109 protein-coding genes, 3 pseudogenes and 1 riboswitch (1 of these 113 only partly in view) are annotated in these 115,343 nt (G+C 62.0%); of the genes and pseudogenes, 66 read left to right on the plus strand and 46 right to left on the minus strand.

The annotated features are described in order from the left end of the window. Positions 1-294: 294 nt before the first annotated feature. From ehuB to ehuA, 4 genes are read left to right on the plus strand one after another with little or no spacing between them, the layout of a single operon-like run. Positions 295-1,185, plus strand: a complete 891-nt coding sequence (ehuB, locus tag AYK61_RS21460) for an ectoine/hydroxyectoine ABC transporter substrate-binding protein EhuB (protein WP_121873015.1) — start codon at positions 295-297, stop codon at positions 1,183-1,185. 23 nt (positions 1,186-1,208) lie between these two features. Continuing rightward, complete coding sequence (gene ehuC / locus AYK61_RS21465; protein ID WP_121873016.1) at positions 1,209-1,940, plus strand: ectoine/hydroxyectoine ABC transporter permease subunit EhuC; 732 nt, start codon at positions 1,209-1,211, stop codon at positions 1,938-1,940. Beyond that, positions 1,937-2,581 carry an ectoine/hydroxyectoine ABC transporter permease subunit EhuD gene (ehuD, locus tag AYK61_RS21470; protein ID WP_121873017.1) on the plus strand — a complete coding sequence of 215 codons (645 nt, stop codon included), beginning with the start codon at positions 1,937-1,939 and terminating at the stop codon, positions 2,579-2,581. The genes ehuC and ehuD overlap by 4 nt, the downstream gene beginning before the upstream one ends. A 19-nt stretch (positions 2,582-2,600) precedes the next feature. After that, positions 2,601-3,362, plus strand: a complete 762-nt coding sequence (ehuA, locus tag AYK61_RS21475) for an ectoine/hydroxyectoine ABC transporter ATP-binding protein EhuA (protein WP_121873018.1) — start codon at positions 2,601-2,603, stop codon at positions 3,360-3,362. Between the two features lie 14 nt (positions 3,363-3,376). Here ehuA and AYK61_RS21480 read toward each other — a convergent pair whose 3' ends face one another. Next, positions 3,377-4,078, minus strand: coding sequence for an aminoglycoside 3'-phosphotransferase (locus tag AYK61_RS21480; protein ID WP_121873019.1), 702 nt, complete (start codon positions 4,076-4,078; stop codon positions 3,377-3,379). Then, positions 4,075-4,752: a vancomycin high temperature exclusion protein gene (locus tag AYK61_RS21485; RefSeq protein WP_121873020.1), complete on the minus strand. Its 678-nt coding sequence runs from the start codon at positions 4,750-4,752 to the stop codon at positions 4,075-4,077. The genes AYK61_RS21480 and AYK61_RS21485 overlap by 4 nt, the downstream gene beginning before the upstream one ends. Before the next feature lie 318 nt (positions 4,753-5,070). Here AYK61_RS21485 and AYK61_RS21490 point away from each other — a divergent pair. After that, positions 5,071-6,444 (plus strand): annotated as a pseudogene (locus AYK61_RS21490) (dicarboxylate/amino acid:cation symporter). A gap of 167 nt (positions 6,445-6,611) precedes the next feature. On the opposite strand, the gene AYK61_RS21495 reads toward AYK61_RS21490, so the two are convergent. Together AYK61_RS21495 and AYK61_RS21500 are read right to left on the minus strand one after the other, a co-directional pair. Further along, positions 6,612-7,301, minus strand: a complete 690-nt coding sequence (locus tag AYK61_RS21495) for a DUF998 domain-containing protein (protein WP_121873021.1) — start codon at positions 7,299-7,301, stop codon at positions 6,612-6,614. Between the two features lie 111 nt (positions 7,302-7,412). Next, positions 7,413-8,705, minus strand: coding sequence for a S9 family peptidase (locus tag AYK61_RS21500; protein WP_237668956.1), 1,293 nt, complete (start codon positions 8,703-8,705; stop codon positions 7,413-7,415). A gap of 140 nt (positions 8,706-8,845) precedes the next feature. Here AYK61_RS21500 and AYK61_RS21505 point away from each other — a divergent pair, with 140 nt between their 5' ends. From AYK61_RS21505 to AYK61_RS21515, 3 genes are read left to right on the plus strand one after another with little or no spacing between them, the layout of a single operon-like run. Then, the gene (locus AYK61_RS21505; RefSeq protein ID WP_121873023.1) at positions 8,846-9,475 is read left to right on the plus strand and encodes a TetR/AcrR family transcriptional regulator; all 630 of its coding nucleotides are present in this window, start codon (positions 8,846-8,848) and stop codon (positions 9,473-9,475) included. Positions 9,476-9,523: 48 nt separating this feature from the next. Continuing rightward, the gene (locus tag AYK61_RS21510; RefSeq protein WP_237668955.1) at positions 9,524-9,856 is read left to right on the plus strand and encodes a metalloregulator ArsR/SmtB family transcription factor; all 333 of its coding nucleotides are present in this window, start codon (positions 9,524-9,526) and stop codon (positions 9,854-9,856) included. Further along, positions 9,856-10,341 (plus strand): SRPBCC domain-containing protein, encoded by a 486-nt coding sequence (locus AYK61_RS21515; protein ID WP_121873025.1) that lies wholly within the window; start codon positions 9,856-9,858, stop codon positions 10,339-10,341. The genes AYK61_RS21510 and AYK61_RS21515 overlap by 1 nt, the downstream gene beginning before the upstream one ends. Positions 10,342-10,402: 61 nt before the next feature. Here AYK61_RS21515 and AYK61_RS21520 read toward each other — a convergent pair whose 3' ends face one another. Both AYK61_RS21520 and AYK61_RS21530 read right to left on the minus strand, forming a co-directional pair. Next, a complete protein-coding gene (locus AYK61_RS21520) occupies positions 10,403-11,425 on the minus strand; it encodes an SMP-30/gluconolactonase/LRE family protein (RefSeq protein ID WP_121873026.1) in 1,023 nt (340 codons plus the stop codon). 207 nt (positions 11,426-11,632) lie between these two features. Next, positions 11,633-11,893, minus strand: a complete 261-nt coding sequence (locus AYK61_RS21530) for a LuxR C-terminal-related transcriptional regulator (RefSeq protein WP_121873027.1) — start codon at positions 11,891-11,893, stop codon at positions 11,633-11,635. Positions 11,894-12,066: 173 nt separating this feature from the next. On the opposite strand from AYK61_RS21530, the gene AYK61_RS21535 reads away from it, so the two are divergent. The 3 genes from AYK61_RS21535 (at position 12,067) to AYK61_RS21545 (ending at position 16,088) form a co-directional block, all read left to right on the plus strand. Beyond that, complete coding sequence (locus AYK61_RS21535) at positions 12,067-13,314, plus strand: TetR family transcriptional regulator C-terminal domain-containing protein (protein ID WP_121873028.1); 1,248 nt, start codon at positions 12,067-12,069, stop codon at positions 13,312-13,314. Between the two features lie 162 nt (positions 13,315-13,476). Further along, positions 13,477-14,700, plus strand: a complete 1,224-nt coding sequence (locus AYK61_RS21540) for a hypothetical protein (RefSeq protein WP_121873029.1) — start codon at positions 13,477-13,479, stop codon at positions 14,698-14,700. Beyond that, a complete protein-coding gene (locus AYK61_RS21545) occupies positions 14,697-16,088 on the plus strand; it encodes a PQQ-binding-like beta-propeller repeat protein (protein ID WP_121873030.1) in 1,392 nt (463 codons plus the stop codon). The genes AYK61_RS21540 and AYK61_RS21545 overlap by 4 nt, the downstream gene beginning before the upstream one ends. Position 16,089: 1 nt before the next feature. Here AYK61_RS21545 and AYK61_RS21550 read toward each other — a convergent pair whose 3' ends face one another. Then, entirely contained in the window at positions 16,090-16,593 is a 504-nt protein-coding gene (locus AYK61_RS21550) for a DUF1648 domain-containing protein (protein WP_121873031.1), read from the minus strand. A 29-nt stretch (positions 16,594-16,622) separates the two neighbouring features. Here AYK61_RS21550 and AYK61_RS21555 point away from each other — a divergent pair, with 29 nt between their 5' ends. Beyond that, positions 16,623-18,125 (plus strand): SAM-dependent methyltransferase, encoded by a 1,503-nt coding sequence (locus tag AYK61_RS21555; protein ID WP_121873032.1) that lies wholly within the window; start codon positions 16,623-16,625, stop codon positions 18,123-18,125. Further along, positions 18,122-18,523, plus strand: a complete 402-nt coding sequence (locus AYK61_RS21560) for a hypothetical protein (RefSeq protein ID WP_121873033.1) — start codon at positions 18,122-18,124, stop codon at positions 18,521-18,523. Before AYK61_RS21555 ends, AYK61_RS21560 begins: the two co-directional genes overlap by 4 nt. Here the strand turns inward: AYK61_RS21560 and AYK61_RS21565 are convergent. Further along, entirely contained in the window at positions 18,507-18,824 is a 318-nt protein-coding gene (locus AYK61_RS21565; RefSeq protein WP_121873034.1) for a helix-turn-helix transcriptional regulator, read from the minus strand. The genes AYK61_RS21560 and AYK61_RS21565 overlap by 17 nt on opposite strands. 88 nt (positions 18,825-18,912) lie before the next feature. Between AYK61_RS21565 and AYK61_RS21570 the strand changes: the two genes are divergently transcribed. The 4 genes from AYK61_RS21570 (at position 18,913) to AYK61_RS21585 (ending at position 23,638) form a co-directional block, all read left to right on the plus strand. Further along, entirely contained in the window at positions 18,913-19,962 is a 1,050-nt protein-coding gene (locus AYK61_RS21570; protein WP_121873035.1) for an SDR family oxidoreductase, read from the plus strand. A gap of 81 nt (positions 19,963-20,043) precedes the next feature. Then, positions 20,044-20,835 carry an acyl-CoA thioesterase II gene (locus tag AYK61_RS21575; protein ID WP_121873036.1) on the plus strand — a complete coding sequence of 264 codons (792 nt, stop codon included), beginning with the start codon at positions 20,044-20,046 and terminating at the stop codon, positions 20,833-20,835. Positions 20,836-20,864: 29 nt separating this feature from the next. Beyond that, the gene (locus AYK61_RS21580; RefSeq protein ID WP_121873037.1) at positions 20,865-21,917 is read left to right on the plus strand and encodes an alpha/beta hydrolase; all 1,053 of its coding nucleotides are present in this window, start codon (positions 20,865-20,867) and stop codon (positions 21,915-21,917) included. 95 nt (positions 21,918-22,012) lie between these two features. Next, positions 22,013-23,638 (plus strand): long-chain fatty acid--CoA ligase, encoded by a 1,626-nt coding sequence (locus tag AYK61_RS21585; RefSeq protein ID WP_121873038.1) that lies wholly within the window; start codon positions 22,013-22,015, stop codon positions 23,636-23,638. A gap of 36 nt (positions 23,639-23,674) precedes the next feature. On the opposite strand, the gene AYK61_RS27075 is transcribed toward AYK61_RS21585, so the two are convergent. Further along, the gene (locus AYK61_RS27075) at positions 23,675-24,352 is read right to left on the minus strand and encodes a hypothetical protein (protein WP_147458373.1); all 678 of its coding nucleotides are present in this window, start codon (positions 24,350-24,352) and stop codon (positions 23,675-23,677) included. An 85-nt stretch (positions 24,353-24,437) separates the two neighbouring features. On the opposite strand from AYK61_RS27075, the gene AYK61_RS21595 reads away from it, so the two are divergent. Together AYK61_RS21595 and AYK61_RS21600 are read left to right on the plus strand one after the other, a co-directional pair. After that, entirely contained in the window at positions 24,438-24,791 is a 354-nt protein-coding gene (locus AYK61_RS21595; protein ID WP_121873040.1) for a TA system antitoxin ParD family protein, read from the plus strand. Between the two features lie 24 nt (positions 24,792-24,815). Continuing rightward, positions 24,816-25,400 carry an AAA family ATPase gene (locus tag AYK61_RS21600; RefSeq protein ID WP_237669087.1) on the plus strand — a complete coding sequence of 195 codons (585 nt, stop codon included), beginning with the start codon at positions 24,816-24,818 and terminating at the stop codon, positions 25,398-25,400. Between the two features lie 70 nt (positions 25,401-25,470). Here the strand turns inward: AYK61_RS21600 and AYK61_RS21605 are convergent, their stop codons facing one another. After that, complete coding sequence (locus AYK61_RS21605) at positions 25,471-26,085, minus strand: TetR/AcrR family transcriptional regulator (RefSeq protein ID WP_121873041.1); 615 nt, start codon at positions 26,083-26,085, stop codon at positions 25,471-25,473. A 170-nt stretch (positions 26,086-26,255) separates the two neighbouring features. On the opposite strand from AYK61_RS21605, the gene AYK61_RS21610 reads away from it, so the two are divergent. The 13 genes from AYK61_RS21610 to AYK61_RS21670 all read left to right on the plus strand — a co-directional run bounded on the left by AYK61_RS21610 (position 26,256) and on the right by AYK61_RS21670 (position 38,573). Continuing rightward, positions 26,256-27,491, plus strand: a complete 1,236-nt coding sequence (locus tag AYK61_RS21610) for a sedoheptulose 7-phosphate cyclase (protein WP_121873042.1) — start codon at positions 26,256-26,258, stop codon at positions 27,489-27,491. Next, positions 27,488-28,525, plus strand: coding sequence for a 3-oxoacyl-ACP synthase III family protein (locus AYK61_RS21615; protein ID WP_121873043.1), 1,038 nt, complete (start codon positions 27,488-27,490; stop codon positions 28,523-28,525). The genes AYK61_RS21610 and AYK61_RS21615 overlap by 4 nt, the downstream gene beginning before the upstream one ends. A 4-nt stretch (positions 28,526-28,529) precedes the next feature. Continuing rightward, positions 28,530-29,720: an MFS transporter gene (locus AYK61_RS21620; protein ID WP_121873044.1), complete on the plus strand. Its 1,191-nt coding sequence runs from the start codon at positions 28,530-28,532 to the stop codon at positions 29,718-29,720. Beyond that, entirely contained in the window at positions 29,717-30,712 is a 996-nt protein-coding gene (locus tag AYK61_RS21625; RefSeq protein ID WP_121873045.1) for a zinc-binding dehydrogenase, read from the plus strand. Before AYK61_RS21620 ends, AYK61_RS21625 begins: the two co-directional genes overlap by 4 nt. Continuing rightward, positions 30,705-31,523, plus strand: a complete 819-nt coding sequence (locus tag AYK61_RS21630) for an SDR family NAD(P)-dependent oxidoreductase (RefSeq protein WP_121873046.1) — start codon at positions 30,705-30,707, stop codon at positions 31,521-31,523. The genes AYK61_RS21625 and AYK61_RS21630 overlap by 8 nt, the downstream gene beginning before the upstream one ends. Beyond that, a complete protein-coding gene (locus AYK61_RS21635; RefSeq protein ID WP_121873047.1) occupies positions 31,520-32,419 on the plus strand; it encodes an NADP-dependent oxidoreductase in 900 nt (299 codons plus the stop codon). Before AYK61_RS21630 ends, AYK61_RS21635 begins: the two co-directional genes overlap by 4 nt. Next, positions 32,416-33,213 (plus strand): VOC family protein, encoded by a 798-nt coding sequence (locus tag AYK61_RS21640; protein WP_121873048.1) that lies wholly within the window; start codon positions 32,416-32,418, stop codon positions 33,211-33,213. The genes AYK61_RS21635 and AYK61_RS21640 overlap by 4 nt, the downstream gene beginning before the upstream one ends. Then, on the plus strand, positions 33,210-34,097 hold the full coding sequence (locus AYK61_RS21645) for a TIGR03619 family F420-dependent LLM class oxidoreductase (RefSeq protein WP_121873049.1): 888 nt from the start codon (positions 33,210-33,212) through the stop codon (positions 34,095-34,097). The genes AYK61_RS21640 and AYK61_RS21645 overlap by 4 nt, the downstream gene beginning before the upstream one ends. After that, entirely contained in the window at positions 34,094-34,762 is a 669-nt protein-coding gene (locus tag AYK61_RS21650; RefSeq protein ID WP_121873050.1) for an HAD-IA family hydrolase, read from the plus strand. Before AYK61_RS21645 ends, AYK61_RS21650 begins: the two co-directional genes overlap by 4 nt. Further along, positions 34,759-35,718 (plus strand): ROK family protein, encoded by a 960-nt coding sequence (locus AYK61_RS21655; protein ID WP_121873051.1) that lies wholly within the window; start codon positions 34,759-34,761, stop codon positions 35,716-35,718. Before AYK61_RS21650 ends, AYK61_RS21655 begins: the two co-directional genes overlap by 4 nt. 10 nt (positions 35,719-35,728) lie before the next feature. After that, positions 35,729-36,832: an alcohol dehydrogenase catalytic domain-containing protein gene (locus AYK61_RS21660; RefSeq protein WP_121873052.1), complete on the plus strand. Its 1,104-nt coding sequence runs from the start codon at positions 35,729-35,731 to the stop codon at positions 36,830-36,832. Positions 36,833-37,092: 260 nt separating this feature from the next. Beyond that, positions 37,093-37,353, plus strand: coding sequence for a helix-turn-helix domain-containing protein (locus AYK61_RS21665; protein ID WP_121873053.1), 261 nt, complete (start codon positions 37,093-37,095; stop codon positions 37,351-37,353). Then, positions 37,350-38,573, plus strand: coding sequence for a type II toxin-antitoxin system HipA family toxin (locus AYK61_RS21670; protein ID WP_121873054.1), 1,224 nt, complete (start codon positions 37,350-37,352; stop codon positions 38,571-38,573). The genes AYK61_RS21665 and AYK61_RS21670 overlap by 4 nt, the downstream gene beginning before the upstream one ends. Before the next feature lie 89 nt (positions 38,574-38,662). On the opposite strand, the gene AYK61_RS27420 is transcribed toward AYK61_RS21670, so the two are convergent. Together AYK61_RS27420 and AYK61_RS27080 are read right to left on the minus strand one after the other, a co-directional pair. Continuing rightward, complete coding sequence (locus AYK61_RS27420) at positions 38,663-39,049, minus strand: hypothetical protein (RefSeq protein ID WP_183130484.1); 387 nt, start codon at positions 39,047-39,049, stop codon at positions 38,663-38,665. A 263-nt stretch (positions 39,050-39,312) separates the two neighbouring features. After that, positions 39,313-39,873 carry a hypothetical protein gene (locus AYK61_RS27080; protein ID WP_147458374.1) on the minus strand — a complete coding sequence of 187 codons (561 nt, stop codon included), beginning with the start codon at positions 39,871-39,873 and terminating at the stop codon, positions 39,313-39,315. A 530-nt stretch (positions 39,874-40,403) separates the two neighbouring features. On the opposite strand from AYK61_RS27080, the gene AYK61_RS27425 reads away from it, so the two are divergent. Then, entirely contained in the window at positions 40,404-40,565 is a 162-nt protein-coding gene (locus tag AYK61_RS27425; RefSeq protein ID WP_183130485.1) for a hypothetical protein, read from the plus strand. A 483-nt stretch (positions 40,566-41,048) separates the two neighbouring features. Here AYK61_RS27425 and AYK61_RS21685 read toward each other — a convergent pair whose 3' ends face one another. Both AYK61_RS21685 and AYK61_RS21690 read right to left on the minus strand, forming a co-directional pair. Continuing rightward, positions 41,049-41,654 (minus strand): serine/threonine protein kinase, encoded by a 606-nt coding sequence (locus tag AYK61_RS21685; protein ID WP_121873057.1) that lies wholly within the window; start codon positions 41,652-41,654, stop codon positions 41,049-41,051. Positions 41,655-41,733: 79 nt separating this feature from the next. Next, entirely contained in the window at positions 41,734-42,252 is a 519-nt protein-coding gene (locus tag AYK61_RS21690; protein WP_220709164.1) for a hypothetical protein, read from the minus strand. 213 nt (positions 42,253-42,465) lie between these two features. Between AYK61_RS21690 and AYK61_RS21695 the strand changes: the two genes are divergently transcribed. The 7 genes from AYK61_RS21695 to AYK61_RS21720 all read left to right on the plus strand — a co-directional run bounded on the left by AYK61_RS21695 (position 42,466) and on the right by AYK61_RS21720 (position 54,148). Continuing rightward, a complete protein-coding gene (locus AYK61_RS21695; RefSeq protein ID WP_183130486.1) occupies positions 42,466-43,200 on the plus strand; it encodes an RDD family protein in 735 nt (244 codons plus the stop codon). Between the two features lies 1 nt (position 43,201). Further along, a complete protein-coding gene (locus AYK61_RS21700) occupies positions 43,202-47,647 on the plus strand; it encodes an FtsK/SpoIIIE domain-containing protein (protein WP_121873060.1) in 4,446 nt (1,481 codons plus the stop codon). A 35-nt stretch (positions 47,648-47,682) separates the two neighbouring features. Next, positions 47,683-47,952 (plus strand): WXG100 family type VII secretion target, encoded by a 270-nt coding sequence (locus AYK61_RS21705; protein ID WP_121873540.1) that lies wholly within the window; start codon positions 47,683-47,685, stop codon positions 47,950-47,952. Positions 47,953-48,189: 237 nt separating this feature from the next. Beyond that, positions 48,190-48,990 (plus strand): hypothetical protein, encoded by an 801-nt coding sequence (locus tag AYK61_RS21710; protein WP_128645565.1) that lies wholly within the window; start codon positions 48,190-48,192, stop codon positions 48,988-48,990. A gap of 51 nt (positions 48,991-49,041) precedes the next feature. Beyond that, entirely contained in the window at positions 49,042-50,562 is a 1,521-nt protein-coding gene (locus AYK61_RS27430; RefSeq protein ID WP_183130487.1) for a DUF6777 domain-containing protein, read from the plus strand. Between the two features lie 218 nt (positions 50,563-50,780). Next, positions 50,781-51,584 (plus strand): PASTA domain-containing protein, encoded by an 804-nt coding sequence (locus AYK61_RS21715; RefSeq protein ID WP_183130488.1) that lies wholly within the window; start codon positions 50,781-50,783, stop codon positions 51,582-51,584. Positions 51,585-51,625: 41 nt separating this feature from the next. Then, entirely contained in the window at positions 51,626-54,148 is a 2,523-nt protein-coding gene (locus AYK61_RS21720; RefSeq protein WP_147458375.1) for a VWA domain-containing protein, read from the plus strand. Between the two features lie 79 nt (positions 54,149-54,227). On the opposite strand, the gene AYK61_RS27435 is transcribed toward AYK61_RS21720, so the two are convergent. From AYK61_RS27435 to AYK61_RS21775, 10 genes are all read right to left on the minus strand, one after another. Next, complete coding sequence (locus AYK61_RS27435; RefSeq protein ID WP_183130489.1) at positions 54,228-54,395, minus strand: hypothetical protein; 168 nt, start codon at positions 54,393-54,395, stop codon at positions 54,228-54,230. Between the two features lie 4 nt (positions 54,396-54,399). After that, positions 54,400-55,638, minus strand: coding sequence for a serine hydrolase (locus AYK61_RS21725; RefSeq protein ID WP_183130490.1), 1,239 nt, complete (start codon positions 55,636-55,638; stop codon positions 54,400-54,402). Positions 55,639-55,659: 21 nt separating this feature from the next. Next, positions 55,660-56,910 carry a beta-propeller fold lactonase family protein gene (locus tag AYK61_RS21730; RefSeq protein ID WP_121873065.1) on the minus strand — a complete coding sequence of 417 codons (1,251 nt, stop codon included), beginning with the start codon at positions 56,908-56,910 and terminating at the stop codon, positions 55,660-55,662. Next, positions 56,876-58,150, minus strand: coding sequence for an acyltransferase (locus AYK61_RS21735; RefSeq protein WP_121873066.1), 1,275 nt, complete (start codon positions 58,148-58,150; stop codon positions 56,876-56,878). Before AYK61_RS21735 ends, AYK61_RS21730 begins: the two co-directional genes overlap by 35 nt. An 8-nt stretch (positions 58,151-58,158) precedes the next feature. Further along, complete coding sequence (locus AYK61_RS21740) at positions 58,159-58,944, minus strand: SGNH/GDSL hydrolase family protein (RefSeq protein ID WP_183130491.1); 786 nt, start codon at positions 58,942-58,944, stop codon at positions 58,159-58,161. Positions 58,945-59,683: 739 nt separating this feature from the next. Next, positions 59,684-60,391 carry an RDD family protein gene (locus tag AYK61_RS21750; RefSeq protein WP_121873069.1) on the minus strand — a complete coding sequence of 236 codons (708 nt, stop codon included), beginning with the start codon at positions 60,389-60,391 and terminating at the stop codon, positions 59,684-59,686. A 110-nt stretch (positions 60,392-60,501) separates the two neighbouring features. Continuing rightward, the gene (locus tag AYK61_RS28000) at positions 60,502-61,083 is read right to left on the minus strand and encodes a DUF4190 domain-containing protein (RefSeq protein WP_259468215.1); all 582 of its coding nucleotides are present in this window, start codon (positions 61,081-61,083) and stop codon (positions 60,502-60,504) included. 383 nt (positions 61,084-61,466) lie between these two features. Next, positions 61,467-63,974, minus strand: coding sequence for a hypothetical protein (locus AYK61_RS21765; protein ID WP_121873070.1), 2,508 nt, complete (start codon positions 63,972-63,974; stop codon positions 61,467-61,469). Positions 63,975-64,233: 259 nt separating this feature from the next. After that, a complete protein-coding gene (locus tag AYK61_RS21770) occupies positions 64,234-66,447 on the minus strand; it encodes a PQQ-like beta-propeller repeat protein (protein ID WP_259468216.1) in 2,214 nt (737 codons plus the stop codon). A 118-nt stretch (positions 66,448-66,565) separates the two neighbouring features. Beyond that, a complete protein-coding gene (locus tag AYK61_RS21775; RefSeq protein WP_121873071.1) occupies positions 66,566-67,228 on the minus strand; it encodes a DUF4190 domain-containing protein in 663 nt (220 codons plus the stop codon). Between the two features lie 334 nt (positions 67,229-67,562). Here AYK61_RS21775 and AYK61_RS21780 point away from each other — a divergent pair, with 334 nt between their 5' ends. Both AYK61_RS21780 and AYK61_RS21785 read left to right on the plus strand, forming a co-directional pair. Further along, complete coding sequence (locus AYK61_RS21780) at positions 67,563-68,732, plus strand: hypothetical protein (protein ID WP_147458377.1); 1,170 nt, start codon at positions 67,563-67,565, stop codon at positions 68,730-68,732. 9 nt (positions 68,733-68,741) lie between these two features. After that, positions 68,742-69,095, plus strand: coding sequence for a hypothetical protein (locus AYK61_RS21785; RefSeq protein ID WP_121873073.1), 354 nt, complete (start codon positions 68,742-68,744; stop codon positions 69,093-69,095). 129 nt (positions 69,096-69,224) lie between these two features. Here the strand turns inward: AYK61_RS21785 and AYK61_RS28310 are convergent, their stop codons facing one another. The 8 genes from AYK61_RS28310 to AYK61_RS21825 all read right to left on the minus strand — a co-directional run bounded on the left by AYK61_RS28310 (position 69,225) and on the right by AYK61_RS21825 (position 75,644). Next, on the minus strand, positions 69,225-69,503 hold the full coding sequence (locus tag AYK61_RS28310; protein WP_121873074.1) for a DUF2510 domain-containing protein: 279 nt from the start codon (positions 69,501-69,503) through the stop codon (positions 69,225-69,227). A gap of 148 nt (positions 69,504-69,651) precedes the next feature. Next, entirely contained in the window at positions 69,652-70,029 is a 378-nt protein-coding gene (locus AYK61_RS21795) for a PH domain-containing protein (RefSeq protein ID WP_032379830.1), read from the minus strand. An 83-nt stretch (positions 70,030-70,112) separates the two neighbouring features. Then, positions 70,113-70,667: a YbaB/EbfC family nucleoid-associated protein gene (locus AYK61_RS21800; RefSeq protein WP_183130493.1), complete on the minus strand. Its 555-nt coding sequence runs from the start codon at positions 70,665-70,667 to the stop codon at positions 70,113-70,115. Continuing rightward, positions 70,664-71,335, minus strand: coding sequence for a hypothetical protein (locus AYK61_RS27085; protein WP_128646016.1), 672 nt, complete (start codon positions 71,333-71,335; stop codon positions 70,664-70,666). The genes AYK61_RS21800 and AYK61_RS27085 overlap by 4 nt, the downstream gene beginning before the upstream one ends. A gap of 140 nt (positions 71,336-71,475) precedes the next feature. Then, entirely contained in the window at positions 71,476-74,028 is a 2,553-nt protein-coding gene (locus tag AYK61_RS21810; protein WP_121873077.1) for a hypothetical protein, read from the minus strand. Beyond that, a complete protein-coding gene (locus AYK61_RS21815; protein WP_121873078.1) occupies positions 74,028-74,339 on the minus strand; it encodes a hypothetical protein in 312 nt (103 codons plus the stop codon). The genes AYK61_RS21810 and AYK61_RS21815 overlap by 1 nt, the downstream gene beginning before the upstream one ends. 94 nt (positions 74,340-74,433) lie before the next feature. Beyond that, complete coding sequence (locus AYK61_RS21820; RefSeq protein ID WP_121873079.1) at positions 74,434-74,829, minus strand: hypothetical protein; 396 nt, start codon at positions 74,827-74,829, stop codon at positions 74,434-74,436. A gap of 11 nt (positions 74,830-74,840) precedes the next feature. Beyond that, the gene (locus AYK61_RS21825) at positions 74,841-75,644 is read right to left on the minus strand and encodes a DUF3558 domain-containing protein (protein WP_259468217.1); all 804 of its coding nucleotides are present in this window, start codon (positions 75,642-75,644) and stop codon (positions 74,841-74,843) included. 75 nt (positions 75,645-75,719) lie between these two features. On the opposite strand from AYK61_RS21825, the gene AYK61_RS21830 reads away from it, so the two are divergent. Further along, a complete protein-coding gene (locus AYK61_RS21830) occupies positions 75,720-76,184 on the plus strand; it encodes a nucleoside deaminase (RefSeq protein ID WP_121873080.1) in 465 nt (154 codons plus the stop codon). A gap of 39 nt (positions 76,185-76,223) precedes the next feature. On the opposite strand, the gene AYK61_RS21835 is transcribed toward AYK61_RS21830, so the two are convergent. After that, the gene (locus tag AYK61_RS21835) at positions 76,224-76,652 is read right to left on the minus strand and encodes a mandelate racemase/muconate lactonizing protein (protein ID WP_121873081.1); all 429 of its coding nucleotides are present in this window, start codon (positions 76,650-76,652) and stop codon (positions 76,224-76,226) included. 28 nt (positions 76,653-76,680) lie between these two features. Beyond that, positions 76,681-76,799: riboswitch (SAM riboswitch) on the minus strand. Between the two features lie 66 nt (positions 76,800-76,865). Between AYK61_RS21835 and AYK61_RS21840 the strand changes: the two genes are divergently transcribed. Further along, complete coding sequence (locus AYK61_RS21840; protein ID WP_121873082.1) at positions 76,866-77,738, plus strand: carbonic anhydrase; 873 nt, start codon at positions 76,866-76,868, stop codon at positions 77,736-77,738. Positions 77,739-78,145: 407 nt separating this feature from the next. Here AYK61_RS21840 and AYK61_RS21845 read toward each other — a convergent pair whose 3' ends face one another. Continuing rightward, positions 78,146-78,547 (minus strand): hypothetical protein, encoded by a 402-nt coding sequence (locus AYK61_RS21845; protein ID WP_121873083.1) that lies wholly within the window; start codon positions 78,545-78,547, stop codon positions 78,146-78,148. 14 nt (positions 78,548-78,561) lie between these two features. Then, on the minus strand, positions 78,562-79,113 hold the full coding sequence (locus tag AYK61_RS21850) for a DUF3558 family protein (protein ID WP_147458378.1): 552 nt from the start codon (positions 79,111-79,113) through the stop codon (positions 78,562-78,564). Positions 79,114-79,337: 224 nt separating this feature from the next. Between AYK61_RS21850 and AYK61_RS21855 the strand changes: the two genes are divergently transcribed. From AYK61_RS21855 to AYK61_RS21865, 3 genes are all read left to right on the plus strand, one after another. Then, complete coding sequence (locus tag AYK61_RS21855; RefSeq protein WP_121873085.1) at positions 79,338-79,991, plus strand: hypothetical protein; 654 nt, start codon at positions 79,338-79,340, stop codon at positions 79,989-79,991. A gap of 112 nt (positions 79,992-80,103) precedes the next feature. Further along, positions 80,104-80,481: a hypothetical protein gene (locus AYK61_RS21860; RefSeq protein WP_121873086.1), complete on the plus strand. Its 378-nt coding sequence runs from the start codon at positions 80,104-80,106 to the stop codon at positions 80,479-80,481. Positions 80,482-80,829: 348 nt separating this feature from the next. Next, positions 80,830-83,442, plus strand: a complete 2,613-nt coding sequence (locus AYK61_RS21865) for a DEAD/DEAH box helicase (RefSeq protein WP_220709165.1) — start codon at positions 80,830-80,832, stop codon at positions 83,440-83,442. 339 nt (positions 83,443-83,781) lie between these two features. Here the strand turns inward: AYK61_RS21865 and AYK61_RS21870 are convergent, their stop codons facing one another. From AYK61_RS21870 to AYK61_RS21880, 3 genes are all read right to left on the minus strand, one after another. After that, the gene (locus AYK61_RS21870; protein ID WP_259468218.1) at positions 83,782-84,357 is read right to left on the minus strand and encodes a DUF4352 domain-containing protein; all 576 of its coding nucleotides are present in this window, start codon (positions 84,355-84,357) and stop codon (positions 83,782-83,784) included. Between the two features lie 553 nt (positions 84,358-84,910). After that, positions 84,911-85,333: a hypothetical protein gene (locus tag AYK61_RS28005; RefSeq protein ID WP_259468219.1), complete on the minus strand. Its 423-nt coding sequence runs from the start codon at positions 85,331-85,333 to the stop codon at positions 84,911-84,913. Positions 85,334-85,412: 79 nt separating this feature from the next. Beyond that, positions 85,413-86,036, minus strand: coding sequence for a DUF4352 domain-containing protein (locus AYK61_RS21880; protein WP_121873089.1), 624 nt, complete (start codon positions 86,034-86,036; stop codon positions 85,413-85,415). 165 nt (positions 86,037-86,201) lie between these two features. Between AYK61_RS21880 and AYK61_RS21885 the strand changes: the two genes are divergently transcribed. The 4 genes and pseudogenes from AYK61_RS21885 to AYK61_RS28325 all read left to right on the plus strand — a co-directional run bounded on the left by AYK61_RS21885 (position 86,202) and on the right by AYK61_RS28325 (position 89,445). Further along, entirely contained in the window at positions 86,202-86,918 is a 717-nt protein-coding gene (locus AYK61_RS21885) for a histidine kinase dimerization/phosphoacceptor domain-containing protein (RefSeq protein WP_259468220.1), read from the plus strand. Between the two features lie 1,094 nt (positions 86,919-88,012). Next, positions 88,013-88,255 (plus strand): annotated as a pseudogene (locus AYK61_RS28315) (AIPR family protein); the annotation flags it as partial. 80 nt (positions 88,256-88,335) lie between these two features. Beyond that, positions 88,336-88,455, plus strand: a pseudogene (locus AYK61_RS28320) (hypothetical protein); the annotation flags it as partial. Positions 88,456-88,719: 264 nt separating this feature from the next. Further along, positions 88,720-89,445 (plus strand): hypothetical protein, encoded by a 726-nt coding sequence (locus AYK61_RS28325; RefSeq protein WP_147458379.1) that lies wholly within the window; start codon positions 88,720-88,722, stop codon positions 89,443-89,445. 128 nt (positions 89,446-89,573) lie between these two features. Here AYK61_RS28325 and AYK61_RS27095 read toward each other — a convergent pair whose 3' ends face one another. The 5 genes from AYK61_RS27095 to AYK61_RS28030 all read right to left on the minus strand — a co-directional run bounded on the left by AYK61_RS27095 (position 89,574) and on the right by AYK61_RS28030 (position 95,640). Continuing rightward, on the minus strand, positions 89,574-90,542 hold the full coding sequence (locus tag AYK61_RS27095) for a hypothetical protein (RefSeq protein ID WP_147458380.1): 969 nt from the start codon (positions 90,540-90,542) through the stop codon (positions 89,574-89,576). 2 nt (positions 90,543-90,544) lie between these two features. Then, positions 90,545-92,188, minus strand: coding sequence for a class I SAM-dependent DNA methyltransferase (locus AYK61_RS21895; protein WP_121873091.1), 1,644 nt, complete (start codon positions 92,186-92,188; stop codon positions 90,545-90,547). A gap of 1,001 nt (positions 92,189-93,189) precedes the next feature. Beyond that, positions 93,190-94,347: a hypothetical protein gene (locus tag AYK61_RS28020; RefSeq protein WP_259468221.1), complete on the minus strand. Its 1,158-nt coding sequence runs from the start codon at positions 94,345-94,347 to the stop codon at positions 93,190-93,192. A gap of 159 nt (positions 94,348-94,506) precedes the next feature. Then, entirely contained in the window at positions 94,507-94,668 is a 162-nt protein-coding gene (locus tag AYK61_RS28025) for a hypothetical protein (protein ID WP_259468222.1), read from the minus strand. A 150-nt stretch (positions 94,669-94,818) separates the two neighbouring features. Continuing rightward, positions 94,819-95,640, minus strand: coding sequence for an ATP-binding protein (locus AYK61_RS28030; protein ID WP_259468223.1), 822 nt, complete (start codon positions 95,638-95,640; stop codon positions 94,819-94,821). A 621-nt stretch (positions 95,641-96,261) separates the two neighbouring features. On the opposite strand from AYK61_RS28030, the gene AYK61_RS21910 reads away from it, so the two are divergent. Further along, entirely contained in the window at positions 96,262-98,625 is a 2,364-nt protein-coding gene (locus tag AYK61_RS21910; protein ID WP_121873092.1) for a DEAD/DEAH box helicase, read from the plus strand. Between the two features lie 42 nt (positions 98,626-98,667). Beyond that, a complete protein-coding gene (locus tag AYK61_RS21915; protein WP_121873093.1) occupies positions 98,668-99,441 on the plus strand; it encodes a hypothetical protein in 774 nt (257 codons plus the stop codon). Positions 99,442-99,486: 45 nt separating this feature from the next. On the opposite strand, the gene AYK61_RS21920 is transcribed toward AYK61_RS21915, so the two are convergent. Then, the gene (locus tag AYK61_RS21920; protein WP_121873094.1) at positions 99,487-99,915 is read right to left on the minus strand and encodes a GNAT family N-acetyltransferase; all 429 of its coding nucleotides are present in this window, start codon (positions 99,913-99,915) and stop codon (positions 99,487-99,489) included. Positions 99,916-100,130: 215 nt separating this feature from the next. On the opposite strand from AYK61_RS21920, the gene AYK61_RS21925 reads away from it, so the two are divergent. From AYK61_RS21925 to AYK61_RS21965, 9 genes are all read left to right on the plus strand, one after another. Further along, on the plus strand, positions 100,131-101,018 hold the full coding sequence (locus tag AYK61_RS21925) for a MurR/RpiR family transcriptional regulator (RefSeq protein ID WP_220709166.1): 888 nt from the start codon (positions 100,131-100,133) through the stop codon (positions 101,016-101,018). Between the two features lie 41 nt (positions 101,019-101,059). Continuing rightward, positions 101,060-103,159 carry a PQQ-binding-like beta-propeller repeat protein gene (locus tag AYK61_RS21930; protein ID WP_121873095.1) on the plus strand — a complete coding sequence of 700 codons (2,100 nt, stop codon included), beginning with the start codon at positions 101,060-101,062 and terminating at the stop codon, positions 103,157-103,159. After that, entirely contained in the window at positions 103,156-104,067 is a 912-nt protein-coding gene (locus AYK61_RS21935) for a carbohydrate ABC transporter permease (RefSeq protein ID WP_121873096.1), read from the plus strand. The genes AYK61_RS21930 and AYK61_RS21935 overlap by 4 nt, the downstream gene beginning before the upstream one ends. Beyond that, positions 104,064-104,879 carry a carbohydrate ABC transporter permease gene (locus AYK61_RS21940; RefSeq protein WP_259468224.1) on the plus strand — a complete coding sequence of 272 codons (816 nt, stop codon included), beginning with the start codon at positions 104,064-104,066 and terminating at the stop codon, positions 104,877-104,879. Before AYK61_RS21935 ends, AYK61_RS21940 begins: the two co-directional genes overlap by 4 nt. Positions 104,880-104,905: 26 nt before the next feature. Then, a complete protein-coding gene (locus AYK61_RS21945) occupies positions 104,906-106,183 on the plus strand; it encodes an ABC transporter substrate-binding protein (RefSeq protein WP_121873097.1) in 1,278 nt (425 codons plus the stop codon). Between the two features lies 1 nt (position 106,184). Beyond that, entirely contained in the window at positions 106,185-107,240 is a 1,056-nt protein-coding gene (locus AYK61_RS21950; RefSeq protein ID WP_121873098.1) for an ABC transporter ATP-binding protein, read from the plus strand. After that, positions 107,237-107,860, plus strand: coding sequence for an HAD family hydrolase (locus AYK61_RS21955; RefSeq protein ID WP_121873099.1), 624 nt, complete (start codon positions 107,237-107,239; stop codon positions 107,858-107,860). The genes AYK61_RS21950 and AYK61_RS21955 overlap by 4 nt, the downstream gene beginning before the upstream one ends. Positions 107,861-107,953: 93 nt before the next feature. Continuing rightward, entirely contained in the window at positions 107,954-109,060 is a 1,107-nt protein-coding gene (locus AYK61_RS21960) for a serine hydrolase (RefSeq protein WP_121873100.1), read from the plus strand. Then, complete coding sequence (locus AYK61_RS21965) at positions 109,057-109,530, plus strand: helix-turn-helix transcriptional regulator (RefSeq protein WP_121873101.1); 474 nt, start codon at positions 109,057-109,059, stop codon at positions 109,528-109,530. Before AYK61_RS21960 ends, AYK61_RS21965 begins: the two co-directional genes overlap by 4 nt. An 11-nt stretch (positions 109,531-109,541) precedes the next feature. Here the strand turns inward: AYK61_RS21965 and AYK61_RS21970 are convergent, their stop codons facing one another. Together AYK61_RS21970 and AYK61_RS21975 are read right to left on the minus strand one after the other, a co-directional pair. Then, the gene (locus AYK61_RS21970; RefSeq protein ID WP_121873102.1) at positions 109,542-109,832 is read right to left on the minus strand and encodes a hypothetical protein; all 291 of its coding nucleotides are present in this window, start codon (positions 109,830-109,832) and stop codon (positions 109,542-109,544) included. Further along, entirely contained in the window at positions 109,819-111,744 is a 1,926-nt protein-coding gene (locus tag AYK61_RS21975; protein ID WP_183130495.1) for an NAD(P)/FAD-dependent oxidoreductase, read from the minus strand. Before AYK61_RS21975 ends, AYK61_RS21970 begins: the two co-directional genes overlap by 14 nt. Positions 111,745-111,927: 183 nt before the next feature. Between AYK61_RS21975 and AYK61_RS21980 the strand changes: the two genes are divergently transcribed. The 4 genes in view from AYK61_RS21980 to AYK61_RS21995 are tightly spaced (at most 27 nt apart) and all read left to right on the plus strand, a layout consistent with a single transcriptional unit that may run on beyond the window. Further along, positions 111,928-112,590 (plus strand): nitroreductase family protein, encoded by a 663-nt coding sequence (locus tag AYK61_RS21980; protein WP_121873103.1) that lies wholly within the window; start codon positions 111,928-111,930, stop codon positions 112,588-112,590. Positions 112,591-112,617: 27 nt separating this feature from the next. Continuing rightward, positions 112,618-114,180, plus strand: a complete 1,563-nt coding sequence (locus AYK61_RS21985) for a class I adenylate-forming enzyme family protein (protein WP_121873104.1) — start codon at positions 112,618-112,620, stop codon at positions 114,178-114,180. Next, positions 114,177-114,803 (plus strand): TetR/AcrR family transcriptional regulator, encoded by a 627-nt coding sequence (locus AYK61_RS21990; protein ID WP_121873105.1) that lies wholly within the window; start codon positions 114,177-114,179, stop codon positions 114,801-114,803. Before AYK61_RS21985 ends, AYK61_RS21990 begins: the two co-directional genes overlap by 4 nt. After that, positions 114,793-115,343 carry the 5' end (the start) of a serine hydrolase gene (locus AYK61_RS21995; RefSeq protein WP_121873106.1) on the plus strand. The gene runs 583 nt beyond the window's last position, so the window shows 551 of its 1,134 coding nt (coding positions 1-551); its start codon is at positions 114,793-114,795; its stop codon lies off the right edge, out of view. Before AYK61_RS21990 ends, AYK61_RS21995 begins: the two co-directional genes overlap by 11 nt.

Genomic DNA, 115,343 nt, shown 5'->3' on the forward strand with positions numbered 1-115,343 from the left:
GTGTTTCCAACCTGATTTCGATCGAACGACGCATCGTTACAGTTTCGTTCTCATCGCTGCGAAATCGCACTCTGTGGTGGCGATACACGTCGATCCGCCAAATCCGACAACGCTGTGTGCTGGTCATTCACACCGAATTCGGCAAATCACCGTGCTACGTTCAAGTTCGGACAAAGCAATCCCCACGCAGAACACAAGACTGCAACCGGTCCGGCCGAAGTGTTGCGCGTATCGCTCCCGGCACATCGGCGCAGGTCCGGTTTTCGAGCAGTCAAGAACCGGAAGGCCCCACGCATGGCACACACTGTGCTGAACACAGGCTCGACGAAGAAGATCATCACCACCCTCGCCGGTACCGCACTCGTTGCAGGCAGCCTCGCAGGATGTACCTCCACCAACACCGACGACGGTGCCGATCGCCTGCAGTCACTGCGCGACGCCGGCACCATCACCGTCGGAGTTGCCGGTGAAGCGCCGTACAGCTTCGAGGAGAACGGCGAATTGACCGGCGCAACAATCGCTTTGCACCGCGAGATCTTCGGCAATCTCGGCATCGACACCGTCGAGGGTGTCAATGCCGACTTCGGCGCGCTGATCCCTGGCCTGCAGGCCAATCGATTCGACGTCGTCAGCGCCGGAATGTCGATCCTTCCGCAGCGTTGCGAGCAGGCCGCCTTCGGCGACCCGGAGTTCAACTACACCACCGCACTGATGGTTCCGACAGGTAACCCGGCAGGTTTGACCGACATGCAGTCCGTGGCAGACAGTGGCCTGCAGTTGGCCACGATGACCGGCGCTATCGAGTCCGATTACGCCGAGGCACTGGGCATTTCGAGCCAGCAGGTCGCCGCACCGCAGGACGGTATGGACGCCGTCACCTCCGGCCGTGCCGACGTGTTCGCCCTGACGGCCATCTCGCTGAACTGGATGAAGACCAACAATCCCGACGCACCGGTGGACGTCACCGAGTCCTTCGTCGCCGAGATCGACGGTGAGCCGCAGGTGGGGGCCGGTGCCACCGTGTTCCGCACCGACGATCAGGAGCTGCTGGACGCGTACAACGAGGAGCTCGCGAAGATCACCTCGAACACCGACGCGTACCTCGACATCGTCGGGGACTTCGGCTTCACCGCCGAGGAGCTACCGGATCCGAGCTTGACCACCGCTATGCTCTGCGAGGGCTGATCGCTGCTGCAGGCTGATCGCCCGTGAACGAGAACATCGAGACCTTCCTGGATTCGTGGCCGCGAATCCAGGAAGGCATCCTCACGACCGTCTATCTGACCCTCGGCGGAGCCGCTCTCGCCTTCGCTCTGGCACTACTTCTGGGCCTGGCAGCGGGAAACCGGCACATGTACGTACGCGCACCCGCTCGCTTCGTCGTCGAATTCTTCCGTGGCACATCGTTGCTGGTTCAGCTGTTCTGGCTGTTCTATGTGTTGCCGCTGTTGGGTTTTCAACTCGAAGCCATGTTCTGTGGAATTCTCGCGCTCGGTCTCAACTACGGTGCCTACGGTGCCGAGGTCGTGCGCGGATCCATTGCCGCCGTCGCGAAGCCGCAGTGGGAAGCCGCGTTGGCACTGAACTTCACCCCCTGGCAACGACTGCACCGCGTCGTGTTCCCGCAGGCGTGGGTGCAGATGATTCCGCCGCTGACGAACCTGCTGATTCAGCTGCTCAAAGGCAGTGCACTCGCCAGTTTCGTTCTGCTGCAGGACCTCACGTACCAGATCACCCAGCTGCGACGCACCACCGGCGACACGCTGTTCGCCTTCGGTGTCGGACTTGTCATCTACTTCGTCATCGCGTACATCCTCACGCTGCTGATGAACCTGCTCGAAGTGCGGGCCAAGGGGCGCTTGGGATCCGGGCCGTCGATGCGTGAAGTGCTGCGTCTCGAGCCCGAACGCGTCGATCAGAACGTGGGGGTGGGTCGATGAGCGTCGACTGGAGTTGGGAACGCGCCTGGGACGCCCTGCCATTCCTGCTCGAAGGCTTCAAGATCACCCTGCTGGCCACCGTGCTCGGATTCGTCCTCGCTGCGGCCCTCGGTCTGGTGATCGCGGTAGTACGGCACTCGGGACCGAAGTTCGTCACCGTTCCACTGCGTATGGTCACCGAGTTCATCCGTCTGACACCGCTGATCGTGCAGTTGCTGTTCGCGTACTACCTACTGCCACAGTTCTCTGCGTTGCAGATCGGTATCACCGTCCTCGGCATCCACTACTCGACCTACATGGCCGAGGTGTACCGAGCCGGAATCGACGCCGTCCCACCGGGACAGTGGGAAGCAGCGCGCGCGCTGTCGCTGCCGAGTACCAGGACGTGGCGCGCGGTGGTCCTGCCACAGGCCGTGCGCAGCACGACGCCTGCGCTGGGCAACTACGCGATTTCGATGTTCAAGGACACGCCGTTCCTGTTCGCGATCACCGTCGTCGAGATGGTCACAGCGGCGCAGCAGTACGGCGCGAGCACGTTCCAATACCTCGAGCCGATCACGTTGGCCGGCGTCATCTTCCTGTTGGCGAGCTACCCGACATCGATCCTCATCAGAAGACTGGAGAAGTCCCTTGCCTACTGACGATTCGGGCACCCTGCCGATGATCAAGTTCGACAAGGTGGTCAAGCAGTTCGGCGACCACGTCGTTCTCGATCATCTCGATTTCCAGGTTCGCCGCGGCGAACGCGTCGCGTTGATCGGGCCCAGTGGCTCCGGTAAGACCACGATTCTGCGTTTGTTGATGACCATCGAGAAGGTCAACGACGGTGTCATCTGGATCGAGGACGAGCCGCTGACGCATCAGCGCAAGGGCGACAAGCTCGTCGTCGCGTCGGAGAAGCACCTTCGGAAAGTGCGTACTCGCATCGGCATGGTCTTCCAACAGTTCAACCTGTTTCCCAACATGACGGTGCTGCAGAACATCACCGAAGCTCCGATTCACGTACTCGGCAAGAGCAAGGCCGAGGCCACCGAGCGTGCGCGCGAGCTGCTGCAGACGGTGGGGTTGTCCGACAAGGAGAATGCGCATCCGACCAAGCTGTCCGGCGGACAGCAGCAGCGCGTGGCGATCGCCCGGGCGTTGGCCATGGATCCGGACATCCTGCTCCTCGACGAGGTGACATCGGCGCTCGATCCCGAGCTCGTCGCCGACGTACTGGACGTGCTGCGCACCATCGCCGAGACCACAGACATCACGATGCTCATCGTGACCCACGAAATGGGATTCGCTCGCGACGTGGCCGACCGTGTTCTCGTCTTCGACGAGGGCAAGATCCTCGAAGAGGGCCCGCCGGAGGACATCTTCAGCAACCCACAGCAGGAGCGGACGCAGCGGTTCCTGAAAGCTGTTCTTTCACAGTAGGAGTCATCGCCGAATCAGGTCGATTCCCACAACCACAGGTAGTAGTCGAGGCGCTCGCGGTCGAGTTCGACGCCGTACGCGTCCAAGAATGCCTCACGGTAGTTGCGCCCGAAGTTGTACTCGGTGCTCCAGATGGCCGGTGCCAAGTCCGCCCAGCGGTCGGCGACGCCCATCGTACCCATGTCGACGTGCGCTGCCCAGGATCCGTCGTCGGCGATCAGAGTGTTGGGCATGCAGGCGTCGCCGTGGCAGACCACGAGCCTGTCGATCGACGGAGGATCGACCGGCAGGTCGCGATCGCCGACTCGGGTACGCACCGACCAGTCGAACGGGCATTGCTCGACGGGGACTGCATCGTGAAAGGCCCGAAGACCGGTCGCCGCCGCACGGACCGCACGTGCCGGATCTGCGAACCAGCGATCTGCTACCGCGCTCTCCCACGGCAGGGCCTCGGTGATCATCCAGGAACCCGAACGGTCAGAACCGTTCTCGAGAACCTTCGGCACCGGGCTGTACCGAATCACCCACTTCAGGCGTCGTGCCTCCTCATTCAGATCTATCGAGGTTTCGGCCGGCGTCCATTTGACGTACCGCTCCCCTCCGAGACGAAACGTCAACCCGCCCAGCTCATTCGACCATACCGGCTCGATGTCTTCGGACCCCGCCAACTCCCGCACCACGGTCGGGATCCGGACGTCGCCGTCGGGCACACTCATCGGTTCGTGACATTCGCGAGAGAATCGACGGGTGGCGACACCACCACGGGATCGCGACCCGACCACAGATCCAGTACCGCCTTGGGGCGCGCCAGCAACTCTCGCGCGTAATTACGCACCACCGCAAGGGTGTTGCAGTCGATGCACTCCGCCGTGACTCCGTCGACGTCCAAATCCATGTCCTCACACAACGCCACGGCACGCGACACATGGAGGGGCTGGCTGATGATCAGTCCGCGTTCGACCCCGAAGGTCTCCTTCGCCCGTGCACAGGTGTCGTAGGTGTCGATGCCGTGATCGTCGCCGATGATCACGTTGGGGTCGATTCCATGCTCGACCAGATAGTCGGTCATCGCTTGAATTTCGTTGCCGGAGTTGCCGTCTGCGTCACCGGAGACCAGAATTGCCTTGACCTTCCCCGCCGCCATCAAGGCAATCGCAGTGTCGAGACGTCCGGAGAGAAACCGCATCGGCTTGCCGTCGCGCACCTGTGCACCGAGAACGATGGCCACCGGCGCGTCCGGCGCATCGTCGACTTCGTAGACCTTCCCCGCCGTCGCGTACGCCACCCAACCGGCCGATGCCAGAACGACGGCAACCAGGGCGGCGACCACCGCGCAGAAGGCACGAACGAGTCGTCCGGCCAGTCCTCGGGGCTTCGATTCGGTACTCATGATCTCGTTTCGTCGGCGGGAAGAAACCTCAAGCTAACTCACGAATACGGCGTCCGAGCATCGCCGAGGCGCACCCATACCGATTCCACAGTGAACCCTCAGAGCCCGCCCCTGCTTGATTGCGCAGTTCGGAGGCGGAGTACCGTTCGATCAGTGAATCCGCTGCTGACCTCTCGACGGTATGTCGACTTGCGTCTGCAAGCCAGCGCTACCTGTTGACGGTCCTTTAGACCGCGTCCCCTCCGATCGGCCCATCGGCCGACGAGCACCTCTGTCGCCCATCCCTGGCGACACCTCTCCTTTTCGAAAGGCATATCCATGTCTGCGCCCAGCGCTACCCGAACGCGCCGTGTCCCTACCTGGGCAACCGCATTCGGTCCACAAATCGTTGCCGGACTCGTCCTCGGAGTCGTCCTCGGACTCATCGCCCGCTCGATGCCCGACGCCGCCGACGGGAACGACAACTGGTTGGTCGGCACCCTGTCGACCATCGGTTCGAGCTACGTCAAACTGCTCACCGTCGCGGTGATCCCGCTGGTGTTCACGGCTATCGTCAGTTCCATCGCCAACCTGCGCGAGGTCACCAATGCTGCCCGTCTGGCGATCCAGACGCTGTGGTGGTTCGCCATCACGGCGTTCATCGCCGTCATCATCGGCATCGTGATCGGGTTGGTCGCGCAGCCCGGCTCGCGTACCAGCGCGGGAGCGGACTCGGCCGGCGATCCGTCGAATGTCGGGTCGTGGTGGTCGTTCCTCACCGGACTTGTACCGAACAACTTCCTCGCACTCGGCGCGAAAACCACGGTCGCCGAGAGCGGCACCGCAACCACATCGCTGAGCTTCAACATCTTGCAGTTGCTGGTCATTGCCGCTGCCATCGGTATCGCTGCACTCAAGGTGGGTAAGAAGGCCGAGCCGTTCCTCGCGTTCAACGCGTCGCTGTTGGCCATCGTGCAGAAGGTGCTGTGGTGGATCATTCGGCTGGCACCGATCGGCACCGCCGCACTCATCGGCAACGCGGTGGCGACCTACGGCTGGGACGCGATCGGTTCGCTCGGCGTGTTCACAGTATCGATCTACGTCGGTCTGGCCGTGGTGTTCTTCCTGGTGTACCCGGTGATCGTTCGCGCGCACGGCCTTTCGGTGCGCAACTTCTACTCGGGAGTGTGACCTGCCACCCAGCTGGGCTTCGTCTCGCGTTCGTCGATCGGAACCCTGCCACTCACCGAGCGCGTCACCGAACGAAACCTCGGAGTTCCGCGCGAGTACGGGTCGTTCGCGGTACCTCTCGGGGCGACGACCAAGATGGATGGTTGCGCGGCAATCTATCCCGCGATCGCGGCGCTCTTCGTCGCTCAGTTCTACGGCATCGATCTGACCATCACCGATTACCTGCTGATCATCGTGGTGTCCGTGATCGGTTCCGCGGCAACGGCAGGAACAACAGGTGCGACGGTGATGCTCACACTCACACTGTCGACCCTGGGGTTGCCGCTCGCCGGTGTCGGTCTGCTGCTCGCGGTGGAGCCGATCGTCGACATGGGTCGCACCGCAGTCAACGTGACCGGTCAGGCATTGGTGCCGACCATCGTCGCCAAGCGCGAAGGAATCCTCGACCTCGAGCGCTACAACGCTCCGCGAAACGGCGACCCCTTCGTCGACGAGGAAGCCGAAGTGGAACTCGCTCGCTGACAGAGCAATTCGATCTGCGATTCCCGACGACCGAGCAACTGGGTCGTCGGGATTCGTCGTCTATCGCGGTGGCAACAGCGCTGCGACAGCGGCCGCGGTGTCGGTGTCCGTCGCCTCCACACTGGCGAAATAGTACGATCGCCAATACGTGAGTTGTCGGCGGTTCCCTAGACAGGCTGTGAGGACCGGATCTCCTGTGCCGACTCCGTGGCCGCATTCCGACGTTCTGCCGCCCACACCCACAGGGCGAGCGAGATGAGCGCGATCACTTCGGCTACGACGAGCACCCGCTCCACATAGCCGAGTGTGACGACGCGATACCAAGGACGCGAGCCGGTTGCTCCCACAGCCAGCGCGTACACGATCGGCATCAACGTCACAAAGGACAGCGCGCTGAGTCCCATGGTCACGCGGGCGCGCACTGCCCACACAGCGTCACGAAGCCACGGGCGAGAGAACGCGAACACCGCAACGGGGATGCTGACGAACGCCACCGCTGCCCCCAGTCGGTGGATCGTGCCGCCGATGCTGAGCGAGGCGTCGTTCGACCAATCCTGCTTCGGCACAGCGACGACGGCGACGAGTCCCACGGTCCACAGTGTGAGGAAGATCGAAGCGGTCGCACCAGGCCGAGTGAGGCGATGTCGAATCGCGGACGCGAGGGTGAGCGCCGAACCGAGAGCGAGCAGAACGACGCCGATCGAGAACACCCACTGCTGCGCGCCGAGTCCGTACTCGCTGATCGTTCGACGCAGATGGGAGGGCGTCTGCCATGCAGTGTGGATATCGAGAACCAGCACCACGAGTGCGCCCAGCACGATCGTCAGTGCGCCCACCTTCGCTGGTCGAACAGTCACATCGCTCTCCTCTGGGACGGCACGGTCGGCTGCCCACGCTCCATGGTGCCTGAACGATCGCCTTTGCTCGGTGACGTCCCCAGGACACCGGCAGTCAGGAGTCGGCAAAGCCTATTTTCTCGACGGGTCCAGCAGATGCTCGCAGAGGAAGCGAGTCGACAGCAACGACCAGTGCTCGGCGTTGCCCATCGCACAGTGGTCGTCGTCGGCATAGAGCACCAGCTGCGCGTTGGGCGCAGCGACTGCGAGGTCGATCGAGTCGCGGGTACTGGCGAGAGTGTCCTGAGCCCCGTTGATCACCAACAGTGGGATGCCGATGTCTCGATAGAGTTGTCGCAGAGAGAGTTTCGATACCTTGTGCAACAGGCCGGCAATACTGGTGGCACCGAGCGTCCGGCTCAGCGTCGACAGCATCACCTCCGGCATGCCGATCGAATTGACCACACCGAAACTCCGGTGTGTGAGCGGCCCATTGGACACCGCCGCTTTCAAACGAGGGTCCACAGCGGCCATACGCGCGGCCCAGTAACCGCCGAAGCTGAAACCCATGATGCCCAATCGCTCGCCGTCGATGCGCTTGTCGGCAGCGAGAAAGTCGATCACCGACCTGTAGACGATCTCGGCCGCCACCGTCATGGGGTCGCTGTACGAATATGTACCGGGCATCTCCATGACGAAGGTGGCGAGACCGGCCTCGCGCCGAGCCAGGAGAGGAAAGAGAGTCTCGGCGATGGTGCCTTCCAAGCCGTTCGTGACCAGAACCGTCGGCATGTTCGTCGCACCAGTCGGCAACGCGAGAACGCCGTGCACCCGATCGGAGGTGCCGGGCAAGACGATGTCGAGCACTTCGACGTCGTACCCCATCGTCGGCGCCATGGCCTGCAACAACGTTTCCGACAAGCGCGACGAGCGGCGGTAGGCACGCTGGCGTTGAGGACTGCCGCCAGGCCACGCGGCAACGAAGTCGTACACCAGCGCTTTGATCAAACCGTCCATCGCAACAACCGCGTCGGATGCCTCGGGATGCGCTGCGACGAACCGTGCCGGTACCTCCGGATCTGCCACCGTGCCACGATCGACAAGAATTGTCGCCGCTGGCGCGAGTGCCTCACCCAGTGCCGTCAGTGCCGAGGGGTCGGGGGCGTCGAGCAACCGGGCACTCTCGGGGGCACCCAATCGGAACAACGCCTCGTCTGCGCGCGCGAGGTGTCCGTCGGCGAACGTCGACCAGTAGGGAGCCCACCGGTCATCGTCGAACGAACGGCATTCCGACAGCTGACTCCGGAATTCTGCATCCGGGATTCCGCCGAGATGCGTGAAGCGGTCGACGAACAGCCGCGGTAGAAACGGCGCGACACCTCGCCTGTGCGCGGCACGTTCGGTGCTGCGGGTCAGCGCTCTCACGCTGACCGCTATACGCCGTCCCCAATCCATCAACGATGCCACCGGCTACTCCCCCGCCCCTAAACGCAGACAGTTCTGCCTTAAGGCACGGTAGGCGGCTCGAACGCCTAACGCAAGGGACACTGCAATAGCATTCACGGATGGCTGACAACACCGATCACGTTGCACCACGCCGACGGCCAGGGGGACGGACGGCTCACGTCAGAGCTGCGGTACACCAGGCCGTACTGGACGCCGTGATCGAGGGCGGCGTCGACAAGGTCGGCATTCCGGATATCGCCCGCCGCGCCGGCGTACGTGACAGCACTGTCTACCGACGGTGGGCCACTAGAGAAAATCTTGTACTCGACGCGATGCTCGCCGCCAGCGAGCACACCCTCCCGCGGCCCGATACCGGCTCGCTGCGCGGGGATCTAACGACACTTGCCACCACTTTGAGCGCGTATCTGAACTCACCCCTGGGCCATGGCCTGGTTCGAGCGCTTGCCTTCGTCACCGACTCCCCCGACATCGAGCTGGCGCGAAACACATTCTGGCAGAAACGTTTCGAGGCAAACCAAGTGATGATCGGACATGCAATCGCACGGGGTGAGATCTCCGCCGGTGCCGACGCGCATGCCCGCACCGCGATAGAACTGCTCATTGCCCCCATCCACTTTCGCCATTTCCTCACCCGCGTTCCGTGTGACGCGGAATTCATCGACACCGTGGTCGCCGCGGCGATCGGATCACTACGCAGCACGCCGACGAGCGACGCCGAACACCCTTGACGAAGTCCGAACCTCGGCATAATCTACAACCAAATGGTTGTAGATGAGATGAGTGACGCCGAGGTCGATCGCCTGTTCCAGGCCTTCGCCGACAAGACGCGGCGCGACATCGTCGCGAAGGTCACTGTCGGCGAACAGTCGGTATCGGAGTTGGCGGCTCACTACGCCATGAGTTTTGCCGCTGTGCAGAAGCACGTCGCGGTTCTCGAACGCGCTGACGTGATCACCAAACACAAGCGTGGCAGGGAGCAGATCGTGCGAGTTCGGTTGGACACCATCGCACACGCTCGCGCCTTGCTCGATACCTACGAGGAGATCTGGCGACAACGCGTCGAACGGATCGACGATCTCTTCACCAACGACCGGAAAGGTACCACCTGATGCCATTCGTCAGCTCTCACCAGGACACCGAGCAACTCGCCCTCACCCTCGTCGCCAAATTCGCCGCGTCGGTCGAGCAGGTCTGGCAGATCTGGGAGGACCCTCGTCAGCTCGAACGCTGGTGGGGTCCTCCCACCTGGCCTGCCACGTTCGAGACGCACGACTTCGTTCCGGGAGGGCGCGCCACCTACTACATGACCGGACCTGATGGTGAGAAGATCACCTACTACTGGGTCTTCACCGACATCTCTGCGCTGTCGTCGCTGAGCTTCGACGACGGATTCACCGACGAGAGCGGCAATCCATCCTCGGAGATGCCCATCATTCACACGGCCGTGACTCTCGAACGAGCGGATGCGTTGACACGCATGACAATTCGAAGCCGGTTCGATTCGATCGAACAGCTCGAGCTGCTCGATTCAATGGGCATGGTCGAGGGCATGACGGAGGCAATCGGTCAGATCGACGCCATCCTCGCCCACTGATCGTGGTGCGCGGGAACTCGACCTCCACTACGAACTTTCGTGCACGTGCGGCGAAGCCGCTCTACTCCGGAACCGAGCTGACGGTGAACGGCTCGACAGGCTCTCCCCCACGCTTGTCGAACTGGCTGTTCACTACGAACAGCCGATCGTCCATGGCTGCAACGGTTGTCGGGTAGGCGAACGATGGGTCGGTGATCTCTCCGGTGACCGCGCCAGTTCTGCCGTCGTCGTCGAGGTCGATTGTGGCGATGAGACCGTCACGATTGCGAACGACGTACAAGGTGTCGTCGTCCATCTCGAGCCCGTCACCGTTGGTGACCGTGGCACCGCCGAGGTCGACCTGTGTGACCTCTTTCGAGCTCTTGTCGATCCGGTACAGGTTGCCGGTGCTCGATTGCACGACGATCAACGCGGATTCGTCGTCGTTCTCGACGATTCCGTTGGCGTTGAATCCCTCCCCGTAGACGAAGGGGGTGCCGTCGAAGTTCACGAACGTCTCCAGTTGTCCGTCCTGCACGCCTGCCGTCATCTGCTCGAACGGGATCCGGTACAGCGCCGGGTTCCGTGAGTCGGTGACGTAGGCATCGCCGTTGTCGGCGATGGCAACATCGTTGAGGAACGTGGCATCGGTGCCGAGGCCGTTTCCGAACGTGGCAACCAGTTCGCCGGAGTCGGCGTCGTACACCCACACCTTGCCCGCGGCTCCACCGGCGATCACCAGGTAGTCGCTGCGATCGTCCTCGTCGGTCACGTCGATTCCGGCGGCGCCGGTGCGTCCGTCCGCGCCGCCAGGGAGAAACACCGACACATCCGGGGATCCGACAGTCCCGCGGAACACTGCGCCGTCGGACGTCGAGGTCACGTAGAACGTGTCGTCGGCGGCGGTGATGCCCTCGGGGAACACGCCGCTACCCGGCAGGTTGTATACGGTCGCGGCGCTCGGGTTCGAGGCCGTGGACGACGCAGATGTGAATGCCGCAGTGGTGTCGTCCGTAGGCGTCTGTGTCGGTTCCGAGGACCCGCAGGCGCTCAGCAGGAGTGTGGTGGCGGCAACAGCGGGCACTATCCGGGAGACTCGGTTCACACGTTCGAGTGTTCCATATGTCCAATTTTCTTCCCAGCGAAATCATCCAGCCCCTCGCCGGGTTCACCTGATCTCAGGGGGCATGACGCTGCTGAGTGCGTTGTCTGGACGACAGCAGGCTCGGTGATCGGCGCACTCGTCCTGTACTGGATCGGTGTCGCTGATTCACTCACCAGGGCCGGTCGGCTTCGTCGTCGCGCTGACTGCTCACAGCTCGTCGATGTCGATGAACCCGTCCTGCAGTGCGCGCACCAGCAACGTCGCTTTGGTCGGTGCCGTTCGCCCCACTGCCGTGTATTTGGCTCTGATGCGCGTCAGATGTGTGTTGACGGTTCCCATCGAGAGATAGAGCGAGCGCGACGCCTCCGCTTTGGAATCAGAGATGAGCCAGGCGGTGAGTACTTCGATTTCACGAGCGCTGAGCCGTGGGTCGGGTGCGTCGCCGACGCGGATGTCGAGCACAGTCATGGAGATCCTCGATTTCTGGCACCACCGCTGTCCCGGTGGCGCGAACACGGCCAATGACACCGCACTCACTCCGCTGGGTCACTCCGAGGAATGACCCAGGTCGCTCTCACCTGAGAGTGAACGCTGTCACCTGCGGCGACGTGCTCGACCCCACCTCGGTAAAGTCCGCCTCTATGACCGAGCTCGACGCGACCGCCGCCCACTTCGTCGAGGCGGGTGTCACATTGTTGATCGCGCATCCGCAGAGGATTCTCGAGCGCGGACTACGTATCGAGGACGTCGTCCACGAGGCCGACTCGTCGACAGCGACGTTCTTCCGCAAGTTCAATACCAAATCCGACTTCCTCAGCACGGTCGTCGAGCATCTGTCCCGAACACCACTACCCACCGACGTTCACGACACAGTTCGCACACAGATGGCGAACAGTGGCGACTCGATTCGCGCAGGGGTGTCGACGCTCGTTGCGCGCTATTTTCCGGCAATCGTCGACCAGAAGAGCACCACCGCAACTCTTCTCGACCATGTTTTCCGCGGACCTGCTTCCGCGGCACTCGCCGGTGGCTACCGTGTTCGAGACGACGCCGTACTGGACGCATTCGAGGCATTGTTCGCTCCCGAAGGGGGAGCCTTTCGCCGTCCCTTCACGGCCCGATCGTTCGCAGTGACGGTCAATGCCGTCGTCGACGGCTTTCGCATCCGCAGTCAGGTGGACGCCGCGTCCGTTTCGGCCGATGTGATGTCCGACGCGGTGCTCGCCTTCCTCGGGGCCGTCGTCGACACGTCGGGACATCATCAGCACCTCGATGACGTCGTGGGAGATGTCGGTGTGCCGGTCGAGGAACGGCCCCTGCCCCGCGATCCGCGTGCTGCGATCGTCACCGCGGCGCGCGACGAGTTCGGAAAGCGTGGCTACTTCATGACGCGTATGGACGACGTCGCCGATATCGCAGGAGTGCCGAGGGCGGCGTGCAAGACACTGTTTCCGACCAAGCCGTCCGTCATCGTCGCAGCGCTGCAGAGCCGAGTCGATCGTCTTCGCGAGTCGGTGGCCGACGACCAGTTGCTGGGCCTCGACGATCTCACGATTCTGCAGAACCACATGCTGCGGTGCGCGCAACTCGCCGCCGACGAACTCGAATTCATGGACGCTCTCCTCGTCGCCGTCGCACACGACACCTACGGCGAGCCGGAGGGACTGATCTCGATCAAGGACAAGCTGAACCTGCCGTCGATCATCGCACCGGTCATCGCACGAGGGCAGGACACCGGTATCTTCCGAAAGGGCTCGAGCCCAGTCGATCTCGCTGCAGGCATCACCAACACTCTGCTGATGCGGTGCTTCACCCGACGACAGAACAGCCCGCAGGACAACGCGACGTTCGTCGGTGAACTTCTCCTCGACGGACTCGGTACGCACTGAGCATCGACCGGCTGCCTGTCATCGAACCCGCCGGATTCCGTCGGCGACGTAGTCGAGTGCAGCGAGGATGTCATCTGCGGCCACACCCAGCTCGCTTAGCAAAACGAATGGTATGAATAGTGCGCGACATTCGTCGCGATAGGGGCGAATGGAACGAGGGTCATGGACGAGGACACGCAGCCCACCGAACGCAATCGCTCCGCGCTGTTGAACACACTCGTCCTCGTGTCGATAGTGGCACTCGGTGTGGTCGCAGCGGGATTGACCACTCCAGCCGAGGAACCCGAATTGACCTCACTGCCAACGACATCGGCGACGCCAGTTCCGGAGCCACCGCAACGGGAGTACGTGGTGGTCACCCCGGAGGTCGACGCGTCGGCAAGCATTCCGGGGTGCGACACCGTCGAGTCTCCGAGCGAATCCTCATCCTTCGCTTTCGTTACGACGGGCGACGACTCGTACGACAATCCAGCCGCCCCCTGGTACAACGGCCCCAGAGCTCACCTCATGTCCGAGGCGTTGGTGGCAGCGCTTCCCGCCGAGATCTCGTCGACCACGTCCGTGTACTTCGGCCCGATACCCGCGTCGGGTGAATCTCAGGATTTCGTCCTCGACTCGGCGCACGCATCCGCCCCACTGGCCTCGGGTGACCAGTCGGACTATCTCAGTGTCGGTGTCGGCCCGGCAGACTCGACCGAACCACCACCTTGCGTGGCCGGCCAAGTGGATGAGCGGCGGAGTCTGCCGGACGGAACGGTGCTGGACACCGACGACACGTGGCGCGAAACCAACGGTCAGCGGACCTACTCCCGGACGGCCACCGCGTACACGTCGGACGGATCCGTCGTCTCTGCCTCGGTCTCCGGCGGGAACGATCCGGACACGTTGAAACTGACGCTCGACGACCTGGTCCGAATAGCCGCCGACCCTGCCCTCAGGATCACTGCTCCCGTCCCTGCCGTAACACCGGGCAATGCCGCCGACTGCTACGCCGGCTGGGACGACTCACCGACGGCGTCGTTCTCCCGCGACGAGATCCGAACACTCAACGACGCTCTCCGGCGGGCAGATGCGGCGGCGCTTGCTCCGACTCCACCGTTGGGTGCGTTGCACACCAGTGAATTCGGTTCGGGGCTTTGTCAGACGGTGAACAGCATTGCCGGGCAACTCACGATCAGCGTTGTCCGGGCCACGCCTGACATCGAATCCGATTCGACGACAACGGAGGAGCCCCAGCTCGTCTCACCGGACGAGTACGGGCCGGGTTCCTCGGTCTCCGTCGTCACGCCGTCGGGGTTCGAGATCACGGTGTCGACGACACAACCGGTGCAGGACCCGGCACTTCTCGAAAACCTGGCGAACACAGCAGGATTGGACCTTCGATGATGCGATGGAACCAGACCGCGAAATTGGTCGTTGCGGCGATCGTCGCGACGCTGTCGGTCGGTGCAGCGGTAGCCGTTGTGACACAGGATCGATCCACGACCATCAAGAAGATCACCGATTCTTCAGACGACGCACCGGGGTTGGCATGGTCCGTCGACGCGGCGGACATGGGGCTGGAGGGAGCCACCTTCGCCTCTCCGCGTACCGGTTCGATGTATGCGTGGGGAGCCGGCTCGACTCTGATCGGCCACACAGCTCTCACACTGGCCGTCGTGTCCTCGGAATCCGGCAACGACGAGGCACTCATGGTCGGAATCGACACCACGGACGGCACCGTTCTGTGGAAGACCCCGGCCCCGGATCTAGCGGCGTGCGCCGACGAGCCGCTGAACGGCCGACTCGTGTGCCACCAGCCCATCTGGGGCGAGACGCCCGGCTATGTCACCTTCGATCCGGAGACCGGCGAATCACGAAACTACCCCACTGATCTCGATCTTTTCGCCGTCACTGTCGCGAACGACCGCATCTACACGACGTCGGGCAACCTCGAGGACGACGACGTACTGTTGCACCGCGGAACGCTGGAGAATCCGAGCGCCGACTGGACGGTTCCGTTGCATGCGTGGGCCGGATGGGAGGACGACTACACCACCGCGCTGAAGGTGGATGACGACATCGGAACCTTCGACGTCGGGGGCGACTTCTCCACGTTCGACGCCTCGACCGGTGAACAGCTGTGGAGCACCGACATACTCGAAGATTGCATGCTTGCCGAGCAACGAACAGCGGGTGGATTGGCTATCGGATCCACCTTCGATTGCAATGGCAGCTCGTCGGATGTCACGGGCACCGTCGCGTTCCGACGCGACGGCACGGTCTTGGCGAGGTCGTCCGCACCGGCGCTACAGCGACCGTCGCCCGACGACCCCACCGATGCATCGATCCCCTTGGTTCTGGGGGACACGGCAATCGACCGAGAGTCAGGGGAAGAGAGGTGGAATGACTCGAACTTGGTCTACGACCGTCCCGGTGACGAATGGAACGAGCCTCGCACTGTCGGCACACTGCGGTCGGTCGTTGGGCATGTAGGTCTCACCAGCACCGACGCCGATACGATCGCGATCGATCTGCGATCGGGAGAGCAGCTCTGGCAGTCCGAGCTCACTGGCAGCGTCTTCGGCAACGACGGCAACCTGGCGTTGATGTCCGATGGCACCGATCTGTCCGCCGTCGACGTCACGAGCGGCGTGACTGTCTGGACGGCGAAATGGTCGATGATGTTTCCAGAGGAGGGCACCGGCAGCCTCGACATCCTGGTCGACGCCGCCGACGGCAGTTATCTGCTTCAGTCCGGCTCGAAACTGGCGATGCTGCAGCCACTCCCCTGAGTCAGTCCTTCGGCACGCGGTACCGGCCACCTTTGACCACGAACACCACGTATCCAAGAATGGCCAGCAGGTACAGCGCCGTCGGTACCGCGAGCACCCAGACGGTGACGGAGTCGCCAGTCGTCGCACCCGCAACGCCGGCGATCCAGGCGAACAGCAGTGCCGTTGCCGCGCCCATCCACTCGAGGTCCTCGGCCATCTTTCGGTTCAGCTCGGGTCGGTTCTCGGCGGCAGTCCAGTACTCGTGCATCGTCCGACTCGGCAGGTTCACCATGGACGCCGGAACCTTGGGGAACCACCAACCGATGCTCGCGAACAACGCGATCACCGCGAATCCGATGCCTCCCATCGTGAGCAGGAAGGACAGCTTCGAGTCCATGCGATCGACCTGACCGGACCCGTCGAAGTGCGCGGGCACTTGATCCCCCGCAGTGACGGCGACCCAGGTCAGAGCGCCGATGAACACCAGAGTTGACAGCAGTAGGGCCGCACGCGAAAGCTTCATCGACGTCCACTTTAGCGCCGGAGGCATCGATGCCCAACAACGAGTTCGGGGACTTCCAGACCCCGATCGAGTTGGCACGTGCGTTGGTGAACACCCTGCCACGACGACAATGGACTCGCGTTCTCGAACCCACTTGCGGCGTGGGGAACTTCCTGTCGGTTGTCGGCGAGAGCCACCCCGAGGCAGAACGCGTCGGAATCGAAGTGCAGCCCGAGTACGCCGCGGCCGCATCGGCATTCGGCAGGGTGATCACCGCCTCGATTTTCGATTTCGACTTGGCCCGCGACATCGCATGGACGTCGGATCCGGGCCCGACCCTCGTCGTCGGCAACCCACCGTGGGTGACCAACTCTCAGCTGTCGGTTCTGGGGTCCAGCAACAGACCGGCTCGTGCGAACACCGGGAACGTGCGCGGAATAGATGCGATCACCGGAAGCTCCAATTTCGATATCGCGGAGTTCATTTGGATCAAATTGCTCGCCGAGTTCGCAGATCGCCCGGCCACCGTTGCGATGATCTGCAAGACCCAGGTAGCCCGAAACGTTCTGTTGCACTGCGCTCGGCACGGCCTTCCGATCACCGGTTCGAGTCTGCGACCCATCGACGCCAAGAAGTGGTTCGACGCCGGAGTGGATGCCTGTTGGTTCGTGGTCGAACTCGGAACCGGTGCAACCGACCACACTGCACAGATGTATCCGAGCATGGATGCACCGCACCCCAGCAGCAGAATCGGAGTGGTCGACGGACAACTCGTCGCGGATGTCGACGCCTACGAGCGAAGCAAGCAGTTCGATGGCATCAGTCCACTGATGTGGCGTCAGGGCATCAAACACGACGCGTCTGCCGTCATGGAATTGGCCGAGAACGACGGCCCGCGAACCAAACTCGGAGCTTCGGTGGACGTCGAGAAGGACTTCCTGTTTCCCCTGTTCAAATGCACCGACGTCTACCGCGACAAACTCAGCGAGGTGTCGCGGTGGATGATCGTGCCGCAATCGCACACCGGTGACGACACCGCGCAGTTGGCGGACAGCGCGCCGAAGCTGTGGAAGTACCTCACCGACAACGCGACAGCTCTCGACGGCCGGAAGTCGTCGATCTACCGAAGTCGCGCCCGGTTCTGCATCTTCGGTGTCGGGCCGTACACGTTCGCTCCGTACAAGATCGCGATCTCCGGATTCCACAAGGTTCCGCAGTTCAGGATGGTCGGCCCCTACGACGGAAGACCTGCGGTGTTCGACGACGCCACCTATCTCCTGCCGTTCGAGGACCCAGCGGCATGCGCCGTCGCCCATGTGCTGTTGAGCGGCCAGGAGGCCACCGATCTCATTGCCGCGCTGGCATTCTGGGACAGCAAACGACCGGTGACCAAGAAGCTGTTGCAACGCATCGACCTGCACGCGATCGCCTGCGCGACAGACCCCCGAACTCTACGGGAGCGTGCTGCCGATGCTGCGGCCGCGCACGGTCTACCGTTCGAGACAGCATCGCTCATTCGCGCGGTGGATCTCGCGAGGGAATTACCACCATGACTGTCGACCCCTCACAGCGACAACCCGTTCCGGAGCTGGCCCTTCTCCTCATCGGCGGATCCATGTTCTTCGTGGCCACAGTCGTCAAGTGGGACGCGTTGCTCATCGCGTCGATCTTCCTCTGCGTCTTCGCAGGTTTCGCAGCCTTGATCTCGACGCGGTTGTCCCGTCAGAGCCGGCGAACCATCGCGCTTGCCACCGTTGCGGGAGTGGTTCTCACCGGCATCGGTGCCGTGTACATGGTGAAGGACGCTTCGGAACCCGTCATCTTCTCCTCCGGACTGCTGGTCTATCCCGGCGGCAGTCTCGCACTGTCCGGGGTCATCAACCTGGTGTCGAGCCGAAGACGAAAGCCCCGGTCGAACCCACCGCCTGCAGACTTCACAGATCGGACTTGATCGTCTCGGCCAGTCGATCGAGGTACTCGTCGTTGCGTTTGTAATGCACCCAGGGGCCGATCTTGGTGCTCGTCACCAGCTGCGCTCGTTGCAGCACGGCCATGTACTGCGAGGCGGTGGATTGGGAGACGCCCGCCCTCGACTGAATGTGCTTGAGGCACACTCCCACGTCCTCGGCGGGCTCGAGCTGGGGCGGAAAATCGCTGGGATCCTTGAGCCACCGCATGATCGCCAAGCGCGCGGGATTGCTCAGCGCACCGAACACCGCTGCGAGCTCTGCGGGGTCCAGTTCGTCAGCCACCCCCGAAGCCTACTCCCATATCGCAATATCCCGATATGTGGTCTACTGATGGAATCGCAATATCGCGATATCCAGATAGGAGTAGGTCATGTCACGCGTAGCAGTAGTAGTGGGAGCCAACGGAGTGATCGGCGGCAACTTGGTCGATCACCTGCAGCGAACAGGCGACTGGGACATCGTCGGGCTCTCACGCCGCGGCGGTACCGACGACGGACGCGTCCGGTACATCGCGGTGGATCTGCTCGACGCAGACGAGACTCACCGCCAACTGGCGGAGCTGACCGAAGTCACACACATCTTCTACGCCGCCTACCAGGAGAGACCGAGCTGGGCCGAACTCGTCGCCCCCAATCTCGCGATGCTCGTCAACGTGGTCACGGCCATCGAGGACAGTTCACCGGACCTCGAGCACGTGAGCCTGATGCAGGGATACAAGGTGTACGGTGCACACCTTGGACCCTTCAAAACCCCGGCGCGAGAATCCGATCCGCCCCACATGCCGCCCGAGTTCAACGTCGATCAGCAGCAGTTTCTCGAGGCGCGGCAACTCGGTAAGCGATGGACGTGGTCGGCCATCCGGCCGTCGGTGGTGTGCGGTGTCGCGCTGGGGAACCCGATGAACCTGGCCACCGTCATCGCTGTGTACGCCACGATGTGCGCAAAACTGGGCGTCCCCATGCGATTTCCGGGCAAGCCCGGTGCCTTCGGCGCGCTGCTGGAGATGACGGATGCGTCGTTGCTCGCGGAGGCGACGGTATGGGCGGCCACCACGCCGAGCTGCGCCAACCAGGCGTTCAACATCACCAACGGCGATCTGTTTCGCTGGAGCGAGATGTGGCCGCGCATTGCGGGTCTCTTCGACCTCGACACCGCAACCCCGCTACCGATGTCGCTGGCCGATGTCATGGCAGACAAGGAAACGCTGTGGGATTCGATCGTCGCCGAGAACGGGTTGCAGAAAGTTCCGTACTCCGACGTATCATCCTGGACCTTCGGAGATTTCGTCTTCTCGTGGGACTACGACGTCATAGCGGACGGTTCCAAGGCCCGTCGAATGGGATTTCAGCGATTCGTCGACACCGAGGCAATGTTCGCCGGGATCTTCGCCGAACTGCGGCACCAGCGAATCATCCCCTGAGGGGAGCCGCCCGGTGTGACGCCGGAGTTGGCCGGATAGTTTGAATCGGCACGAACGCCGATCGAGACCTACGGGAGAACAATGCATCCGTTCGACACAGCAGTTGCCCTCGAGACCGTCGGGGCCGGCACCTTCGCCGGGCACACATCCGCGCCGTACAACAACATGGTCGGCCCGTTCGGTGGCATCACTGCCGCGACGTTCATTCGAGCAATCGAGCGTCATCCGGAATGCCTCGGATCGCCGATCTCGCTGACGGTCAACTTCGCAGGTCCGGTCGCCGAGGGCGAATTCGAGATCTCGGCGCGCGCCGTACGAACCAACCGAAGCAATCAGCACTGGTACCTCGAGCTGATCCAGGGCGGTGCCGTAGCCACTACGGCCACAGCGGTGTTCGGAACGAGACGCGAGACGTGGGACAACACCGAGGCTCTGGCACCGGCCGTCCCCTCCCCCGCCGACACGCCCCGAGGCACCTTTCCCGACGCGATCGCCTGGGCGCAGAACTACGAGATGCGCTTCGTTGCAGGCGCTCTGAACGATCAGGAATCACCGGACTCGACCGAGACTCTCTGGATCCGCGACACTCCGCCTCGTCCGTTGGACTTCGCGGCGCTGACGTCGCTCAGCGATGTGTTCTACCCCAGAATCTTTCAGCGCCTCGGTCGCTACGTGCCGGCCGGCACCATCTCGCTGACGACCCACTTCTTCGCGACACCGGAGGATCTCGAGAGCCACTCCGATGGGTACGTCCTCGGCACCGCACGCGCGCGCCGGTTCCATCAGGGCTATTTCGATCAGACGGCCGAACTGTGGACCGAAGGTGGGACGTTGCTGGCCACGAGCCACCAGGTGGTCTACTACAAGGGCTGAAGCCACGCTCGTAGGACTAGCGTGAACCCATGACGCACCCCTCGACGCACCTCGACATCGTCGCCGCTCCCGGCGTGTTCGCCGATCTAGCGACGGCGCAGGAGCTGGTCGCCAGGGCGCTGTCGGCCCGAGGACTGACCGGCGGAATCGTCGACACTGCAGCCGGTTCCGACGAGGTGATCGTCGTTCCCGGGGGTGGCGTCCCCATCGACATGGCGTCGTACAGCAGTGTCGTTCGAGTCGATCTCGGGCAGTGCGAGCCAGACAGGTCCGACGGCGTTCGCACACACATCCGGGGCCGCGGAATCGACGGCCTCCGATTCGCGATCGACAGTGTGTTCTTCCACCGCTTCCACCCCGGGACGATCCTGTCGTACGGAGATCACCTCGAGCAACGCGTCGAGCAGCGGTTACCCGAGGGCGACGGCCCGTTTCCCGTTGCGGTGTTGATCCATGGTGGCTATTGGCGTTCGCGATGGGAATTCGATCTGATGGACGCGATGGCCGTCGATCTGACCGCGCGCGGCTACGCCACGTGGAACGTCGAATATCGTCGCCCCGACGAACACGGCTGGGATGCGACGACCGACGACGTCGCCGCCGCGCTGGCAGCGCTCGAGACCGCAACCGGCGATCTGGACCTGAACCGAATCGTCCTGATGGGCCACTCGGCGGGCGGTCAGCTTGCGATGCGACTGGCGGCCGACTCGGCCGGGAAGACCGTGAGTCCTGCTCTCGCAGTGAGTCTGGCCGGTGTCCTCGATCTTCGGGTCGGTGACGAGCGGTGGCTCGGTGACGGTGCAGTGTCGACTGCGCTCGGTGCGCGCTTCGCCGATGCCCAGCAGACGTACGAGGCATCGTCTCCGAACTCGAGGCTTCCGCTCGGCGTTCCGCAGTTGGTGGTGTGCGCGATGTCGGACGATCCCAACCTGCTCGAGATCAGTCGGGCGTACTACGCCGCCGCGTCGGCGGGCTCGGATTCGGTCGTCTCGGTCGAAGGACCCGGGGGCCACTTCGCGGTCATCGATCCCGCGTCGGAGATCTATCAGGACATGGTTCGCGAGGTCGACGCCCGGATGTGAGGTACCCGGGACCACCCGTCGGGGGAAGTCCGTAAGGTGCAAGGTGTGACGCGCAGCACAACGACGTGCGTGCCGAGACTTCAGGAGCGAGATCGATGAAGAGCACCATGCAGGACACCCCACTGTCCATCGGCCAGCTGGTTCGATTCGGGACGTCCATCCACTCCTCGGCCGAGATCACCACCTGGACGGACACCGGTCCGACCACCGTGACCTTCGGGGAATTGGGCAGGCGGGCAGCGCAACTGGCGCACGGTCTGCGGTCGATCGGCATCGACGACGATCAGCGCGTCGGAACGTTCATGTGGAACAACGCCCCGCACATGGAGGCCTACATGGCGATTCCTGCGATGGGCGCAGTGCTGCATACGCTGAACATTCGACTCTTCCCCGAGCAGCTCACCTACATCGTCAACCATGCCGAGGATCAGGTAATCATCGCGGACGCGAGCCTGCTGCCACTGTTGACGCCGTTGCTGCCCACGTTCGAGACCGTGCGTCACCTGATTGTCGTCGGGGTCGACCCGGCGCAGGTCAATGCCCCCGAGAGCATCGAGGTGCTGAGCTACGAGGATCTGCTCGCAGGCAAGTCCGAGGAGTTCGACTGGCCCGAGCTCGACGAACGATCAGCTGCCGCAATGTGTTACACCTCCGGTACCACAGGCGACCCCAAGGGAGTGGTGTACTCGCATCGGTCGATCTACCTGCACTCGATGCAAGCGTGCATGACCGACGCGATGGCGATTGCGCAGTCCGACAAGGTATTGGCCATCGTGCCGATGTTCCATGCGATGTCGTGGGGTCTGCCGTACGCGGCGCTGATGGTCGGTGCGTCGCTGATCATGCCCGACAGGTTCCTCCAGCCGGCTCCGTTGGCGGAGATGATGTCGACGCTGCGCCCGACGGCTGCTGCGGCGGTTCCGACGATCTGGCAGGCACTGCTGGAGCACCTGGAGGATCACCCGGCGGACCTGTCGAGTCTGCGTGACGTGGTGGTCGGCGGCAGCGCGTGCCCGCCGAGCCTGATGCGGGCGTTCCACGAGAAGTACGGGGTGCACATCTCGCAGGCGTGGGGCATGACCGAGACCTCCCCACTGGGTACCTCCGGCAAGCCCGACGCCGGGCTGTCGCCGGAGGACGAGTTCGACTTGCGTTGCACGCAGGGCAGATTCGTCGCCGGGGTGCGAGCACGACTCGTCGACGATGCAGGCACGGTGTTGCCGTGGGACGGCACGACGGTCGGCGAACTCGAGGTGCGTGGCCCGTGGATCACCGGCAGCTACTACCGCGCGGACGCAGACGACAAATTCGACGACGGCTGGCTGCGCACCGGCGATGTCGGCACTATCTCCGAGGGCGGCTACCTTCGGTTGACCGATCGCTCCAAGGACATCATCAAGTCCGGTGGCGAATGGATCTCGTCGGTGGAACTCGAGAATCAGGTGATGGGACATCCCGCCGTACGCGAGGCCGCGGTCATCGGCGTGCCCGACACCAAGTGGGACGAGCGCCCCTTGGTGGCCGTCGTCGTCCGCGAGGGCGCTTCGGTTACAGCCGAAGAGCTCAAGGAGTTCCTCGACAGCCGCGTGGCTCACTGGCAGCTGCCGGAACGCTGGACGTTCATCGACGAGGTCCCGAAGACCAGCGTCGGCAAGTACGACAAGAAGCGACTGCGGAGTTCACACGCCGACGGTGCGTTGGAGGTCATCGAGCTGGTGTAGGAGAACACTTCTCCGCGCGTCGACGTCCGCTGATTCTCAGCGCAGCACCCTCACACCGCACGCCGACGCGAAATCTGCGACCAATGCCTCGATTCGAGGCTTGGTTCGTTGAATTTCGCGAAACGCAAACCACCCCCACGCGAGGTAAGCCACCGTGGCTACGCAGACCAGGCTGGCTGAGATGATTGAGGCAAGTAACGACCGAGGAGCCAGCAGTGCCACGCCCACACCCACGAGAACGGCCAGCCCTCCGGCGAAGGCTGCGACAAACTGGGCCGGATTGGACTGCCGATAGTTCCACAGCACACGTACCCGGTAAAACGCGAACAGTCCGTCGTACCGTGACCTGGCCGCCTCGTCGGGCAAACCCATCGCCTCCAGTTTCTCTGCGAAGACGAATTGCCGTTCCTTACGCTCGTAAGCCCGAGCTAGCGTCCTCGAGCGGCCGCTGAGGTTTTCTTGCCGCATTCGCGACAGAAAATTTACGATGAGCGGCACGCACACCGCAACCACAGCTGATACTGCAGACAGAGTCACCATTTTGTCCCCCAACTCATTCGGCCGATTGATTCGAGGGTGACCGTAGACCGCACCACCGACACCACGACAGATGTCACCGGCTGCGCGGCTGTCTATAGCGTTCTTGCGACCGTCTGTTTCAAGGGCGGCTCGACCATGATCGGCCAGCCAGCGCTTGCATTCGATCGCGCTCACCGGATACCGCGTCCTGTCGAGACTCGGCACACTTCTGTGGCAGATTGCTACACTAGCGGTACTGCTGCGGCGATAGGACATCATCATGGGCACCACCTCGTCTCTACGTATCGACGACGACCTCTACGATGCTGCAAAACTGGCCGGATCTACCGCAAGCCGAAGTGCCGCGCAACAGATTGCACATTGGGCGCTGATAGGCCGAGAGATGGAGCTTTCACATCGCGTCTCGGCACGCGATATTGCCGATGTTCTTGCAGGTAAGGCGCGCTATGACGACCTGACGCCGCACAGGCAGGCCGTCGTGCGCGCGGAGTGGACCGAACAGATCGAATCGGCGACGGAATCGCTCGACTTCGAGAGTGAGTTCACTGCAGAAGGTCGCTCGTACGTCGAGTCCGACGAGCACGGCAACGTCGAGTGGACCGAACATCGATAGATCGCGCTCCCGAGACAGCCAATCGTGACAACACCGATCTCGGACCCGGTACTTCACCTGCTTGCTGGACCCAATGGTGCAGGCAAGAGCACGTTCAACGCGCGCGTACTGTCACCCGTCACGCATCTTCCATTCATCAATGCCGACGAGATCGCGCATGATCGATGGCCCGGCGACGAGTCTGCGCACGCCTACGAGGCGTCACGAGTTGCTGCCGACCTGCGCGCGGAATTCCTCTCGGCAAGATCATCATTCGTCACCGAGACCGTCTTTTCACACGAGTCCAAAGTCGAACTGGTCCAGTTTGCCGTAAGCGCAGGCTACTTGGTGACGCTGCACGTCATCGCAATTCCTGTCGAAACGGCTGTGGCCCGAGTACGAAACCGCGTCGATCAAGGCGGTCATTCGGTTCCAGAGGCGAAAATTCGCGAACGGTACGACCGGTTGTGGCCTCTCCTTCGATCCGCGATCGAGATGGTGGATCGCGCTCAGGTGTATGACAATTCATCGGCGCGGCAGCCGTTCCGCACGATTGCCCGGTTCGATCGCGGCAACCTCGTAGGGCAGGCCGAATGGCCCACTTGGATGCCGCCGGCCCTGCGTTCGTAGCCGCCCTGTCCCGTTGATCGACATGCTGTATGTCTCACCTGAATGGGATGGATCAGGAGACGCGGGTGTATCAGCCTACGATCGAGTGCACCGGCCCCAACGACGCGAGGGTCATCTCTGCCACGTGTTCGAGTTGACTCCGAGTTGCGCCGTCCCGGGCACGCTGGGACATGCCCTGAATGATCACGCCGATGAATTCCGCGACATCGACCGGGTCCCATGACGGAGGCAGGATGCCGTCGGCGACGTTCCCGGTAATGCGTTCCGCCAACAGGGACACGTTGGCATTGCGCATGTCGCGCAATCGATCTGCGATGCCTCGGTTGGCGTCGGTGACGCCGACGGCCGAGCTGATGATCAGACAGCCGCCCGGGCACGACTCGTCGGTGTAATGCGACGCCGCGTCGTACAGCAGCCTCGAGATCAGCTTGGCCGCGTCGGGCTCCTCGGCGAATGCCCGGTCCATGAAGTCGCCTCGAGTGGCGAGATATCGCTCGATCGTGGCGAAGAACAACCCTTCCTTGCCACCGAATGCGCTGTAGAGACTCGGCGGGTTGATGCCCATCGCGCTGGTGAGCATCGAGACCGAGGTGCCCTCGTATCCGTGCTCCCAGAAGGCGAACATCGCCTGATCCAGCGCTGAGTCGACATCGAACTTCCGCCCCTGTCCTCGTACGCCGGCCATAGGCCCTCCTGGTCTCGAATCTCGTCCTGCTCCGGAAACTGTGATCTAGTCTACTCCTGTAGCGATCGATAAACGAATCCCTTACGCTTCTGCAAGAACTTCGGTTCGGCACAGCACGGAAGAGAGCGAATACAGCCCGAGAGTGCATATCACCGTCCAGGGGGATCGAAATGCGTAGTGCCGCTTCATTCAAACTCGGACTCAGTCACAGTGCAGACACCGACTCGGCATGGAAGGTCGAGGCCGTCAAGCAAGTCGAGTACCACGTCATCGCAGCAAGGAACCTGTTCAGCCCGGAGAACACCCAGCTGCTGGACGGCTGCAGCGCAGCACCGTTGACCAGGGGAGACAGACGCCTCGTCGTCATCGACTCCAATGTCGACCGCATCCACGGCGATCGCATCAGGGGATACTTCGAGCACCATGGAGTGGCCGCGTCGTTCGTGTCGATGCGCGCCGACGAGACGGTGAAGGAATGGAGCTCGGTCATCCGCGTCGTCGACGCGATGAACGGGTTCGGTATCGACCGACGTCGCGAGCCGGTCATCGCCATCGGCGGCGGCGTACTGCTCGACGTCGTCGGATTCGCCGCGAGCGTCTACCGGCGCGGCACCCCGTACATCAGAATTCCCACCACCCTCATCGGACTCGTCGACGCCGGTGTGGGCGTCAAGACGGGCGTCAACTACGGCATGGGCAAGAACCGCCTGGGAACGTATGCCCCCGCCATCGCCACCTATGTGGACCGGGCATTCCTGCGCACCCTCGACGACCGGCACCTGTCCAATGGCCTCGCCGAGATTCTGAAGATGGCGCTGATCAAGTCGATCGATCTTTTCGAGCTGCTCGAAACCTACGGTCAACGCCTGATCGACGACAACTTTCAAGGCACGTCCGCCGAACTCGACACTGCTGCAACTCAAGTCATCGCCGAATCGATCCACCTCATGCTCGAGGAGCTCCAGCCCAATCTGTGGGAGTCCTGCCTGGAGCGGTGTGTGGACTACGGCCACACATTCTCGCCGACACTCGAGATGGAGGCTCTGCCCGCTCTGCTGCACGGCGAGGCCGTCAGCATCGACATGGCGCTCACCTCCGCACTCGGATTCCTGCGCGGAAGCCTCAGCAGTGATGACCTGGACCGAATTCTGACGGTGATGAAACGACTCGGCCTTCCCGTCTGGAACGACGTGTTGTCCACAGCGGGCGTGCTCGACGCCGCACTCGCAGACACCGTCCGCCATCGAGACGGACGTCAGCGGCTGCCGCTCCCCGTCGGCATCGGCGGACACCATTTCGCCAACGATGTGACCAACGAGGAGATCGCGTCTGCGCTGTCTCTACTAGCGCGCAAGAACACCGGGCTGCCCAACGGCGAAGTCTCGGTGACGAAGGTCGCGTCATGAAGTGGGACAGCCTGTACATCGAGGGCTTCGGGTCCTATCTGCCCGAGAGTCGAGTGCAAGCCGCCGACATGGTGGCGGCGGGGCGATTCGAGTCGGTCGAGCACCAGAAGACCGGGCAGACGTCGGTCGCGGTCTCCAATCCCGACCTCGGCGAAACCGCCCCGGACATGGCCGTCCTCGCGGGCCGAGCTGCGATGCAGGACAGTGGAATCAGCAGTGACGAGATCGATCTGCTCGTCCACGCCGTCGTTCTGCACAACGGTCTCGAGGCGTGGAACTGCGGTGCCTACATCCAGAACGAACTCGGCATCGACGACTGCCTGCCCATCGAGATCCGCACCGCATGCGCCGGAGCGATCGTGGGCATGGAGATGATCGGTCGCTGGTTCGACGGACGCGGCAAGGGTTTGGTGACTGCATCCGACGCCTGGCGTATGCCGCTGTTCGACCGGTGGAAGTCCGATAGCGGTCTCGTCTACGGAGACGGTGCGGCCGCCGCCGTCGTCGGCCCCGATCCCGGCCCGTTGCGCATCCTGTCGACCTCCGTGGTGAGCGATGCACACCTCGAACAGATGCACCGCGGCCACGACAGCCTGGACATGCCGGTCTACGACACCGACGGACCCATCGACCTGCGAGCACGCGTCGCCGGCTTCGCCGAAACACACACCATCGACGAGTTCTGGTCACGCAACGCGGCAGCGTTGTCCCGTTGCGCCGAAACCGCACTGGGCGACTCGGCGACCCACCACGGCGAGATCAGCAGATGGATCGTCCCGAACTTCGGCAACGTTCTACTGCGCAAGCAGTGTTTCGAGCCCCTGAAGATCAAGCCCGATCAGACGCTGGTCGAACTCGGGCGCACGATCGGCCACACCGGTGCTGCCGACCCACTGCTCGGCCTCGATCTGCTCCGACGCGCCGAAACCCTGCAGCCGGGTGACCGAATCATGCTCACCGGCATCGGCGTCGGGTTCACCTGGGGATGCGCAGTAGTCGAATACACCGGCCACGACAACACCACGAAGGGATAGACCAATGGTCACCGAGACACGCCACGAAGCGCCCGCGGTCAACGCGAACGCCGCCATCATCTGGATGCTGCTCGCAGTGTTCGGGGTGGGAACCGTCGAATATCTCGTCGCCGGAGTTCTGCAAGAGATCTCCTCCGACGTCGGCGTGGGCAATTCGACTGCAGGCCTGTTGATTACGATCTACGCCGTCACGGTCGTCATCGGCGGTCCGCTGCTCACCATCGCCACCACCCGTGTTCCTCGCACACCGCTCATCGTCGCCTTGATGGCCTTGTTCATCATCGGCAACATCGGCACCGCACTGGCCCCGAACTTCGCGACGCTGGTGATCTTTCGCGTCATCACCGCACTCCCCCACGCCACGTTCTTCGCGCTGTGCCTGGTCTTGGCAACCTCGTTGGTGGAACCGGAATTTCAAGGCCGCGTCATCGCACGCGTGACGCTCGGCCTCAACCTCGCGACCGTCCTCGGCGTTCCGCTGGGGACGCTGATCGGCTCGCAGCTCGGCTGGCGCTGGTCGTTCGCCATCGTCGCACTCTTCCAACTGTTCGTCACCGCCGCCCTGATCGCCTCGACCCGACGCGCCGCACCGTCACACCACACCGGCAGTGTCACCTCGGAACTGAGCGTGTTCACCCGAGGTCCGGTGCTGTGGGCAATCGGCCTCACCGCGCTGAGCCAGGCCGCACTGTTCGTGGTGTTCACCTACATCGCCCCGTACCTCACCGATCACGCCGGCGTCTCGGCATCCACCGTCACCATCGTGCTGTTCGTCTTCGGTGTCGGCTCCGTCGTCGGAAACCAGCTCGGCGGGTATTTCGCAGACAAGGCCCTGGACAAGACGCTGTACACAGCGTTGACTGCACTCGCAGGTGCGCTCGTCGTCCTGTTCCTCTTCGGCGGCACAGCGTGGTTCGCCTTCGCGTGGATGTTCGTTCTCGGTGCCGCGGGCTTCTCGATCATTCCGCCACTGGCCTCCAAATTGATCGGTGCGGCCAGTGAAGCACCGCACCTGGCGGCCACCGTCAACATCGCCGGGTTCCAACTCGCCAATGCCGCGGGTGCCTGGATCGGCTCCATCGCCCTGTCGGGAGGCAGCAGCGTCTCGGTATTGCCTGCCATCGGTGCAGTTCTCGCCGTCGGCGCGGTGTTGCTGCTCTTCGTCAGTCGTCGTGCGGCCAGGGTGGCCGGATGAGGGCGGCCGTGATCGACGCGCCGCATTCGGTATCGATCGTCGAGCTCGACGACCCGGTCTGTGGCCCGGACGACGTCGTGGTCGCCGTCTCGTACGTCGGGTTGTGCGGCACGGATCTGGAACTGCTGCACGGTACGTCCTCGTACCTGACCGATGGGAAGACGTCCTTTCCGCATCACTTCGGACACGAGTGGGTAGGCGTGGTCGACCGGACGGGCAGTGGCGTTCGCGACCTCGAGACAGGTGACGCAGTTACCGGCAGCACCATGCTGTTCTGCCAGTCCTGCACAGCCTGCGGATCGGGCAAGCGCAATCAATGTTCGGATCTCAAGGAAGTCGGCCTCTACGAACACGGCGGTGCTGCAGCACAATTCCTCGTCATGCCGCGGCGCGCCGTGGTCTCGCTGGGACGCGTGACAGCAGAACCCGAACATGTCCTCATCGAACCGCTGGTGACCGTACTCGAGGCTGTCGACGCGGCGTCGGTGTCCCCGGGCGATCGGGTCCTCGTAGTCGGCGCGGGAACCATCGGAAGTCTCGCGGTGGCCATGCTGTCTCGCTATCCCGTCACCGTCGACATTCTCGAAACACGATGCATCGAGCACCTCGGCGCAAGCGCAGTGGCTCACAGCTTCACCGAGGCCGACGCCCTGACCGGTCCCTACGACATCGTCGTGGAAGCTTCGGGCGGCGTCGGCGCACTGAACACGGCAATCGGGGTACTGCGTCCCGGTGGAAAGTGCATTCTGGTCGGCGTAGCCGCGCACTCGGAGGCCATCGACCCCGGAGCGGTTGCCCTGGCGGGTATTTCGATCATCGGGATTCGTCACGGTGTCGATCACTATCGCCGCGCGGCGGCGCTCTTTCCGCTGATTCGTCCCGCACTGGCCGCGCTCATCGACAGCGTGGTCCCGTTGTCCGACGCCAAAGCGGCATTCGATCGTCTCGAAAGCCACAGGACACGACCGAAAGTGGTGATCGCAGTTGAGTAGGCCTGGCTTCACCGTCGTCACCGGTGCCAGCAGCGGAATCGGACGCGCGATCGCCCTGGCACTCGCACGCGAAGGGCACAATCTGATCCTCGGGTATGGCAACGGCACCGACCGAATCCGCCTACTGGTCAAAGACATTCGAGCCTCGTATCCCGTCGTTGCGACTGGGCTCCAGCTCGATCTGCGTGACGCGCGTGCCACGGTCGCCGCGGTCGAGGGCGCGGTAAGCGAGCTCGGTGAGATCCGGTGCCTCGTCAACAACGCCGGCGTCAACGACCGATCCTCGGCCGACACGCTCGATGTCCAACGGATCGAGGATGTCCTGGCGATCAACACCGTCACTCCGCTGGCATTGGCATCGGCAGTCGGTCGCCGCATGATCACCGACGGCACCCCGGGCTCGATCGTCAACATCACCTCCGTTCACGATTCGGTGCCCATCACCGGCGGCGCGATCTACTGCGCCAGCAAGGCAGCGTTGGCGGCGTCGGGCAGAGTGCTCGCACTCGAGTTCGCGCGGCACGGTGTCCGCGTCAATTCGGTGGCTCCCGGGGAAACAGCAACCGCGATGAACGGCGTTGCCGACGAATCCTCGTTCGCGAAAATCGCACGGCCGGCCATTCCGATGGGAAGGCCCGCCGGGGTGCACGAAGTTGCCGCGGCCGCAGTCTTTCTCGCCGGGCCCGAATCGAGTTATCTCACCGGTACCACCATCACCGTCGACGGCGGCCTCGTGCTGACCGCCGCAGAAGAAAATGCACGGTACTCGGGCGAGCTGGTGCCCGCGGCCGGAAGAGAGGAGATCGCATGAGAGCCGTTGTCATCACCGCCAAGGGTGAACCCGAGGTACTGACTGTCGCCGAGGTCGACGAACGTGCTGCCGGGCCGGGCGACATCGTCGTGTCGGTTGCTGCAGCAGCCGTCAATCCGGTCGACCTCAAGACTCGTTCGGGATACCTGGACATCGAATTGACGTACCCCGCAATCCTCGGTTGGGACGTGTCGGGCACCGTCGTCGCCGTCGGAGAGTCGGTGACGCGATTTGCGCCGGGCGACAACGTGATCGGGATGGTTGCGCAGCCCGCACACCGATTCGGTACCTACGCCGAGCGCGTGGTCGCCGACGAATCCCTGTTCGCGCACGCGCCCACCGGCGTCGGCCTCGCGCACGCGGCCGCGATCCCGCTCGCATCTCTCACCGCGGTTCAACAGCTCGACAAGATCACCCTTGCAGCAGAATCGACGGTCTTGGTGACCGGAGCGGCGGGCGCAGTGGGACGCATCGCGTCGGCGATTCTGCTCAGCCGCGGACACCGAGTGGACGCCCTCGCGCGAGAGTCCGATACCAGGGATCTACTCGCGCTCGGCGCACGGCGAGTGTTCGCCAAACCTGTCGACCTGCAGGCCGGTGAGTACGACGCCGTCGTCGACACCGCAGGCGTTGTCGACACAATCGACTCGGTGCGCGACGGCGGTGCGTACGTCTCGATCGAGGACGGCGACCAGCCGCAACCGCAACGGGGCATCACACCGGGGAAGAGCTATGTGAACGAGGACGGACCGGGACTCGAAGAGATTGCCGGACTCGTCTCGGCGGGCACGCTCACCGTGCCGGTTGCCCGCGAATTCGGATTCGACGAGGCCGCGCAGGCGCATGCGCTCCTTGCCGCAGGTGGAACACGAGGAAAGGTACTGCTGATCCCATGACCACGACCGAGAAGACCGAAACATCTCTCACCACAATCGGTATCACCGTGCCCGACGCCCACCAGGCAGCTGACTTCTTTGCATCTCTCCTCGGCGTGACCGCCACCGAAGGTGCCTCGGTGCCGGTCTCGGGCAGCACAACCGTCGAGTTCACGTCCTCGGCTCTCGCGGATCAGAGCCCGCCGCGAATAGTCGATGTGGGGACCAATCACCTGTGCTTCACCGTCGGCGACATCGATGCTGCGGCGAGCTACCTCGATGAGCGGCAGGATGTGTCGTTGCTCGGCGACGTGATCACCGTCCCCGAGGGGCCGATTGCGGGCAACCGGTGGATCTACTTCCGATCGCCGTGGGGCACATTGTTCGAGCTGCAGCAGTGGCCGGAGACGCCGGGCTACTTCGGTAGCACCGACGCCCGGCTGCATCATCGACTCGAGGACATTCCGTCGGCGCTGCTCCCCACCTGCCGAGGGCTCGACCACGCCGGGTACAGCGTGGCAGATCTCGACGCCACCGTTGCCCGGCTGGTGGCATCGCACTCCGCAACCGAGGTGCTCCGTACCGAGATCGAAGCGGATCGCGGTTTCATGCGTGCGCAATTCGATCTCGATGTGGAGGGTACGTCCCGGATGGCGATGGTGTCGGTCGGCGAGCTGAACGTCGAACTGTTCGAGCACAATATCGGCCGCAAGCACGGTGCCCGGCCGCTGACGGCCAATGGTGGCAACTTCCTCACCCTGCCCACCGCCGATCGGAACACCGGTGCAGTTCGACTGTTTCCAGGTGCGCTGTGAAGTACGGAATCAATCTCCCGAACTTCGGGCCGCAGATCGATCCGGACGGGCTGCTCGGGTGGGCACGCACGGCCGAATCCGCCGGATTCGACAATATTCTGCTCTCGGATCACGTGGTGCTGACCGACGACGCGCATCGCCGCTCTCCCGCGCCGTTCTACGAATGCTTGACGACATTGTCGTGGCTCGCGGGTCAGACCGATTCGATTCGCCTCGGTAGCGGAGTTCTGATCGGAAGCCACCGCCATCCGGCGTATCTCGCGCATGCCACCGCAACGATCGACCGGCTCAGCGCCGGACGACTCATCGTCGGAGTCGGTGTGGGTTGGACTGCGCAGGCGTTCGACGTTCTGGGCGTTCCGTTCCACCGCCGGGGCAGGTTGACCGACGCCGCGCTCGACACCCTGGCCGCCGCGTGGGCGTCGGAGACCTACGAATACCCCGGTGCCAGTGGCACATCCCGCCGTATCCACGGTGGGCCGATGCCGGTGCAGTCACCACATCCGCCGCTGTGGATCGGTGGTAACGGTCCCGCTGCGATCGACCGGACCAATACCCGCGGCACCGGTTGGCATCCGCTGCACCCATCCCGACAACTGTGCATCGCAGGATCGCGCGCCCTGGACGAGGGCAAGGAGTTCGTCCCGAGAATCTACTTTCTCCCCACCGACACTCCGGTGCAGTCGCCCAATCGTCCGCTCGGCTACGGGACCGTCGAACAGATCCGCCACGACATCGAATTCCTCAGCGATTTGGGTGCCGGCACCGTGGTTCTCGATACCGATCCGGGCGACCAACGACTACGCCGATCCACCGCACACGATCTCGAACTCGTCCGCTATGCCGGTGACGCCTTGGGGATGCGAGCGGAGGCAACGGTATGAGTCTGCAGCCCGATTCGATTCGTCGGTCCATCACCGCAGCCGCATTCCTGTTCGACATGGATGGGACGCTGGTCGATTCGCACGCATCGATCGAGGCGGTGTGGTTCGAGTTCGCCGAGCGCCACGGAGTCGACAAGGCCGTAATGGCCAAGGCGCTGCCGGGCCGACTGGCCGCCGACATCATTCTGCGTGTACTCGGACCCACCGCCGACCTACGCGCCGCACTCCGATGGATTCGAGAACGCGAACACCAGAGCCTGGTACCGGTTCGGCCCATCGCCGGCGCAGAGGAGTTTCTCGCCTCGGTGCCTGCGGACCGATGGGCGGTGGTGACGTCGGCGTCGCGTTCGATGATGGTGCGACGCCTCACCGCGGCCGGGCTCCCGACGCCGCGAGTCGCCGTGTGCGCCGAGGACGTCGCCGTCGGCAAGCCCGACCCCGAGGGATTTCTTCTTGCCGCAGAGCAATTGGGGGTCTCGATCGCGTCGTGCATCGTCTTCGAGGACGCCGACGCCGGGATTGCCGCAGCTCATGCCGCCGGCGCGCGGTGCATTGCCATCGGCAACGAGTCCGGTCCGCAGGTTGCCCGTGTGAACGACTTCGAGGGGTTGCGGGTCGGGATGCGAGACCGTGTACTGACGATCGACGTGGATTCGGAGCGATGAGCACAACCGTCTCGGTCGATCTCGGCGGGACGTGGCTGCGCATTCGACGCGGTGACGGTATCGAGCGGTTGCCGTCGCCCAGTGCAATCAGACAGCCCGGCACGTCGGCCGATGACCTCCTTCGACAATTGGTGGACACGCTCGATCTTCATGTGCCACAGGGTGCTGCGGCCAACATTTCCTGTGGCGCTGCACTCGACGAGCAGAACGGTGTTGCCCTCGGTTCGGGGCCTCTGTGGGGTGGAGCGCCGACCGGCGAAATTCCACTGTTGCACATCCTGTCGTCCCGTCGCCCCGACGTGCGATGGAGGCTCGTCAACGACGTGACGGCCGGGTTGGCGTCGTTCGCGCTCGGGTTCGCTCGACCCACCGATCGTCACGTCGCCTACCTCACGATCAGCAGCGGCATCGCCTCTCGCACTGCGCTTCTCACCGAGCGAACTATTCCGGTCGACCACCGAGGCCTACAGGGTGAGGTCGGTCATCTCCGAGCATCGACTTCGGCCCCCGAGGCAGTGCGGACCTTGCCCTGCGCATGCGGAGGAATCGGGCACGTCTCGTCCATCTCGTCCGGACCCGCAGTTCAGGCAGTGGCAGATGTTCTCGATATTCGCTACGACGTCGATACCTTTGCCTCTTCGCTGGCGGCCGGAGATCGCGATTCGTCCAGGCTGCTGCGGACAGTGGTAGAACCGATCGCCGAACTGATCAGGACCATGATTACCCTCGACCCGCGCTTGGACCGCATCGGAATAGGCGGCGGTGTAGCCGAGGGACTGTGGGAATTCTACGAACGCGAGCTCACCGGGCAGCTCGCGGAGACGCGCTCGTATGCCGACTCCCTCACTCCGGAGCGCGTCGCCGACATCATCCATCTCTGCCGCCCCGGCGACATCGACACCCTGGCCGGAGCCGACGCCATCGCCGACGGCTTTCTCCGCGTCACCAAGCTGTGAAAGAGGAGCTATGACAACACACTCGACGCATCGTGCCATCGTTCGGCACGGCAGTCACTCGGCCGTCGAAGAGCGCCCGACGCCGTCACCGGGACCCGGCGAACTGCTGATTGCTCCGGAATCGGTCTCGCTGTGCGGCACGGACATTCAGATCGTGCGCGGCGATCGCGACGATCCGTCCCCGATCGTCGGTCACGAGGGAGCGGCTCGTGTCGTGGAAGTAGGTGCCGGGGTAACGGAATTCGCCGTCGGTGATCGTGTTGTCGTCAATCCGACGCACCCGCACGACTCGTCGTTCCTGCTCGGCCACAACGTGGAGGGGTTGTTCCAGCAGCGGGTCATCATCGGTGCGTCCGCCGTCAGCGGCGGATTGGTGTCGCTGCTTCCGCCCGGTTTGTCCAGTGCCCGGGCGACTCTCGTCGAACCGTACGCGGTCGTCCGCTACGCACTCTCGTGCCTTGCGAGGGAGACACCGCAGACGCTCCTGATCTTCGGTGACGGAATGATCGGTAATCTCGCCGCCACTCTCGCGCCGTCCGTCCTGTTCCCCACTGTGGACGTCGCGATGGTGCATCGCACCGAACTGGGTGCGAAGTGGACCGCGAACTATCTGCCATCGGTGAAGAACTTCTCCATCGACGACGACTGGGAGCGGGACCTGACCGGATCGGTCGCGGTTCTGGTGGCCACGCACCGCGCCGGGACGGTGGCGTCCATCGATGCGGCGCTGCGTCGGCTCGGAGATCGAGTCGTCGCGGTACATCCCATCGGCGGGGTGCCGGCAAAGGCGACCTCAGATCTGCTCCCCGGTGTGGACATCGCCGGTGTCCGACAGGCCAACACCGGCGGCCCGACGCCGCCCGCAGTCACGACATTCACCCGCGGCGCTCAGCGCGTGGCACTGACGGGCAATCGGGGCGTGACCAACAGTCAACTCACCGCAGCAGCAACGGCATTGGCCAAAGCCGAAAACTCGATCGACAGACTCCTCACACATCGACGCGGAATCGACGAGGGAACCGCGCTGATGAACACCATCTGCGAGCAACGAACGCGAGTCATCGACGGGGAACTCGTGGTCCGATTGGTCGTGGACCTCAACAGCCACGACTGACCGCTGCTCGCTCCGGACTGTTCGTCGAGCTCTACGCCGCAACGCACAGCCGGTGTGTGCTGGCCGGATGCCGTAGCGCGTCCCTCGCTCACCCGATCACCCGATGCTTACGCGTGAGAACGCATGCATAACTGCGGGAAGCGTGGCTGCATGCTCATTCGACTCTTTTATGCCTATGTTGACAGGCATAGGGGCTGTTCACCCGATAGTTCACGATGTATGCTCCGATATGCATGCCTGCGCAAGCACAAGGAGCGATCATGGCCGAACCACGACGACGAGCTCGGAAGCACTCCGGCGAACTGGCCGGAGCCTTCGTCGCGCGTCGGCATCAGTTGCGCATGACTCAAGCCGAGTTGGCGCTGCTCGCCGGCGTGGGCCGCTCGACAGTCCAGGCGCTCGAGGGCGGAAGAGACACGGTGCAGCTCGACGGCGCGGTTGCTGTCGCGGAAGCGTTGGGCTGTGAGATCACATTGCTCACGCGCGCCGGATCGCCTGTGCCGCCGCTGGATCCGACATGATCCCAGTAGCCGAGCTGCGGGATGTCGATGCAGCCGATGTCTACAAGGGCGATCTTCTCGCGGGCTCACTGACGCGTGTGGGGAACGACGTCGTGTTTCGGTACCGCAGCGATTACCTCAACAGAGCTTCTGCGCCGGATCTCGCGTGGTCGATTCCGAAGTCGTCACCCGAGACGCGGGCATCGGGCGGTAGCGTCCCTGCCTTTTTCGCGGGCCTGCTGCCGGAAGGCGTTCGTCTCACCGGAGTGGTAACAGCTACCAAGACGTCCGAGGACGATCACTTCACACTGCTACTGGCGGTCGGATCGGACACCATCGGGGACGTTCGTGTACTTCCAAGCGGTCAAGAGATGTCGTTGGTGGGCAATGTATTCGATTCGAGGCACCGTGTTCCAGATCTTCGTCGCCTCTTCGATTCCCTGTCCACGGGTGAGTCGGTGAGCCGCGATTCGTCCGCTCTGCCGGGCGTTCAGGGCAAAGTGTCCGCGCAGATGTACTCGACTCCGGTGTCGACTACGGCCGGGCCCGCCATTTTGAAACTCGCCCCGCCGGCACGACTGCCGCGATTGGTCCAGAACGAGAGCTTCTTCATGAATCTGGCACGTAGATGCGGGCTTTCGGTGCCGGAACACCGCATGATCGAAGACGACAAGGGAATCAGCGGTCTACTGGTGGCGCGATTCGACCGGATCGGTGAACAACGGCTACCGCAAGAGGATGCGTGCCAAGTATCCGGGCTATATCCCGCGTCCAAGTACCGAATGAAGACCGAAGCGGTGATCACGCTGCTCGCCGACAATGTCGAGCGCGGCGGCGGTTCCGCGCGCCAGGCCACCGCCGAACTTCTTCGCTTGACGGCCTATTCGTATGCGATCGGAAACGGCGATCTGCACGGCAAGAACTATTCGATCCACAAGAACACTCGGGAAATCTGGTCGATCACACCCGCCTACGACCTTCTGTGCACGCAGCCCTACGCGTCGTGGAGCGATCCGATGGCATTGAACTTCTACGGGCGCGCCAACCGTTGGACACGAGCGCATTTCGTCGAGTCTGCAAGTCGCCTGGGAATGCCCGAGCGAGCGACTCTGAGAATCCTTGATGACGTGTGCGCTGGCGTTCGAGACGGAATCGATGAAGTCGATGTGATCGGATTCGATGACAAGCAAACTCGTCAGTTGAAGCAGCTACTCGATCAGCGCTGCACCGAGCTGTCCTGACCTCGGCTTGTGGTTGAGATTCGGTGTAAGGCAGGATGGTGGGTAGCAAACGTCACGCCGAGAGCAACCACAGCTAGTTTCCGAAGTTTCTAATCCGATTTGGACGGGTCCGGAACCCAGGTCAGGCCGGTGAACCGGCTTTCTTTCCGCAGCTCCCGTCGCTCTGCGATCACTGATCGCGCCGCCTCGATGACCGGAGCGATTACGCCGAAACTGACACCTGCTACGACCGCCAGACTGAAGGTCGCTGCCCAGAACAGCTCCACACCATTCCTCCACCCGGTGAGCCACTCATAGAACGACATGCCGATCCAGGCCGAGAATGCACAGGTGAAGGCGAACTGAAACGCCACAGCCCCGGTCCGCAGCACAGACCGATGATTTCTCAGATCGTGAATCGCGAAGAACAAAGCCGGCCACATGAGCCATGCTGCAAAATATCCCGTGTACGGAGCCGATTCATTCCAGATGTCCATGGCAGTTATATACAACGTCAGTCCGACAAGTTCGTGTGTAAGAAGCGGCGTCCAATCACTGAGCGGCACCCGGACCCTGCACCGACACGTCCCGAAGTGGGGAATTCCGTGACGGATAACCCCTCGAGCCTGAGGAACTACGTGACCGCTGACAGCGAAGCGCAGTCGACACCCAACTTTCGTCACCGGATTTGTCCAGCGGATGCGAATTCGGCCGCGTCAGCGGCTGACCGTACTGCGGGCCAATTCTGCCGGGTCAGTAGTCACACGCACGTTCCATAAGGCAGTGACGATGTGTTGCTGCCCAACATCTCTGCAACTGCATCGAGAATGGCGGTTCCGTCGTCGAACGATCCCGAATCAGGTTCAGCAGCGATTGCCACAGCCGTAAATCCGTCGGCGACGCCGAAGATGCCCAACTGACGGACCAGATAGCTTCCATCTTCTCCGGGTCCCCATCCACCTTTGAAAGCCGCGCCGGGGATACGTCCGAGTCCCCACGACTGGTCCGAGGAAATCTGTTGCATCAAATCCACGATCGCAGCTCCGAAGTCCAGACATTGCAGCTTCGAGGTGAACTGCGCCTGGTGGGCAAGCGACCATTCTGTCTGCCCGAATGATGTGTAACCAGAACGAATTCGTTCCTCCTGCACGCCGGTGGAAGGGTCACCACCATCGAGCAGTACTTGTTCGACGGCGGCCGCCGCGGCCGGCGCGTCACCCAGGCTCGTCCAGAGATCCTCCGCTGCTGCATTGTCCGAATAGACAATCGCCGATGTTGCAGAAGACAACTCGGCCGATCCACTCGCACGCATTGCGGCCACTGCGAGGGGGACCTTGATTGTCGACCAGGCAACCCCTGACGACCAATCGCCTAGAACCTGAACCTGACCACCACCGACCGGCATGTATGCCAGCCCGAGTCGACCGGGATAAGTCGTTGCGACAGTGGCGAACTCATCACGTATTACTTGCGCTCCGCTGGCAGGTAGCGGTAGGTCGATACGCGGTTCCGCGGGAACCACGGGTGTAGTCGAATCGACAACGGCCTCGGGTGCAAGTTCCGCGACCGCATGTCCCTCTACCGTGCTCGTTGCAATCGTGCATCCGGAGAGCGAGACCACCACCACTGCGGCCATGACACCGGCCATCCTCGTCGACGACGATCGGTGTCTAGTAGACATACACGACCGCGTTGTCACCACCGGTGCACGTGATCAGACCTCCCACGGGCGAACAGTTCATCGCATACGACCGGCCGGTGACGGGACTGGTCGCGTTGACCGTTCGAGCGACCCCGGCCTGTCCACCGCCCGCATAGGCCACTCGTACTGCTTCCGCGAACGGGCATGAGGTGATCGTCGTCCCCGCTGCTGACGATACGTATTCGCCGACCGGCCCGAACGCCGCTGGGCAAATTTGCGCATTCGACGGCGGCGCAACAGAAGCAGAGGACGTGGACCGGGAGGGCATCGTCGCTCTGGGTGTCACCTCTGCCGAGGCCGAAGGTATCTGATTTGCCGTAGTCGGCGGTCGAGCAGACTCATCGGCGGAGTTGCCTTGGAGTAAGAACCAGCCGCCGACGCCGAGTGCAGCCAGAAGAAATACCACCACGGCGACAATTGCCGCGATCAATCCACCGTTTCGACCACCACCTGGAGCAGGTGGACGCGGAGTGTTCGAGGGCGGACCATACGGCGCGCGAATCGAATTCGGCGAATAGCCGCTATTCGACGGGTTTGGCGGGGGCTGCGGAATGGAGCGTCCAGGCGGAGGCGGAACGTTGGGTGCCGAGGACGGATGGTAGGGATATTGCCCTGGACCCTGGCTGTAAGGCCCGGTTGCGTTCATGAAGCCTCCACACTCTCACGAGATGCGCTTTTCGACGAGAGCACCGGCCGACTATGCCACCGTCGAGGGTGGCCGCGCTATCGATCGAACAACCGACAGTTGCGTCCCCCGAAGAGAAATTCGTGCGTGTCTGTCGTTCAACAGGAGATCAGCAGGAAATGATCGCAGTCGGGTCCGTGGTCAGGTCCAGCCACTTTCCATAGGAACCGACCGGAGCTGCGTCGACAGCCGCACAGATGGACTGCGTCGTCGATCCCGCCGGTCGATAGACCGCATAGATCGGGTTGCCCGCGTCGGACCGTTGACGTAGCGACGGACACGAACTATCGGTGCGTAGATAGGAGGCTCCGGGGTTCGCGGCCAAAGCGGCCGAGATCTCCTGTGTGTACGACGCCGGATCGACGGCCGACTGAATCACCACGATCCCGGTTCCGTCGCACGAGGGCACCGTGATGGGAATGCCGAGTCCGAGGTCACCGCGGCCCGGTAGCGCCGAAACATTCGGGACGGACGCAGATGGGGCGGTCGGCATCTGCTGCACGCTCGGTGCCACCCCCGGGGTTTTTGGCGAAGGTGCCGAGTTGACTCGCACCGTCGGTGTCGCTGTTTCGTCGGCGTCCGACGCCAGCCCATTCGTTTCGTCGCCGAGAAAGCGGAAGACCGCGAATACGAAGCCACCGACCAGGACAATTGCGGCCAAGGCCGCGACGAGAACGAGGGCAACAGTGCGTTTCCGGCTACCTTGCTGATTCACGAGACCAAGAATGCCATCGAGCCGCCCGATAAGCGGGTGAACGCCCATACGTTCACCCGCAGTGTCGGGTGAGCGCTGTCTAGCCCGCCGAACCTGTGGTCGAAGACCCGGTTGGGCCTCCGATGGCCGCGGAGCCGGTATCGACCGCTGCTGGAATGAACGAAGCAGGTCCGATCAGGACGTCCTTGGTCGCGGTGAATGAGGTTCCAGCAGTAAGGCTGACGGTCGCCGTGATCTGGTACTTGCCGTCGAAAGGCACCTCTATGGTCGTTCCCGGGTTCGACGTGTTGCATCGCCCGCTGGACTCGTTGACACCGATGATGCCGAAATACCCACGAACAGTGATCGTCGTCTTGCAGCCGATTCCTATGAGCTCCTTACCCTGTGACCACGGCTCGATGTACAGCGCGAACTGGGTTGGCTTGAAGAGATTTCCTTCGTACACGTCGGGGGCGATCTCGTCGTAGCTCCACGTGCTCAGTTCGATGTAGTCGATTGGCGTGTATTCCGCTGATGCGGGCGGCGCTGACACGATCAGCACTGCTGCACTTGCCAGTCCAGCAAACAAGGACCTACGGAACCAAGTCGGTGTCTTCACGCATTCTCCAAAGTAAAGGCCTCATGTAAGGCGCTCGCCAATTCTCGAACCAGATACTTCACTGCAGCTGTGGACTCCGCAGTACCTCAATCGGATGAACCTCGGCCCGATTTGTACTGTCGTTCGTTCGAGCGACTGTGAAAGTGCCGAAAGCTTCGTACGATACGGATTTCATGGCAGTCCGCCGTGTCTGTTCGTTCGAGAGGCCTCGTGGTGACTAGCTCCGAAGTCTGCGTGCGGTGCGGTTCTGGGTTATCCCCCGGCGCACCGTTCTGTGCGGTGTGCGGCGGGGCGGTATCCAACCGAGCGGTTGCCCCGTCAACCCTCGCCAAGGCCGCAACGTCGCCGTTGCAGGTCGCTCCGGTCAGTCCTGGGTCCCGGATACTTCCCGCATCCAGGGGCCTGCGGGTCGTCTCCACGGTGATCGATTGCGGCGCAGTCGCACTCGGACCCTTCGCGTTCACCATGCTCGGTCTCGCACTCTCCAACGGTGCCGTTGCATTGGGGGTCGGATCGATATCCGCTGTGTGCACATGGATTTGGCTCGTCGTATGGAACGGAGTTCGCGGTCTCTCTTTCGGCAAGGCCGCCCTCGGTCTGCGTCTCGCCGATTCTGCCACCACCAGACCTGCAGGTATCGCTGCCGCTGCGGCTCGAAGCCTGGTGTTCTTGGCCATTCCCTGGCTGTGCGCGCTGAGCACGGCCTTCGACTCCTCGGGGCTGCGAAGAGGTTGGCACGACCGTGTCGCACGGACGGCCGTCATCGACGTCGTCAAGGGCCTGAATCCGATGGGACCTCAGGTCGTGACGACCGCCTTCCGCAAACCCGACCGCGGAACGCTCGCCGTGGCTTCTCCGGTACCCGTCGGGCCCACGGCAACGGCCCCCACCGCACCGCCCCCTCCTCCGCCACCGCCACCGTTCGACACCGTTGCGATGAGTTCATGACATGCACCTGAAGCTGATTCTGCGACGGCCGTCAGGCCACACCGTCGACCTGTCGATGGTCGCCGACGCCACCGCGACCGTCGGGGACATGGCGCGAGCACTGGCCGACGGCGACCCGAAAAGTTCGATCCCCTCGACGCCCGACCTCACGTTGACTGTCGAGCAGTCGGCATTCGAGTCCGCGGTGGACGGTCGGCAGTTGGACCCTGGTGTCAATCTCGTCGAATCGGGGGTGCGATCCGGCTCGACGGTGACAGTGGGGACCTACAACGGCAGCAATGCCGTGAGCCGTCGCGGACGAGCCATTGCGATGCTTCGAGTGTTGTCCGGCCCGGATGCCGGACGCGAGTTCCTTCTTCCCGAGGGTGCCAGCACCGTCGGCTCGTCTTCGGAAGCCGACATCTTCCTCACCGACAGCACAGTGCTGGGTTCACATGCCCTCATCCTCGTCGGAGAGAGTATCGAGATCGTCGATCGTACCGAAACCGGTGCCGGTATTCATATGGGCGGCAACTGGATCGAGCGCACCTACGTAGCCGGGTCCGATGTCGTTGGCCTCGGCGACACGACCATCGCGGTCTTTCACACGGTGCGTGCAAGGACCGACTCCGCAGACAGCCCAGCGATGGAGTTCAATCGATCACCGAGGGTGATACGGCGTTTCGACGGCCGGACATTCGAGGCGCCGCAGCCACCGAAACGGCTCGATCCCAATCGATTTCCGATCATCTCCATGTTGGCACCGCTGATCCTCGGTATCGCACTGTTCGCCTTCACACGCAATGCCCTCACCGTCGTCTTCGTTGCTCTGAGCCCCTTGCTCATGATCGGCATGTACATCGACACCGCGCTGCAGAACAAACGCAAGCAGCGCGAGGCCATCGAACAATTCGCATCGGGACTGCGAAATACCGCGGCCGATTTGCATTCTACCCAGGCCGTGGAACGCGCAGTGCGCCTCGGCGAGACCCCATCAGTATCCGACTCCGTCGAAGCCGTGCACCTACTGGGCACTCTGCTCTGGACCCACCGACCAGAGCACTCCGGGTTTCTGACTGTCCGAATGGGATTGGGAGATGCGCCGTCTCGGAGTGCGCTCGAACTGCCCAGCCGAGGCGAATCGCTGCCGGAGTACTGGCGGCAGCTCGAAGAGATGCGTGACGAGTTCTCCACGATCACCGATGTACCGATCGTCGCCGACCTCCGTTCCAGCGGATCGTTGGGAGTGTGCGGACCGAGAGGAGTCGTGGACGGGGTTGCACGTGGACTTGTCATTCAGCTGGTGGGATTGCACTCGCCGGCCGAACTCACGATTGCCGCCGTTGCGTCGTCCGCGACGCGCGCGTCATGGAGCTGGCTCGAATGGCTCCCGCACAGCGGCCCGACCTACAGCCCCCTGGCCGGCGACCTGTTCGCCGATTCCACCGAAGGTGGTACTTCCTTGGTGGCTCGTCTGGAGGACCTCGTTCGCGAGCGACTGGACGCGTCGGAGGTTCGTACCGGCCCCAGAAAGTCATTGGACACCGAGCAAGACGGAAGACCGACCCTCGACAAGGCCGATCCGATCCTTCCCGTCGTCGTGGTGGTGGTCGAGGACGACGCTCCCGTCGATCGATCACGGCTGACCAGACTCGCCGAGCGTGGTCCCGACGTCAACGTCCACCTCGTCTGGGTAGCAACACAATTGACGAGCGTACCCGCGGCGTGCAGGTCCTTCCTGCTCGTCGAGACGAACACATCCGGTTCGACGGCGGGTGAAGTACGCGTCGGAAAGCACACCTTCCCCGTGGCAAGTGAAACCGTCGACCTGCCGGACGCCCGCCAGATCGCGCTGTTGCTCGCGCCTGTCGTCGATGTCGGAGTGTCCGTCGAAGACGAGACCGACCTGCCACGCTCGGTCTCCTTCCTCGATCTGGACGATTTCTCGATCACCTCGGATCCAACGAAGCTGGTTCGACGTTGGGAACGCAACAACTCCATCCTGAAGCGTTCCGGGCCGCCCCCTCCTCGACGGACGTCGGATAATTCGTTACGGGCTCTCGTCGGATCGCGCGGTGTCGACACATTCCATCTGGACCTGCGCGAGCACGGGCCGCATGCTCTGGTCGGTGGTACGACGGGTTCTGGCAAGAGCGAGTTCCTCCAGGCCTGGATTCTCGGCATGGCCGCAGAGCACAGTCCGGACCGCGTCTCGTTTCTGTTCGTCGATTACAAGGGTGGAACGGCGTTCGCCGACTGCGTCGACCTACCCCACTCGGTCGGACTCGTCACCGACCTTTCCCCTCACCTCGTCAGGCGAGCGCTGATCTCGCTTCGAGCCGAGATCGGTTATCGCGAAAGGCTACTCAATCGCAAACGTGAGAAGGATCTTCTTTCGCTCGAGCGTTCGCAGGACCCGGAGACTCCGCCTTCGCTGGTGATCATCGTCGACGAGTTCGCAGCGTTGGCCAAGGAGATACCCGAGTTCGTCGACGGTGTCGTCGACATCGCTCAACGAGGACGTTCGCTGGGACTGCACCTGATTCTCGCGACTCAACGCCCAGCCGGTGTCATCAAGGACAATCTTCGGGCGAACACCAATCTTCGCGTGGCACTGCGGATGGCGGACGAGGACGATTCGGTCGATGTGCTCGGGTCCAAGGATGCCGCCTACTTCTCACCCAGCTTGCCCGGCCGCGCAACAGCCAAGGTCGGGCCGGGTCGGTTGACGACTTTCCAAACCGCATACACCGGTGGTTGGACGGTCGGTTCGGATACGCAAACGCCTATCGACATCACCGAGATGAACTTCGGCGACGGGAAGCCCTGGGAAACACCCATTCCGATAGTTGCTGCGCAATCGCAGGACACCGACATGATGCGGGTTGTTCGCTCGATCGCTCGTGCGGCCGAGCTGGCGAAGGTACCGAATCCACGAGTTCCGTGGCTCCCCGAGCTCAAACGGGCATACGACATGGTGACTCGGCCGAGCGTTTCAGTGGGTGGGTACCCGCTGGGCGTCGCCGACGACCCCGCCACCCAAAGCCAGCCGGCAGTCTGCTTCGATCCGGACAGAGACGGAAACTTCGCTGTGTTCGGCACTGGCGGATCGGGCAAGTCGACGGTCCTGCGTACCGTCGCCACCGCTGCCGTCCTGGCTGCGAGCGAGCAGGGGCCGGTCGAGATATACGGGATCGACTTCGGCTCGGGCGGACTGCGGATGCTCGACTCTCTCCCCGAGGTCGGAGCGATAGTCGGCGATGACGACGAACTCCTGGGACGTCTGATGCGGCGGCTCACCGGTCTCGTCGACAGTCGCTCCGAGGACTACTCGCGAGTGAATGCCTCCAGCATCGTCGACTATCGCAGCATCGCGCGGCGGCCGGACGAGCCGCGCATCCTGTTGTTGGTGGACGGTATCGGCGCGTTTCGAGAAGCGTACGAATCATCGCCGGTGTCCCCGTGGTTCGCGATGCTCAACCAGATGGCCACTGACGGCCGAGCCGTCGGGGTACATCTGATCGTGTCGGCCGACCGTCCCAATGCTGTTCCCACATCGCTCGGTTCGACAATTCAACGTCGTCTCGTTCTACGCATGGCCGCCGAGGACGATTATCTCCTACTAGGTGCGCCGAAGGACATCCTCGACCGCCTATCGCCGCCCGGACGAGGGATTGTGGACGATCGGGAAGTGCAAATATCGGTGCTCGGCGGTGACCCCAATGTCGAGACCCAGTTCCGCGTACTGACCGAGCTCGCAGATGCGTCGCGGGCAGCAGGTGTCCACCGTGCTGCTGCTGTGGAACGCCTCTCCGATGACGTCGCCTCGAGCTCCCTGCCCAACGAGGTCGGAGGCAGACCATCGATCGGCATCGGCTACGCAGATCTTGCGCCGGTGGGATTCGACCCGCGCGGCTTGCTCATGGTCGCGGGTCCACCGTTCAGCGGGCGCTCGACGGCGCTCGTGACCTTGGCGCAGTCCGTTGTGCGTGCAGAATCCGAAGTCCGGACGTTCTATCTCTCACCACGTGCCAGTGGCACCGAATCCGAGGACGTGTGGGATTCCGTGGCCATCGGGCTGGAGGCGGTGTCGACGTTGCTGCTCGAGATCATCGAGCGAGGCGAATCCCCCGACGCGCCACGCATGGTGGTTGTCGTCGAGTCGTTGAGCGAGTTCACCGACTCGGTGGTTCAACCGGACCTCGAACGGATGATCAAGTGTGTCGACGCTGCGGATGGCCTCGTCGTGGGCGAGTCGGAGATCTCCACCTGGCAGGGTGCCTACGCGCTCGGCGGCCCCTTCCGGTCCGGCCGTCGAGGACTCCTGTTGTGTCCCAGTGACATCGACGGCGAGAGCCTTCTCAGCACGCCGCTGGGCTCGAGGCAACGTGGCGCACAACCACCTGGCCGAGGATTCCTGATTGCGCAAGGTAAGGCGGTGAAGCTACAGCTTGCGCGTCCGAACTGACTATCACGAAAAACAACGAACGAATGGAGAAGCCGATGGCATTCTGGGGACAAGACGTCGAGCAGGTTCAGCAGCTTTCGCGTGAACTGAACAACAAGGCGAACGAAATTCAGGGCGTGCTGACGCGACTGACAAGTCAGCTCAACGGCGTTCAGTGGAAGGGCCCTGACGCCGATCGATTCCGCTCCGAATGGCAGGGCACGCACACCGCGCAACTCAAGGCTGTCGTCAATGCACTGCAGCAGGCATCGCAGACAGCAAGTCGCAATGCGCAGCAGCAACAGCAGACCAGCAGCAGCTCGTAGAACCTCGACACCGACAAGGAGCAGATTGTGGCCGAACACGGGGCAGACGTCCACGAGCTTCGCACACTGGCGAAGCAGTTCACCGACATCGCCAGCACCCTGGAGGAGACCATCCGCTCCTTGTCGGTCCGAATCTCCAATTCCAATGCATGGCGCGGTCCCGACGCGGACCGCTTCAGATCGCAGTGGAACACGACAGACACCGCACGATTGAGGTCGACGAGCCAAGCCATCACTGTGGCAGCCGATACGTTGCGACGCAACGCATCCGAACAGGAGTCGACCAGTGCAGCAGCAACGGGCGTCGCAGTCGCGACGGGTTTGGCGGTCTGCTCCGAACCGAGCGTCAGTACCAAGTCGCTGTTCGAGAAGATCGACCGCGACGACCACAACCGCGATGGAGTGCACATAGAGAAGATCACCGGCTCCGACGGTGTAGACCGTTACGTCGTGTACGTCGAAGGCACCGGCGGTGCGGGGGATGGCAACGGATTCAACCCAGGCAACCGGCTCAACTGGGCTGACAACATTTACAAAGTCACCGGCCTTCCTGACCCGTATCTACTCGGCCGAATGTCACGCATTCCTCACGGGGCAGAGATAATGATGGTCGGTTACAGCCAGGGCGGTATCGACGCTCAAACCATCGCGGCCACTGGCCTGTTCAACGTCACCGATGTGGTCACTTTCGGTGCACCCCGTCTGGCAGGCGTTGCCCCGGAGACTATGGGAGCCAATCTACTTACTTTGTCAGCCGAGGGCGATCCAGTGCCCTCGACGGCAGCAGCAAGCATGATTGTTCTCAACCCGATCACCACTGCAACAAACCTCACCGCATCGGTCTTCAACAACGACCAAGGCACGGTACAAAATTTCACCGCCGATGCCGCAGGAGACCGCACAGGCATCGACCTCCATTCAAACGGAGAAACGTACAGATCGATCGGTGAACAGTTCGACCGTTCTACCGATCCGAGATTCGACACGATCAGGCAGAGCATGGCGCGGTATCAGGGAAGCTCCACGAATCATGACTGAGCCGGACAAGCTCGCAGACAGTCGATCCACCTTCAACATATGGAGCACAACGTGACCACCGGATCCGAATCGTCGACCTGGCAGGATCCCAATCCTGATGCCGGAAAACGTGACACATCACGCACCATTCTGGGCGCTACCGCTGCGGCATTGTCGATGGTGGTGGTGAGCGCCCTTGCCGTGACCCTTCTGGTCACTGGAGGATCGTCGGCATCGACCAATGACATTGCACTGCAGTCGGCCGAGTCGATCGGTCCTGGACCGTTCACTCCATCGGTCGCTCTGGCCAGCCGTCCGTTGTCCGACCTGTCGAGCGATGAGATGCTCGCGCAGCTCGCCGGATCGTTGACCACCAATTCCAACGGCGGGTCGACCGTAGTGGGAACCACGCCGGGCCTCTACGGTGGAACCAACGACGACGCTTCCTGCGACGCTGCTGCGTTGGCCAACTACCTGTCCGAAGACCGTGCAAAGTCCGAGGCGTGGGCGTCCGCGTTCGGGATCCCGACCGAGGCCATTCCGTTCTACCTCGACACTTTGACGCCGGTTTCTCTGACGACCGATCTGAGAGTCACCAACTACAGCTTCTCCGACGGTCGAGCAACCCCGTTCCAGTCGGTTCTTCAGGCGGGTACCGCCGTCATGGTCGACGCCGCTGGTGTTCCTCGTATCCGTTGCAATTGCGGAAATCCGCTCGGCCCCCCGGCAAGCGAACCGTTGTCCGGCTATCAGCCGACCGGGGACAGGTGGCCGTCTTACCGCGAACAGAACGTCGTTTCCGTCGACTACGCCACGCAACCCGCCGCAGGTGAACCAATCCCTGTGACACCGAACAACTCAACCGTCGATCAATTCACTTTGGTCGATCTGGACACGCTGAAGCCACTGCTGAGATCGGTCGGCAGAACGATCGATACCTCCACACTGCAACGTCCCGCTACTCCGCTTCCTGATCCGCGGAGTATGAATTTGCCACTCGTACCGGCTTCGAGCAGCATCAGCGTCGGGCCCACGGAGTCGACCACAGTGAGTACGAGCCCGGCCCCTGGTTTCGAGAAGCCGACGCCTTCAGCCACGATAACCAGTCGCCCTTCGGCTCCCGTTCAACCGGTGCCTACCTTGCGCGAGCCGAGCGTCACCACTCCAGCTCCGCTCGAGAACGCAGCTGCAATAGAGCCTTCGCAAGTTCCTGCAGTCGTCTCGGCACCGCCGTCCCCTTCCTCGTCCGCTGTCCCGAGCTCGACCGCTGCGCCGACAACACCACCGACAACCACTGCAGCAACGCCCGCGGCGAAGACCACGTTCACAGGCGAGGCGTCGACCACAATTTCGGAATTCGTTCTGGCCGACGCGGTTCGCTGCACAGTCGTAGGTACCGAAGGTGAAGCAGCGCTGCAAAAGTCGATCGTCGAATGTTCGGACGAAACCCAACATCTGGTTGCCACATCGGACCTGACCGCCGAGAAGGTTATCGAGGCAACCAGGGACGGTGTGTGGCTCGTTCGATTCGAGTCGTCGTCGGTTGCCGTGCCTGTCGTCAGTGCCACCTACCGGGACGGAGAAGGACGCTGAAGTTTCGTCGTAGCACTGCTGACTTGGCCGAGCGATCCAGGTCATCCCGACTACTTCGCGTCATCGTGGCGTTACGGTGGCCGGCCATCGTCATAGGACTACTGGTCGTGGGCGCTTCACTGACATACGTTTTCGCTCCGCCAACCGGATCACCGGACAGCATTGTCGAATTCGATCCATCGGATCTCGTCGCGGCCCAATCCGGTTCGACACAGCCGATGCCATCGGTCCTCGGGCTCGATCGGGACGTAGCGTTGACCGTGCTGTCCGACGCCGGCCTCGGGTCGGTAGCTACTACATTCGCCGAAAAGCCTGCCGCGGGTCCGGTCGGATTGATTCTCACCCAGAGTCCCTCGGCTGCAGCCGCTTCCGTCGACGAGATCGAACTGACGGTGTCAATTCCAGCGACTGTACCCAGTACCCTCATCGGGTCCGACGAGCGCACCGCGCGCACCGCGCTCGAGCAGTCCGGCGCAGTGGTCCAGCTGGTCCGAGCCGTCGATGCCTCGGTTCCGCGAGGGCAGGTACTCGCAGTCGATCCCCCGGCAGGCGCGGTGATGCCTACCGTCGTGACTGTGACCGTCGCCGACCCAGGCGATGCACTGTCACTCGCGTCGGTCTCCACTGTTATGAGTTCGAGCTTCTCGACGGTGTCATCGGTCAACGTCAACGGCGGTGCGCTGGGCTCCAGCGTGGAACTCTCACCCTCCGCTCGGTCATCCGCTTACGGAGAGTACTCATTGTCCAGAGGTGCGGTTGCCCTCGAAGCCATTGCTGGAACCGATGATCGCGAGGGCACTGGATCCGGCACGATCACCGTGTTCGGCGACGGTCGAGAGCTGACTTCGGTGCAGGTGGGTCTCGGGCAGTCGACCCCGATTCGAGTCGATCTCAACGGCGTCATGAGGTTACGAATCGAGGCGACAACGACCAACGCCAAGGACAACCCGACTGTGATCCTCGGGGACGCGAAACTCCTCGGATCGACAGAAGGTCTGAACCTCATTGCGGGCACACGGTGAAGCTTGCGACGCGGCTCTGTGCTCTATCGGCAGTTGTTGCAGTGTCGCTGCTGCTGCCTTCGTCGGCCGGCGCGCAGGAAAACACAGACGTCTACGTCCCAGGCGGCCAATACGTCCCGGTGGTCGTCGTCCTCGACACCTCCGATTCGATGGATGCAAACTCCCTGACCGGTGAGTCGAAAATCGATGCGGCACGTTCGTCGGTGATCGACCTGGTCAACGCGTTGGGTCCACGTACACCGTTCGGCTTGATCGCTTATCCGGGGGCCGGGTCGAGGACGGTGGACGGGTGCTCCATCGGAAACGTCGAGGTGAAAATTGCGGAACTCGATGTGGCTTCGGCCTCAGCAGCTGTACGACGACTCGATCCCAATGGTGACACGCCGACCGGGCCAGCTCTACGACATGCTGCCGAACTGATCGGCAAGGACAACAAGGGCACGATCGTGCTGGTCAGCGACGGCGAATCCAATTGCGGTGCAACCGAAGTGTGCGATGTCGCGAACGAACTGGTTGCGGACGGAGTCGAGATCCAAGTCAACACCGTCGGCCTCCAGATCAGCGAAGACGGCGCGAACGAACTGAAATGCATCGCCGATGCCACAGGCGGCCAATACGCCTCGGCCACCGATACCGCTGGCCTACAGTCGGCGCTTCAACAGTTCGGCGGCGCACAGCTGAGCCTCACTGGCTCGGTTCCGAATCAGTTGCCCGTGGTCAGCGGAACCGGAAACGCGGGATCGACAGCATCTTTCACGGTCCACAACGGCGGACGCGTCCGCGCTGACGACGTTCGACTCTCACTCACCCTGAACGACGAAACAGGCGTTCCAGGACGGGTTCTCGTTCCACGACCGGTACGGTTCCTGGGCAACATCGATCCTGGGCAAAGCCGAAGGGTCGATATCACCATCAGGCCGGACGACTCTGTTCTCGGTACATTCACCTGGCTGGCGACAGCAACCGCGAACAATTCTGCGCCATCGGTGTTGGACGGAAAAACCTCCACGATCGAGCCTTTCGGCACACTCACCGGCATTCTCGGCGACGTGAGACACGCAGTGGTGGTGGGTGATTCCTACGCCTCCGGTGAGGGCACCCGAGACTACGTCCCCGGCACCGCCGACAAGGAATCCGGCAATATATGCCATCGTTCGACCAGCGCATACGGGGCAATCCTCTTCGGTGACAAGGTGCGAAACCTCGCCTGCTCGGGTGCGGTTGTCGGGGACTTCTACTCGCAGCAGCAGTCCGAAAACTACAAGGTGACGCCACAGCTCCTGTCACTACGCGCTGAGGCCGTCGGCCCCGACTCTCCCGACGCGGTGTTGCTCAGCATCGGCGGAAACGACGTCGGCTTCGGAACCAAAGTGATCCAATGCAGCGTGTGGCCGAACTGCTACCCGACTTTGCCGGACGGGAAGCCCATGGTCTTCGAAACGTGGGCCATGGACGGGATCAGCGCAATCGGGAACGACTTGCGGAGGGTCTACCGTGACGTCGATCGCGCCGTCAACGACGATGAAGCAAAGTCGGCTCGCGGCGGTAGGACAGCCCCGATCGTCGTAGTCCCCTATCCACGCATCGTGCCGACCGAAGCGGCCGGACTCGCTGCCGGGAGCGGGTGCCAGTTCGGCATCAGCGCGAACGAACTACGCTTCTTCAACCGGTTCATCGATGCGCTCAACCTCGAAATCGCAGCGGCTGTCGGTTCGTTGGCCTCGGAGAGAATCCCGGTGTACTACGCATCCGACGTGGCACCAGCCTTTCAACCGGATCACACCATCTGCGATCTGGCCCAGAGCTATGCGGTATTCGGATCTTCGAAGGGCACCTTGGCGAACAACATCGCAGCCGTTGCGGACCGCCACGAGTTGCTCCATCCCAACAAGCTCGGTCACGCTGCGATGGCTCGTGCCCTCTCCGCGTGGTCGGCGTCGCGAGCGACGATCGATCCACGCGAAAATGCACCGAAGTGGGATCATGCTGTGGTCGACCGCTCGAACCCCGTTTTGGACTTCTTCAAGAAGCCGTGGGCATCGGCGGCAGACATCTACGAGGCAGGCGGCGAAGCGACCATCGACGCCGCCGGATTCGCCCCGTCTTCGACAGTGGTGTTCCGGATAGATTCCGTCTCGCGAACTTTGGCTTCGGCTCGAGCCGATGACAACGGGCGCGTGCACGCCACACTGACCATTCCATCGGATATGCCAATCGGAAGTCACCATATTCACGCCCTCGGTGCCGACACCGAGGGCAACGATCTCGATGTATCGACATCCGTTCGGCTACTTCCGAAATACTCGAACCTGGCACTGCTGGCGACATGTGCAGGTTTGCTCCTCGTCGCGCTCGGAGGATTCGGAAGACGCACACACAAGCGCCGCCGGACATCGGAGGTCGACGCACACGACACCGGTCTCACCGACGTGACCGTTTCGATCGGTGCCGTGCCAGCTGCCGGCGAGAATCGTCCCCAGCAGACGGGAATCTCGCGGCCACCTCCCCCACCGTCGTCACCGCCCCCGCCGCCCAACAGCCCTCCGCCTCCCCCATCGGCGTAAGGACTGTCGGCCTGCATTCACTCCACACGAACCCCCTCGTCACACGGTGACGAGGGGGTTCGTGATCGACGAGTCACCGCTATCGCGTGGTCGCCACTACAGCCTGTGCCATTCTGTCGTGGTATCCCTGCAGGTTCGGCGAGTTGCTGATCGAGACGGTCAGTGCGATCGAGATACCGACCGTCGCAACAGTTCCGGGTATTCGACGGTCCACATGGCCGAATACCGAATAGACGGGGATGCGCATGTTCTTACTTCATTCCGCTCTGCAATCGTTGCAGGACACCCATCGCGATTTCGTTGGCCGGCCGACCGCCGGCGGGGCCGTCGCGCACATTGCACAGCACCACAATCGTGGTGTCGCTCACCGGATCGTGGCCCATGAAGGATTGGAAGCCGGGAATGGCACCGTCATGTCCGATCAACGGACCGTATGCCTGCCAGGCAAGCCCGTAGTCGCCGGGACTCGGATTGTCGGGCTCTAGCGTCACACTACCGATGCGTCGAGACTGAAGATCTTTGCCCAATATTTCTTCTCCGCGGACAAGAGCGCGACCGTACGTCGCGATATCGGCGGCCGTCGAGATCGCCCCGCCTGCCGCCCAGATCCACGACGGATTGAGGTCGGTGACGTCGTTGGGAACCAGCACTCCGCTCCGAGCATTGTCGACCTGGGCCGAGGACAACTTCACCGAGATCCGGGCGGATTCGTTCGTACCGAACAGGTACCCGTGGGGGTGCGGGTCAGGCAACTCGGCGTCCTCCGAGGCGGGGAAGCTGGTGTCGTCCAGTCCTAGAGGCTCGAATATCCGGTCTGCCAGTATATTTCGAAGATCGGTCCCGAGGATCGACTCGACGATTGTGCCGAGCAGAACTGTATTGGTGTTCGTGTATCGAAACTCCTGCCGGGGCGGTGAATACGGGGCTCCACCGAAGCCGATCGCCAACAACTCTTCCGGGTCCCATACCCGGCCGGGATTTTCATCGAGGACAGTATTGAAGTAGCTGTTCTCGGTGTAGCTGTAGAGGCCGCTCTGCATCTCGAGAAGGTCGGCGATGGTGATGGAGTCACCATTGGGCACGTCGGAACGAAAACTCGACACAGGGTCGGTGAGAGCGAGAGCACCGGATTCGACCAGTTGCAAGACCACCGTGCCAACCATTGTCTTCGTGATCGAACCGATCCGGAAGTGGTCGCCGACGGTAACAGGGACGTCTTGTCCCACCGTTCGAGTTCCGTATGCGTTCTGCCACAGTACGTTCCGCTCTTGCACCAGGACGACCGCACCCGGTACGGCAAGCTGGTCCATGGTGGCATGCACGACGGGGTCGACCAACGCCGCCAAGTCCGTTTGCGGCTTTTGCGTCGACACCGAGGCCGAGGTCGCCACCTCGACTCCCCCACCGACATCGGAAGTCTCCACATCGACCGCATGTGCGCAACTCGAAAGCAGCAGCGCTGCAACGCCGACGGCGACTGCTCGTCGCACAGCGCACACCATGATCACCTGTCAGAATCCGATGGCAGACAGTGTCGCGTCCTTGAAGTTGGTCACAAACAGGATTTCGCCATCGGAATCGACAGCGATGCCATGCGGATTGGTGCCGACCACGATGCTCGACTCGATGGAATTGGAACGCCCGTTCAGAACTGTGACGGTGTTGGAACCGTGATCGGCGACGAACACCGTCGAGCTGCTGGAGTCCACCGCCACACCGACCGGTGACACACCTGCGGGAACTGTCGTCACCACCGATCTGGACACCGTATCGATCACCGAAAGGGTGTTGTCGGCATGGTTGGTGACGTATGCCCGTTCCATCGCCGGATCGATTGCCACGCCCCACGGTTCGGCACCGACCGGGATGGTGGCCACCACCGTGCGGCGTGCCGCGTCGATCACCGACACCGAACGATCCCCGGCGTTGGTGACATAGATCGACCCCGAATTCGGCTCCGAAGCAATGCCATACGGTTTGGCACCCACTCTGACGGTTGCCGTCACCGCGTTGGTTCGACCGTCGATCACCGACACCGTGCCCTCGTCGAAGTTCGAGACGAACACGGCGTTGGTGGCATCGTCCGCGGCAATGGCGTACGGGCCGTTGCCCACGGCAACCACAGCTTCGATCGCGTTGGATTGCGCATCGATCACGGTCACCGACCGACCGTTGGCGTCGCTCACGTAGACCGCATCGTTCTGCGTGCTGTATGCCACGCCTGCGGGCTTGCTACCGACAGGGACACTCGCCCGTGTCACTCCCGTTTTAGTATCGACCACCGATACGGTTCCGTTGTCCGAGTTGGTGACGTAGGCGGTAGCGGCGGAGGGATCGAGGGCGACTGCCCATGGGCTCGCCCCGACGGGCGATGTCAATGTCCGGGAAACAGATTGCGGGGCGTCCGATGCACCGGTCGGGCTCGACGAATCCGAGCTCGAATCCGACTGCTCTACACCCGCGCTCGCGGTCGTACCCGCGCCGGACTCGCGTCCGAGCAGATACCACGCTCCCGTTCCTGCAGCAACGAGCACGAGCAGAGCAGCAAAGACCACCAGCACGATCGCTACGGCTGATCGCCGCCGTGGTGGCTGATCGGCGAGACCGGACAATGGTGCTCCAGGCGGTCGACTCGGACCAGTGGGCGGGGCATCGGGGACACGGCCGGCGGTGTGTTGCGTACGCGCCGGGAAGGCGGAGGCGTCGGTATCGGTGGCCGGTTGTCGGTCATCGACGAACTCCAACCGGGCTTCCGGAGGCATCCTGAACGCTCGATTCGAGAGACTGCGATTCGGTTGTCGACGACGCACGTCGACGGGCGAACCTGCGCATCAACGCTTGATCGACGCCACTGTAGATCAGCTGCGCAGCTGCGATCGACACCACGAGGCTGACCAATGCCCAGAACAACCATCCCGCGAAGTCGAAAGCATTGCCGCCGATGAACAGTCGCGTGATGATGACCATCACCGGAAATTGAATCATGTAGAACGCATACGAGATTTGGCCCAGCCACACCATGGGCCGCGTCGAATTCAACCCACGAACACCGTCGAGATCTCTGGAGGCCAGGGTGGCGACTACTGCGGCGACAGGAACCACGAGAAGTGCAGACATCTTGAAGTTGACCGGAACGACCCACGTCGCCGAAAAAGCGAGCGCCAGAGCGAGAAGTGGTGGTGTCAGGCGGATATTGCGCCAGCGACCCTCGATGACCAGCCGGGCGGCCAGAACCCCGAGAAAGAACTCGGGAAGACGCGAGAGCGGAAAGGTGTAGCTCAGCCAGTACGAGGGAGACACAGGGATGTCGTCCTGCGCGAACCACGCCGGTGAGGCGTGTATCTCGAACATCGGCGAAACATCTCCGGGGAGAAGCCTCGGGGCAAAGATGTTCGAAATTCCGCGTGGCCCGTCGACGAAGAGAAAGTACGACACGTGAATGGCCGCGATCATCAACACGAGAGCACCGAAAGCCCAGTACAGACGGTGGGTTCCGATTCTTCTGAGTAGAGGCAACGCCAACGGGAAGCAGGCATAGAACAGAATCTCGGCACACAGGGACCACGAAGGGACGTTCAATCCCCCCACCATCGTCCACTTCGGCACCCACGTGTGGACCAACAGCAGATTCGGGACCCACACCACCGCTCTGGACAAAGGGACCGAGGCGGCGACCACGAATACGAGGGCAGCGACGATGTGCGTCGGGTAGATCTTCAGCGCCCGCCGCCAGTAGAACTGGCGTATGGACGAACCGGGTCGAAACGACCAATAGATGACGAACCCCGAGAGCACGAAGAAGAATGTCACTCCGGCAGCACCGAGCTGCATGGGTACGAAGCTGTGAATCGTCTCGAAGGTCGAAGACTTCTGAAATGGATACACCGGCAGGAACACCAGCGCGTGGAGGAGAAAGACTGCGAAAGCCGCCCACCATCGCGCACCTGTGAGCGAGGGCAGATCACGCCGCTTCACTACCTCCGAATCGAGGCCCGACACCATCTGCGCGCTCAGAACGCGAGTCGGTCGCGCAGCGCTGACGCTACGACGGAGTTGCCGAGCGGTGTCGGATGAATCGGCGCACCGACATAGAGAGAATCCACTCCAGTGATGCCACCGATCCACGGATCACCGGTGCAGCTGCCGTGTCCCTTCGTGGCGGCAAGGGCGTCGAAGTAGTCGACTCCCAGGATTCTTGCGGCATCGCGCTGAGCGGCGTCCAGCGCCGTCAGGTATGTGATGTAGCCGGCTGCGTTGGGCTGCACTGCAATTCCAGCGCCGACCTGGATGCAGGCCGTTGCTTGGTCACCGGCGAACACTTCGGGATATCCGACGAGCACGATCTCGGCGTTCGGAGCGTAGTAGCGGACGTAGTCCACGACTGTTCGAACCCGATCGGCGTACACCTCGCCGGACACCGCCCGGTAGTCGGGCAGTCTGCCCTGGTCCGCCGCATCGAGCCCGCACCCGCGGATCACGTCCAGGAGGCAGTCCACCGACGGAAAGGCGCGGCCGGGAGAGCTTCCCCAGGTGTCGTTCCAACCGGCCTGGATGGTCACCGCGCGAGTGGCGGGCCCGAACGCTCCGGCGGCGGCTGCTTTGCGCGCCTGCTGCACCAGAGTGAAGCCCTCGCCGGTGTCGATTGTGCCACCGTTGCAGGACACATCGACGAAGCGATCGGTACCGCCGAGACCGATCTGGTCGGCGAGTTGCGCCGGCCACGACGTCGGTGGCCGCACGCAACCATCACCTCGGTCTCCGAGGATGGGCGCTGTGGCGGTGAAGGAATCGCCCATCGTGACCAGTGTCGCTCCGTCCTTCGGAGCAGCTACTGCCGAAGGCGCAGTCAGGAGCATCGCAGATCCGGCAATAGAGAGAGAGCACAAAAGAACAGTCCGGATGATGGAACGTTTCATGGAGTCGTCGAATCTTTCTGCTCACCGGACTGAAGTCCAGGGTTACTTTAGACGCTGGACAAAACAATACTGGCCGGTGGCGGCCATTCCACAATCGATTCATTCGAATAGAGGACACCAGCGCCGCCACTTCGATCGGGTGTTACGTTCACACCGACTCGACGCGAACCGTTTCGATTTTCGACAGGAGCACTCATTCGAATGGCACATTCCCTGAAGGCCATCTCTGCAATAGCAGCGGTATCGTTGTCGCTGCTACTCACTGGCTGCGGAGATGACGACACAACTGCACCGGCGACGACGACCACAGCAACACCCACGACGACCGTTCCCAGCACGTCGCCGGAATTACCGACTACAGAGCCCGCACCCGCGGATGTCCTGCCTCCTGCTGCGGAATTCACCGCGCCGGAGCCTGCTCCCAACCCAGCACCAGCACCAGCAGAAGAAGCTCCGGTGGAGCAAGAACCCGAGCCGGCACAGGTCGAACAGGCTCCCCCGGTTCTCCCCGATCCCGGCTTCGAGCCTCGCCCTGGCTACTGATCCCCGCATTTTTTCGTCACCGCAACGAACCGGCCCCTCGCTTACGACTTGGCGAGGGGCCGGTTGCGTGCGCAAACTACCGGGTGGCGATCACGTCGGCGTCAGCCAATTTGTCGTGAAATCCCTGGAGGTTGGGGGAATTGCTGATCGAAACGATGAGTGCGATCGATAGTCCGACCGTCGCGATATTTCCGAGGATTCCTACTGTTCCTCCATACATCATCGATGACATCGTACCCGCGAAATCCTGATCGCTGCCGAGCATGACCAGGGACGAAACCACCGCACCCAAATACATCGGCAGCACGAACGCGTTGCGCTTGAATGCTTGACCGAGACTCAACTGGCCACCTGCTGCCGAGCGAACCTTGATTCCCAGAATCAGTTTGCCCACAGTTGTCCCCCACAAGGATTCAGCGAAGAGGAAATAGGCGATGGCACCGAGCGAGATGATGAGGCTGATCACTCCGGACGTTGTCCGGTAAGCGTCGTAGTCGAAGTTGCTCGAGAGCGCAGTCGATGAGATGAGGCCACCGATGAACGACACAATGGCGATCAGAACGAAATCGAGCAGTCGGGCTGCAACCCGCATTCCCGTGCCCGCTAGACGCGCACCGTCGTGGGTGTAACGATGCTGCCCGGGCGGCCCTGAGGCGTACTGCGGCTGCGCGGGAGGTACCGGGTTGGACGAGATGCCGTGCCCCCACTGCTGGGGCGGAGGAGGAGGGGGCGGCGGTGGCGGACCGGTGGGTACGCCTCGATTCGGGATTTGCTCGTTCGTCATGAGGTATTCCGATGCTCAGGCAATAGGTTCCCCGAAGCTTCACATGATGCTTGCTCGTTCGGTATCCACCGTTCGGATGATCACGGTTGGTGGTCGTGTCATCGACAGGTTCAGACCGCGTACAGCCTCCCGATGAACACCACGTAGGCAATGGTCAACCCAACGTAGACCACGATCGCAACGTAGCCGAGAATCAATCCGGCAGTGGCCATTCCGGATCCACGCTCACCACTTCGCCGAATCTGACCGCGCGCGACGTGTCCGAGCACCACCGCGATGATCCCGGAACCGAAGAGCCCGAATACCAGAGACAAGACGGCTGTCGTGTTGGTGCCATACGACGTCTGCACAGTCGAATATCCTGTGGCTGGCGAGTATTCACGCAGTGGACCTACTTCGTCGGTCCCGACCTGCGCCGCACGTGGCTTGACCAGTTTGTCGATACCTGCTGCCAGCCAAGCAAAAGCAGCCAAGCACAGCATCACTGGCAGGAGTGTCACGATGATCCCGGCTCCAGACCCGCGATCGATCGTGAGGAAGGTGAGCGCAACGGTGCACACTGCTGCGAACGGAGGGAAGATCAACGGAATCAGGGATCGACGTCGAACCAGAATCCAAGCAGCGAGTATGCATCCAGCGGCGAGCAGCATTGCAATGTCCGACAACGGCCATGCGATTGCAACAATCGTCAACACGGTGGCACCGCAGCGCCTCGTCACACTCACGTTTTGAAGCCATGCAAAGACGAGAAAGCCGACGGCGGCAACTGAGGACGCGATGACCCGTTGGACCCAGTTTTCGGAGAAACCCAGCATCGACAATGCCAGTCCTGCAACAATGCCGGCGACCAGAGCAGTAACGGCAAGGATTCGACGTGTAGCGGAGTTGGATGCCGGAGCTCGGTAAGAGGACTCGTAGCCGGAATACGTGTTGTAGCTCGTTGTCGGTCCACCAGAGACGTTCGATTGCGGTGGAGGAGCCAGGGGTGGAGGAGGCGGAGGCGGTGTGTGCGCCGACGAGGACCACGGCTGAGTGGGTGGAGGGGGCGGAGGCGGAGGCGGAGGCCCGATGGTCGTCATCGTCGTTGAGCCAGAGCGTCGTTCACGGCTGAATCACCGAGTCCTCCAAGCCAGGTCAACAGTCCTGGATAGGCGTTGGGGTGCCCGGCAACGATCACGCGAAGGTCGGGCCGGTGTTCAGCAACACGAAACAGCACCGCCGCGGGGCACATCGGGTCCGAGACCGCCGACTTGTCCTCGTCGGTAGCAACCTGTTCCGCAGTCTCGGCAGGCAGCGACGCCGAGAGTGTAGGAGCAGTTTCGGGATTCGCGACAACCGCGCTCGGAGCGTCGGGCTTCGATTCGGCAGCTACGCCGGATATAGCCGTTTCGTCTGCAGCGGGACGCTTTTCCGCTCGACGAGTCAGAGCGGCATCGACCTCGGGGTCTCCCAGTTTGCCGAGCCACTCGAGCAGATCGTCGTATGTCGCCGGGTTCGCGGCCACAAGTGGGCGCAATTCCGGTGAGTTGCTGGCAATGTCGAACAGCACAGCAGCCGGAGTACCAGGGTCGGTAGCGGCGTGTTCGCGAGACGACGCAGGGGGGCCGGCAACGACCACGGTGGGTGCCTCGGTCACCCGCGGAGCCGGTTGGCTGCGGTTCTGCGCAGGCCCTGATCGACCTGACTCTCGTTGCGCCAGAGCAGCATCCACCGCAGGATCCCCCAACTGCCCGAGCCAGGTCAGCAGGTCGGCGTAGGTCGACGGGTTCGCAGCTACCGCCGGTCGGAGTGACGGAGAGTTCGTGGCGATCTCGAACAAAGTCACGGCAGGTGTGTTCGGATCCGACGCTACCGAATCCCCAATTCTGGTCTCTTGTGTGGTGGCTGTCGACGGTTGCGGTGACGAGTTGTCGGATCGGTTGGCTTTCTGAAGGCTCGGCCGGGCATCCGCGGCGGAGTCGTCGGGCGACCACGTCCCATCCGGGGAGACCGTGGAATGGCCGGGCGCCCCTTCGGGCAGGCCGAACTGCCCGGCTGCGCGGCGAGACAGGGCGGCGTCGACGGCGGGGTCACCGAGCTTTCCGAGCCACACGATCAGGTCCTCGTAGGTCGACGGATTCGCAGCTACCGCTGGACGCAGTTCCGGTGATGTCGTGGCGATCTCGAACAGTGTCGCGGCGGAAGTGCGCGGGTCGGACGCGGCGTCGACAGGCCCAACGAACTGCTGGGACTGCGTGTACTGCACCTGCGAAGAATGAGACTGTCCGTAACCACCGACCGGCGAGGGGCCCGCTGTGACCGACGCGAAGAGGGACACCCCGGAGTAGAGGTCACGCACGGCGGGTGCGACGGCAACCGACAGGGCGATGATGATCGTCGAGGCGCTCATCGCCAGGTCGAAGACCCAGACGCTGGGAAAGTCGGAGTCGTACATGATCGACTGAGTAATGAGCCGACCGATCATCAGCGCCAAAAGACCCAGACAGATTCCGATGACCACCTCTCGCGAGGGTCGCGGATCCGGCGAGTTGTAACGAAATGCCAATGATTGAGCCCCGACGACCGCAAGTACACCGATCAGCAGAGCGAAGACAGCGAGAGCAATCGATTCGCCGACGTCGTTCCAGCCCGACACCGCTTGGGTGATGACGTAGGCGAGCAGCGAGAATGCGGTGCCGAAGCTCCAGAATGCTATGACTCGAAGTCCGTTCCGGGCTGCATCGAGCCATACGTATCCTGCGTGAGTGGCGTCGGTCGCCGCGGGAAGCCCGAACGGCAGGTAGGCGATCACACTGGCCGCGACGAGCAAGGTGATCGCATAATAGGGACTTCCGAATGCGTTGTGAAACAGCTCTACTCCGGTCAGATCGTCGAACGAGAGAAAGAACGCACCGACGAGCAGGGCAGGGCCGAGGCCTGCAACCGTGAGCCTCCAGGACTCGAAGCGGTTGGCCGCCCCGGCCGCTATCACACCCAGCACCACGACCGGTACTGCCGCCGAAGTCACTCCACCGACCAGACTTTGAAGAACGTAGCCACCGTCCGACGAATACCGACTCGCCGACACCAGAACGAAAATCAGAGACAGTAGGCCGGATACGACTGCCAATCCGGCTGCAACGATCAATAGCGGTTTGATCCACCCCAACCAACGGCTTCCTGCGCGTGAGTCCATTCGTAGCTCTGCTGCACGAGGTTGCGCGGCCAAGAGTGCACCCGCCACACCGAACCACGCAGCCGAACCGATCCCGTCGCCGGTGAAAATCGACGAGGTTTCGCTGAAGCGAAACATCCCTCGGATCACGTCGTACAGAAGGAATACCACCACCATCGCGATGAGCGGACCGTTCAGAGCGAGTCGCAGCACCCGCACCTGGCCGACCTGCCAGTTCTGCCCCAGCATTCCCAAGCGCGCGAAGTAGGGCAGGCCGAGCGACGCCAAGGACAGCAAGGTCAGGAGAACAACGAGCGCGATGATGCCACCCGATCCCCCGCGTGTGATGCCGAACTCGAGCGTCCACGGCAGAAAGAACGAGACGAAGAGCAGGACGCCGGCCACGCCGTCCCGAATGTAGTCTCCCACCGGTATGTCGGTGAAGGCCGACCGCGCTGGAGCACGGTTCTGCTGCGGAGGTTGTGGCGGCGGTGTCCCGGGGTGGCCGGGCGGTGGCGGGTAGAAGGTAGGGGGTTGAGGCGCACCGCTGGTAGTCGGTTGACCGTACTGATATTGGTTTTCTCCGGGCACGCGCCGAGCTCCTCGGGGGATATGGACAGTGGGCTGAATTATCCGACGGGGATGGGGAATTGAACAGTCATTTGATCGGTGGACGATGCTCCACCGATCACCGTCGGTACTTTGTGGTGCCCGAAGAATCTCGGCTGTTGCTCACGATCTTCGCGAAACACTGATCGAGGGCGATATTTTTCGAGTCGCACCATCCGTTGGCTGCGTCCGCATCGGCAAAAGTCAGGCCCGCAACGGTGATCCACCAACCGCGCAGATCGAATGTTCGCCACTCGTCACTCCACAGCAGCCGTACTTCCGGATACATCAGTCTCAACTGCAAGTGCTGACGCAAGATCTCTTCGGCCGTCCACCGGACCTGAGCGCCGTTGATGTCAGCGGCGTCGAGTCCAATTCGCTTGGAGGAGATCTGCGCCACCCATCGGTCGGCCAAATCGCCTCGGACGTAGGGCAAATCGGCGTTGGCCTGTGCCCTGAGTGCGTCGAGGCTCGTGGTCTCGACGTCGGCGGTGGTCGGCGCTGCGCTACGTACGGCCGTGATGGGGCTGTTTGTCCGAGCCTGTGACGGAGAGCCGGTCGTCAAGCTGGAGTCGCTCGTTCCTTCGTCCTCGCATTCGACGAGTTGGGAGCCCGACGCCGTTGCGTCGGTCAGGCTGGAGGACGAACCGAGGCTGTTCGGTAGTCGCCAGAAACTGTCGAGTTCGTACAGGAACTCGCGCTCGATCGAGTTCGTGGTGTTCGTTCTGTCCGTCCTCGGCAGATAGACAGGCGAATCCGAGAAGTCGAACACTGCCGATGCGACACTGGATCCGCTGTCGGTGATCGATACCCTCATCGCGTTCGTCGAGACGATGTCTCCGCCTGGACAGGACGCTTTCATCTCCATGCGCACAACGAGACCCTCGGCCTGTGTGCGATATTCGATCGGCGTGAGAACGGGAGTACTGCCGCACTTGGTAACGAACTGGTCCTCGGAATCGCCGCTGTCTCCGGCGCTCGGGAGCCTGCCGGGTACACCGGACGCTCCCCCGGTCGGCGGGTAATAGGTGAAGGCGTCGTTGGTGATGGAGGCCAGCCCGTCGTGAGCCTTACCCCACCTCGCGTAGCCGTCGTCACCGTCCAAGAACCAGCTGGTTGTGCCGTCCGTCAGGTTCACTGCTACGAGACCGTCGTCGACGCTGAGCAGGACCTGCTCACCATCCGATTCGACGAACTGGAGGTTCTCCCCCACTCGCGTCGACCAGAGCTGCTCACCGGTGTCGAGTCGGTACCCGGACAACGTCTCCGTATCCGTTCCCAACACGATGTCGCCGATAACCTTCTTGAGCGAGAAGTACTCGCCCCCTTCGACAGTCCACACAGGGGATCCGTCCTCGATGTTGTATGCACCGTCGGATCCCACGAACGGGCGACTCTCGGACTCGGCGACCAACCATGGGTCTGCCGGGTATTCACGCTCAGCTCGAAAAATCTCGGTTCCATCGCCCGACGAGACGGCTGTGGTGTATCCGTCGTCAGAAATGGGCATTTCACACAGAACCCCAGCGAAACCCTGACCGGGCAACCGGACGAAGCTTCCGAGATTCGGATCGGAAATCAGTCGCCCATCGGCCGCGTCGAGAGCGATGGTCCGGATGCTCGAAAAGTGCACAATGCCCTCGGAAACGTCGAAGTGATGAGCATCGCCCGACCCGACACATTGGGTATCCCACGTCTCGGTGGTCGACCACTGCGCATCGAGGTCGCGCTGAGTTCCGCGAGCGATCGTGTAGCCGCCTTGGAAGCTGTCGATGGTGAAAACAGAGCCGTCGGACACTTCGACCATTTCCGCCGACGGCCGATCGACCGTGGACTGGACGTCACCCGTCTCGATATCGTAGAACTGGACCTCCGCTGCCCGCTCGCCCCGCTTGCTCACGACGCACGGCAGAGTGGAGTCGATGACGTTGGTTGCACACGTGATGGTTCCGTCGGCGGGGGTGTGCCACTTGACTCGGCCTGTCGCCGCGTCCACGGCCACGACTTCGCTCTGCTGCCCCGGGCCCGTGCCCACTGTGGTCACCAAGGTCGAACCGATCTCGGTGAAGTTGGCGACGCCGTACGTAGCCGACAGAGAGTCGGGCCACAGGAACGATCCACCCGGCAGTACTTCATCTACCGACAAGGACCAACCTTCTTGGGGCTGAGTGGGATACGTGTTCGTCAGTTGGCCGGCGACTGGCCCGTCTTCGGAGTCACGCAGGAGGTTGACCGCCGTCAGGCCGCCTGCAGCAAGCGCACCGACCACCACAACGGCCACGGAAGCGATCACCCAACCCCGCCTACGCGTTGCGACTGCTGGGTGCTGAGAACCAACGGGCGGTGGCGGAGGCGGCGGCGGGGGCAGACTCACGAGCGAACTCTTCTTGTGGCGGCTCGCAGGCCCGCGGTCATTGTTCGGTGAGACACAACACGACGATCGGATTATCGGTGCTCACCCAGTCGTACGAGCAGTCCGAGGCACGCGATCCTCGGCTCGTGACGCGGTGAGTAGCACTGGCCGATCCGCACGATGCCTCGGTGACCGTGACGGAGTTGGTCCCGTCTCCGTTGGATGATCCAAGTATCCGCGAGACGCAATCACCTACGGACGCATTTTCGATTACCTCGGCCGTACTTGCCGAGTCGTACGTCGGTGCCGTGCTTGCGTACGTCGAGTAGGACTGAGAAGTCTGAGTGGCGTAGTAATCGGACGAGTAGGTATCCGAATCGAAATTGTCGAACGCACTGCTGACGGCATTGGCGATCATCATCAGCCACACGATCGACAGAACCATCAGCGTGGTGAAGATGTACCCGATGATCAGGCCCGCCAGGGCGAGGCCGCGACCCTGCTCACCCGAGCGCTTGATCTGTGACAGCGCGATGTGCCCCAGCACGATCCCCAAGGGCGCGAGAACCAGCCCACCGACCAACGCTGCAATCGCCAGACCATTGGTGCGTGGCTGTTGCTGGTATCCGTAGGGCTGCTGTCCGTTCCAGTACGGCTGCTCGTGGCCCGGGGCCGGAGGCAGAGAGGGAGGAGGGGGTGGTGGGGGCGGCGGAATACTCACCGGGAAAGCCGTCCATTGCGCATGTCGGGAATCTACTGGCACCGGGATGCGGAACGCAGTCCTCTGTTCGGATGACCTCGGTACTCCCCGGAAGCGGGTGTCATCCGATCGGTCGACATTCCAGATCGCAGATCGGTGCAACAATCGCCTTGCTTCCGCCCCTCTGATCGGTTGGACAATGTCGTCGTTTCGCTTGCTCGTGGCACCCTTGACGGTTCTGTGCCTGGTGGCGGCATCCTGTAGTTCCGAGGTCGACACTGCGGGCACTGCACAATCAGGTACACCGCAGACAGGAAATTCTGCGGTGGCCAGCATGGAGACGGACGGTGCCAGCGTGTCGCTGGACGTCGACGGTATTCGAGTCACAGCGACGGCACGCTCCGAAACTGCTCCGCCGGGGACATCTCTGACCATCGCACCCACGAGTGACCCCATCGAAGGTTCCGACATTCAAGCCATCCTGGGTGAAATGGATTCTGTAGCAATAGAACTCGAAGGCGGGGCGCAACCGTCATCCCCCATCGAATTGAAATTCGATCTGTCAGACCGACCTGAGCTTGCACATTTGATCAGCGACACCGTCCGACCGCTTGTTCGATCCAGCACCGCGGGCGAGCCAACTTCCTCAGATTACGAGACGGCTGATTGGGATCCGGTCACACGAATCGTATCCGCGAGTACGTCCCATCTGACGGACTTCCAACTGGTCATTGCCGACGCAGGTAAAGCGTTCGATCAGTTGATCGCTGATATGACGATGAGTTCCGGCCCTACCGGTAGTTCATGCAGCACCGAGCTCACCATCGATGGTGCCGACTACTCTCTTGCATCCACCGCACCGGATGCACCCGTACAGGGGTGCTTGACGGATGTGGACGGCGTTGGGATCGAGTTCGCCAACCGTTCGGATCAGTACTACGGCGTCTCCTCAGCCCCGAACGGCACGTATTCCAACACCGGCGCGGTGGGTAGCAATGAGCTTCTCGCCACGTGGCTACACAGTAGGTCCGGGGATGGCCTCCTACTACCGCAAACGGGTGGCCGAGTGGTGTTTCCGCCAGGGACCGCCGAGGCCACAGTGAATATCGACGTGGACCCTGTCGCGCTCCAACTGGGAACCATCCTCACCGGCGTCGGCATGCTCGGAGTCGACGGCGATGCCCTTCTCACTGCGTTCGAGACCGGCAGTACCGCATGGCAGTGCTTCACATCCGCAGCCGAAGTGATGCGCACTTACGACAAGATCGACGCCCGGCAGTTCCGCGACATGTTGGCGGACGTTGCACAGTGTGGATTGACGGCCGGTCAGCTGGTCAACGGTTCGGCGCGGAACCGCGCGCTTCACCGGATGAGCGTTGCTGTCTCACTTTTCACCGATCTACCGGACGCCTTGATCGCGAACGCGGCTGGAGCATGGAATGAAGTAATCGGCAACAATCATCTGAAATTTGCCCTGACGTCGACTACTTCGGATCTGAAAGCTTCGGTGCCGGTGGCACCTTAGTCGAATCTGGTGCCGCTGATCATCAAGGGTCACGGAAGCCCGGCCGACTCAGGGACTGAGATTGCGCCGAACCACTTCGCGGTTGGCTCGATATTGAAGGACATCGGAGCGCTTTATGCGAGCCTGAACCTGCACTGGGAGAACGACAACGGTCGAGGCGTTGGCCAATACTGCGTAGAAAAATCCAAGGTTCTCGACGCATCCGGATCTGTAATGCTTACTCGAGAGCAAAAACTCGGTGGTTGCGACAACGGAGGAGGATGGGGCTTCAACATCGGACCCGGTTCTTACACCTACGTCCTGGATGTCGATGTTCGTGATGGGGAATCACTTCATGCCGAGCAAAGCTTTTTGGTCGAGTGACAAGAGATGCTGAGGCAACGCCATCACCCCACCGCACACCATGCTGGCCCCGAGTCGCGACATCAAGGAAGACTCTCATGTCCAGGAGATCGACTTGGTTGATCTCACCAGTGTCTCCGCCCGGCAGGGTCAAAGCGTTGTGGGCGGAACCGGGCCGGTCGGGGCGACTGCATCGGTCCACCGCCCGCCGTCGAACCACCTGAGCTGGCATCGATTTTCGGGGTCGACATACCAACCCGGTGCGGCTGTGTGAGGAAGAGCCGCTACAGCTGAAGAACGTCGACGGTTCGAGGAGAGAACGGCATAGACGATTGCGCCGATGATCGCTATCGGAATCATCAGAAGGAACAGGAGGATCAGAATGTGCCAGGGGCTTGCCATTGGGGTCCTTCTCTCATCGGGTGTCATGGAATGTTTGCGTACCGGTGTTCATCCGCGTAGAACGTGATCAGCTTTCAGTCAGCCGTCGCAATCGTGTCGCAACCTTCGATTGTCGACGCAAGAGCCGCCCAAGGGACTTCGTTCGATTTTTACGATGCGCGATATTGCTGGAAGATCAGGACACCACGAAGTGCGAGAGAATCGCTTGGACCTCGTAGATGTCGACCTGCTTGGTGAACTGCTTTTGAATAGGTGTCGCATTGCCCGAAATCCAGATCTTCAATTCAGCGTCCAGGTCGAAAGTTCCAGCGGTTTCGACGGCGAAGTGCGTGATCGAACGGTAGAGCACGCTGTGGTACTCGACCTTCTTACCGGTAAGCCCTTGCTTGTCGATCATCAGCAACCGACGGTTCGTGAACAGGAACGCATCCCGCACCAGCTGATACGCCGCGTGAATCTGCTCGCCGCTACCCAGTAGTCGGCTGTATTCCTGATGCGCTGCAGCTGGATCGATCTTTCCTGCGTTGCCGATCAAGCCATCCATGAAACCCATGCGCTCGCACTCTCTCGTCCCAAGTCCGCTGTGCGCGGACACTCCAGAAATAGTCGCTGGCAAACGCGCGGACGTTACCGAATCTATTCCAGCCACGACTTGCGCTGGTAGTAGCGGTCAACGTCCGCTTCGGACTTGTTGGGGCCGCGGCCCACAGACCGGGTATGCGACAGCGCCGAGAAAGCCTGCTGTGCAACGGACTTGTCCCCGGGCTGAGACAACTCAACCGGCCGCATTGCCGGTTCCGACGTGTCGCATGCCCCTTCGAGCCTCACGCCATGGTTTGCTCTGCTGTCGGTCACGTCGGAGATCCGAGCCACCATCGGGTCTTCGCGCAGTTCCGCCATCACTGCTGCAGTGCGCCGCTGGACATCGTCAGCAGTCCGGTTGTACGCACGCATGATCAGGTCGGCCAACACGTCGGGTCCACGGACGTAGGCGTCGCGGCTCACCTGGAGCCCGGTGAGGCGACCGTTCGCATCCGTCCGGACAGTGACGCCATCGAGTTGTGTGATGCCATGGATGTCGGCCACGGTTTGTTGCAGTCGACGAACTTTCGCGCCGAGTTCTTCGTGGGAGCTGATCACAGTATTGGCCTCTTCGTTGAAACGATGTACCCGTCGAATACGTCCGGTCAATTCGCGGAATCTGGCCAACCAGGGTAGGCGGGCTGTACCGGTGGCGGAGTGTCCATGGCATCACGCTCGATGGTGGGAGTCGTGTCCGGATACAGCGATCGCGCCCACTGAGTGCAGCGGCCGACCCCTGCGGTGGCCGGATCGTTGTCAACGAATCCGTCGATTTCCCAACCGATGAATTGATCATCGACAGGTGCCTGCCACTGCGCCTGATCGGGCTGTGGTCCGACCGGGGGCTGGGTTGCGATGGGTGCCCCTACTGCGCCGCCGGCGCGAGTGAATCGCGTTCGCAATTCTTCGCCCTCACCGTTGGCGAAACGTGCCGGCGAGTATTTCTCGTTCTCCAGCACTCCGACTCCGACAGACAGCACACAGACCACAGCGTCGAAGCCACGTTCGTTCGGGATGATTTGTTGAATGTGACCGTAGACGGTTCCAACAAAAGGCCCTTGGCCGGTATCAGTAATGAAATCTCCCTGATATATCCCACCGCCCTTACTACGCGAACTTTCCGCGAACCCTATGTACGAATATTTGAGACCAATCATCATCGCAATGACGGCAGACTCATCGGCCGCGCGAATCACTGTTCCCTCAGCCGAGAAGAGGTCAATACCCGGTTCCGCCGACCACACCATCGTTGTATCGCGTAGTTGATCGGGAACCACATAGGCATCAGTAGCGGGCCAGCTCGGTGCCAGTGTAGTCAGCGGAGCAGCTCTGTCCTTTGTCTCCAAGCCACAGGCAGTCATCCCAGTTGCCACAATCAACAGTATCGCGCTGACATTTCGCAGACTTCTACCCATACTCATCCGTAGATCGCTGTCGGCCAGGCATTGCGTGGACTGAGCGCCGATTCCTCACTTGCCAACCACTTCAAAATCTCCTCCCTATCAGGGCTATTTCCCACCGGACGAATCGCAGTCCATAGTAAATCTTCCTGCTCATCACCCGTCGCATTCTGCGAGTATTCTTCAAGATTCGAGATACCGGCACGCTCGATCAGCTGGGCAACAATGTGCGACGCATCAGTACGCACTCGGTATGGCTCATCCAGATAGTTCCTTACGGCCTCAGAATACGGAAGCAGTGCCGTCCCATCCTCATTCCTGTACGAATCAGGAACATCCTGGATATTCACCGCACCAGCGCTGACCAGTGCGTCGAGAACGCTATGTCGCCTGAAGTCCGGGCTGCCCCACTTACTCGCCGAATACTCATCACTCCTGCGATCGAATCCGAACTGCGATGCATCGAGGGTCAGCTCGGGAGCCACCGGCGAATCGAGATCCTCGACAGACAGCACATACGGCTTCAGAAACTCGGAGCCAGCCGCGACGGCGATTCCACCAGGGCCCAATCCACCGGCAACGATTTGCCCCGCTGTCCACGCTGCAGTGAACTTCGAGTTCCGGGCATCGGCAGCTTCCTGCTTGTCGACTCCGTCCTGCACACGTTGGTCCATTTCGGTACTGAGCCCGTGATCGACAAGCCACTGCAGTCGATAAGCCTGGTCCCCCAGCGACGCATCGCCGGTTGTCGCGAACAGCCGATCCATCCGTTGACTCTCAGCGAGCGCAGTGCCGTTGATGATCTGGCTGGCCTGATCATCGGAGTCGAGAATACTGAAAACACGAAGCGGCTCAACAGGTCCGCCGATGTAGTCCTTGCTGCCGCCGAACTCGCCGAAGCCATGCGTCTGCGTGAGATCACCCGGCATACCGGTCATGTCCCCCACGAACGGGGCGAGCGCCTCGGCGACCTGAACCGCCGTACCGCCACCGATCTTCGGATCACCCGACAGCAGTGTCGTGTAATTGTTTGTGCCATACGATGATTCGGTACTGGCCATGATCTCTGCCAGACCACGTGCCGCGGCCCCTGCCCGCACCGAGTCCTCGACCTCGGCGGACCCTTCGGCCGCCGTCGAGTGCGCATCACGCGGAATCCAATCGGTGAGAGATGCCATCGCCGTACCGTCGTCGCGCTGCAGCAACGGCATCACCGCAGTATCTGCGTGGTACCCCGATCCGAGGATCTCCGGCCCACCCTCGCCGGTCAGGATGGCGTGCGCACCTTCGGCATTACGGGAACCGAGAGCAATTGCCTTCTCGAGGGCTTCCGTGTGACCGGCAGTGTCGATAGGTTCGTTGCTGAAAGGCAGGGCTCCGCCATGGGCATCGATCGCGGACAGGTGCATTCCCTGTCGAATCAGCTCGGTCGACATCTTCGTCCCGGGCTCGTTGCCCGCCTCCGCCAGCGACAGGGCGTCGAACAGCTTGCTCTGGCCCTCGTCGAAGTTCCGGTGATCATCGACGATCGGACCGTCACCGGGATACGTGAACGCATTGCTGTCCAGTCCGTCGATACCGAGACGTGGTCGAGTCGAAATGAGGTCACGCATGTCCTGAGGCAAGTTTTCGTAGGTGCCGGCTCCGGTGAGAGTCCCATCCGCGCCTCGGCCGGTGCCGACGTTCTCGTTGGACAAGACCATGACGCCGTTGGCGAGTGAGGCTGCCGCCTGCTGACCGGCCGAACCCTGCGATTGCAACTCTCGGCTGGCGGCGGTGAAGCCGTCGACACCCGCGGCGTCGTAGAACTCCTTCAGAAACTGCTGGGTGCTCGCAGGGATCGTTGCAGTGCCGCCGCCCAAGTAGTTCTCGAGCTGCGCGGGTTCGATCCCCGTGGCCCGCAGGTCCTCGGTGAGTTCGACGAGGATGTCAGCTGGGATCGATTCACCGTCACCGATGGCATCTCGCACCGCAGTACCGATCGCCCTACCGTCTTCGGCCGAGAGCACCGCTGAACCGACACTGGTACCACCGGGACCACCGTGTTGTTCGAGGTCTGCCAGACCATCGGTCAGTGCCGACCTCAGCGCCGTCAGAGCGGATCCGCAGTGAGCCAGATTCTCTTTCAAGCTGATTTGGAAATCCGCCGCTTGCCTGTCGAGTATGCCCTGCAACACCGGGCGGAGTGGGTCATCGTTGGCACCGGGAACCGTTGGGCTGGTGACAGTTCCGTCCGGTGCAACGGACATGCCGTTGAGGTCGACAGCGGTATCGCGAACGGTCAGAAGTGCTGTGCGATAGGCATCGAGCGCCTCTCCATGCGTGACCATCGCGTCACCTGCGGTGTCGGCCGCGCGTTTCGACGCCGTTGCGGTAAGCACCTCCGAGACCGCGGACATCGACGCGGCCGCGCTTGCGTCGCCTACCCACGTCTGTGCGCACCGGTCGACCGCGAGGTCCACTTCGGCCAAGCGGTCGACGAGAGCCGTCCCCGCTGTCTTCATCGCGCTGCCCGCCGCAGCCAGCGTCTGCGGGTTCCACGACTCGACCTGGGGAATCGTCGGAGTCATCACTGGCCGAACCCGTGGGTCAACGAGCCGAGCTGTCGCATGAATGCGTCCTCAACGGCTTCATAGGTGGCCGCGGACGTAGTAGCGCCTTCGGCCAAGGCGAGCGCTGCGGAACTGTGTTCCGCCACGGTGGTCTCGAAAGCCGCCGTCAGCCGACCCAGAAGATCGTCGATACCGGCGTCAGGCATCACCACTGCGTCAGTACTGCCGCTGACGGGCGCGGCAACCTGCGCGACTTCGTCCGCTGTGACCTTCAGCTGCGCCCCCAACGACCTGATCGCATCGAGATCGGCTTTCAGCATCTCCCCCACTGCACCTCCCCCAAAAAACTGGCGTCACCATGTCGCAGCCACAACGATCGGTATTCGACGAACAGAATCCGACCGGGCCCCGGACTCCGGCCAATCACATGCCCGTACCCGCGGCGACGTCGGCGATGGACTTCAACGTCCGATGATCTGCATACTCGGCCTCGTCGAAATAGCGCTTGAACACCGACCGCATCAATTCGATGACTTCGATGTGCTGCAACAGCACGACGCGCAGTGATCGATCACCACTGAAGGCAATCCTCTCGAACTTTTCGCCGAGCTGCCTAGCCGAATCCAAGGTGCCGAATGCCTCGACGTCGACGAGCGACTTGGTCTGGCCCAACATGTCTTGCAGGTGCCTGATGTATGCGGCACAGATCTCGTCGCACTGGAACGCCACGCCCTCTGGGATTTCCAGCACTCCCGCATCTGCCTGCGCAGATAGCGACTGCCACTGAATCATCGACGACGCCAGGTCATTCGGTTCCATTAACTCCCCTGTCACTTCGAGGACGGCAACGACGAACGAAGCGACCGGGCCAGGCGCTCGACCTCAGCGCACGGATCGGCGCGGGGCTCAGTCCGGGCAAGACCATCGAGCATGAAATAGACAACGCCTCCGTCGCGCCCGAAAGCGATGCCGCAACTGACTTCGTCGTACTTGATCTTGCGTTGAAACCGCAGACCGTCGAACCCGTCGACCGCGGTGAATTGCTCGAACGGTCCCTCCTCGCGCAGATAGTCCAACGAAAACACGGACGAGAAGACGCCGAGGTGGTACCACGATTCGGGGAGCGGATTCCTCCAATAGCACGTTGACCAATCCGGCGATATCGGCCGTTCACCAATTAAAGTTGACTTTTTGGTTTCTACCGCCAATCCAGCGGCTTCGATCGCCTCATCCGGAATGGTGCACGGATCCCATGTTTCAGTCGACACGGGCGCAGAGACTGCCGAGGTCGTCGACGGTGCTGCAGTCGGCGCACCGTCGGACACCCCGCCACATCCGGCTACGAGCAGCATTACGCCGACAACACCCGCTGCCCACCATCGCATCGCGCTCACACCACTCCATTTCGTCGACCCGCCCAATGCATTGGACGCAGCCCACGACGAATCGGTTCCAGCCTTGTCCGGCGACGTCAGCTTTGGATGCCGACTTGCCCGGTCTTGTCCCTTCGACAGAGATGAATTCGTCGCCGTCGTCAGCCCCAGCGGCTGCGGCACGCCGGGGCGCTGTTCGAGGTCCGCGCGGATCGGAAGGACAATGGTGAGCTGGCCGAGGCTGATCCGGACGCACCGCACCCCTTGGCAATCTGTTCGACGCCTGGTCGACTGACACGGATCACACTCATAGTTCGTACACGCCCAGGAGGAAACTTGACCGATCCTGCACGCACCGACGAGTACTTTCTCGGACTGGCAATCGAACAGGCACGAATCGGCTGGGATGAAGGCGGCGTTCCGATCGGCGCGGCACTCGTGCACGACGGCGAAGTTCTTGCTGTGGGACGGAACCGTCGTGTCCAGATGAACAGCGCAATCCGTCACGGTGAAACCGACTGCATCGAACGAGCAGGTCGTCTCCCCGCGTCGGTGTACCGAAAGTCGGTGCTCTACACAACCCTGTCTCCGTGCTTCATGTGCGCGGGAACCGCCCTGCTGTACGAGATTCCGCGAATCGTCGTCGGTGAGAACCGATCGTTCGAGAGGTCGGAGCGATTGCTACGCGAGCACGGAGTGCAGGTCGACGTCGTCGACAACGCCGAATGCGTGCAACTGATGGAACGCATGCTCGCTGAGCGCCCGAGCCTGTGGTTCGAGGACATCGGGGAGGACGCATAAGCGGCCCCGCCGAACCGGGCCTGTCTGTGCTGGGATCACTCAGCGAGCCAGCGCCTGCCAAGTCGCCTCGCCCGCGCGATATCCCGCCTCGAACAGCCACGGCCACTCGGAGAAGTCCTCGGGATCGACCACCACCGTCTCGACGCCGCCGTTCCCGCGCCGTTTGGGCATGTTCTCGGGATGGGACGCGAATCGATCCTTCAGGTAAGCGGGTTCGAGACTCTGTCGAAATATCAGCCACGTCTGAGGCGTGAAGCCCACGGCTTCAGCACGTTTCGCAAGGTCGATCCAGACTTCGGCATTGGCGTACCCGCCTTCGAGCACCAGCCTCCGAGTCTCGATCATCGGAAACACGCCGTACCAGATCGGCGGGTAACTCAATAGCGTTTGGCACCACGTACGACGCCGTTCCGGCGGAATGGGTTCCCACTTCGCCTGCGCTGCTTCGAGTTCGTCACTACCGGACATCGTTCACCTCGCCCCGGAGGTGCAACCCTCCATCGACTTGCGCGCCTGCGGTTGCGGGACGCGCCGGTTCTTCCCCTGGGGCACCCTGTCGATGGAGACGGGGTTGCCGGACAGCCGGCCAGGTACCGACAGCTGCCACTCATGAACTTCTCCCGACCATAGCCGAGAGGATCGACGCACACCACAGTCCGTGTGATAGACATATTCAGTTAGATGCACTATGCAATTAAATTGGGAGGGATCGTGCGTCACCTGCTTCGCGGTGCCATTGCCACCGCCGCTCTGCCGCTGCTTCTCGCGGGATGCGCGGGCTCGGGCAGCACCGAACCGGAAACCATGTCCGATGGCGGGACGACGACTGCAGCTTCCAGGGCTGTCTCAGCCGCCGAACAAGCAGGAGCTCAGCAGGCCACCGAGTTCCAGTACGACGGCGAGTTGGGCCCCGCCACCTGGTCGACCCTCAGCCCCGAATGGGGCGCGTGCGCCGACACGTCGGCACAATCCCCGATAGACCTCCACGATGCGACCCCTGCCGACCTACCTGCACTCGAATTCGATTATCGGCCAGGTGATGTCGCGCTGAAGAACACGACACACACGGTGCAGGCCGACGAGACACCTGGATCGGAGGTGGTCGTCGACGACAAGCACTTTCGGTTGACCCAGTTCCATCTCCACGAACCGGCCGAGCACGAACTCGACGGCGTCCGTCACGACGCCGAATTGCATCTGGTGCACACCGCCGAGGACGGAAGCATCACCGTAGTCGGGGTCCTCATCGACAAGGGCGCGCCCAACGCGGCACTGGGAAACTACTTCGACGAGTTGCCTGCCGTTGGTGACACCGCAGAACTCGACGATTTCGATCCTTCACAACTACTGCCTGCCGACCGCACGAACGTGCGCTACACCGGCTCCCTCACCACTCCCCCGTGCACCGAGGGCGTGCAGTGGATCGTCATGACAACTCCGATACAGGCCTCGGCCGAGCAGCTCGACGAATTTCGAGCGGTGATCGAACAGAACGCGCGGCCGCTACAGCAGCAAGGCGGCCGCAGCGTTCTACTCGACAGTGAAGGACGCTGACAGAGCGCTGCGCCGGGTGCTCCAAACGCCGCCGTCGTCAACTGGCGATGTCACCAACGAAATCAGGAACCAACAGAATCCGAAAAATACGACTGCGCCTTACAGAAAGAATCCAACCAAGGGCGGTGCTGACGTACTCGGATGCGGAGTGCTCGTCACCGCCCGATTGCATACGCGATCGTCAGCGTGAGTCCTGTACCTGCCACGCAGAGTACGAACGTAATCGGTACCGCCCAGAAGAGGGACGACCATCAGTAGAACCGCGCAGTACGTGCGTGGCGCTCAATTGCCCTACTGCTCAATACAATTCAATCGGTATTGAGCCTCTGCTCGAACACCGATTCGGCAGCAGGGCTGCATCTGTTCAGATTCATAGCGGCATTGAGCAAACGGACTTAGTATGAAAATCACTTGCCCAGACCCTCCGCGATCTCCCCGATGGACTTCAAGGTCCGCTGATCGGCGTACTCGGCCTCATCGAAATAGCGCTTGAACACCGACCGCATCAGCTCGATGACCTCGATGTGTTGCGTCAGCACGACGCGCAGCGATCGATCACCACTGAAGGCAATCCTCTCGAACTTTTCGCCGAGCTGCCTGGCCGAATCCAAGGTGCCGAATGCCTCGACGTCGACCAAATACTCCGTCTTACGCGCCATATTTTGCAAGTGCCGAATGTAGGCAGCGCAGACCTCGTCGCACCGGAACGCCACACCTTCGGGAATTTCGAGCTGACCGGACTCTGCCTGCATCGACAGCGACTGCCACTGCTGCATCGAAGCCGCCAGCTCGTTCGTTTCTGACCCCATTGCTTCTTCCCCAACTAGTTCGATGAAGGCATGGATGGCCGGAGCGAACGCGCCAACCGTTCGACCTCGACACACGGATCTCCAAGGGGCTCGGTCGCCAGAAAGCCGTCGAGGATGAGGTAGAACACGCCATTAGGGTGCTCGAAGGCGACGCCGCAGTTGACCTCGTCGTACTGAGCAGTCCGGCGGAACCTCAAACCGTCGAGGCCCTCAATCGGCTCGACCTGCCCGAAACGTCCACTGCCAAGTAGATAGTCCAGGCTCTCATCGGACGAGAAGATCCCGAGGTAATACCACGGCGTCGGCAAAGGGTTGGTCCAGATACACGTCATCCAGTTCTCCGAAATCGGCAGCTCCCCCACCAAGTTCGAAGACTTCGTCTCCACGGCCAACCCCGCGCCGCCGATGGCAGCGTCTGGGATGGTGCACGGATCCCACGCACCATTCGCCGGAGCGGTTGTCATCACCGATGTCGTCGACGGTGCCGCAACGGGCATGCCTTCGGTCGCGCCGCACCCGGTTGCAATCAGCATCACACCGACCACACCCGCGACCAGCAATCGCATCTTGCTCACAGCACTCCGTCCATGGAACCCATCCTTGATGTTGGACGCAGCTACCGATGCATCGGTTCCATTGCATCGGGACGCAGTTGTGCCTGGCGTTCCCGATCGGTGCGACGCTGTCCCCACTCGAGTGGACACCGTCGCACCCCGGGGTCGAAGCCGTGACCGGGCAACACTCCGGCCGAATTTCCCTACGAAGATCGGACATCCGTCATCATTGACGCGTGATCAAACAGGGAAGTGGTTTTGCTTTGCTCGGCGCGGTGATTGCGGTGCTGGGTCACTCGGCGACCGCGACTGCGGGGTACTCGGCGTACGTCTCCGGCGGGTCGTTCTATGGTCCGGACACCACGCTGGGGCCGTGGGTGCAGCCCATTGTCGCTGCTTCGACCGGCGCAGTGGTCGGCATGCTCGCAGGCCTGGTGCTGTACCTGTGCGGCTTTCGATTCGCCGTCGATCCCTCTCGGCGAGTAGGACTGGTCGCCGTTGCCGGTCTGATCGGAGTGACGCTGGGAATGACTCCCGTACTGATTCTGGTCGCAACAAGCTTTTCCGGTCTGAGTTCGAGCGTCTCGACCGACTACTTACTGCCGATATACGCAGGTACCGGAGTTTTGGCCTACATGCTCGGAATCGCCTCGGTTCGGTTGCTGCTCAGGGCAAGTCACGATCCGTTGTCGTCCCGGACGACCAAAGTCGTGGCTTCCTTTCTCCCGGTAGGAGGTGTCCTCGCCACTCTCGTCGGAACGGGGACTGCCTGGATTCGCGGATTCTCCACGACGGCATCGACCTTCGTCGCCGTGATCGTGGCGGTGCTGTGCGTACTCGTGGCAACCTTTGCACTCGCGCGGGCGTGGGCATTGCGCACGACGGCATAGGAGTTCGAGGGTCGACCGCCGCGCCGCCTAGAGTTGTGCGCGTGGCCGTGTCGGTCGACGCGGCTAGCCAAGGTCGTTTTGCCTCGGGGCAGTTGAACGAGAGAGGAAGCCGATGATCATCACCGGGTTGTTCTTCGCGGAGTACGCGCGAGCCTCCAACGACATGCTCGACATCCTCGGCGGCGTCTGGGATTCCTGCACGATTCCTCGCGACACCCGCATGCTTGAATGCCGCCTGATCGCGCTGCTGCAGACGGGCCCCGACGACATCGGCAAAGACTTCCCCGCGACTCTCGAAGTGCTCGACGCGAACGGCGAACACATCGTCAACCAACGCGGCCTCCAGATCCCCGGTGCCGGCTTCACCGGCGAGAATCGGTTCTGGTTCCTACCGATGCAGATGGTGTTCCGCGACGAAGGACGACACAACTTCATCCTCAGCGCCGGTGGGGCCACAGTGAGCGTCGGACTTCGCATCGCGTTCGCCTGACGCCATACGTGGAACAATTTGTGTGACAACGCGATTCAGCGATCCCTCAAGGCGCGCTATGCGGCCCCACGTTAGCGCCGAATCCCAACATGGTGGCGCTGATCCTCGTAATCAGCGTGCCACCAACGCCCTGCACGGGTTGAAAAATGCATCACCTCGAATGGACGTAGACGATCTTGGTTGAACACTCAATTCGCAGCGCCAGGTATTGAGGGTAGGTCGCATGCTCGGTACCTATGTCCTCCAAGTCCCATATACGGTTGTGGCATGTCGGGTCGGGGAACATCAAATGGCGCTGTCGCGCGAAGACAACAACCTTTAGACGGGTCTATTGCGACATGGCAATGGGTGCGCGAGCAAACGCTAAAGGGTCTCGACGCACTGATCGCGCGTAGAGTTCGACAAGCGAAACTCGTCAAGGTAACGAACAAGCCATTGCCGTTGCCCGAGCGAAAGCTACTGACCGTCATGACATCGGTTCCCTCACCTCGAAGTGGATGGTCGGGCCGCACCTTTGTCGTGTTGGATGCCGATACTGCGAGCGCAAGCGACCCAGTGCGAACCGAAGTCGAGTTGGCTTACGAACCGAGCGCCCGCCGGCTGGTACTGACGATCACCCCTTCCACTCGTAGGGCACTCGGCACTGCGACCCATGTACAAGTCGCGTACGTCGACGACTTCGATCTCGATCTACTTCAACAATTAAGGGTGCGACTCGAGGAGTCGACGCGCGCCCCTCTGGTCGTCGACTTGTGGTCACGTGAAGCGGTTCCTCCGATTCCCGCACGTTCCGCACTGAACCTGGAGCAACGGCAAGCCTTGACAGCGATGACAGAAGGGGGTGCGTGGCTGGTCTGGGGACCACCCGGAACTGGAAAGACGAAGGTCATCGTAGAAGCCGTGTCTCATGCGTTGAGTCGCGGCCGATCGGTTCTGATTACGTCGCACACCAACGTGGCAGTGGACAACGTGGTGAAATCCGTGGTGGAGGCGGTGACCGTACCCGGCCAGGTCGTTCGAGTCGGTGCGTCGGACAATCTCACGCCCAAGGTATCCGAACATCCCTGGCTCACAGTCGACAAGGCTGCCGCAGTAATGACCGACCGCGTCGCGCGATTACACGCGATCCAGTCGGCAGTCGCCGTTAATCGTGCCCACCCTGATCGCAATTACCTCGACGTCGTAATACAGCGACTCGAACGGGGCAACGGGGTACAGCTGGAATCCGCGCTTCGAGCGCGAGAAGCTGCAAACACCGCACAGGAGCTCGCCGAGCGCATCTCGGCGAGCACGGAAGAGTCGGCACGTCGACTCTCCGAGGTCGCGCGGGTCGAGCGGGCCGCTGAATCCAGCGCGATCGTGGCGTCGGTGTTGCCGGGGCTCAGAGAACGCGCGGCGGCGGCCGCGTCCAACGCACATAGGGTGGCTGAAGATGCCCTTTCCGGCGAGCGCAGGCTCACATCGCTGAGGGTCGCACACTCCGACTCGGTCCTGGAATGGTCGAAGGCCACGTCGGCGCGCCAATCCTGGAGTGCAGGACTGCCATGGCGGCGCCGAGAGGCGGATGCACGTGTGCTCCGCGCTCTCCAGATACGTGATGCGCTCGCGTCAGAGGTGCAGACTGCCCAGGCCGCGCTCGAAGCTTTGGCCGGCGAGGCTGCGATCATGGGTAGGGAGGCCACGACCGCCCAAGAGCAAGTCTTGGTCGGCGAATCAGCCGAGCGCCGCACCCGTGAGCTGATGAGGCAAGCGTCGGCCTTGCGAGCTGAGGAGTCTGCGGCGCAGGTGCATCGGGCGCACGTCATGGAAGAACACGACGAAGCGCGGCGCTCCGCCGACGCCGTGTCGAATCACGAGGGGATCATCGCCACGGCGCGCGAGGACGGAACTCTGGAGGCCCTCTCTGAACGCGACGAATACAACGAACGCGTGGCGACGCTCGAAGCCGCGTCGAGGGAGCTCGATCGCCAGAAGAAGCTGCTCGAAGACGAGTATGCGACGACCAAACGGGACCTGCTCGAAGGCGCACCGGTAATCGCGTGCACGCTCTCTTCGTTGACGACCAAGGCCGAGCTGTCGAACCGACGATTCGACACCGTAATTGTAGACGAGGCTGCGTCGGCTCAAATTGCGCAATTGATCTACGCTGGGTCGAAAGCTGATCGCTGCCTTGCATATGTTGGTGACTTTCTCCAGAATGCGCCGATCACCGATACTGATGACGCAATCACCGAGGACGACAAACAGGTGCTGCACTGGCAGGAAGATGACATCTTTGCATTGCTGGGTGTCACGGATCGTGCTTCTGCTGAGAATAATTCACACTGCGTGGCTCTGCTTACACAATATCGATACCCACCCATTATCGCGGGCATAGTCAACGATTTCTGCTACGATGGGCTTTTGGAGAGCTCCTGGCGAAAAAACGACGAATTGGCACCGACGCCCTACGTGATCTTCGTGGACACAGCAGCTCATCCTCGGCAGGGGTTGCGCCGGGACAACGAGTCGTGGACCCACCCCCTCGGTCTCGACTTGATCGAGACCATCCATGCTCGTCACCGGCCAGACGCGAACGCTCCATTAGGTCTTGTATCCCCGTACGCGGCGCATGCCCGGCGAGCGGAGGCACTTGCACGGAGGAACGCACTGTCCATCGAATGCGGGACCGCGCACAAATTTCAAGGACGGCAGTACAACGTCGTCATCCTCGACCTGATGCAGGACTCTGGACCCCTCCGCTGGGCCGCGCAAGCAGACTTATCCGGCAACAAGCGTGAGGTCTCCGCCGCCAAGCTGCTGAATGTTGGTATTACTCGAGCTCAACAGCGGCTCTACATCATCGGCGATTGGCGGGTAGTTCGTAGTACCCAGACTCCTGGAATGACGGCTATCGCGAGCTTGGTCGGCAGACCTGGGTTCGAACTTGTCTCAGCATTGGATATGACGGAAATGCGCTAGGGAGGCGCAGTCCACCTAATTCGAGTTCTGATCACGACTACCATGCTCTCGGGACCAAAATCATCCACATTTCGCACTACACCTTTTATCAATGAACCGACTAGGTTTAGTGCAGAAAGTTCGTGCGGCGACGGACAAGCTCGTTCCGCGGCAATCGTGTGCCTGAGAGCGAATTGCAGCTGCGCTAATACCTTCAAACATGGCCGCGACTGAACGAGCTTGCGCCAGAGCCCGATTGTCGCTGTCGAGTTAATGGCATCGACACAAGCACCCATCTCGTTAGCTGAATCGATGGCTGGCCGAGCACTGTTCGTGCTCGGCCAGCCAAGAATCGCCGATCTATCGCAGGGATATCTCAGCCCCGCCGGAGAACATCGAGTCGTGAACCTCAAGCGTCGCGGGAACCGCATCCACCGGGATGTCAAACACGATTGTGATATTCTGCGAGAGACCGGGATTGATATCGCCCCCGATCGCGGTTTCTGCCTCCAAATTGATCGCTGCCATCGCGTCGTTTTCGAATTCACGACCCTGTTCGTCGATCAATTTCTGGTTCGAGCCGAAATAGCTTTGCGCACGGTCGGACACATTGGTCACCGTGACACTGACCAGAACGAACTGCCCAAGTGCGTCTTTCTGGAGGTACGGGTTGTCGCCCAGGGTCGTGATTCCCGTCTCGACACCGGTCACGACGAAACCGAACTTGCCATCGCGCACTTCCTGGCCGATACCCGGTGCCGTCTGCTCAGGTTCTGGTGCGGGAGCAACCGATTCGACCGGAGCAACGACCGCAGCAGAAGGAGAATTTCCGGCTGCGATAGGTGCAGCCGTGGACGAGGTTGTGGATTGCGCCGTCGTACTGGATGTCTCCTCGTCACCCCCACCCACCATCCCGGCCACTATGAGCACAAGCACTACGCCACCTACCACCCACGGCCACTTCCGCTTTTTCTGCACTGGCGGTTGCGGCTCACCGTACGGCTGCTGAGGGTAGGGCTGCCCATGCGGAGGCGGGGCACCGTAAGGACCCTGGGGCTGCCCATAGGGGGACTGCCCTGAGGGCTGCGGCTGATTGGGATCGTGCGGAAATGTCATGAAGTCCTGGCCTCTGGTCGAAGTGGTGCCTAGTAGGTATACAACCGGCGAGTCGGAATGTTTCGCTCCAGCTTCGAGGTTCATCCGACCGAATGACTACGCGCCGTACAGTCTCCCCATCTCCCCTACTCCCCCGCGCTCGTCTGCGGTCCTCCGGAGTGAAAGCCGAAACCGAACACGCATCGACTCCCGCCGATCGCTTCCGGTGCTGGTAGTCCGCCACCGAGTCGAAGGCCGCCGTCACGCCGACCGAGTCGAAGGCCGCCGTCACGCCGACCGATGTCGAGACGTACGTTATCGACTTGTCCCGCTGGAAGCCCAGATCGGCACCCACCTCGACGGCATCGATGTTCGATCCCAGGAACAGGAAGTCTCAATTGTACTCAGCTTCCTGCCGCTGGATCAGCTCTCGCACAGCAGAATTCGTCCATTCCCGGCTCGCATTCTCGTGACCGTCGGTCATCACGAGCACCGTCAGCGAGCCGGGACGCTCGTCCTCCGGTATCGCGGCCAGACCGGCACCGACCTCGCTGACGAGCCGGCCGATCGCGTCGTACAACGCGGTGCTTCCCCGCGGCTCGAGCACGAGCGGCTCGACGTCCTCGATGGGCGCGTTGTCGTAGACCAGCTCGTACCGGTCGTCGAACTGCGCGAGCGTGACCACGGTCCGCCCCTCGGCCTCACGCTCCTTGGTGATGAACGAGTCGAATCCGCCGCGGGTGTCGTCGGCGATGGAATGCATCGAGCCGGACCGGTCGAGCAAAGCAGCAACGAGGGACAGCTGAAGGTTGGTCATAGTTTCCTCCTTCAGGTCGCAGCCGGAACTGCTCCGAGTGAATTGGATTGAGAGATAAAGGAAGAGCGATTGGCGCCGGCTACCGCAGCGCCACCGTCGTACCGCCCGAGAACGCCGAATCATGCAGCTCGATCTCGGCAGGCACGGTTCCTACAGGGACGTCGAACACGACGGTCGTATCCAGCGCGTTGCCTGGGTTGATCTGTTCGTAGCCGATGCCCTCGTCGAGGTAGGCAGTCGCGAGGCTGTCGACCGAGTACTGCTTGCCGTCGGCGTCGAGCAGCTTCTGCGAGGACGCGTCCAAGCTCTGCGCACGATCGCCGATGTTGCGCACGGACATCATCACCTGGACGTACTCACCCTGAGCAGTCTGCGTCAGGTATTCCGAGCCGACGGTCGTGACGGGCGGCGCGACGGCCGTGACGATGAACTCGAACTTCCCGTCACGCACTGGGACGCCGATACCCGGCTGAGTCGGCTCGCCAGGGGCAGCAGGAGCCGCTTCTTCCGACGACGGGGATCCGGCCGGCGCGGGAGCTGTCGGGTTCTCCGACGAACCACCACCGATGAGCCGAATGAGGACACCCAGCACGACGATCGCCAATATGACGGTCAGGATCTTGTGGCGGGCAAACCAACTCTTCTTCTGCTCGGGAGCGGGCGGGGCGTACTGCTGCTGGGGGTTCGGGTTGTGGTTGGTCATGTCGAAATTCCTCTCGTTCGGCGATGCATCAACCACACCGCAGTCGGCCCTGTCCGCGCCTCGGCTGACCGGTCGGTGTGCCTCCTCCTTTCGGTCGCATTAGGACAGTGATGCGGGCCGATCGGGCGATCCGCCGTGTCGGTGCTCGCCCGTACGCTGCAGTTCGTGAGCACCCACCGAACAGGCACCCTTCGCCGCAAAGCCTGGACCACGGCGGCGGTGGCCTTCAGCCTGTTCTGCTCGCTCATGACCGCCGGGTTGGCGGGATCGTCCGAAACGCCGGGGTGGAACCTGGGCATCGGAGTCACGCTCAACCTGATCGCCGGCGTCGCCTTGATCTGGCGACACGAACGGCCATGGGTGGTGCTGGGACTGGCGCTGGCCGGGCCGCTGTTCTTCGCGACCGATGCGACGGCAGCGTTGATTGCCCTGTTTGCCGTCGGTGCGTTCGCACGAACCAAGCCGCTCGTGATGGCTGCCGTCGCGGTATACGTCGCGTGCGGGGTGTCGTTGACGTACGACGCGCATCGCAGTCGGTACTACTCCGTACTGACCCTCGGCTCGACGAAGGCCGAGGACGGGTCCATGCCGGTGGAATGGGACGTCCCAGCGTGGATTCCGTGGGTCGTCGCGGCAGTGCTCGTCGGGTTGGTCCTGGGTGGAGCAATGCTGCACCGCACACGATCCGACCTGACGGAGGCTGTGGTCACGCGAGACAAGGTGACGGTGGAGTCCAACGCACTTCGTGAGGAGATGCTTCTCAACGCGGAACGTGCCCGCATCGCCCGCGACATGCACGACACCCTCGCTGCCAGCCTCAGTCGCATCTCGTTGTTCGCGGGCGGAATGCAGGTCGACAGCACCGAGGGGCCTAGAAGGTAGCCCAGACGGCCTAGTTGATTCGGCAGACCGCGCACGATGCGCTCGATGAGCTCAAGCGCATCATCGGCATGCTGCATGGATCGGTCAATGACTCGGACGGGGGCCGGCAGAGTGTCGAGGGCATTTCCAATCTGGTGAACTCATCGCGGTCGCCATCGCGACCTGTGCGAGTGAGACGACATGGTCGCTGTCGCGGATGATCGGTGCCCAGACCGTCGGCGCAACCGTGTGCTGGCGACAGTGATCACTGGCGGCAGTAAAAATGCCGGATCGACCTGCTCAGCATTGGTCTCACCGCGATCAAGACTATTTGTCGGGGCAAACCCATGGAAAACCGTATGAGGCAGCAGCCGGTGTGTCGACTCCTACGTTCAAGTCATGCTCGCTAGCCTGAACCTATGCCCGACTCCAAACCTTCGATGCCAGCACAAGTCCGCCATGTCAAAGATGCACTTGTAACGGAATTTTACGGAAGAATCGACCTGAGCGATCTTTCACCGACCAGACAGAACGCAGACGATTCCGCATTTCTCACCCGCGCACTTTCCGCTCTATCTACCCGAATGCTGACGAACTGTACGTCGGACGAAGCAGCAATATGCGTCATCGATGGCCGCGACGACTACGGGATTGATGCGGTGGGCACTTCAGATACTGCACCGGTAATCTGGCTTATACAAGCCAAATGGAGCAACAAAGGCGAGGCAGGTTTTGATACCGCAGCTGCGAACAAGCTTGTGCGTGGTTTCAAGAAACTTGACGAACAAGACTTCGACCGCTTCAACTCAAAATTTCAAACGCTTGCACCCAAGGTTAAATCAATACTGAGCGATCCCAACTGCATGGTAAAATTAGTCGTCGCCATTATGGGGGAGAATGAACTTCACACTGACGTGGAAGAGGTTCTTATCGACGCGGCCAACGACTTTAATGTCTTCGGAAGAAGCGTCTCTCATCAAATCCTCAAAGGAACAGACTTTCACGCACAAGTACGTGCCGACATTGCGCCTCAGCCCATCTCTATCACTGCCACCATGGACTCAGGCTGGCACTACCGAGACACGCCATACGAAGCTTACTACGGACTCGTTTCGATGGACGAAGTCGCAAACTGGCACCAAACCTTCGGAGACAAACTATTCGCTAAGAATGTTCGCAAATCACTCGGCCTCACCACCGTAAACAAAAGGATAGTCGACACCTTAAACGAATCGCCCGAAAATTTCTGGTATTTCAACAACGGAATCACCATAATATGCCAAGAAGTAAATAAAGAATTCTTCAAAAAGAGAGCGGCTGGCGAACCCGTGAAGATTCATATGCGTGATGCCAGCATTGTAAATGGGGCACAAACGGTAGCCTCTACCGACCTCGCGACCAAAAATACCGAGACCACTCTTACAGACGCGTACGCAACGGTGAGAGTTACGGCCTTCAGGAGGCTGAAAAAGATTTCGCGGCGCAGATCACTGAAGCCACAAACACGCAGAACCATATGGAACAAAGAGATTTTATCGCCATTGACTCGACTCAGGAAAGGATTAGGGAGGAATTCGAGCTCTCGTTGCAGAAGTCATATACCTTCAAACGGGGCGAAATGGACCCTCCACCAGAACTCGGATGCTCCGTTGTTCACGCGGCCATCGCCCTCGCGTGCGCGCATCCCAATCCAATCTGGGCAATAAATGCCAAACAAAATTCCGATTTGCTTTGGGAGAAAGGAAGCGGTGGCGCGTATACAGTCTTGTTTGGCAACTCACCAACTGCATTTCAAATTTGGCGTTCGGTACAAGCTATGCGCATGACTGCGGCCGAGTTGCACTCGATTCGCGACGGTCTAGTGGGTCGAGCTTCCGCCATAATTGACCACGGCGACTTGCTTATACTGCATCTTGTTTTCCAGTTTCTCGATACTAATGAGATCGATGACCCCGATCTGGACTGGTCCGCTAAGCTAGCCCAGATTCCACAAACGGTTACGTCAATTGTCTGGATTTTAATTCACAGCCTAAACGAAGAATTTGGCCTCACCTCTTTTGTTTCAAGCACTTTCGCAAGCACAGATCGAGCACTCAGGCTCGTCGATTTGGTAAAAATTGGATTGGCAAAAGAGCCCGCTAAGCCAGTCAATATCGACGAGTTCCGAAAGCCGACCAAAACTACTGGCAAGAGGCGTCCAACCGCGGTCAAACTACTTCTTGATGCCAAAATTCTTAAAACCGGCACTCCCCTCGCCTACAACATAACGAGCGAAACCGAGCGCAAAGCTATTAGCCGCTGGATCTCACAGGATGCCTCACGGGGACTTGCCACCTGGAACGGCGGAACCTCTCGTCCGCTAACATGGAAGTATGACGGCGAAGACTATTCCCCGTCGGGATTAACAACTAAGATTTGGTCCATGGCAGGCTGGGATGACTCATGGGTTGCGGTGCAGGGACCAAAGCAGTGGTCAGTCCTCGGAGGCGAGACGCTCGCAGAGCTGGCAAGTGCAATATGGTCGGATCTCTCGAAGTCATCAGATTGATTTGCCAACATCTTATTGATCGGGCGGGGAAACTCGATATTCGAGGATTCGGTTTCATTTCTGCACGACCGCACAAATGTAGAACCCTGAATGAACCGCCGCGCTGCAACGGTCATCTCAGCAGAAGATTAATGGTCGTCGAGTCGAAGTTCAGGCAAGTCCAGAACTTCTTCGATCACGGATTCGTTAGACGACATAAAAATATGGTGGCGCTCGTCATTTGTGAGATACGTTAGGAGCTCATCCCTAAGTTTGTGCATACCCTCATAATATGCCCGCATTGGTGCTGAGTACTCATACGCGGTTCGCGCATCAGGAGCAATTGGAACACGAATCTCTCTATATCGCGTACCCACATCTTCACGATTAGTCTGCATAAATATTATGCGATCCCATTGACGGCGCACCGCTTTAAGCGACATTGCCCAGAGCAAGTAGAAATTGTCAAACTCCGCGGAATCGGAAGCGTGAAGTACAAGTATTTCCTTGGTCAGAACTAGATGCTCTTGACCGGGCATCAATACTGCAAAGTCTCCGATATTTTTGCTGGTTCTGATTGGGGTGAGTAGGTCGAATGGTGCCAGACCAGAGGACCCGCCGCGCCAGTATTTCTTCGCCACCACCTCTGTAACTCGATTTGTAGGATTAATATTAACCTGTCCGGCACGCAGATCCGAAACTTTGATGTAAGGAACAGTTCCAGTACGCATATCTGCAGAGGGAGAACCATGACCCTGTCGGGCGATAACAGATCCGCGATCAATTAGGTCACCAAGTGAAATTGATTCGAATCCTTGCATGTCTTCGCACTTAAGCAAATTTTCAAGGTCAAAGTCGGGACGGTTGTCGAAATACACCGGGACACCGATGTAGGGCTCGGCGATTGACTGACTCTCCACCCATCGGGAAGTGTCCGTCGTCTCCCCGTCCAGCAAAGCCGCGATGTCGCGTCGGACGAGATCGTTTACTTTATTAGTTCGCGTTCCAGTCTCAGCATCGATATCGTAGAGGGTATCCCCATCCTTATTTATTCCAACTGTTGGAGCATAGGAAACAAAGACTTTCCCATTCGTGAACCATTCCGGGGTGTGAGACATGATCAGACCTTCTCAAAAATGTAGAAGTTAGTTTTCGCACGACAGAACCCCTGAAAGGCCTCCATCGGTATATTAACCACACCTCGAAGAATGAATCTACAATCGAGCCACTTCGGGAACCATGAATATGACGATGAGAAGAAATATGTCTCAGGGAGTACGATTCCCAGTCGGCCGCCCTTCTCGAGCAGCCGGAAGGCGCGTTCGATGAATACTAGCCCAATCTCAACATCATGATATGGATCGGTTTCGCTTCCACCCTTGCGTGCGATTGTATACTTGTTTCGAGCTGAATCACTCTTGCTTACTTTCAGATTTTGACCAAAGGGCGGGTTGGTGATTACGACCGAGAACTGCGCGTTATCCATAGCGACCCCCAGTTTGGGATAGTCTTTTTCCCACCTATCCTCTCGTATAGAGTCGCCCGAAATGACATTCACCGACCCGTCACCCAGCCCCATGAGAATCGCGCGGGTCAGCTTGACATTAATCTGATCGCGGTCGATTCCATACAAATTGCGATGAGCCCAAGTTCTCGCATTTGCTAGCGCATTTGGTCCTTGCGAGCGTCCTGCACGTTCGAGAAGTTGCAAGTAGGCTTCGGAAAGAAATCCTCCAGTGCCACAAGCCGGGTCGATTACACGGTCTGACACCCTAATGTCCATAATCGAAACTGCGGCTTCAATAACGCGACTCGGGGTGTAGTACTGTCCCTCTCCCGCTTTCAAATTGGCGGTGCGGAAGATTTGAAATGCTGCAGAAAGCGCCTCCGGCCGCACTGTCAACAAGTCTAGACCCGACAGCTCGTAGACCGCTTGATGAATCGAATGATCATCAAGACGGATACTTTCCTCCATTGTGTCTGCGAAAATCTGAGGACGCCTGCTCCTCAATTTTTTGAACTGCTGATCAAGATTAGCTGCTGTAGCGTGTTCAGTTGCTGAAAGCTGAAAGTCGAGAGGTCTGTCAGGTTCATCTTGACCAATGGTGTCTGATTCCATTTTTATCAGCAGCAGGTTGCAGATCTCATTCAGCCGTGCTTCCGATCGCGTGGACACGCTGTCTCGTGCAACGATCACGTTCAGGAGCCTGTAGAAGACCGACTTCAGGACATTGATCTCAGCTGGCTTGAGGTCACCATACGTTAGCGGTTTCTCAGACGGCTTGGAGAAATTCTCACCCGGCTGTGGAAGACCGTGGTTCCTAAGGTGCTTGAATGTACCGTCTGCAAGACGGTACACTCGAATGTCCTCGGTTCCATTTGTCCAATACCCCATCCGGGCTCTTGGTTCTCGATTCAGATATATTTCAAGCTGAGAAACACCCTCCATAAGGTTTGGAGCCTTGAACTCAAACACAACGAGAACGTACTCCCACGAACCAATATGATCCTCGTCTTGAAACAAGACAAGATCCACCGGCCACCCACTGAATGAACTACTCGTCTCCCTCTTAGCCGCGTCATGTGGAGACTTGGGAACGCGCCACTCGGGCTTCCACTGTAGTTGCTCGCGTTTCCAGCCCAGCGTCACTAGCTTTTCGATCGCTGGCAACCGAACTTGCTGATGCTCGGGGCCTGACAGCGTCCGGCCTGGGCCGTCTTTACTGAAAAGCGTTTCGTTGCCGGAGGGGCTAGCGGTACTCATGAGATCTCCATAGCTCTTTCGATGACCCCTACCACGCTAGTCGAGTGGGAAGTTTCAATGTGTACGTGCACCCTGTGGACTCAGCTACAGCGTAGGGTACGCCTGATTTTGCGACGCTCGTCTCGATGAGGGGTTTAGCCGTCCGAGCCAGATTCGTTGCTGATCGTCTGCGACCTCTTGATGCGGTGCCTAACGTACTTTCCGTCCCAATAGCCGTCCATCTGGTTGACAACCAATGGACGAGGTTACGGCGACGTGTCTTGAAGGAGGTCATCCAGGCGGTCGAGTCCATCAATCGGGTATCGAACAGGATCCGAGGATGTACTTGGGCGTTTCGTACGCTCGGCCGCGGTCACCGGTCCCGACCTGGATGCGATTGCTGTCTCGCTGCGACGTTCTTTGCGGCCCAGCGAACGGCCGAAGAGCTGCACACGGGGAGCCCTGCGGGTGAGCAGGCGCATTCTAACACCCAGTACGATCCGAAGTCAGCGACGCTCAGGAGCGCAACACCATCTTGAACTGGAAATGGCTTCTAGGATTGCCCCCCTTGGGGTGAGTCACCATGAGCTCGCACCGTCAGGCCATATTGCGCGCAGCATCCATAGCGGAGTACAGGACGCTGAGACACCGCTTCCCATCGACGGCATGGTCATTTGCCATCCAACAGAACTGTCACCCTGCCGCTAAAATACCGCACCTCGTCCACGGTCGGCGCAAGTTCAAAAGCATGTTGTTGCATGCGTTGCTTAATCGGTTCCATGCCATCGCTGCAGCGTCCGCGTTCTCGGCCGTATCGAGTGACCGAAGAATCACCAACCGCGATCGCATGCTCGGCCGCTCGATGTCTACGCCCAACGCCACGCAACGCTCGACTACCAGCTCCTCCAACGCCTGGCGAGCAAGGAACGCAGCCAGGCGCGCCGATCCGCCTGCAGCGCCATGACTTCCGTCCAGCAGCAGCTCGGCGCTTCGGAGCGCCACTGCCGGCGACGTTGTCGTAGTCATTCGGCGAGGATCCCGTCGACCATCTTCTTGAGATCAGTGACCACTTCCCAAGTGATCGGTCGATCCGCGCCTTTGTGACTGCCGGCGTTCGCGATATGCAGCGTCGGGAATCGTTCGGTGCGAAATCCCAGCCACTGCGACACGTCTTGATCGGCATCCTGGTGCACGGCCAGCGCAATCTTGTTGCGAGTCTTGAGCACCGCTGACCACCGCTCCTCGGTCTGCAGTCGACTCTCCCCCGCCCGGTGCTGCTTCGCGTAGAACACCTGCTGCGCAGCAGATTCCAACGCCAACCGGAACAACCCGGGCGCAACGCGACGCTTGACGTAGTCGGGGACGTTCTCGTCCAGCACCAGAGCCCGCACATCCTGGACGTACCGCGTCGCCTGGTTCAACGTCTCGGCAACGCTGATCCGCGAACCGTATTCGCGCGTCACCTCGACCAGCCGAGCATCGACCGCGAGCTGCCTTATCGCCGTGGCCAATCGGTCGTCGTGCGAGAACACGATGACCTGACGAGTTGTCGCCAAGCTCGACAGCACCTTGATGAAGCCGTCGATCTTCGCCGGATCCATGGCCTGAATCGGGTCGTCCAACACGACGAAGCGGAACGGACTGTCCGGCGTGGTCGCTCTCGGAATGAACAACGCCAACGCCAACGCGTGTAGCTCACCCTGACTCATCACCGACAGCGCCGGGGATTCGACACCATCCACAGACCCGGTCAGCTCGACCCGTCGACTGGTGTTGACGCCCAGCAGATTGATGGCCCCGAGGTCGACGTTGCTTTCCTGCCGCAGTTCTGCCCAGATCGTCCGAGCCTGCTCGGCAATGGGAGCCAGACGCTGATCCCGTAGGTCCTGTGTGTGCGAGGCGATCCACTTCTTGGCCGCCTCGACATTCTTGACCGTCTCGTCGACACCGCGTGCCTCGGTCTCCAGATTCGCCCACGATGCCAGACTCCCCGCCAGCGGTGCCCACGTGTCCTCTAGCTGGGTGACGGCGGCTGCTGCTTCGCTGCGCAGTGCCTCCGCCTGCTCGATCACCGTGGGAAGCGTCGTCGCGACATGATTCACGAGTTCCGAGGGATGCTCAGGCTTCGTCCGGGATGCGGCTACTGCAGCCTGATATGCCTGCAGCGACGGCAGATCCACCCCATCGACCTCCACCGCGTCGGCGATGTCGTCGAGAAGTTCGGACGCCGCACGTTGCGCCTGCTCGAGCCGACGTCGACTTGCCTTGTACGCTAGGAGCTTCTCGCTCTGATCCGCCAGCTGCGCCCGCGAATGCTCCGCCCACGCGTCATCGAGAGTTTACGCCTCGCAGACCGGACACTCGATCGTCCCCGTCTCGCCGTGCAGACGCAGAGCGGCGTCGAGCAGATCGTAGCGCTGTTCCACAACGGACAGCGCTTCACTGGCCGAATCCGCAGTCTCCGCCGTCGCCGCACGAAGATCCTCAACAACCTCATTCACCCTCTGCTGAGTAGGCGCAGTGAGTGCGGAGATCTTCTTGAGTCCACTCAACGCGGGTGACGCAGAGGCGTCGGTGCCGGTGGCCAACGCCAACACGGCATCGAGATCGGCAACTTTTTCCTGATTGGTGCTGCAGCAGGTTTCGCGCGATCATCGGTCGACTCGACCAGACTGGCTTTCAGCTGACGCAGGCTGTCCGAAGCCCGCTGACGCGGCCCCTTCATGCCCTTCAGCGTGTCCGCCAGTAGCTTCTCGGCTGCCGTGATCTCGTCGAGTCCGAGAAGTTTCGCGATCGCATCGTGCAGGGCCGAAGGCACGGAGTCGAAGAGCCTTTCCGAGCTCATCATACGACAGAATCGGTCGGTGCAGCTCAACAGCAGTCTTCCAGCCGAGCGCGTCGGTACCCGTACTGCGCTTCTGCTTTCCGACCTGCGTCCATGTCGTGCAGCTCTTGAGCTCGGCATCGGCGGTCCAGTCGACGCCGACGACCGTGGGCTCGGATCCTTCGACAGTGAGACCTACACGGACTTCACACGGATTGCCGTGATGCAGATTGCGCCAGCTGTCGGCCCAGAGTGAGGCCTTGTTCTTCCATCGGTAGCTCTCGCCGGTCACCGCGAATTCGAGGGCCTCGGCGAAGCTCGACTTACCCGAGCCGTTACGTCCACTGACGACTGTGATGCCGGGAGCAGGGTGCAGTTCGAGCCTTGCCTTCGGGCCGATACCGCGGAAGCCTGCAACACCGACGGACGTCAGGAATGCGCCGACTGGCTCTTCGACAGTTCTGTCGGCCGATGACTCGGGGACGTGAGGAGTCGAGACGCCGTCGAGCAGGTCTTGCAGTGACGTCGGCCCTTCGAGTGCTGCCAACACGTAGTACTTGACCTCATCGGACAGGTCATTGTCCGCGTCGATGGCGTCGATCACCACGTCGACGAGTGGCCTGTCGACAGCATTGTCGGCAACGGTCACCGGCACTCCCCTGTTCGTTCTGATGGCTAACCAGACCCCACAGTTCCATATGGGACCGACAGTTCGCAGAGAGATCGCCGTGACTCAACCGTTCGAGTGCCCTAGCCAGACATAGCGGCGTTTGGGGCTTCTCGGCAAACCGTCGGCGCGTGCTGCCTCGTGCGATGAGCGCATTGAGTTGCTTGACCACCGCTCCCCGGCTAATGCCGGCACGTTCGGCCAGTTCGAGTGCTCCTGCCTCACCCATCTGCGCGATCGGCCCCTTCACGGATTCGCGTCGCCCGGAGCCGACCTTGGTCTCCGCCGGCGGCCTCGTCACCGACGGATCCAGAACGTATCTCGCGTATCGCCGTCCTCCCTGCCTCACCGCGACACCGTTCTCGACCAGATCACGCAGAACCTGGCCTGCGGACAGTCTGTCTGCGCCAGACTCGCGCATTGCCTTGAATCCACATACTTGAAAGCAAAATGCATCGTTGCAAGTTGGTTGTAAGTCGGTTACAAGTAGTCGTACATGTAAGCCCGCAGTTCCGCAGAAGTTGCTGCAGGGCCAGCACACGACTCGCCTGTCGGATGGTCAGCAACGCTCCGACCGCCCCATTCTCGGCCACAATAGCGAGCATGGAGAGGTACCCGGGCGAGGTGGACGAGCTACGTGCAGAGGCCGCTCGGCTCCGCGCGCTACTCCGACTGAAAGAAGGTGACGCACCTCTGCCTGCGGGTGACCAAGCATCCATCGGAACCGTCACGATGGCGTCCCGGCCGATCGACAAGCTTCGTCTCTACCGATCGCTGTTCATCGCCCGCAGCGACGTACATGCGATTCGATGGCAGAACATCAAGGACGGCCGCTCCGGCTGGATGCCTGCCATCGAGGGACGCTGGCACAAGGGGATGAATCCCGACAACGCTTCATATCTCCCACTGACAGACGACGTTCTCGAACGACATTTGCGGGGCGACCTACACATCGGCCTGTACGCGCTCACAAAGGATGATAGTTGCCGTTGGCTTGCAGCGGATTTCGACAAGGACTCGGCAATGTTGGATGCGCTGAGTTACGTCAAAGCCGCGCGCAAACAAGGTATTCCAGCAGCGCTCGAGGTTTCTCAATCCGGGAGAGGTGCTCACGCTTGGATATTCTTCGCCGATCAGGTCCCGAGTGCGCTCGCTCGTGAGATGGGAACGGGGCTAATTCGCGAAGCATCGGCGCTGCGCAACAGCATGAGTCTCGACTCGTACGACCGGTTGTTCCCCTCCCAAGACACTCATCTCGGACGGGGGCTTGGCAACCTCATTGCGGCACCGCTGAACGGGCGCAAAAGAATTCACGGCACCACCGTATTTCTCGATCCCGCAACGCTCGAACCGTTCGAGGACCAGTGGGCGCTGCTGTCTACAGTTCACCGTCTGTCCACCAACGAAGTGCGCCGCGCACTCGCCGCCCTACCTAAGGCAGAGGTGGGCAGATCCGTCCGGAGAGTTGCCCTTCCAACATCGTCGAAGATCGTCCCTCAACCGGCCATCGTGATCCGGGCGACGCTACGCGCACGACTGCAACTGACAGCCGACGACCTCGGTCCCGCCATGATCTCGAGCATCAAGCACGCATCGTCGATTCAGAATCCCGAATTCTACGACCGGCAACGTCGACGGCTCAGCACCTGGAACACCCCACGATTCCTGGAAAGCTTCGACGAAACTGTGGACGGCGACCTCATCCTGCCGCGCGGGCTCATCTCGCTGCTCACCGAAATGATCAAGTCAGTTGGAAGCAGACTGCAGGTAACCGATACCCGCGAAGTCGGCGCTGCAATGACGTTCGCGTTCGACGGCGAACTCCGATCCGAGCAGATCCAGGCCCTGAATGCCGCGATGAGCGTCGACCACTGCGTCATCGTCGCGCAACCAGGTGCGGGCAAGACAGTGATCGCCTGCGCAGCAATTGCGAAGCGGTCGACGTCCACTCTCGTACTCGTCGACCGGAAGGCACTCGCCGACCAATGGCGTGAACGAATCGAGAAGTACCTCGGAGTCAAGGCGGGCCAGATCGGTGGTGGCAGGAAGAAGCTGACAGGATCGATCGACGTGGGCTTGCTGCCCACGTTGGCGCGTCGAGACGATGTCGAGGCGTTGACATCGCCCTACGGCTTCGTGGTTGTCGATGAATGTCACCACGTCCCTGGGACCGCATTCTCAACTGTTCTGAATCAAATTCCGTCGAAATACTGGCTGGGGCTTACCGCGACGCCCTACCGTCGAGATGGTCTCGACGACCTGATCTTTCACCAAATCGGGTCGACGATCCATAGCGTCGAATCTGGCCGACCAGGCGAGTTGACCGAGGGATCAGCGGACGCACCGCCTCCCGAGCGCAAACTTGTTGTTCACTCGACGACCTACGAGTACTCGGGTGATGCCGACCCCTCACGTCCAGGCGGCATGGCGGAAATCTATCGAGATTTGGTGGCCGACGAGGCGCGCCTTGCCCTCATCGCCGACGACGTAAGCGCCGCAAGTCAGGAGGGTAGCAATATTCTTGTGCTCACAACGTGGACAACGCATCTCGAACGCCTGGTCTCCGCGCTCGCTGAGCGGGGACATAGCGTGACGGTACTTCGTGGAGGAATGGGCGCGAAGGCCAGGAAGGCGGCTGTGCAAGAGCTCACAGAGCAGCAATCGACAGGAATCCCGATGCTGGCGGTTGCAATCGGGTCGTTCATCGGCGAAGGGTTCGATATTCCCGCCTTCGACACGCTCTTCCTCGCTGCGCCGATCTCGTTCAAAGGCCGCCTCGTTCAGTATGTGGGTCGAGTGGTTCGATCCCACCCGGGCAAGACCACCGCAACGGTCCACGACTACCACGACGCCCTGACCCCGGTGCTGGCGTCCTCTCTGAACAAACGAGCTCCCGGATACCTGGACATGGGCTTTCCTGATCCGCGAAAAGTACCCTCAGCTCGCTTCCCTCAGGATGCGAAGTAAGCACGAAGGCGGACTGTCGGTACTCGATGTTTCGATGGCGGTATGTCACGACTCGACGAGGGGTTCCCGCCGCCCACAGCCTGTGTGCAGTGGTGTCAGCACCGCAGCTACGACCTGCATGTCCTCGACGACGGCGTGGAGGTAGACCTGGATTGGTGGAACGGCCACCTCGACCGAGCCGGCCATGATCTCCGGCTACGCGGCCGCAACCTCGACGGCGAAATCGTCGAGTACGGCGGTGCCACCGTGCAGCGCAACGATCTTCGGATCGGCACCGATCTGGCTGATGGCAAACATGATTCGCTCGGACTGCTGTTTCTCTGCGCGGCCTGGCAGGGCAGCCACAAACACCGCAGATCCAAGCGTCGTTTTCCCGACGTCATGAACCCGCACCTCAGCCGTCCCGACGAGAACCCGGTCGCCAAGACTCTCGCTGTGCTCGACAGCTGTGTCCGCAACCGCGCAGTGCCCGACCATCCGAACTCGACCTGGTCCGGATGGCCCGACGCGCCCGGCGTCGGAACATCTCTGATGGCGACGTTCCTGTGGGCGGTGAAGGCGTCGGTCTACGGTGGCCCGGCGCAGCTGATCGACCAATACGGAGTCTCGACACTCATCCACGAAGGATGGCTCGAAGACCCGTCCGTCACCGGCTTCACTCGTCGCCGCTACGACCGGTACGTCGAACTCATCACCGCATGGGCCACCGACATCGGCACCAGCCCTGAGCTCGTCGAAATGTGGCTCGTGCAGCGCTGGAGCGCCCGACTGAACGAAGCAGGACACGGTCGATACACCGCACCCACGTTGTTCTGAATCGGTCTACTCGACCTGAATCCAGCGTTTCTATCGCAGCCAACGCTATTCGGACACCATCCGCACATGCGAAATTCCAGCATCCAGGTAGTTCTCCCCCACGCGAACGAATCCGAAGCGGCCGTACCACTCTTCGAGGTGCGCCTGCGCGGAGAGTTCGACGACCCCGGGATACACCGTCTGTGCCGCTTTCACGAGTTCTCCGGCGTAGCCCTTACCCCGTGCACTGGCGGCGGTCGCGACTCGGCCGATGTGAACGGTGTCGTCGACGAGCACGTGAATGGTCGCCAGCACCTCACCGTCATCCTCCTGCATCCAGAACAACTCCGTTGTCGGGAGCAGGTCGGCACCGTCGAGTTCGATGTCGTCGACGATGCGCTGCTCGTGCACGAACACTGCGACCCGAAGCGCCATGATGCGGTAAAGGGTGTTCTGGTCGACGCGCGCCAGCGGGGCGTGATGGAGAGTAGGCATGGGGTTTCCGTTTCGTAATGGTGGAGACAATTAAAGCCCGTGAGCGTTGCCTCTACACGATCGGTCGTCGACTCGATCCGCGCGTTACGGTTCCTCACCGGCTCTTGCCCCAACATCCGGAACGAAGTTCCATCAATCAGTAGGTTCTGGATTATTCTTCCGTCGTTCATCTTCACTGCCGTCGTGGTTCATGTCCGCCCTTTAGGTTTTCCCTCGTGACCGAGAACGAGACCATCGCCACCAACCCTGTCGGTAGTTCATCCAAACGTGCTCTCCTCGAGGACATTCGGATGCGCTCAGCCGGCCTTTCGCCGGCCGAGCAGCGGGTGTCACGACAGGTATTGAGCCACCCGGAGGACGTTCTCGAGCTCTCGGTCACCGAACTCGCCGCACGCTCCGACACCTCCGTCGGAACCGTGATGCGCTTCTGCACCCGCCTCGGATTACGTGGGTATCAGGATCTCAAACTCAATCTCGCCCGCACCGTCATCTCGGTGACGGACTCACTCGCCGCCGAAGTCCACGCAGACGACACCGACGACGTTGTCCTCGCAAAAGTGTTGGCGAGCAGCGCAACTGCCATCTCCCACGCCTCCGACCTCATCGACAGCACCGCACTGACTGCCATCGTCGACAGTCTCGTCACCGCCCGCCGCGTTGCCTTCGCCGCGGTCGGCACGTCGGCCCCACTCGCAGCCGACATCTCGTACCGCCTCACCACCATCGGCGTCGACGCCACCTTCACCCCCGACCCGCACGTCCAACACGTCACCGCCCGCATGCTCGGCCCCGGCGACGTCTGCTTCGCCATCAGCCACACCGGCTCCACCCAGGAAACACTCGCCGTGATGCGCACCGCAGCGCAGACCGGAGCCACCACCGCCGCCCTCACCAGCTTCACCTCATCCCCGCTCACCGACATCGTGGACCACCGACTCGTCGCCGGTAGCCGCGAAACCTCCTACCGCATCGAATCGATGACCAGTCGACTCGTCCACCTCGCCGTGCTCGACGCCATCCACGTCGCACTCGTACTCCGCCGAGACGGCTGCCGCGAGGCCCTCGCGGCCAGCGGCGACATCATCACCGAACACCGCATCTAGCACCTTCAACAGCCACCGAACCCCAACTTCAGGAGACACCCATGCGCGGACGCGTCTTGTACGACGACGGCCTCCCCCGCCCAGGAACCATGATCAGCGACGGAATCACCGTCACGACAACCGCATTCGACGGTAGCTTCACTCTCGACGTCGCCGGAGCGTTCGTCTTCGTGACGCGCCCCGCAGGCTGGACCTGCGATCGCTGGTATGTCCCCGCCACCGCCGATACCGTCGACTTCGTTCTGCGACGCGACTCGGACCTGTACCCGCACAGCTTCGTTCACATCTCCGACACCCACGTGGGCCGCGGACCGTACTACCCACAGCCCGTCGAACTCGGCGGCCGCTCCACCCTCACAGAATTCCTCACCCGCCTGCCCGACGCGGTCTCGGGACTGTCCTCGGTCATCGCGACCGGCGACCTCACCGACCGCGGCATCGACGTCGAGTACGGCGAACTGAAAGACGCCGTGGCCGCAAGCCCCATCCCGCTGCACCTATTACCCGGCAACCACGATCACATGGGCGGCACCATCGTCGGAGCCGTCAGCCGCAACAACTACTCCATTCACACCGCCGACCCCTCCGCGTACGAACGGCATCTCGGCCCGCGCTGGTACTCCTTCGACCTTCCCGGGCTGCACGTGGTCGCGCTCGACTGGCACACCCACGAACTCGGCATCGACCACGAACTCCAGAATGCCTGGATGACAGCCGATCTGGAATCCATCCCCGCAGACATGCCGTGGATTCTGCTCAGTCACGACCAGCCCTGGCACTCCATTCTCGAGGCGGCCCCGCGCTCCCCACTCGCCACGTTCTCCGGTCACCGACACACGTCGCGAGTCGTCGACGTGGACGGCACCCTGCACGTCAACACCCCCACACCGTTGTTCGCCGGTCTGGACTTCTCGCCGCCGTCGTTCCGCGTCGTCCGTTGGGACGGGGAGCGTATCTCCCTCGACACCCGCAGCCTCGCCAAGACCGGTCTCGAAAAGGCCACCTTCGCACTCGGCAGCACTGTTCCGCGACCGGACGAATCCCTTTGGCGTGTTGAGCTTCCGGGTGCCGCGCACCGGGCATCGGTCCGGGTGATCGGCGATATCGTGCTGGCCCCGGTCAAGGACGAGGACCGCGCCGCCGGCGGTATCCAGGCCATCGACGCGACATCCGGCGAGCTGCTCTGGCACCGCGAACTGGGTTCCGCCGTCAAATGCACTCCGGCCGTCAGCGGCACCACAGCCATCGCCGTCGCAGTATCCGGCGACGTCACCGCCCTCGACATCGCCACCGGTGATCGACTGTGGCACGCACCGTCTCCCGACCCGCTGCGCCTTTTCGCTTTCGCGGAACCACTGATCGAGGACGGCCGCGTTGTCGTCGGTGACCTCTCGCACCTGCGCTGCCTCGATGTGACGAACGGCGAGACGGTGTGGGAACGTACCGACCTCTCGACCTACCAAACGATCGTGGACCATACCCGGCCCGTCATGGTCGACGGCACCCTCGTCGTCGGAAGCTGGCCCACGCCAGACAGATTGGTTGGCCTCGATCTCGCCTCCGGCGCGACGCTCTGGCCCACACAGGTTGCCGAGGCCGAGCTCGGCAAAGGATTCGAGAAGGCCGACACCCCTGTCGGCACCCCGCTCTACGACGAAACGACCGGAGCATTGTTCGTCTCCGTCATCGGGGCGTTGGCCCGCATCGACGCCACCGGCCACACCCAGTGGAAGGTGCCGATGAGCTTGCCCTGGAACCCGGCCACCCCGGTCGCGACCGAATACGGCATCGCGATCGTCGATGCCGGTGCGCGGTTGGCCCTGCTCGACCGCGAAACCGGCGGGGTGCTGTGGTCACTGTCCGTCGACGGGGACGCGCCGTTCGCCATGGCCAGCTACCAGCGCACCCCGCACGTGTTGTTCGCGGAACCGGCTCTGTGCCAGGACATGTTGCTCGTGCCCACGCTCGACGGACGACTGCATCTGGTCAATGCGAAGACCGGTGAGCTCGAGGGTTCGATGACCGTCGGCGCACCGATCGCGGCGGCCCCCGTCGTCATCGACGATCGTGTCTACCTCACCACCGTCGACGGCGGCGTGATCGCCTACTCGGTCGACACCATCCTGGGACGGGCGTCATGACCGCCGTCCTGGAAAAACCCGACGCACCGACGTCGATACCCCGCCGAAGCTCGTCGCGCACCGGCTGGTTCCTCGTCGCCCCGGCGATGTCTCTGACCGCCCTGTTCATCGTCATCCCCGGCGCACTTGCGTTGGTGGGCAGTCTTTTTGCCATCGACATCACCAGCGGAGTCGAGTGGACCTGGGTGGGACTGGACAACTACACCGCTCTGTTCGCCGATTCTGCCGTCCGGCAATCTCTGCTCAACACGGTGCTCTACTGCGCGATGACAATCGTCCCGAGCCTGGTGATCGGCTTCTGGCTTGCCGTGCTTGCTCATTCGCTGACTCGGGGCCGCCGGCTGGTGCAGACGCTACTGTTCCTCCCGTTCACCGCGAATCTCGTCGCGATGGCGGTGGTGTTCCGCTGGATCTTCTCTCTCAACGGCGGGTTCGCCAACGAAATGCTCGCCCTGATCGGGGTCGCGCCACTGAACTTCCTGGGAGAGAGCACCTACGCACTTCCCACCGTCGCCGCCGTCGGTGTGTGGCGCGGGGCTGCATTGGCGATGATCCTGTTCCTGTCCGGACTGACCAGCATCCCCACCTCCGTCGACGAGGCCTGTGCGGCCGACGGCATCACCGGGCTCACCCGCCTGCGGAGAGTCGTTCTGCCCCTGCTCAAACCGATCACGATCTTCGTCACCGTCATGATCGTTCTGCAATCGGTGCAGGTCTTCGACACCATCAACGTCATGACCGGCGGCGGTCCCCTCGGAGCTACCGAAACCGCACTCACGATGACGTGGCGGCTGGGGTTCGCGTACTACGACCTCGGACAAGCCGCCGCCCTGTCCACCATCCTGCTGCTCGTCCTCATCGCGATCGGCGTTCTACGCCGGCGCTCCCTCAGCGGAGGAAACCAGTGATACTTCGCATCGCTCGCATCACCACGATCGTCCTCGCCTGCCTCGTCTCCATCTTCCCCTTCTACTGGATGCTCCGCACGTCCATCGCCAGCCCCGACTCGGTGATGATGAACGGATTGTCCTGGTTGCCAGACTCGTTCGACCTGAGCAACTACTCCCGCGCCTGGACCGAGGCCAACCTCGGCCGGGCCATGATCAACGGGGCCGTGGTCACACTCGGCATCCTCGCGCTCCAACTTCTCACCTGCGTCCCGGCTGCGTATGCGTTCGCGAAGGTTCCCTTCCGCGGCCGCAGCACGCTGTTCGCACTGACGTTGGCCTGCCTGCTCATTCCCACCCAGGCCACGGCATTGCCGCTCTACCTCGGTGTCGGATCGGCCGGGCTCGCCAACACCATGACCGCGCTCATCATCCCCTTCGCCACCAGCGCCTTCGGCATCTTCCTGATGCGACAGCACATGCTCACTATCCCCGACGCCCTACTCGATGCCGCGAAAGCCGATGGGCTACGGACATTCTCGACGCTCTGGCGCGTCGTCGTCCCCTCGGCCATGCCCGCGATCGCCACGTTCTCGGTGTTCTCGATCTTCGTGCACTGGAACGACTACCTCTGGCCCCTTCTCGTCGCTCGCGACGCCTCCCTCCACACACCGCCGCTCGCCCTCGCGGTCTTCCAGCAAGCCGACACCGGATTCGACTACGGCGCCCTCACCGCCGGTGCCGCCATCATCACCACCCCGATCGTCGTTCTCTTCCTCATCGCTCAGCGTCGATTCGTAGCCGGCATCGCCGGTGGCGAACTGCCGGGCTGACCTCCTCACGAACAGGAATTCATGACATGACCACGTCCAAACTCGTCCTCGCGGCGGGCACCCTGTCCATTGCACTGCTCGCTACCGCATGCGGTAGCAGCGATTCCGGCGGCACCACCGCCACCGCAGCCGACATCTCGAGCTGCGACCCCAACGGCACCACCATCACCGCCCAGTACCTTCCGCAGGGAGACTCTGCCGCGCAGGCAGCTAAAGTGTCCATGGAACAGGAGTTTCCAGGTCTTACCGTCGAGCTCAAGCCCGGTGGAGACTCCGGCTACGACAAAGCCACTCAGCAGATGGTCGCCGACATCGCCGCGGGATCGCGTCCTGACGTCGCCATGATCGGACTCGGCCAGATCCGCTTCTGGGTGGACCAGTACAAGCCGCAGCCCCTCGACACCTCCGCGCTAGCGGAAACCTACGACCAGCGTTTTCTCGACATCGGCAAGGTCGACGGCACCTCCTACATCGCGCCGTTCCAGGTCTCGATCCCCGTGCTATACACCAATACAACGATGACCGAAAGTGCAGGCGTGACTGCCCCGCCGACATCGACGTCCCAATGGCTCGACGACGCCGCAACCGTCAAAGCTGCGACTGGATCTGCGTCCGTGTCGCTCCCCCGCGACCAGATTGCCGACTGGGTTGCGCAGGCCATGATCCAGAGCGCCGGAGCAACATTTGTCGACGCCGAGGGTAAGCCCGGTTTCGACAACGACGAGGGACGAGCCGGAATGGGCATCTACGCAGAGCTCGGCGCACAGAAACTGCAGGACCCCATCGGAGCCAATGATGCTCTGACGCAATTCAACACCGGCAATCTCGCCTACATGGTGACCTCACCGGCCAGTGCAGCGAGCATCAAGAAGGCCATCGGCGACAAGTTCGACTGGACCGTCACCGCGATGCCGGTCCCCGACGGCGGCGAAGCCTCGCTCCCCGCAGGCGGAAACGGATGGATGGTGCTCTCCGAGGACCCGTGCAAGGCAGCGTTCGGCAACGCGCTGATCGGCCACATGCTCGATCCCCAGGTGATCACCGAAAGCTCGAAGTCGTTCAGCTACATACCCGTCGACACCGAAGCTGCGGCGACGCTGGCCGCCGATCCCGACGCACAGTCCCAGCTCGGCTTCGCCTGGACCTACACCGGTACCCCCACACCGTGGGGTGGCTGGCACGGCGATGCAACTCCGAAGGTGAACCAGTTCATTCAGGACATGGTGCAGCGCCTCACCGGCGGCGAACCGCTCGACGCCGTCATGACCGACACCGTACGTCGTATCGATGCGGCGGTGCGCTGACATGAGCAGCATCTCATTGACCAACGTGATCAAGACCTTCGGCGAACTTCGCGCCATCGACAACGTGTCGATCGAGGTCGCCAGCGGTGAGAGCCTCGTCGTGCTCGGCCCGTCCGGATCGGGCAAGTCGACGCTCCTGCGCGTCATCGCCGGCCTCGAGCTGCAGGACTCCGGCGACATCACCATCGGCGGCGTACCCCAAACTCACCTGCCTCCGCACAAGCGCGACGTTGCCATCGTGTTCCAGAACTTCGCGCTCTATCCGCATCTCTCGGCCTTCGACAACATCGCCCTCGGCCTTCGTCATGGGTTGAAACTCTCTCGGGCCGAGGCACAGTCACGAGCCGACGACGTCGCACAGCGTCTGGAAATCACGGAGCTGCTGGGCCGTCGTCCGCGAGCGATGTCCGGTGGTCAGCGTCAACGCGTCGCGTTGGCGCGGGCATTGGCGCGTCGGTCGGGGGTGGTGTTGCTCGACGAGCCGCTCTCGGGCCTCGACGCGCAGTTGCGATTGACGTTGCGCTCGGAGATCGCGTCGCTGCTCCGTAGTACCGGTGCGACCACCCTGCACGTCACCCACGATCAGAACGATGCCATGGCGATGGCCGACCGCATCGCCGTGGTGCGCGGCGGCGTCATCGAACAACTGGGCACACCGGAGGACCTGTACGCGCGTCCGAACAGCCTGTTCGTCGCCGGCTTCATCGGCTCCCCGGCCATGAACCTGCTCGACGGCTCGTCGGGGGCGTTCGGCCCGGTACGGTCCGGAATGACCCTGGGTATCCGTCCCGAACACGTCAAGTTGGGTGGCCACGGGGACTGGACGTTCGACGGAGTTGTCAAGACGGTCGAACACGAGGGGCCGTCGAAGATCGTGCACCTGGACGTATCCGGGCAGCCGGTGATCGCTCGAGTGCAGCCTCAGGAGGACGTACAGCCGGACACGGTGGTGCCGCTCTCGTGCACCTCGGCCGATGTGCATGTGTTCGACAGTGAGTCGGGGCTCGCTCTGGGTACTGCGGATACGGTGTGGGACAGAGCGGTGGTGTCGCAATGACCTCGACGACCGACCGCGAAACACTGGTGGTGTTCGACTGGAACGGCACCGTCATGGACGACGTGTCCCGCGCCACGAATGCCATGAATCAGGTTCTCTCGCACTACGACCGAGACGACATCACCGAGGACGATGTTCGGCGTACATTCCGTTTGCCGATGACCGAATGGACCACAGCGCTCGGTCTCCCCGATGAGGCAGCGGACCTGTGGAGCGTCGAAGTCTCCTTCCTCGACGCCGCGGCCCGCCCCGAGGCTCACGCCGTGCTCCTCGAATTACGTTCGGCCGGTGTCGTTGTGGGCGTTGCATCCGCGGCTTCCGAAGCCGCCGTGGTTGCCGACGCCCGACGCTGCGGACTCATCGACGTCATCGACCTACTGGCCACGGGCGTATCCGACAAGACCGAGTACCTGCGATCGGTTCGTCGACTCGCAGACCGCGCGGTGTACGTCGGGGACTGCGAATACGACGTGGAATGTGCGCGTGCTGCCGGTTTCGAGGCGGTGGCGATCGCCGGCGGATACCGAAGTGTGGCGGATCTGGAATCCGCCATGCCGGATGTCGTGGTGACCGATCTCGGCGACGTAGCCGGACTGGTCACGGCAACGATTCGATCGTAGGCCCGCGAGCCTCCACAGTGCCGAGGGGTTGTCGCATCGAGAGATCCGATCTATGGTTCTCCGTAATTACGGAATAACGGATGGGAGAACTCGATGCGACGCTCGACCTGGATCTCGGCAGCTTGTGCAGCTGCGCTGTTGGTGGGCGGATGCGCCACCGACACCGACGCAACTGCAGCGACCACCACTACTCCGACGCCGGAGAACTGCGCTCCCGTCACCTCGACGGACCTCGCGACCGAGGACGGATGGATCGGGCTGATCGATCAAGCACCCGACACCGTCAGCCTCGTGATCGACGACGGACGCGGCCGAACCGTCGAACATCGGGCAGACCAACAGCAGGTACTCGCCTCCGCGATCAAAGTGGTGCATCTCGCCGCCTACGCGCAGGCCGTCGCAAACGGCACCATCGACCCCAACGAGCAAGTGGCCCTCTCGGATTGGGAGCGGTGGTATCTTCCCGGCACCGACGCCAATGCACATCCGAAGGCCTTGACCCGGTTGGGTATTGCGAACGCCGGCACCAACGCAACCGACCCCAATGCCACGGTCCGCATCGATGACATGGTCTCGGCCATGATCCAGGAGAGCGACAATTCGGTGCCCGACTACCTCCGATACCGACTCGGCGATCAAGCACTCGTCGACGGCGCAGCAGCCGGAGGTTGGGAGAACTTCGAGCCGCCGAGCATGGTGGCCGACATGCTCTCGGTCTTCGATCCCGAACTTGCCGATGCCGATACCTGGGAGACCGCCCAGAAGTGGGCATTCGACCCGCAGTTCCGGGCCCAGGTCGAGGCGTCCGTGCAAGTGCCGACCTTCGAAGACCAGGCCGCCAGGGTTGAGAGCAGTTTCCGCGGCGGTTCGGCCGAAGAATTGAACGGAATGTATCGCGCCTTCACGGACGGGACCTACGGCGACGCATCCGACACCATTCTGCGCCAACTGGAATGGCAACCCGCAGGTGACGGCGTTCTCGGTGTCGGCTTCAAAGGTGGCAGCCTCCCCGGTGTGCTGACTCAGGGTTTTGAGCTGCGCCGCAATGACGGAACTGTCGCGACGGCGGTGTGGCTCATCGATGGTCTTTCTGCAGACAGATTCGAGCAAGCGTATGCAGGAGCCGGCGCGCAACAGCAACTCATCGTCGATGCGATGCTCTCGCCCGAGGTTCTAGACCGGATAGCCTGCGTGGTGTGAGTTCAAAGTTCGAGTCGAGACTGGCAGAGCTGGAAGCCCGCGTTGCCGAGCTTGAACGACGCGGCGCTCCCCAGCAGCTCGACGCCACCCCGTCGACCGGCGGCATGATCGCCTACCAAGGCGACGTACATCTGCACGGCACGGTCCGCTGGGACATCGGCTACTCCCCCGACGCCATCGTGGAACTACCGGTGCCCTCCGCGTCGGAAGTTCTTGCTGCTCTGGGACATCCGGTGCGGCTGCAGATCGTGCGAACACTGCTGCGAGGCCCCGCGAACGCGGCGGATCTGCACGCGGCGGTGGGAGTCGGCTCGTCCGGTCAGATCTATCACCACCTCAAGACGCTGAGCTCGGCGAACATCGTCGAGCAGCAGGGCCGCGGTGACTACCGAATCGCCGCGAAGCGCGTCGTGCCGGTGCTTGTTTCGATGCTCGCTGCTGCCGATATTGCCGGCGACCTGGGTACCTGACGCCAAGCCGGTCAGGGAACAATCACCAGTCCAGCACCGGGGAGCAGAGTGTCGAGATACGGCGAGCCCCACCGGTCGCCGTTCGAGTAGTCCTTGGTGTGCGTCACCGTCACCACCACGGGACCCGTCCCGGTGTTCGCGACCACCTCGAGCGGCAGATCTTCCCGTCCGTAGGACCCCTCCGCCGGCGGTGTCGGATCGTCTTGCCAGTGCCGAAGGTCGGCAGCACCCGTTGCGCCTGTCGCCAAGTTCCGCCAGCTCAGGTTGAGATACCGATAGGGATACTGATCAGCGAGCCTCATCCACGCGAGGCTCCATGACAAAGTCGTTCAGATCGGCCCGCCGCGTCATTTCCCAGTAGTCGACGATGCGCCATGGCAGTGTCGAGACGACGCGTCCGGCGTCGTTGCGGTACCAGTTGTCCGTGCCGCCGTGCGACCAGATCATCTTTGCATGCGCCTCGTCGTGCTTGCGGACGTACTCCGCCTCCACGTCGGCCTTGCACTCGATGGCTCCGATTCGCTTGTCCACCATGTCGTTCAGCACATCGATGATGTACCGCACCTGACATTCGGCGATGGTGATGTAACTACCCCCGTGGCCCAATACCGTTCCGGGACCGCAGGTGATGAAGAAGTTCGGGAAGTCCGGGACGGTGATGCCGAGATACGCGTGCGCATCCTCCGGGCCCCAAATATCACGGATGGACTCCCCCGATCGTCCGCGCACATCGATCGGCGTCAACAGCTTGTGGGTCTCGAAGCCCGTCGCGAGAATCACCACATCGACCTCGGTCTCCGAACCATCCCGTGCAACAACCGAGTTGGCGGTGATCGAGGAGACGGCGTCGGCGATGAGGGTGACGTTGTCGCGCTTGAGCGCGGCATACCAACCGTTGTCGAGCAGCATCCGCTTACCGAAGGGCGGGTAATCGGGGAGCGACTTCTCGATCAGATCCGGTCGGCCCTCGAGCTCGGCTTCGATGTAGCGAGTGAATACCCGTCGATGCGCGTCATTCATCGGGTTGATCGAACGCTGCGGATGCTCCCACTCGGGGTCGACCTGCAGCGAGCTGTGCACGCGGTCGTTGAAGTTCCACGCCAGCCTGGTGCGGTACCAAAGCCGATACAGCGGAACGACATCCATCAGATAGTTGGCGTCGTCGCCCATCTCGGTGAAATACACGTCACTCGACGACACCCACTGCGGCGAACGCTGAAAGACCGTCGCATGCCCCACCGTCGACGCGATGGCCGGCAGCACCTGCATGGCACTGGCCCCGGTGCCGACGATGGCGACGCGCTTACCGGCCAGATCCAGATGGCCCGGCCAGTTCGCCGTGTGGAAGATCGGCCCGTCGAACGACTCGAGCCCAGGAATGTGAGGCACCTTCGGCCGATTGAGCTGACCGGTCGCGGTGATCACCACATCGGCGGTCAAAGTCTCGCCGTCGACCGTCGTCACGGTCCAGCCCTGCCTCTGCGCGTCGTACTCGGCGGTCGCCACCTCGGTATCGAAGCGAATGCGTTGCCGCAGATCGTGTTCGGACGCGACATCGCTGAGGTACTGCCACACCTCGTCGCGCTTGCCGAAGTGGGTGCTCCAGGCCCGCGGCGCGAAGGAGTAGGAATACAGGTGACTCGGGGTGTCGACGCCCGCACCAGGGTAGGTGTTCTCGAACCAGCCTCCGCCCACGTCGGTGTTCTTCTCCAGCACCATGTGACTGATGCCCGCCTCGTCCAGCTTGATGGAAGCGAGCATGCCGGAGACACCGGCACCGATCACGATGACCGACAGATCGTTCGGAGCCGCCACCGGAGTGTCCGAGGCGGTGAAGCCCATGTCCTCGGCGACCATGACACCGAACTCGGGAGGAACTTGCTCACCGACGGCCACGCTGATCATCTCGACGAGGTGCTCCGGGTCGGGTGAGGGCACCGCCATGGGCGCACCGTCGTGGAACGCGCAGATCGCATCGAGCGCCGCGGAACGGATGCGGTCGGCAACTGCGTCGTCGAATCCGCCCGTGTCGTTGTTGTCCATGCCCCGACTACGCGTCGGGCGATACGGATCGGCGAGCCACATGGGATCGCCGGTCAACTGATAGAGCACCGCCACCAAAGAGGGCAGGTTGGCCGCGGTGAGTGCGCGCGAGAGCCGATCTCGATCGATCCGACCCACGGTTTCCGCAGCCGTTGCTGCGTCTGTGGACACCGGTACCTCCTGTTGCGAGCTGCTCCATCCGACTCCGACAACTCAACTAACCATGGTTAGGCAATTTTGCGCAAGGGATTCGCGATCTCGAGATTCACAGCTTTTGGACCCTTGACAATGTGGCCCACGCCACATGATGCTTCATGGCACTACCTAACAGCGGACAGGCGAAGGGAAACACCCATGGAACTCACCGAGGCGATGCGCACCACCGGCACCTGCAGGCGGTACCTCAGCGATCCTGTTCCCGACGAGGTGTTCAAGGCCGCGTTCGACGTCGCCCGCTTCGGCCCGCAGGGCGGCAACCGTCAGCCCGTGCGATGGATCGTCGTGCGCGATGCCGCCCGCAAGCAGGCCCTCGCCGACCTCTACCTCCCGATGTGGGACGCCTACTTCGCCGGCATCACCGGCGGAACCGTCGCCGTCGGCGCATTGCCCAAGACCGTCCAGGACGCCGACTACTTCGCTCGCCACCTCCACGAGGTGCCCGCCATCGTGGTGGTCTGTGCCGCGTTGGACGGACTGCACCCCACCGACCACGAACTCGGCCGACTCTCCGTCGTCGGCGGGGCGTCCATCTACCCGACCGTGCAGAACCTGTGCCTGAGCCTGCGCGATCAGGGCGTCGCCACCGCGGTGACGACGTTGCTGTGCCACGAGGAGCCCGCCATTCGCGAACTGCTCGGCATCCCGGACGACTACATCACCGCCGCACACATCGCCGTCGGCTATCCCGAGAAGCCGTTCCCCCGCAAGCTCACTCGCGATCCCGTCGAGCAGATCGTTGCGGCAGAGACATTCTCGCAGCCGATGTTCGACTCCGCTGCACTCTCCCCCGCCCTCTGACCCACGTACCCCTCTCAGGAGTCCGCCGTGCCCGGTACCGCCATCCACCACCGCTCCCCCATCGGCCGCGCCACCATCGGCGATCAGCTTCGTCGCCATGCGCGGACTCAGCCGAACAAGGTTGCGTTCATCAGCTACGCGGCGGACGGCACCCGCGAGGTCACCACGTACGGCGAACTCGACTCTCGGACAAACCAGTTCGCCAACCTGCTGGTCGATCTCGGGGTGCGCTCGGGTGACCGCGTCGCATCGATGGCTCGTAACAGCGTCGACGTGATGGTGGCGTACTACGGAACCCTCAAAGCGGGTGCGGCCTTCACCGGCATCAACGTGATGTATCGCGCCGCCGAGGTGAAGCACCAACTCGAACACGCGGAACCGACTGTGGTGGTGGCCGATCCGGCCTACGCCGAGATCATCTCCTCGATGAAGCCGGACACCACCACTCTGGTGACGTTCGGTACCGAGTACGCCGCACTGACGGCGAACACCCCGTCCACCGAGCCCGACGTCGAGATGGACGAGAACGACGTCGCGATGGTCATCTACACCTCCGGAACCGAAGCGGCTCCCAAGGGCGTGATGATCCCGCACCGCAACTTCCTCATCTCCACCGCGCCCGCGTGGAGTTGGGGCCTGCGTACCGGGCCGGAGGACACCTGGCTGTTCGTCATGCCCTTCCACACCATCGCCGGACTCGGCTCGATGACGACGCTGACTCTGATGGGTGCCACCCTGGTCCTGCCCGCGACGGTCGACCCGGCTCAATCACTGCGCATCATCGCCGCCGAGAAGATCTCCGTCATCGCACAGACTCCCACGTTCTACCTGGCCTTGGCCCGTGACGAGCAGTTCGGCCCCGAGTCCGTCAGCCAGGTTCGACGCTGCCTCACCTACGGTGGCCAGGTGTCACCGCACACGATCAGCGCCTGGGCCGCCGCGGCACCCGAGGCCATCTGGGGCACCTACTGGGGACAGTCGGAACTCTCGCAGCTCGGCTCGGTCGGCTGGTTCTCGAGCCTCGACGACATTCCCGACAGCGACGCGTCGTGGATCGGCAAGCCCGTCACCCACCTGGAAATCAAGGTGGTCGACCCCGCGGGCAACGAGAGCGAGATCGGTGAATTGCTCTGCCGCACTCCATCGGTGATGCTCGGCTACTTCAAGGACCCCGAGCGCACCGCCGAGGTGTTCCGGGACGGATGGGTGCATACCGGCGACATGGTGCGCATCGACACCGACGGCAACCTGTTCTTCTACGATCGGATGAAGGACATGATCAAGTCGGGAGGGATGAACGTGTCGTCGCAGGAAGTAGAACGCACCATTCACAGTCACCCGGATGTGCTGCGTGCCGCCGTCGTCGGAGTACCCGACCCGTACTGGTCCGAGGCCGTCACGGCCTTCGTCATCGCCCGCGATGGGGTGACCGCCGACCCGGCCGCGATCATCGAGTACTGCCGCACCGAGTTGGCGTCGTACAAGGCCCCGAAGTCGGTACACATCGTGGCCGAGCTGCCCGTCGACCCGCAGGGCAAAATCCTCAAGCGTGAACTGCGACTGCTGGCGGCGGTGGAGGAGACCGTATGACTCAGCCCGATGCTGTGACTCCACTCCCTAGGCAGATACGTACCCGGCAACGCCGAGAAGACATCGTGGCCAACGCAGCGAATATCTTTGCGCGTGAGGGCTACTCGAATGTGGGGATGCGCGATATCGCCGACGCCGTCGGCATCAAGGGAGCAAGCCTCTACCACCACTTCCCGTCCAAGGAAGACATCCTGTTCGCGATCTGCCTGACGGTCACACAGGAACCGGCCGAGGAGAACCTGCCACTGCTCGACGCAGCCGGAACCCCCACCACGCGCCTGTCGTCACTGGTGCGTGCGCACCTGGTGCACCTGAACCGTCGACGGGTGGAGTACATCGTGGGCCTGCACGAGCTGGCCTCACTCACCCATGAGCACCGCACTGTCATCGAGGATTACCGTCGCCAGTACCAACGACGCGTCCGCGATGTCATCACCGCCGGAATGCGCAGTGGTGAATTCACCGTTCCGGACGCACGGCTGGCGTCGTTCGCCCTGACCGACATGCTCAACGGCATCAGCAACTGGTTCCACGACGGCGGCGAGCTGAGCATCGAGGACGTGGCCGACGGTTACGTGGAACTGGCGGTCCACCGCGTTCTCGGTGCATCACATGGGGATTGACGGTCACTGCGATCCCGAGTTCGTGGGCGTGCGCGACGCGTTGGCCGCCAACCTCGACAGCGGGGCCGAACTCGGCGCGTCCATTGTGGTCGACATCGACGGCCACACCGCCGTCGACCTGTGGGGCGGCTACCGAGATATCGATCGCCGCCTGCCGTGGGAGTCGGACACGATCACCAACGTGTGGTCGACGACCAAGATGGTGACGTGCCTGGCCGCGTTGATGCTCATCGACCGCGGAGTGCTCGATCCCGATGCACCGGTGGCGACGTACTGGCCCGAGTTCGCGGCCGCAGGGAAGCAAGACATCGCGGTACGGAATCTGCTGTCGCACACGTCCGGGGTCTCGGGCTGGGACCGCCCGTTCAGCGAGGAGGACCTCTACGACTGGGAACTCTCGACCTCGCGTCTGGCAGCGCAGGCTCCGTGGTGGGATTCGCGCACCACGTCGGGATATCACGCGGCCAGCCAGGGCCACCTGATCGGAGAAGTCGTCCGCCGGGTCACCGGAAAGCCGTTGCGGCAGTTCGTTGCCGATGA

Origin of the sequence: Rhodococcus sp. SBT000017 (assembly GCF_003688915.1) — a bacterium.
Taxonomy (GTDB): domain Bacteria; phylum Actinomycetota; class Actinomycetes; order Mycobacteriales; family Mycobacteriaceae; genus Rhodococcoides.

Excerpts from the sequence above, each read along its gene's own strand:
- AYK61_RS21960 (WP_121873100.1), top strand. The coding sequence starts at position 107,954 with ATGCGACGCTCGACCTGGATCTCGGCAGCTTGTGCAGCTGCGCTGTTG.
- AYK61_RS21580 (WP_121873037.1), top strand. The coding sequence starts at position 20,865 with ATGACGCACCCCTCGACGCACCTCGACATCGTCGCCGCTCCCGGCGTG.
- AYK61_RS21605 (WP_121873041.1), bottom strand. The coding sequence starts at position 26,085 with ATGGCCGGCGTACGAGGACAGGGGCGGAAGTTCGATGTCGACTCAGCG.
- AYK61_RS21655 (WP_121873051.1), top strand. The coding sequence starts at position 34,759 with ATGAGCACAACCGTCTCGGTCGATCTCGGCGGGACGTGGCTGCGCATT.
- AYK61_RS21920 (WP_121873094.1), bottom strand. The coding sequence starts at position 99,915 with ATGCCTACTCTCCATCACGCCCCGCTGGCGCGCGTCGACCAGAACACC.
- AYK61_RS21515 (WP_121873025.1), top strand. The coding sequence starts at position 9,856 with ATGCCATTCGTCAGCTCTCACCAGGACACCGAGCAACTCGCCCTCACC.
- AYK61_RS21795 (WP_032379830.1), bottom strand. The coding sequence starts at position 70,029 with ATGGGTTTCATGGATGGCTTGATCGGCAACGCAGGAAAGATCGATCCA.
- AYK61_RS21980 (WP_121873103.1), top strand. The coding sequence starts at position 111,928 with ATGGAACTCACCGAGGCGATGCGCACCACCGGCACCTGCAGGCGGTAC.
- AYK61_RS27435 (WP_183130489.1), bottom strand. The coding sequence starts at position 54,395 with ATGCGCATCCCCGTCTATTCGGTATTCGGCCATGTGGACCGTCGAATA.
- AYK61_RS21610 (WP_121873042.1), top strand. The coding sequence starts at position 26,256 with ATGCGTAGTGCCGCTTCATTCAAACTCGGACTCAGTCACAGTGCAGAC.
- AYK61_RS21545 (WP_121873030.1), top strand. The coding sequence starts at position 14,697 with ATGATGCGATGGAACCAGACCGCGAAATTGGTCGTTGCGGCGATCGTC.
- AYK61_RS21505 (WP_121873023.1), top strand. The coding sequence starts at position 8,846 with ATGGCTGACAACACCGATCACGTTGCACCACGCCGACGGCCAGGGGGA.
- AYK61_RS21860 (WP_121873086.1), top strand. The coding sequence starts at position 80,104 with ATGATCATCACCGGGTTGTTCTTCGCGGAGTACGCGCGAGCCTCCAAC.
- AYK61_RS21595 (WP_121873040.1), top strand. The coding sequence starts at position 24,438 with ATGGGCACCACCTCGTCTCTACGTATCGACGACGACCTCTACGATGCT.
- AYK61_RS28310 (WP_121873074.1), bottom strand. The coding sequence starts at position 69,503 with ATGACACCCGATGAGAGAAGGACCCCAATGGCAAGCCCCTGGCACATT.
- AYK61_RS21480 (WP_121873019.1), bottom strand. The coding sequence starts at position 4,078 with ATGAGTGTGCCCGACGGCGACGTCCGGATCCCGACCGTGGTGCGGGAG.
- AYK61_RS21670 (WP_121873054.1), top strand. The coding sequence starts at position 37,350 with ATGATCCCAGTAGCCGAGCTGCGGGATGTCGATGCAGCCGATGTCTAC.
- AYK61_RS21665 (WP_121873053.1), top strand. The coding sequence starts at position 37,093 with ATGGCCGAACCACGACGACGAGCTCGGAAGCACTCCGGCGAACTGGCC.
- AYK61_RS21535 (WP_121873028.1), top strand. The coding sequence starts at position 12,067 with ATGACCGAGCTCGACGCGACCGCCGCCCACTTCGTCGAGGCGGGTGTC.
- AYK61_RS21485 (WP_121873020.1), bottom strand. The coding sequence starts at position 4,752 with ATGAGTACCGAATCGAAGCCCCGAGGACTGGCCGGACGACTCGTTCGT.
- AYK61_RS21740 (WP_183130491.1), bottom strand. The coding sequence starts at position 58,944 with ATGGGCGATTCCTTCACCGCCACAGCGCCCATCCTCGGAGACCGAGGT.
- AYK61_RS21660 (WP_121873052.1), top strand. The coding sequence starts at position 35,729 with ATGACAACACACTCGACGCATCGTGCCATCGTTCGGCACGGCAGTCAC.
- AYK61_RS21530 (WP_121873027.1), bottom strand. The coding sequence starts at position 11,893 with ATGACTGTGCTCGACATCCGCGTCGGCGACGCACCCGACCCACGGCTC.
- AYK61_RS21715 (WP_183130488.1), top strand. The coding sequence starts at position 50,781 with ATGCCATCGGTCCTCGGGCTCGATCGGGACGTAGCGTTGACCGTGCTG.
- AYK61_RS21850 (WP_147458378.1), bottom strand. The coding sequence starts at position 79,113 with ATGCGATTGCTGGTCGCGGGTGTGGTCGGTGTGATGCTGATTGCAACC.
- AYK61_RS21550 (WP_121873031.1), bottom strand. The coding sequence starts at position 16,593 with ATGAAGCTTTCGCGTGCGGCCCTACTGCTGTCAACTCTGGTGTTCATC.
- AYK61_RS21620 (WP_121873044.1), top strand. The coding sequence starts at position 28,530 with ATGGTCACCGAGACACGCCACGAAGCGCCCGCGGTCAACGCGAACGCC.
- AYK61_RS21540 (WP_121873029.1), top strand. The coding sequence starts at position 13,477 with ATGGACGAGGACACGCAGCCCACCGAACGCAATCGCTCCGCGCTGTTG.
- AYK61_RS21570 (WP_121873035.1), top strand. The coding sequence starts at position 18,913 with ATGTCACGCGTAGCAGTAGTAGTGGGAGCCAACGGAGTGATCGGCGGC.
- ehuB (WP_121873015.1), top strand. The coding sequence starts at position 295 with ATGGCACACACTGTGCTGAACACAGGCTCGACGAAGAAGATCATCACC.
- AYK61_RS21950 (WP_121873098.1), top strand. The coding sequence starts at position 106,185 with ATGAGCAGCATCTCATTGACCAACGTGATCAAGACCTTCGGCGAACTT.
- AYK61_RS21735 (WP_121873066.1), bottom strand. The coding sequence starts at position 58,150 with ATGGTGTCGGGCCTCGATTCGGAGGTAGTGAAGCGGCGTGATCTGCCC.
- AYK61_RS21615 (WP_121873043.1), top strand. The coding sequence starts at position 27,488 with ATGAAGTGGGACAGCCTGTACATCGAGGGCTTCGGGTCCTATCTGCCC.
- AYK61_RS21810 (WP_121873077.1), bottom strand. The coding sequence starts at position 74,028 with ATGACTCCGACGATTCCCCAGGTCGAGTCGTGGAACCCGCAGACGCTG.
- AYK61_RS21840 (WP_121873082.1), top strand. The coding sequence starts at position 76,866 with ATGCACTATGCAATTAAATTGGGAGGGATCGTGCGTCACCTGCTTCGC.
- AYK61_RS21945 (WP_121873097.1), top strand. The coding sequence starts at position 104,906 with ATGACCACGTCCAAACTCGTCCTCGCGGCGGGCACCCTGTCCATTGCA.
- ehuD (WP_121873017.1), top strand. The coding sequence starts at position 1,937 with ATGAGCGTCGACTGGAGTTGGGAACGCGCCTGGGACGCCCTGCCATTC.
- AYK61_RS21895 (WP_121873091.1), bottom strand. The coding sequence starts at position 92,188 with ATGAGTACCGCTAGCCCCTCCGGCAACGAAACGCTTTTCAGTAAAGAC.
- AYK61_RS21575 (WP_121873036.1), top strand. The coding sequence starts at position 20,044 with ATGCATCCGTTCGACACAGCAGTTGCCCTCGAGACCGTCGGGGCCGGC.
- ehuA (WP_121873018.1), top strand. The coding sequence starts at position 2,601 with ATGATCAAGTTCGACAAGGTGGTCAAGCAGTTCGGCGACCACGTCGTT.
- AYK61_RS21820 (WP_121873079.1), bottom strand. The coding sequence starts at position 74,829 with ATGGAACCGAATGACCTGGCGTCGTCGATGATTCAGTGGCAGTCGCTA.
- AYK61_RS21990 (WP_121873105.1), top strand. The coding sequence starts at position 114,177 with ATGACTCAGCCCGATGCTGTGACTCCACTCCCTAGGCAGATACGTACC.
- AYK61_RS21640 (WP_121873048.1), top strand. The coding sequence starts at position 32,416 with ATGACCACGACCGAGAAGACCGAAACATCTCTCACCACAATCGGTATC.
- AYK61_RS21700 (WP_121873060.1), top strand. The coding sequence starts at position 43,202 with ATGCACCTGAAGCTGATTCTGCGACGGCCGTCAGGCCACACCGTCGAC.
- AYK61_RS21930 (WP_121873095.1), top strand. The coding sequence starts at position 101,060 with ATGCGCGGACGCGTCTTGTACGACGACGGCCTCCCCCGCCCAGGAACC.
- AYK61_RS21955 (WP_121873099.1), top strand. The coding sequence starts at position 107,237 with ATGACCTCGACGACCGACCGCGAAACACTGGTGGTGTTCGACTGGAAC.
- AYK61_RS21650 (WP_121873050.1), top strand. The coding sequence starts at position 34,094 with ATGAGTCTGCAGCCCGATTCGATTCGTCGGTCCATCACCGCAGCCGCA.
- AYK61_RS21915 (WP_121873093.1), top strand. The coding sequence starts at position 98,668 with ATGTCACGACTCGACGAGGGGTTCCCGCCGCCCACAGCCTGTGTGCAG.
- AYK61_RS21560 (WP_121873033.1), top strand. The coding sequence starts at position 18,122 with ATGACTGTCGACCCCTCACAGCGACAACCCGTTCCGGAGCTGGCCCTT.
- AYK61_RS21935 (WP_121873096.1), top strand. The coding sequence starts at position 103,156 with ATGACCGCCGTCCTGGAAAAACCCGACGCACCGACGTCGATACCCCGC.
- AYK61_RS21635 (WP_121873047.1), top strand. The coding sequence starts at position 31,520 with ATGAGAGCCGTTGTCATCACCGCCAAGGGTGAACCCGAGGTACTGACT.
- AYK61_RS27420 (WP_183130484.1), bottom strand. The coding sequence starts at position 39,049 with ATGGACATCTGGAATGAATCGGCTCCGTACACGGGATATTTTGCAGCA.
- AYK61_RS21730 (WP_121873065.1), bottom strand. The coding sequence starts at position 56,910 with ATGCCTCCGGAAGCCCGGTTGGAGTTCGTCGATGACCGACAACCGGCC.
- AYK61_RS28005 (WP_259468219.1), bottom strand. The coding sequence starts at position 85,333 with ATGACCAACCTTCAGCTGTCCCTCGTTGCTGCTTTGCTCGACCGGTCC.
- AYK61_RS21835 (WP_121873081.1), bottom strand. The coding sequence starts at position 76,652 with ATGTCCGGTAGTGACGAACTCGAAGCAGCGCAGGCGAAGTGGGAACCC.
- AYK61_RS21705 (WP_121873540.1), top strand. The coding sequence starts at position 47,683 with ATGGCATTCTGGGGACAAGACGTCGAGCAGGTTCAGCAGCTTTCGCGT.
- AYK61_RS21585 (WP_121873038.1), top strand. The coding sequence starts at position 22,013 with ATGAAGAGCACCATGCAGGACACCCCACTGTCCATCGGCCAGCTGGTT.
- AYK61_RS21910 (WP_121873092.1), top strand. The coding sequence starts at position 96,262 with ATGGAGAGGTACCCGGGCGAGGTGGACGAGCTACGTGCAGAGGCCGCT.
- AYK61_RS21845 (WP_121873083.1), bottom strand. The coding sequence starts at position 78,547 with ATGGGGTCAGAAACGAACGAGCTGGCGGCTTCGATGCAGCAGTGGCAG.
- AYK61_RS28325 (WP_147458379.1), top strand. The coding sequence starts at position 88,720 with ATGACTGCGGCCGAGTTGCACTCGATTCGCGACGGTCTAGTGGGTCGA.
- AYK61_RS27095 (WP_147458380.1), bottom strand. The coding sequence starts at position 90,542 with ATGTCTCACACCCCGGAATGGTTCACGAATGGGAAAGTCTTTGTTTCC.
- AYK61_RS21970 (WP_121873102.1), bottom strand. The coding sequence starts at position 109,832 with ATGAGGCTCGCTGATCAGTATCCCTATCGGTATCTCAACCTGAGCTGG.
- AYK61_RS21880 (WP_121873089.1), bottom strand. The coding sequence starts at position 86,036 with ATGACCAACCACAACCCGAACCCCCAGCAGCAGTACGCCCCGCCCGCT.
- AYK61_RS21510 (WP_237668955.1), top strand. The coding sequence starts at position 9,524 with ATGAGTGACGCCGAGGTCGATCGCCTGTTCCAGGCCTTCGCCGACAAG.
- AYK61_RS21625 (WP_121873045.1), top strand. The coding sequence starts at position 29,717 with ATGAGGGCGGCCGTGATCGACGCGCCGCATTCGGTATCGATCGTCGAG.
- AYK61_RS21750 (WP_121873069.1), bottom strand. The coding sequence starts at position 60,391 with ATGACGAACGAGCAAATCCCGAATCGAGGCGTACCCACCGGTCCGCCA.
- AYK61_RS21555 (WP_121873032.1), top strand. The coding sequence starts at position 16,623 with ATGCCCAACAACGAGTTCGGGGACTTCCAGACCCCGATCGAGTTGGCA.